This is a genomic window from Frateuria sp. GZRe12 (assembly GCF_051900535.1).
Lineage (GTDB): Bacteria > Pseudomonadota > Gammaproteobacteria > Xanthomonadales > Rhodanobacteraceae > Frateuria_A.
In genome coordinates this window covers 53,305-167,025 of sequence record NZ_JBHZGI010000003.1, presented here as the reverse complement: position 1 = coordinate 167,025, position 113,721 = coordinate 53,305, and the positions used below count along the sequence as shown (strand labels likewise).

General features: G+C 66.4%; 97 protein-coding genes, 2 tRNA genes and 1 pseudogene (2 of these 100 cut by a window edge). 51 read left to right on the top strand and 49 right to left on the bottom strand.

All coding sequences use genetic code 11. The features are described 5' to 3' along the window. From ACFWZ4_RS09300 to ACFWZ4_RS09290, 3 genes are all read left to right on the top strand, one after another. Window positions 1-268, top strand: partial view of a DUF305 domain-containing protein gene (locus tag ACFWZ4_RS09300; protein ID WP_439704408.1) — the end only. It extends 305 nt beyond the left edge of the window; the window shows 268 of its 573 coding nt (coding positions 306-573); its start codon lies off the left edge, out of view; it ends in the stop codon at window positions 266-268. Beyond that, entirely contained in the window at window positions 265-789 is a 525-nt protein-coding gene (locus ACFWZ4_RS09295; protein WP_439704407.1) for a DUF6692 family protein, read from the top strand. Before ACFWZ4_RS09300 ends, ACFWZ4_RS09295 begins: the two co-directional genes overlap by 4 nt. 154 nt (window positions 790-943) lie before the next feature. Then, a complete protein-coding gene (locus ACFWZ4_RS09290; RefSeq protein ID WP_439704406.1) occupies window positions 944-2,242 on the top strand; it encodes an MFS transporter in 1,299 nt (432 codons plus the stop codon). A 29-nt stretch (window positions 2,243-2,271) separates the two neighbouring features. On the opposite strand, the gene ACFWZ4_RS09285 is transcribed toward ACFWZ4_RS09290, so the two are convergent. From ACFWZ4_RS09285 to ACFWZ4_RS09270, 4 genes are all read right to left on the bottom strand, one after another. Beyond that, window positions 2,272-2,655: a VOC family protein gene (locus ACFWZ4_RS09285; protein WP_439704405.1), complete on the bottom strand. Its 384-nt coding sequence runs from the start codon at window positions 2,653-2,655 to the stop codon at window positions 2,272-2,274. A gap of 146 nt (window positions 2,656-2,801) precedes the next feature. Next, on the bottom strand, window positions 2,802-3,407 hold the full coding sequence (locus tag ACFWZ4_RS09280) for a hypothetical protein (protein ID WP_439704404.1): 606 nt from the start codon (window positions 3,405-3,407) through the stop codon (window positions 2,802-2,804). A 319-nt stretch (window positions 3,408-3,726) separates the two neighbouring features. Continuing rightward, window positions 3,727-4,233 carry a hypothetical protein gene (locus ACFWZ4_RS09275; RefSeq protein WP_439704403.1) on the bottom strand — a complete coding sequence of 169 codons (507 nt, stop codon included), beginning with the start codon at window positions 4,231-4,233 and terminating at the stop codon, window positions 3,727-3,729. Between the two features lie 338 nt (window positions 4,234-4,571). Beyond that, window positions 4,572-4,988 (bottom strand): OsmC family protein, encoded by a 417-nt coding sequence (locus ACFWZ4_RS09270; protein ID WP_439704402.1) that lies wholly within the window; start codon window positions 4,986-4,988, stop codon window positions 4,572-4,574. Window positions 4,989-5,321: 333 nt separating this feature from the next. On the opposite strand from ACFWZ4_RS09270, the gene ACFWZ4_RS09265 reads away from it, so the two are divergent. Together ACFWZ4_RS09265 and ACFWZ4_RS09260 are read left to right on the top strand one after the other, a co-directional pair. Then, complete coding sequence (locus tag ACFWZ4_RS09265) at window positions 5,322-7,883, top strand: ATP-binding protein (RefSeq protein WP_439704401.1); 2,562 nt, start codon at window positions 5,322-5,324, stop codon at window positions 7,881-7,883. A 194-nt stretch (window positions 7,884-8,077) separates the two neighbouring features. After that, a complete protein-coding gene (locus ACFWZ4_RS09260) occupies window positions 8,078-10,270 on the top strand; it encodes a putative bifunctional diguanylate cyclase/phosphodiesterase (RefSeq protein ID WP_439704400.1) in 2,193 nt (730 codons plus the stop codon). A 443-nt stretch (window positions 10,271-10,713) separates the two neighbouring features. Here the strand turns inward: ACFWZ4_RS09260 and ACFWZ4_RS09255 are convergent, their stop codons facing one another. Next, window positions 10,714-12,822, bottom strand: a complete 2,109-nt coding sequence (locus tag ACFWZ4_RS09255; RefSeq protein WP_439704399.1) for a PAS domain-containing protein — start codon at window positions 12,820-12,822, stop codon at window positions 10,714-10,716. 673 nt (window positions 12,823-13,495) lie between these two features. Between ACFWZ4_RS09255 and ACFWZ4_RS09250 the strand changes: the two genes are divergently transcribed. Further along, window positions 13,496-15,748, top strand: coding sequence for a TonB-dependent receptor (locus ACFWZ4_RS09250; RefSeq protein ID WP_439704398.1), 2,253 nt, complete (start codon window positions 13,496-13,498; stop codon window positions 15,746-15,748). A 368-nt stretch (window positions 15,749-16,116) separates the two neighbouring features. On the opposite strand, the gene ACFWZ4_RS09245 is transcribed toward ACFWZ4_RS09250, so the two are convergent. From ACFWZ4_RS09245 to uvrB, 4 genes are all read right to left on the bottom strand, one after another. After that, entirely contained in the window at window positions 16,117-17,592 is a 1,476-nt protein-coding gene (locus ACFWZ4_RS09245; RefSeq protein WP_439704397.1) for a hypothetical protein, read from the bottom strand. A 46-nt stretch (window positions 17,593-17,638) separates the two neighbouring features. Further along, a complete protein-coding gene (locus ACFWZ4_RS09240; protein ID WP_439704396.1) occupies window positions 17,639-18,133 on the bottom strand; it encodes a hypothetical protein in 495 nt (164 codons plus the stop codon). 140 nt (window positions 18,134-18,273) lie between these two features. Further along, window positions 18,274-18,348: transfer RNA gene (locus ACFWZ4_RS09235), tRNA-Val, on the bottom strand. Between the two features lie 130 nt (window positions 18,349-18,478). Then, window positions 18,479-20,509: an excinuclease ABC subunit UvrB gene (gene uvrB, locus ACFWZ4_RS09230; RefSeq protein ID WP_439704395.1), complete on the bottom strand. Its 2,031-nt coding sequence runs from the start codon at window positions 20,507-20,509 to the stop codon at window positions 18,479-18,481. A 151-nt stretch (window positions 20,510-20,660) separates the two neighbouring features. Between uvrB and ACFWZ4_RS09225 the strand changes: the two genes are divergently transcribed. The 3 genes from ACFWZ4_RS09225 (at window position 20,661) to ACFWZ4_RS09215 (ending at window position 21,717) form a co-directional block, all read left to right on the top strand. Next, window positions 20,661-21,206: a GspH/FimT family pseudopilin gene (locus ACFWZ4_RS09225; protein WP_439704394.1), complete on the top strand. Its 546-nt coding sequence runs from the start codon at window positions 20,661-20,663 to the stop codon at window positions 21,204-21,206. Window positions 21,207-21,334: 128 nt separating this feature from the next. Continuing rightward, window positions 21,335-21,565, top strand: coding sequence for a hypothetical protein (locus ACFWZ4_RS09220; RefSeq protein ID WP_439704393.1), 231 nt, complete (start codon window positions 21,335-21,337; stop codon window positions 21,563-21,565). Between the two features lie 75 nt (window positions 21,566-21,640). After that, window positions 21,641-21,717: transfer RNA gene (locus ACFWZ4_RS09215), tRNA-Asn, on the top strand. 269 nt (window positions 21,718-21,986) lie between these two features. On the opposite strand, the gene ppnN is transcribed toward ACFWZ4_RS09215, so the two are convergent. The 6 genes from ppnN to grxD all read right to left on the bottom strand — a co-directional run bounded on the left by ppnN (window position 21,987) and on the right by grxD (window position 30,798). After that, window positions 21,987-23,411, bottom strand: coding sequence for a nucleotide 5'-monophosphate nucleosidase PpnN (gene ppnN, locus ACFWZ4_RS09210; RefSeq protein ID WP_439704392.1), 1,425 nt, complete (start codon window positions 23,409-23,411; stop codon window positions 21,987-21,989). Window positions 23,412-23,667: 256 nt separating this feature from the next. Then, complete coding sequence (locus tag ACFWZ4_RS09205; protein WP_439704391.1) at window positions 23,668-26,907, bottom strand: TonB-dependent receptor; 3,240 nt, start codon at window positions 26,905-26,907, stop codon at window positions 23,668-23,670. Window positions 26,908-27,141: 234 nt separating this feature from the next. Next, window positions 27,142-28,860 carry a lysophospholipid acyltransferase family protein gene (locus ACFWZ4_RS09200; protein ID WP_439704390.1) on the bottom strand — a complete coding sequence of 573 codons (1,719 nt, stop codon included), beginning with the start codon at window positions 28,858-28,860 and terminating at the stop codon, window positions 27,142-27,144. Between the two features lie 114 nt (window positions 28,861-28,974). Continuing rightward, entirely contained in the window at window positions 28,975-29,571 is a 597-nt protein-coding gene (locus tag ACFWZ4_RS09195) for a YhgN family NAAT transporter (RefSeq protein ID WP_231325902.1), read from the bottom strand. A gap of 136 nt (window positions 29,572-29,707) precedes the next feature. After that, entirely contained in the window at window positions 29,708-30,475 is a 768-nt protein-coding gene (locus ACFWZ4_RS09190) for an SDR family NAD(P)-dependent oxidoreductase (protein WP_439704389.1), read from the bottom strand. After that, window positions 30,472-30,798, bottom strand: coding sequence for a Grx4 family monothiol glutaredoxin (gene grxD / locus ACFWZ4_RS09185; RefSeq protein WP_439704388.1), 327 nt, complete (start codon window positions 30,796-30,798; stop codon window positions 30,472-30,474). The genes ACFWZ4_RS09190 and grxD overlap by 4 nt, the downstream gene beginning before the upstream one ends. A gap of 111 nt (window positions 30,799-30,909) precedes the next feature. Between grxD and ACFWZ4_RS09180 the strand changes: the two genes are divergently transcribed. Continuing rightward, window positions 30,910-31,488: a superoxide dismutase gene (locus tag ACFWZ4_RS09180; RefSeq protein WP_439704387.1), complete on the top strand. Its 579-nt coding sequence runs from the start codon at window positions 30,910-30,912 to the stop codon at window positions 31,486-31,488. A 119-nt stretch (window positions 31,489-31,607) separates the two neighbouring features. On the opposite strand, the gene ACFWZ4_RS09175 is transcribed toward ACFWZ4_RS09180, so the two are convergent. Together ACFWZ4_RS09175 and purE are read right to left on the bottom strand one after the other, a co-directional pair. After that, the gene (locus tag ACFWZ4_RS09175) at window positions 31,608-32,762 is read right to left on the bottom strand and encodes a 5-(carboxyamino)imidazole ribonucleotide synthase (protein ID WP_439704386.1); all 1,155 of its coding nucleotides are present in this window, start codon (window positions 32,760-32,762) and stop codon (window positions 31,608-31,610) included. Continuing rightward, complete coding sequence (purE, locus tag ACFWZ4_RS09170; protein WP_439704385.1) at window positions 32,759-33,262, bottom strand: 5-(carboxyamino)imidazole ribonucleotide mutase; 504 nt, start codon at window positions 33,260-33,262, stop codon at window positions 32,759-32,761. The genes ACFWZ4_RS09175 and purE overlap by 4 nt, the downstream gene beginning before the upstream one ends. A gap of 57 nt (window positions 33,263-33,319) precedes the next feature. On the opposite strand from purE, the gene ACFWZ4_RS09165 reads away from it, so the two are divergent. The 4 genes from ACFWZ4_RS09165 (at window position 33,320) to ACFWZ4_RS09150 (ending at window position 37,636) form a co-directional block, all read left to right on the top strand. After that, window positions 33,320-33,592 carry a Trm112 family protein gene (locus tag ACFWZ4_RS09165; RefSeq protein ID WP_231324449.1) on the top strand — a complete coding sequence of 91 codons (273 nt, stop codon included), beginning with the start codon at window positions 33,320-33,322 and terminating at the stop codon, window positions 33,590-33,592. A gap of 161 nt (window positions 33,593-33,753) precedes the next feature. Then, window positions 33,754-36,030, top strand: coding sequence for a DUF1631 domain-containing protein (locus tag ACFWZ4_RS09160; RefSeq protein ID WP_439704384.1), 2,277 nt, complete (start codon window positions 33,754-33,756; stop codon window positions 36,028-36,030). Between the two features lie 194 nt (window positions 36,031-36,224). Beyond that, window positions 36,225-37,085: a carboxylating nicotinate-nucleotide diphosphorylase gene (gene nadC, locus ACFWZ4_RS09155; protein WP_439704383.1), complete on the top strand. Its 861-nt coding sequence runs from the start codon at window positions 36,225-36,227 to the stop codon at window positions 37,083-37,085. Window positions 37,086-37,237: 152 nt separating this feature from the next. Then, window positions 37,238-37,636 carry a DUF3301 domain-containing protein gene (locus ACFWZ4_RS09150; protein WP_439704382.1) on the top strand — a complete coding sequence of 133 codons (399 nt, stop codon included), beginning with the start codon at window positions 37,238-37,240 and terminating at the stop codon, window positions 37,634-37,636. Between the two features lie 53 nt (window positions 37,637-37,689). Here ACFWZ4_RS09150 and ACFWZ4_RS09145 read toward each other — a convergent pair whose 3' ends face one another. From ACFWZ4_RS09145 to petA, 5 genes are all read right to left on the bottom strand, one after another. Continuing rightward, window positions 37,690-38,106: a ClpXP protease specificity-enhancing factor gene (locus tag ACFWZ4_RS09145; protein WP_439704607.1), complete on the bottom strand. Its 417-nt coding sequence runs from the start codon at window positions 38,104-38,106 to the stop codon at window positions 37,690-37,692. A gap of 34 nt (window positions 38,107-38,140) precedes the next feature. Then, window positions 38,141-38,764: a glutathione S-transferase N-terminal domain-containing protein gene (locus tag ACFWZ4_RS09140; protein WP_439704381.1), complete on the bottom strand. Its 624-nt coding sequence runs from the start codon at window positions 38,762-38,764 to the stop codon at window positions 38,141-38,143. Between the two features lie 75 nt (window positions 38,765-38,839). Further along, a complete protein-coding gene (locus ACFWZ4_RS09135) occupies window positions 38,840-39,571 on the bottom strand; it encodes a cytochrome c1 (RefSeq protein ID WP_439704380.1) in 732 nt (243 codons plus the stop codon). A 13-nt stretch (window positions 39,572-39,584) separates the two neighbouring features. Then, window positions 39,585-40,886 (bottom strand): cytochrome b, encoded by a 1,302-nt coding sequence (locus ACFWZ4_RS09130; RefSeq protein WP_439704379.1) that lies wholly within the window; start codon window positions 40,884-40,886, stop codon window positions 39,585-39,587. Beyond that, entirely contained in the window at window positions 40,886-41,482 is a 597-nt protein-coding gene (gene petA / locus ACFWZ4_RS09125) for a ubiquinol-cytochrome c reductase iron-sulfur subunit (RefSeq protein WP_439704378.1), read from the bottom strand. Before petA ends, ACFWZ4_RS09130 begins: the two co-directional genes overlap by 1 nt. A gap of 167 nt (window positions 41,483-41,649) precedes the next feature. On the opposite strand from petA, the gene ACFWZ4_RS09120 reads away from it, so the two are divergent. After that, complete coding sequence (locus ACFWZ4_RS09120; RefSeq protein WP_439704377.1) at window positions 41,650-42,858, top strand: S1C family serine protease; 1,209 nt, start codon at window positions 41,650-41,652, stop codon at window positions 42,856-42,858. Between the two features lie 90 nt (window positions 42,859-42,948). Here ACFWZ4_RS09120 and ACFWZ4_RS09115 read toward each other — a convergent pair whose 3' ends face one another. Beyond that, complete coding sequence (locus tag ACFWZ4_RS09115) at window positions 42,949-43,998, bottom strand: lytic transglycosylase domain-containing protein (protein ID WP_439704376.1); 1,050 nt, start codon at window positions 43,996-43,998, stop codon at window positions 42,949-42,951. A gap of 335 nt (window positions 43,999-44,333) precedes the next feature. On the opposite strand from ACFWZ4_RS09115, the gene miaB reads away from it, so the two are divergent. The 5 genes from miaB (at window position 44,334) to ACFWZ4_RS09090 (ending at window position 49,710) form a co-directional block, all read left to right on the top strand. Next, window positions 44,334-45,680 (top strand): tRNA (N6-isopentenyl adenosine(37)-C2)-methylthiotransferase MiaB, encoded by a 1,347-nt coding sequence (gene miaB, locus ACFWZ4_RS09110; protein ID WP_439704375.1) that lies wholly within the window; start codon window positions 44,334-44,336, stop codon window positions 45,678-45,680. A gap of 122 nt (window positions 45,681-45,802) precedes the next feature. Beyond that, window positions 45,803-46,810 carry a PhoH family protein gene (locus ACFWZ4_RS09105; protein WP_439704374.1) on the top strand — a complete coding sequence of 336 codons (1,008 nt, stop codon included), beginning with the start codon at window positions 45,803-45,805 and terminating at the stop codon, window positions 46,808-46,810. Window positions 46,811-46,815: 5 nt separating this feature from the next. Beyond that, window positions 46,816-47,307 carry an rRNA maturation RNase YbeY gene (gene ybeY, locus ACFWZ4_RS09100; RefSeq protein ID WP_439704606.1) on the top strand — a complete coding sequence of 164 codons (492 nt, stop codon included), beginning with the start codon at window positions 46,816-46,818 and terminating at the stop codon, window positions 47,305-47,307. Between the two features lie 260 nt (window positions 47,308-47,567). Next, entirely contained in the window at window positions 47,568-48,422 is an 855-nt protein-coding gene (locus ACFWZ4_RS09095; protein ID WP_439704373.1) for an HlyC/CorC family transporter, read from the top strand. Then, a complete protein-coding gene (locus ACFWZ4_RS09090) occupies window positions 48,415-49,710 on the top strand; it encodes a lipoprotein N-acyltransferase Lnb domain-containing protein (RefSeq protein WP_439704372.1) in 1,296 nt (431 codons plus the stop codon). The genes ACFWZ4_RS09095 and ACFWZ4_RS09090 overlap by 8 nt, the downstream gene beginning before the upstream one ends. Here ACFWZ4_RS09090 and ACFWZ4_RS09085 read toward each other — a convergent pair. Beyond that, entirely contained in the window at window positions 49,707-51,683 is a 1,977-nt protein-coding gene (locus tag ACFWZ4_RS09085) for an acyltransferase family protein (protein ID WP_439704371.1), read from the bottom strand. The two genes, ACFWZ4_RS09090 and ACFWZ4_RS09085, sit on opposite strands and share 4 nt — an antisense overlap. A gap of 99 nt (window positions 51,684-51,782) precedes the next feature. Here ACFWZ4_RS09085 and ACFWZ4_RS09080 point away from each other — a divergent pair, with 99 nt between their 5' ends. Further along, window positions 51,783-52,772, top strand: a complete 990-nt coding sequence (locus ACFWZ4_RS09080) for a magnesium and cobalt transport protein CorA (protein WP_439704370.1) — start codon at window positions 51,783-51,785, stop codon at window positions 52,770-52,772. Window positions 52,773-52,852: 80 nt separating this feature from the next. Here ACFWZ4_RS09080 and ACFWZ4_RS09075 read toward each other — a convergent pair whose 3' ends face one another. Then, entirely contained in the window at window positions 52,853-54,964 is a 2,112-nt protein-coding gene (locus ACFWZ4_RS09075) for a prolyl oligopeptidase family serine peptidase (protein ID WP_439704369.1), read from the bottom strand. 162 nt (window positions 54,965-55,126) lie between these two features. Here ACFWZ4_RS09075 and ACFWZ4_RS09070 point away from each other — a divergent pair, with 162 nt between their 5' ends. The 9 genes from ACFWZ4_RS09070 (at window position 55,127) to ACFWZ4_RS09030 (ending at window position 65,560) form a co-directional block, all read left to right on the top strand. Further along, on the top strand, window positions 55,127-55,570 hold the full coding sequence (locus tag ACFWZ4_RS09070) for a pilin (RefSeq protein WP_439704368.1): 444 nt from the start codon (window positions 55,127-55,129) through the stop codon (window positions 55,568-55,570). Between the two features lie 329 nt (window positions 55,571-55,899). After that, the gene (locus tag ACFWZ4_RS09065) at window positions 55,900-56,349 is read left to right on the top strand and encodes a pilin (protein WP_439704367.1); all 450 of its coding nucleotides are present in this window, start codon (window positions 55,900-55,902) and stop codon (window positions 56,347-56,349) included. Window positions 56,350-56,414: 65 nt separating this feature from the next. Next, complete coding sequence (locus ACFWZ4_RS09060; RefSeq protein ID WP_439704366.1) at window positions 56,415-58,676, top strand: tetratricopeptide repeat protein; 2,262 nt, start codon at window positions 56,415-56,417, stop codon at window positions 58,674-58,676. A gap of 99 nt (window positions 58,677-58,775) precedes the next feature. Then, a complete protein-coding gene (locus tag ACFWZ4_RS09055; RefSeq protein ID WP_439704365.1) occupies window positions 58,776-60,755 on the top strand; it encodes a hypothetical protein in 1,980 nt (659 codons plus the stop codon). 43 nt (window positions 60,756-60,798) lie between these two features. Next, window positions 60,799-62,079, top strand: coding sequence for a flippase (locus tag ACFWZ4_RS09050; protein WP_439704364.1), 1,281 nt, complete (start codon window positions 60,799-60,801; stop codon window positions 62,077-62,079). 30 nt (window positions 62,080-62,109) lie between these two features. After that, window positions 62,110-62,868: a class I SAM-dependent methyltransferase gene (locus ACFWZ4_RS09045; protein ID WP_439704363.1), complete on the top strand. Its 759-nt coding sequence runs from the start codon at window positions 62,110-62,112 to the stop codon at window positions 62,866-62,868. Further along, on the top strand, window positions 62,865-63,467 hold the full coding sequence (locus ACFWZ4_RS09040; protein ID WP_439704362.1) for an HAD-IB family phosphatase: 603 nt from the start codon (window positions 62,865-62,867) through the stop codon (window positions 63,465-63,467). The genes ACFWZ4_RS09045 and ACFWZ4_RS09040 overlap by 4 nt, the downstream gene beginning before the upstream one ends. Continuing rightward, window positions 63,443-64,120 (top strand): NTP transferase domain-containing protein, encoded by a 678-nt coding sequence (locus ACFWZ4_RS09035; protein ID WP_439704361.1) that lies wholly within the window; start codon window positions 63,443-63,445, stop codon window positions 64,118-64,120. The genes ACFWZ4_RS09040 and ACFWZ4_RS09035 overlap by 25 nt, the downstream gene beginning before the upstream one ends. Window positions 64,121-64,123: 3 nt before the next feature. Then, window positions 64,124-65,560: a hypothetical protein gene (locus ACFWZ4_RS09030; RefSeq protein WP_439704360.1), complete on the top strand. Its 1,437-nt coding sequence runs from the start codon at window positions 64,124-64,126 to the stop codon at window positions 65,558-65,560. Here the strand turns inward: ACFWZ4_RS09030 and ACFWZ4_RS09025 are convergent. Genes ACFWZ4_RS09025 through ACFWZ4_RS09015 form a run of 3 tightly spaced genes read right to left on the bottom strand, consistent with a single transcriptional unit; the run spans window position 65,532 to window position 68,657 of the window. Further along, window positions 65,532-66,671, bottom strand: a complete 1,140-nt coding sequence (locus ACFWZ4_RS09025) for a glycosyltransferase (protein ID WP_439704359.1) — start codon at window positions 66,669-66,671, stop codon at window positions 65,532-65,534. The genes ACFWZ4_RS09030 and ACFWZ4_RS09025 overlap by 29 nt on opposite strands. After that, window positions 66,668-67,744 carry a glycosyltransferase family 4 protein gene (locus tag ACFWZ4_RS09020; RefSeq protein ID WP_439704358.1) on the bottom strand — a complete coding sequence of 359 codons (1,077 nt, stop codon included), beginning with the start codon at window positions 67,742-67,744 and terminating at the stop codon, window positions 66,668-66,670. Before ACFWZ4_RS09020 ends, ACFWZ4_RS09025 begins: the two co-directional genes overlap by 4 nt. Before the next feature lie 58 nt (window positions 67,745-67,802). Next, the gene (locus ACFWZ4_RS09015) at window positions 67,803-68,657 is read right to left on the bottom strand and encodes a glycosyltransferase family 2 protein (RefSeq protein ID WP_439704357.1); all 855 of its coding nucleotides are present in this window, start codon (window positions 68,655-68,657) and stop codon (window positions 67,803-67,805) included. A gap of 290 nt (window positions 68,658-68,947) precedes the next feature. On the opposite strand from ACFWZ4_RS09015, the gene pilB reads away from it, so the two are divergent. From pilB to coaE, 4 genes are all read left to right on the top strand, one after another. Beyond that, window positions 68,948-70,672 (top strand): type IV-A pilus assembly ATPase PilB, encoded by a 1,725-nt coding sequence (gene pilB, locus ACFWZ4_RS09010; protein ID WP_439704356.1) that lies wholly within the window; start codon window positions 68,948-68,950, stop codon window positions 70,670-70,672. A 137-nt stretch (window positions 70,673-70,809) separates the two neighbouring features. Further along, window positions 70,810-72,075: a type II secretion system F family protein gene (locus ACFWZ4_RS09005; RefSeq protein ID WP_439704355.1), complete on the top strand. Its 1,266-nt coding sequence runs from the start codon at window positions 70,810-70,812 to the stop codon at window positions 72,073-72,075. Between the two features lie 127 nt (window positions 72,076-72,202). After that, the gene (locus ACFWZ4_RS09000) at window positions 72,203-73,060 is read left to right on the top strand and encodes a prepilin peptidase (protein ID WP_439704354.1); all 858 of its coding nucleotides are present in this window, start codon (window positions 72,203-72,205) and stop codon (window positions 73,058-73,060) included. Beyond that, window positions 73,057-73,698, top strand: a complete 642-nt coding sequence (gene coaE / locus ACFWZ4_RS08995; RefSeq protein WP_439704353.1) for a dephospho-CoA kinase — start codon at window positions 73,057-73,059, stop codon at window positions 73,696-73,698. Before ACFWZ4_RS09000 ends, coaE begins: the two co-directional genes overlap by 4 nt. 68 nt (window positions 73,699-73,766) lie before the next feature. Here coaE and ACFWZ4_RS08990 read toward each other — a convergent pair whose 3' ends face one another. From ACFWZ4_RS08990 to ACFWZ4_RS08980, 3 genes are all read right to left on the bottom strand, one after another. After that, a complete protein-coding gene (locus ACFWZ4_RS08990; RefSeq protein ID WP_439704352.1) occupies window positions 73,767-74,168 on the bottom strand; it encodes an NUDIX domain-containing protein in 402 nt (133 codons plus the stop codon). Between the two features lie 20 nt (window positions 74,169-74,188). Beyond that, window positions 74,189-74,677, bottom strand: a complete 489-nt coding sequence (locus ACFWZ4_RS08985) for a dihydrofolate reductase (RefSeq protein ID WP_439704351.1) — start codon at window positions 74,675-74,677, stop codon at window positions 74,189-74,191. 291 nt (window positions 74,678-74,968) lie between these two features. Beyond that, on the bottom strand, window positions 74,969-76,000 hold the full coding sequence (locus tag ACFWZ4_RS08980; protein WP_439704350.1) for an isoaspartyl peptidase/L-asparaginase family protein: 1,032 nt from the start codon (window positions 75,998-76,000) through the stop codon (window positions 74,969-74,971). Between ACFWZ4_RS08980 and ACFWZ4_RS08975 the strand changes: the two are divergent. Together ACFWZ4_RS08975 and ACFWZ4_RS08970 are read left to right on the top strand one after the other, a co-directional pair. Then, a pseudogene (locus tag ACFWZ4_RS08975) lies at window positions 75,911-76,981 on the top strand (CoA transferase subunit A); the annotation flags it as partial. The gene ACFWZ4_RS08980 and the pseudogene ACFWZ4_RS08975 sit on opposite strands and share 90 nt — an antisense overlap. Before the next feature lie 93 nt (window positions 76,982-77,074). Next, a complete protein-coding gene (locus ACFWZ4_RS08970; RefSeq protein WP_439704605.1) occupies window positions 77,075-77,704 on the top strand; it encodes a CoA transferase subunit B in 630 nt (209 codons plus the stop codon). A gap of 103 nt (window positions 77,705-77,807) precedes the next feature. Here ACFWZ4_RS08970 and ACFWZ4_RS08965 read toward each other — a convergent pair whose 3' ends face one another. The 3 genes from ACFWZ4_RS08965 to ACFWZ4_RS08955 all read right to left on the bottom strand — a co-directional run bounded on the left by ACFWZ4_RS08965 (window position 77,808) and on the right by ACFWZ4_RS08955 (window position 80,297). Next, complete coding sequence (locus tag ACFWZ4_RS08965) at window positions 77,808-78,767, bottom strand: sensor histidine kinase (protein ID WP_439704349.1); 960 nt, start codon at window positions 78,765-78,767, stop codon at window positions 77,808-77,810. A gap of 42 nt (window positions 78,768-78,809) precedes the next feature. Then, window positions 78,810-79,535, bottom strand: coding sequence for a response regulator transcription factor (locus ACFWZ4_RS08960; protein WP_209619864.1), 726 nt, complete (start codon window positions 79,533-79,535; stop codon window positions 78,810-78,812). Between the two features lie 129 nt (window positions 79,536-79,664). Next, window positions 79,665-80,297: an arylesterase gene (locus tag ACFWZ4_RS08955; protein WP_439704348.1), complete on the bottom strand. Its 633-nt coding sequence runs from the start codon at window positions 80,295-80,297 to the stop codon at window positions 79,665-79,667. Between ACFWZ4_RS08955 and ACFWZ4_RS08950 the strand changes: the two genes are divergently transcribed. The 5 genes from ACFWZ4_RS08950 to ACFWZ4_RS08930 all read left to right on the top strand — a co-directional run bounded on the left by ACFWZ4_RS08950 (window position 80,296) and on the right by ACFWZ4_RS08930 (window position 85,574). Continuing rightward, complete coding sequence (locus ACFWZ4_RS08950) at window positions 80,296-80,991, top strand: ABC transporter ATP-binding protein (protein WP_439704347.1); 696 nt, start codon at window positions 80,296-80,298, stop codon at window positions 80,989-80,991. The two genes, ACFWZ4_RS08955 and ACFWZ4_RS08950, sit on opposite strands and share 2 nt — an antisense overlap. 76 nt (window positions 80,992-81,067) lie before the next feature. Beyond that, window positions 81,068-83,548 (top strand): ABC transporter permease, encoded by a 2,481-nt coding sequence (locus tag ACFWZ4_RS08945; protein ID WP_439704346.1) that lies wholly within the window; start codon window positions 81,068-81,070, stop codon window positions 83,546-83,548. Window positions 83,549-83,588: 40 nt separating this feature from the next. Then, a complete protein-coding gene (locus tag ACFWZ4_RS08940) occupies window positions 83,589-83,795 on the top strand; it encodes a hypothetical protein (protein ID WP_439704345.1) in 207 nt (68 codons plus the stop codon). 20 nt (window positions 83,796-83,815) lie between these two features. Next, window positions 83,816-84,436 (top strand): glutathione S-transferase family protein, encoded by a 621-nt coding sequence (locus tag ACFWZ4_RS08935; protein WP_439704344.1) that lies wholly within the window; start codon window positions 83,816-83,818, stop codon window positions 84,434-84,436. Window positions 84,437-84,455: 19 nt separating this feature from the next. Further along, window positions 84,456-85,574, top strand: coding sequence for an SLC13 family permease (locus ACFWZ4_RS08930; protein WP_439704343.1), 1,119 nt, complete (start codon window positions 84,456-84,458; stop codon window positions 85,572-85,574). Window positions 85,575-85,655: 81 nt separating this feature from the next. Here ACFWZ4_RS08930 and ACFWZ4_RS08925 read toward each other — a convergent pair whose 3' ends face one another. Then, window positions 85,656-86,423: a GIN domain-containing protein gene (locus ACFWZ4_RS08925; RefSeq protein ID WP_439704342.1), complete on the bottom strand. Its 768-nt coding sequence runs from the start codon at window positions 86,421-86,423 to the stop codon at window positions 85,656-85,658. 117 nt (window positions 86,424-86,540) lie between these two features. Between ACFWZ4_RS08925 and ACFWZ4_RS08920 the strand changes: the two genes are divergently transcribed. Next, window positions 86,541-87,053, top strand: a complete 513-nt coding sequence (locus tag ACFWZ4_RS08920) for a hypothetical protein (protein ID WP_439704341.1) — start codon at window positions 86,541-86,543, stop codon at window positions 87,051-87,053. An 83-nt stretch (window positions 87,054-87,136) separates the two neighbouring features. On the opposite strand, the gene mazG is transcribed toward ACFWZ4_RS08920, so the two are convergent. The 5 genes from mazG to ACFWZ4_RS08895 are packed head-to-tail and all read right to left on the bottom strand — an operon-like array spanning window position 87,137 to window position 90,890. After that, a complete protein-coding gene (mazG, locus tag ACFWZ4_RS08915; protein ID WP_439704340.1) occupies window positions 87,137-87,937 on the bottom strand; it encodes a nucleoside triphosphate pyrophosphohydrolase in 801 nt (266 codons plus the stop codon). A 3-nt stretch (window positions 87,938-87,940) separates the two neighbouring features. Further along, complete coding sequence (gene cysQ / locus ACFWZ4_RS08910) at window positions 87,941-88,765, bottom strand: 3'(2'),5'-bisphosphate nucleotidase CysQ (protein ID WP_439704339.1); 825 nt, start codon at window positions 88,763-88,765, stop codon at window positions 87,941-87,943. Continuing rightward, on the bottom strand, window positions 88,762-89,316 hold the full coding sequence (gene nudE / locus ACFWZ4_RS08905) for an ADP compounds hydrolase NudE (RefSeq protein WP_439704338.1): 555 nt from the start codon (window positions 89,314-89,316) through the stop codon (window positions 88,762-88,764). Before nudE ends, cysQ begins: the two co-directional genes overlap by 4 nt. Window positions 89,317-89,325: 9 nt before the next feature. Then, window positions 89,326-90,111: an inositol monophosphatase family protein gene (locus tag ACFWZ4_RS08900; protein ID WP_439704337.1), complete on the bottom strand. Its 786-nt coding sequence runs from the start codon at window positions 90,109-90,111 to the stop codon at window positions 89,326-89,328. Then, window positions 90,108-90,890 (bottom strand): type II secretion system protein N, encoded by a 783-nt coding sequence (locus ACFWZ4_RS08895; RefSeq protein WP_439704336.1) that lies wholly within the window; start codon window positions 90,888-90,890, stop codon window positions 90,108-90,110. The genes ACFWZ4_RS08900 and ACFWZ4_RS08895 overlap by 4 nt, the downstream gene beginning before the upstream one ends. A 49-nt stretch (window positions 90,891-90,939) precedes the next feature. Here ACFWZ4_RS08895 and ACFWZ4_RS08890 point away from each other — a divergent pair, with 49 nt between their 5' ends. Both ACFWZ4_RS08890 and ACFWZ4_RS08885 read left to right on the top strand, forming a co-directional pair. Further along, entirely contained in the window at window positions 90,940-92,319 is a 1,380-nt protein-coding gene (locus tag ACFWZ4_RS08890; protein ID WP_439704335.1) for an adenosylmethionine--8-amino-7-oxononanoate transaminase, read from the top strand. A gap of 97 nt (window positions 92,320-92,416) precedes the next feature. Continuing rightward, window positions 92,417-93,151 carry a 16S rRNA (uracil(1498)-N(3))-methyltransferase gene (locus ACFWZ4_RS08885; protein WP_439704334.1) on the top strand — a complete coding sequence of 245 codons (735 nt, stop codon included), beginning with the start codon at window positions 92,417-92,419 and terminating at the stop codon, window positions 93,149-93,151. Window positions 93,152-93,288: 137 nt separating this feature from the next. Here ACFWZ4_RS08885 and ACFWZ4_RS08880 read toward each other — a convergent pair whose 3' ends face one another. The 7 genes from ACFWZ4_RS08880 to pilG all read right to left on the bottom strand — a co-directional run bounded on the left by ACFWZ4_RS08880 (window position 93,289) and on the right by pilG (window position 105,206). Beyond that, window positions 93,289-93,780, bottom strand: a complete 492-nt coding sequence (locus tag ACFWZ4_RS08880) for a chemotaxis protein CheW (protein ID WP_439704333.1) — start codon at window positions 93,778-93,780, stop codon at window positions 93,289-93,291. Beyond that, window positions 93,777-95,585: a chemotaxis protein CheB gene (locus tag ACFWZ4_RS08875; protein ID WP_439704332.1), complete on the bottom strand. Its 1,809-nt coding sequence runs from the start codon at window positions 95,583-95,585 to the stop codon at window positions 93,777-93,779. Before ACFWZ4_RS08875 ends, ACFWZ4_RS08880 begins: the two co-directional genes overlap by 4 nt. Continuing rightward, window positions 95,578-101,673: an Hpt domain-containing protein gene (locus ACFWZ4_RS08870; protein ID WP_439704331.1), complete on the bottom strand. Its 6,096-nt coding sequence runs from the start codon at window positions 101,671-101,673 to the stop codon at window positions 95,578-95,580. The genes ACFWZ4_RS08875 and ACFWZ4_RS08870 overlap by 8 nt, the downstream gene beginning before the upstream one ends. 77 nt (window positions 101,674-101,750) lie before the next feature. Then, complete coding sequence (locus ACFWZ4_RS08865; protein ID WP_439704330.1) at window positions 101,751-103,781, bottom strand: methyl-accepting chemotaxis protein; 2,031 nt, start codon at window positions 103,779-103,781, stop codon at window positions 101,751-101,753. Between the two features lie 118 nt (window positions 103,782-103,899). After that, complete coding sequence (locus ACFWZ4_RS08860; RefSeq protein ID WP_231324276.1) at window positions 103,900-104,445, bottom strand: chemotaxis protein CheW; 546 nt, start codon at window positions 104,443-104,445, stop codon at window positions 103,900-103,902. After that, window positions 104,442-104,813: a response regulator gene (locus ACFWZ4_RS08855; protein WP_091337433.1), complete on the bottom strand. Its 372-nt coding sequence runs from the start codon at window positions 104,811-104,813 to the stop codon at window positions 104,442-104,444. The genes ACFWZ4_RS08860 and ACFWZ4_RS08855 overlap by 4 nt, the downstream gene beginning before the upstream one ends. 36 nt (window positions 104,814-104,849) lie before the next feature. Further along, on the bottom strand, window positions 104,850-105,206 hold the full coding sequence (gene pilG / locus ACFWZ4_RS08850; protein WP_209620096.1) for a twitching motility response regulator PilG: 357 nt from the start codon (window positions 105,204-105,206) through the stop codon (window positions 104,850-104,852). Window positions 105,207-105,584: 378 nt separating this feature from the next. Between pilG and gshB the strand changes: the two genes are divergently transcribed. The 7 genes from gshB to ACFWZ4_RS08815 all read left to right on the top strand — a co-directional run bounded on the left by gshB (window position 105,585) and on the right by ACFWZ4_RS08815 (window position 112,048). Further along, entirely contained in the window at window positions 105,585-106,547 is a 963-nt protein-coding gene (gene gshB, locus ACFWZ4_RS08845) for a glutathione synthase (protein ID WP_439704329.1), read from the top strand. Beyond that, window positions 106,544-107,407, top strand: a complete 864-nt coding sequence (locus ACFWZ4_RS08840) for a TonB family protein (protein WP_439704328.1) — start codon at window positions 106,544-106,546, stop codon at window positions 107,405-107,407. The genes gshB and ACFWZ4_RS08840 overlap by 4 nt, the downstream gene beginning before the upstream one ends. A 93-nt stretch (window positions 107,408-107,500) precedes the next feature. Then, on the top strand, window positions 107,501-108,073 hold the full coding sequence (locus ACFWZ4_RS08835; RefSeq protein WP_439704327.1) for a YqgE/AlgH family protein: 573 nt from the start codon (window positions 107,501-107,503) through the stop codon (window positions 108,071-108,073). 37 nt (window positions 108,074-108,110) lie between these two features. Beyond that, window positions 108,111-108,542 carry a Holliday junction resolvase RuvX gene (gene ruvX, locus ACFWZ4_RS08830; RefSeq protein ID WP_439704326.1) on the top strand — a complete coding sequence of 144 codons (432 nt, stop codon included), beginning with the start codon at window positions 108,111-108,113 and terminating at the stop codon, window positions 108,540-108,542. A 54-nt stretch (window positions 108,543-108,596) separates the two neighbouring features. Further along, the gene (locus tag ACFWZ4_RS08825) at window positions 108,597-109,523 is read left to right on the top strand and encodes an aspartate carbamoyltransferase catalytic subunit (protein WP_439704325.1); all 927 of its coding nucleotides are present in this window, start codon (window positions 108,597-108,599) and stop codon (window positions 109,521-109,523) included. 95 nt (window positions 109,524-109,618) lie between these two features. After that, window positions 109,619-111,394 (top strand): hypothetical protein, encoded by a 1,776-nt coding sequence (locus ACFWZ4_RS08820; protein ID WP_439704324.1) that lies wholly within the window; start codon window positions 109,619-109,621, stop codon window positions 111,392-111,394. A 270-nt stretch (window positions 111,395-111,664) separates the two neighbouring features. Beyond that, window positions 111,665-112,048 carry a BON domain-containing protein gene (locus ACFWZ4_RS08815; protein WP_439704323.1) on the top strand — a complete coding sequence of 128 codons (384 nt, stop codon included), beginning with the start codon at window positions 111,665-111,667 and terminating at the stop codon, window positions 112,046-112,048. Between the two features lie 132 nt (window positions 112,049-112,180). Here ACFWZ4_RS08815 and ACFWZ4_RS08810 read toward each other — a convergent pair whose 3' ends face one another. Next, window positions 112,181-113,347, bottom strand: a complete 1,167-nt coding sequence (locus tag ACFWZ4_RS08810; RefSeq protein WP_439704322.1) for a PilT/PilU family type 4a pilus ATPase — start codon at window positions 113,345-113,347, stop codon at window positions 112,181-112,183. Window positions 113,348-113,407: 60 nt separating this feature from the next. After that, window positions 113,408-113,721: the final stretch of a type IV pilus twitching motility protein PilT gene (locus ACFWZ4_RS08805; protein WP_231324242.1), read on the bottom strand. The gene runs 724 nt beyond the window's last position; the window shows 314 of its 1,038 coding nt (coding positions 725-1,038); the start codon falls outside the window, past its right edge — the gene reads right to left on this strand; the stop codon is at window positions 113,408-113,410.

Sequence of the window (113,721 nt, the reverse complement as noted above, 5' to 3'; positions counted from 1 at the left end):
GTCGGTGCTGGTGTTCGCCGTGGCACTGTGGCTGGTGCGCAGCCAGGCGACAGTAGATGACGTCAGCTACATGCGGGCGATGATCCCGCACCACAGCATCGCGATCATGACCAGCGAGCGCGCGCACATTCGCGACCCGCGCACGCGCAAGCTCGCCAAAGGGATCATCGAGGCGCAGCGACGCGAGATCGCGCAGATGAAATACCTGATCGACGACATCGGGCAGCACGGCGTCCGGACGCCGTCGCGCCAGGAGGCCACGCCGTGACGCGCCTGCACTTGTCCGCCTGCCTCACCGCCTGCTTCGCGCTTGCCGGCTGCCACCTCGACAACCCCTCCACCGGCAACGACACCGAGGCGGCGCTCGACCCGGCCAGGCCGGCCGCCCCGCACCGTACCGCCGCCGAAGCTCTTGCCGGCGTGGCGATGGAGGACATGCAGCCGGAGACCATGAGCAAGGCCGACCTGGACAGCCTTGGCAACGTCAGCGACCGCTGCGTGTTCCGCTTCACAGCCATCGGCTGGCCGAGCTTCGTCTATGGCGGCGCACAGTCGAGCGGCACGCTCAAGCTCAATGAAGCCCTGATCACCCTGCCCCGCTCGGGCGCCGACGCGTTCGCCGAGAGCGGACTCCAAGTGATTTTGCGGCCGCTGGACAAGCACGCCGCGGACGATGCACGCCAAGAGGCCTACCTCATCATCCGCTTGCCCCACACGCCACAGGAACTGGGATTCAAGGGCTACACCGAGTGCCACCCGCACTTCGCGGAGCGTGTCGGGGAGAGCTGATCCGCCCGATGCCATCCTGGCCAGTCCTGGTCATGCCCGGCGGCGCGAGGCGAAGCGATCTCCGCCCGCTCCGAGCCGGGCGCGGTGCGATTTCCGGGTGCGCAGCGGCGCGCCGTTACCATCGGACCACCGCAAGCTTCCGGTTCCCGCCTGCATGACCTCGACCTCCAAGCCCGGCGCCCACCCGGTCTCGCGCGCCTCCATGGTGATCGCGGCGCTGTCCACGGTCGTGGAGTGGTACGACTTCACGCTCTACCTGTACTTCGCCACCGTGCTGTCGCGTGTGTTCTTCGGTGGCGGCGAATCGTCGCTGCTCGCAACGCTCGGTGGTTTCGCGGTCGCCTACGCGATGCGACCCTTGGGCGCAGTCGTGTTCGGGCACGTCGGCGACCGGCTCGGCCGGCAACGCACGCTTCTGCTGTCGATGATGCTGATGACACTGGCGATGCTCGCCACGGCGCTGCTCCCCGGCTATGCCGCGATCGGCCCTGCCGCAGGTGGGGGACTGATGCTTCTGCGCTGTTTCATGGCGTTCTCGGTCGGCGGCGAGTACACAGGGGTGGTCGCCTACCTGCTGGAGGGTGCGCGGTCGGATCGTCGTGGGCTGATCACGTCGCTGGCGTCCGCCGCCAGCGAGATCGGTGCGCTACTGGCGGTGGCCGTCTCCGCGGCGACGGTCGGCCTGCTGAGTCCCGCGCAACTGGACGCCTGGGGCTGGCGCATTCCCTTCTTCGTGGGGGCCGCGCTGGCCGGTTGCGTGTGGTTCGCCCGGTCCACGATGGAGGAATCGCCCGACTTCCTGCGCCAGGTGCGTCAGCAAAGCCTGCCCGAGGCGCCGCTGCGCCACACGCTCGCCCATCATCGTCCCGCCCTGCTGCGGACATTCGCCATTTCGGCACTGGGTTCGATCACCTATTACGTGGGCATCACCTACGTACCGACGTTCCTGATTTCGTCGGGCATTTTGGCCGAGGGCCGCTCGCTGTGGATGTCGACCCTCGCCGCCGTGGCGGTCATCGTGGTCACGCCGTTCGCCGGGGCGCTTTCCGACCGCATCGGACGCAAGCCCGTGCTGACCTGGCTGGCCATCGCGAGCATGCTGCTTCCGCTGGCCCTGTTCGGGCTCATGCACGGCGGGGGCGAACTGGCCATCGCGGGCGGCGCCATTACCCTGGCTTGCCTGGCCGGTGGCGTCAGCGCCGTGGGCGCCCCTGCCACCGCCGAGCAGTTCCCGGGCGAGGGGCGCCTGAGCGGCCTGGCGCTCGGCGTCACCATGGCGACCGCGCTCTTCGGCGGCCTCGCGCCGTTCCTGGCCGAGCTGCTGGTCCGCCGGACCGGCTGGCATGCCGCGCCCGGCGCGATGATCGCAGCCGTCGCGCTGGCCGTATTGCCCGTACTGCTGACCATGCCGGAAACCCGCCCGCGGTCGGCGAAGGACGACGCCGGGCGGTAACGACCACTCGTTTGAAGCGCCTGGTGCCTTCAGGTCAGCGCGCTGACCATCACGTAGTAGCCATCCAGATCGCGCAGGGCAAACTCCAGCGTTCCGGTGGCCGGATTGAGCCGCGGCTCCTCGGCGAGCTGGTCGACAAGCGTTCTGGCGTTGGAAAGCACTCGATCGAAATCGTCCACGCGCAAGAACAGCAACAGTCCATTCCCGGGCTCCGCCAGATCCGCGCTGCGCAGGGTCGGATGGTCGTGGGAGCCCCACTTGTGCAGGCACAGCAGGACGGTGCCGTCGTCATCGCATAGCTGACCGAAGTAGTCATGCGCAGGGTCACCCGGAAGCTGCCCCAACAGCGCGCGATACCAACGGAAGCTCCGCGCCACGTCGGCCACGCCGATGATCGTCCAGGTTCGCGTCATTGCCGTCTCCGCACCTCTCGACCGCACCTTGCCCAGGACACGTCAATCAAAGGCTGCGCGGCGGCCGGAAGTGCACCCTGGACTTTCGGCTCCATGTCTTGAGCTTGGGCGCCCGGCGTGGTGCCGGGCGCCCAAGGGCCCGCCAATCAAAGATTCTGGGCATTCACCAGAATGGCCATGTTGCCCTCGCGCAGTTTGCCGAGTTCGGCTTCCCGCGATTTCAGCGCCGCAGCGACATCCGCATTCAAACCGGCATAGGGATCGCCGAGTTTCTGCTGCATCTGCGCTCCGCCCTCCATCTTGGCCATGGCGCTGCTCATCGAGACCGCGCTGAGCACCTTGTCGACGGCGTGCTTGATGAAATCGTAGCGAGCCGCATCCAGGCCCGCCGCCTTGGCGCCGGCGTTGTCGACTTCGGCGCTGGTCAGGTCCGCAAGCGCGGCCACCTCGGTTTCCTGGTCGTGGTCGGCCTTGGCCTTGGCTGCCTTGTCGCTCGACGCCTGGCGCAATTCGATTTCCTTTTGCATGCCCTTGGCGTACGCGTCCAGATCACTGACCTCCAGCGGGCGCGCCGTACGGGCCTGGGCTACCGAAGACGGGTCGGTCGCGACAGCCTTCGCCGAAGCCGGAGCCGATCCGGCTTGCGCTTCCGCCTGTGGGGTCGCGGCATCGCCGGCGGGCGCATTGCCATGGCCGCAGGCAGCCAGCGCGAACGCCAGGACCACGATCGGGCAGTAACGGATGGGTTGCATGGCCAGCTCCTCCTTGGATGATGATCGTTCGGCGAGTCTAAACCGTGGATTACGCCGCGTAGCTATCCGCCCCGCTCGCATCCCCAGCCTTTGAACGTACGTCGATTTCGCCCTCGTCAGCTCGGCTTGGCGGTGTCCGTCACCTGGATGATCCAGATCAGTGGCGGGCGGGCGCCACGAACAAGGCAGTACAGGCGGCTCACATCCGTAGGAGGATGAGAGTCACGCCAAAAATGCACTCTGACGCGGCCTTTGCGAGGAAGGTGCCGCTGACCGCGGCACCCTGTGGCAGGCGCTGCCGATGTGCCCGCGCCGCCTGCTATTGGAGGTCGCCCAGTTGGGCACCTTCGGTGGGCGCCACCAGCCATCCGGCGATGTCCTCGCCCAGCGCCTTGACCGAGCGACCCAGGACCGAGCACGAACCCTTGAAGCCGCCGAACGCGCCGCCCATGGAGTTGCGGCGGCCCTTGAAGCTGCCGACGAGCTGGCCATCCCGGTAGAGCTTGCCCTTGACCGTCACCGCCTTGTGGTGCCCAAGGAACGCGTTGCCCTCGGACACTACGTCGGTGATCTCCACGACCAGCGCCTGGCCACCCGAAGTTGCCGTCACCTGTGGCGCGAACTCCACCGTGACGCCCTTTTCGCGTCCGTACTGCGCCACGAAGTCCGCCAGTTGCTCGTCCAGCTTGCACTCGCGCAGCACCGCTCCCGGCACGTCGGCATCTTCGTTGAACGGCGCCGGCCGCTGCATGTGCACCACGTCCGCGGCCTGCGCGGCCTGGGCCGCTCCCAGCGCCATCAGCGCTGCAAGGATCGTCTTGCGCATATCCATTCCCCTTTGTTGCGGCCATCTGGCCGAGGGGGAGTATGCCCAAGAAGCAGGACTGGAACGCGTTGGGCAACGAGACTCCCTGAGTCTGGCGCGTCCCCTGCGTGGCGTGGGGGACCGCTCGCCCCCGTCAGCGGCCATGGGGCCCGCCTCGAAAGCGAGAGGTGCCCCGGTTATCGACTGACACCAGCGTGACGAGCGACCGACCGTCCGAACCCCGGGGCAGACTCAACCGTACAGCCACGCGTGTCTACGTTTTGTCGGGCAGCCGCCTGGCGCCTGCCATCCTCATGGAGGCAGACCAGCCGCGTTTCCCTTTCCTTGTGCAGCGAGCGTCAGTCGGCGAACGCGCCCCACGCGACGCGCTCGACCGGGCAACCGGCTCGAAGCGTGTTGTGGACTTCGGCGAGCCGATCCGTTTCGGCCAATAGCCGCTCGACCTCCTCCGCCGGTGCCTGCGAGTCCACCCTTGCTGCGTAGGTGATCGCTTTCGCCGCCAGACCCACGCCGTCGAACAGCGCCGTCGCCGACACCTCGCAACCGTTGATCTGGATGCCGAGCCGCACGGCCTCGCGATACAGGTCGTTGCAGTAGCAGGTGGCGAGGGCGGCCATGAGCAACTCGCCGCCATTGATCGAACTTCCGGGCCCCTCGGGTTTGCCCGGCACGAGCAGGAACTGGCTGCGGCCGGCGGTGGACACGCGTACCGAATGGCCGTCGGGCACGTTACGGATGAAGGCCGAAATCTCCACGGACGTGCCTCCGCTCGCCTGGCAGGACGCGCAGATTAAGCGACCCGAGCGCCGCTCGCACGTCGGGCGGATGACCGTCCCGCGAACCCGCTTTGCCTCTTTGGCGGAGCAGGCTCCGGATAGCGACTGGCAAACCACCTCCCGCTCTTACCGTCTGCCGCACATCATTTTCAGGACCTTGTTGGTAGGCTCCGCTGTTGATCGGAGAATTGCAGGCAGATTCACCTGCCCGCTGGAGCCTCGCCGGTCGCGACGCAGAGCCCTCGCTCTAACCATCTACGTGCGCATCCGGCCTCGAACGGCCTGGCTGCCACCCCCAAGAGGAAGAGCCCCGTGCCCCTGTCTGATGCCATGTCGCCCGAGGAAAGCTTTCTCGCCGGCGGCGGAAAAGTCGCCGCCATGATGCGCACCCACGACTGGTCGCGATCGCCGCTTGGCGGGCCCGACCGTTGGCCACAATCACTGCGCTCGGTCGTCAGCCTGTTGCTGAACTCGAAATTCCCGATGTTCGTCGCGTGGGGACCGGAACTCGGCTTTCTGTACAACGACTCCTACGCCGAGATACTGGGTGCGAAGCACCCGGCGTCGCTCGGTGCGCGCTTCGAAGACATCTGGCGGGAGATCTGGCCGGACATCGCGCCGCTGATCGAGGCGGCCATGTCCGGCGAGGGCGTCTACCGCGAAAACCTTCCGCTGCTCATGAATCGCAAAGGCTTCGACGAGCAGACCTGGTTCACCTTTTCATATTCGCCGGTATGGGACGAGAGCGGCTCGGTCGGCGGCATGTTCTGCGCGGTGGCCGAGACCACGGACCAGGTGCTGGCTACCCACCGTCAGCGCTTTCGCATCGAACTGGAAGAAGCCCTTAGCGGGGCTGCTGATCCGAGGGTCCTGATCGAGCGTGCGGTCACGGCGCTGGGCCGTCACCTGGGCGCCCAGCGCGTCGGCTACGCCAGGCTGCAGCAGGATGGTGAAACGCTCGTGTACGAAGCCTGCTTCGCCGCAGGCGTCGAGCCGCTGACGGGCCACTTTCCGCTCGCCCGATTCGGCGCGGAGCGCGTGGCCCGCCACCGGAAAGGCCTGACCGAGGTCTGCAACGACGTCGAGGCCGAGGCGGACGATCCGGAGGTCTGGCGGGCGATCCAGACACGCGCGGTCGTATCGGTGCCATTGATACGCGACGGGCGCCTGGTGGCCTCCCTGTACGTCAACTTCCGCGAGCCGCATCGCTGGACCGAGCAGGAAGTGGCGCTGATCGAGGACGTGGCCACACGCACCTGGGCGGCGATCGAGCAGGCCACCGCCGAGAACGCCCTGCGTGAAAGCGAGGCCCGCTTCCGCGCCCTGCTGACCACGGGCGCGTATTCGGTGTTCCGGATGAGCGCGGACTGGCGCGAACTGCGCGCGCTGGAAGGACAAGGCTTCCTCGCCGACACCACCGAGCCGAGCGAGGGCTGGCTGGAAACCTATGTCGAGCCCGACGACCAGCCGCGCGTCATCGCGGCCGTCCGGGAAGCCGTCGCAAGCAGGAGCATGTTCGAGTCGGAACACCGCATCCGCCAGGCCGACGGCAGCCAGGGCTGGACCCATGCCCGGGCGGTGCCGATGCTCGACGACGATGGACGGGTGGTCGAATGGTTCGGTGCGGCCAGCGACATGACCGCACGCAAGCGGGGCGAGGACGCGCTGCGCCAACTGACCGCCGAGCTGGAGGAGCGCATTGCCGTCGCGGTGGAGGAACGCCAGGCCGCGCTCGCGCAGGTCCACGAGATGCAGAAGATGGAAACCATCGGTCAACTCACCGGCGGCGTCGCGCATGACTTCAACAACCTGCTGACGCCGATCCTCGGCGCGCTCGACACGCTCGCGCGACGGCTGGACGGCGACGAGCGCGCCCGCCGCATGACCGCCGGTGGCCTGCAGGCGGCCGAGCGTGCGCGGACGCTCATCCAGCGGCTGCTGGCCTTTTCCCGGCGGCAACACCTGGCGCCGCGCCCCGTCGACGTCGCGCGGCTCCTGCACGGCTTCAGCGACATGGTGTCCCGGTCGATCGGGCCCGGCATCCGGCTTTCGATCACCTGCGCGGACGCGCTGCCGCCGGCGCTGGTCGATCCCAACCAACTGGAACTGGCGCTGCTGAACCTGGTCGTCAATGCCCGCGATGCGATGCCCACCGGTGGCGACCTGGCCGTGTGTGTCACCGAGGAAGCCGCGGGCGATCATCCGGGGTTGGGCGAAGGACGTTATATCCGGTTCTCGGTCACCGACACCGGCATCGGCATGGACGCCGAAACGGTCAAGCGCGCGATCGATCCCTTCTTCACGACCAAGGGCGTCGGTCGCGGCACGGGGCTGGGCCTGTCCTCGGTGCATGGACTGGCCGCCCAGTCCGGCGGCGCCTTCGCGCTGGACAGCCGGCCGGGCCGGGGCACCACCGCGACGCTGTGGTTGCCTGTATCCGCGGAAGAGCCTGCCACCCAGCGCATCGCCGCGAACGATGCAGCGATCCCCGAGGTTCCGCCCGCGACCGTGCTGCTCGTCGATGACGAGGACCTGGTGCGCGGCGGAACGGCCGAAATGCTCGCCGACGCCGGATACACCGTGGTTGCCGTCGGCTCCGGCTATGAGGCGCTGCAGAAGATCCACACGGGTCTGGCGTTCGATGCCCTGGTCACCGACTACGCCATGCCCGGCATGACCGGCGCGGAGCTGGCCCGCGCGGTCCGCAGCCTGCGGCCGCACATTCCCGCGCTGATGATCACCGGCTTCGCCACCCTGACCGAACGCGAGGCCGGCGGCTTGCCCCGGCTGGCGAAACCTTTCCGCCAGGCCGAACTGGTCGGCACGGTCGCCGATCTGCTGGAAGCGGCACGGCGGAGCACACAATCGGCCTAGGCGGACCGCACGGGCGGTCCCGGGGCAAGGTCCGCGCGATCATCGCGCGGTACCGGTCCCCTGATGAGTCGCGTGATTGCGCAGCCCCTTTGTTGCGCGCGTTTCGATCCTTGAGCGCGCACCCTGGAAGCGTCTTGTTGACCCGCAGCCATTCGTGGGTTAACTGTTCCCGGGATCAAGGACGAGGGGAAAGCGTGACGAAATTGTCCACGTTTGCAGCCTGCCTGCTGGTGCTTTGCCTGCCGCTCGCCGCCGCTGCCGCCACCAGGACGCTACGGGTCGTCGGCGACAACAACTACCCGCCCTATCTGTTCATTGGCCCCGATGGCAAGCCACAAGGCTATGCAGTCGATGCGTGGAAGCTCTGGGAGAGCAAGACCGGCGTCAGGGTCGAACTGACGGCGACCAACTGGGCCGACGCCCAGCAGCGCATGCGGTCCGGCCAGGCCGACGTCATCGACATGATCTTCCGCACTCCCGAGCGCGCCGCCACGCTGGATTTCACACGCCCCTTCGCCACCGTGGAGACAGGCATCTATGCCGATCGCAACCTGACCGGCATCGCCGACGCCTCCGGCCTCAGGGGCTTCGTGGTCGGCGTCCAGCGCGGCGATGCGTGCATCGAACGGCTGCACCGGGCGGGCGTGTCGAGCATGCGGGAGTACACCGGCTATAGCGACATCATCGACGCCGCGCGCCGCGGCGACATCCGCATCTTCTGCATGGACCGCTCGCCGGCCGAGTACTACCTCTATCGACTGCACGCGCAGGACGATTTCGTCAAGGCGTTCGACTTCTACAGCGACCGCTTCCGCCGGGGCGTGCGCAAGGGCGACGCGGCGACCCTTGCACTGGTCGAGCAGGGCATGGCGCGGATCACCCCGCAGGAGCGGGAACGGCTGCACGACAAATGGATGGGCCAGCGCGTCGACCTGACCGGTTACGCGCAGCGCTTCAAGGCGGTGGCATCGGCGCTTGCGCTGGTCGGTGTCCTGCTGCTGGCGTGGGTCTACTCGCTGCGGCGGGCGGTCGGAAAACGCACGCGCGATCTGCGCTTCCTCGCCCAGTACGACCCGCTCACCAGCCTGCCGAACCGCCACCTGCTGCTGGACCGGATCAACCACGCGCTCGGCCAGCCAGGCATCGCGCTGTCCGTGCTGCTCATCGATCTGGACAACTTCAAGCGCATCAACGATCGCTTCGGCCATCCGGTCGCGGACGAACTGCTCAAGCAGGTCGCCGACCGGCTCAGGGCGCTTGCCGACCCCGGGGATACCGTGGCGCGGCTCGGCGGCGACGACTTCGTGTTGACCTTGCGCTCGGTCGACGTCGGCCAGGTCACCGCCCTGGCCGAACAGGCGCGACAGGCGCTTGCCCGCGGCCTGGTCGTGGGTGGCGAGGAGGTGTTCCTGAGCGCGAGCATGGGCGTGAGCCTGTACCCGGACGATGGAGACACCGCAGTAGCCCTGCTGAAAAATGCGGACACGGCGATGTCGCGCGCCAAGCAGAACGGGCGCAACGCCATCAGCTTCTACCGCGCCAGCCAGAGTGCGCAGGCAAGCCACTTCGTCACCATGGGCACCGCCATCCGCCACGCCCTGCAGCGCGACGAGTTCGAACTGCATTACCAGCCGCAGCATTGCCTGCGCTCCGGCAGGATCATGGGTGTCGAGGCCTTGCTGCGATGGCGTCGCGGTACCGATCTGGTATCGCCATGCGAGTTCATTCCCTGCGCGGAAGAACTCGGCCTCATCGAAGAACTGGGCGAGTGGGTGATCAGGACCGCGTGCGAGCAACTGGCGCTCTGGCGGGCCGCAGGCGCATCGACGCTGCGCATGGCCGTCAACCTTTCCGCACGTCAACTGGCCAGCCCGGGACTCATCGCGGCAGTGGAATCGGTACTCGCACACACGCAATTGCCCGGCGAACTGCTCGAACTGGAAATCACCGAAAGCGCACTGGTGGGCACCGAAGCCGCGGTTGCCACCACGCTGGAGGCCATCCGGGCCCTGGGCGTGCACATCGCCATCGACGACTTCGGCACGGGCTATTCCTCGCTCGCCTACTTGCGCCACCTGCCCGTCACGGTAGTCAAGATCGACAAGAGCTTCCTGGAAGGCGCGCCCGAAGAGCCGGCCGCCGTCGAAGTCATCAGCGCCATCGTCGCCATGGCGCACGCCCTGAACCTGACCGTCGTGGCCGAAGGCGTGGAAACCCAAGGTCAGGCCACCCTTCTTGAAAAGATCGGCTGCGACCTTGCGCAGGGATGGTTCTACGCGCCCGCGATGCCGCCTGCCCGGATCACGGAGGCCCTGATTCCGAGCGCACCGGAAAGTGGAAACGCTGCCGTGCGGGCCAGGCCGCACGACGGAGCAACAGGCATCTGATCGCCACTGTTTCCGGCAGCTTGGCCAGAAAGAGCATGGTTGCGCTTTTCGGCGATGGCTGATCGACCAGCCTTGACCACAAGGATGGGCGCCCGGTGTGGCGCCGGGCGCCCAGGGGCCCGATGCGGGAGTGAGGTGAGAAACATCGGGCAACGCTGGTATACGCCCGTCCGCACGTTTGAGTCTGTGACGCAGGCCACATCACGGACCGTTGTCCAGCGTGGCGAAGTTGGCCGTCCGAGCAAGCCGTGACGACGATGAAGCCGTGCTCGTCTACGGCCCGCGAGCGCTGCTTGATTTCCCTCAGCTCCCTCTGTTCATGGGCAGAAATAAATGAACGTGACCCCTTTCCCGACGACCACCCTGGCCCGGCAGGCCAACGTGCTCCCTGGTGGAGGACGTGCCCTGGCACCTTCCCGAAAAGCGCACCCCAACCCGGGTGATCAAGCAGCGGCCTGTTTTGCGCTCAACAACCGGCTCAACGCCTGGGCCAGCGCCTCGCGGCTGTAAGGCTTGCGCAGCAACTCCACGTCCGCTTCAACGCTGCCGTTGCGCGCGATGACATCGCGCGGATAGCCGGAGGTATAAAGCACGGCTATCCCGGGCCGACGTTCCCGCGCCCCCCGCACCAGCGCGGTACTCTTGACCGCCCCCGGCATCACGACGTCGGAGAACAGCAGGTCGATCGGAAGATCGGTTTCGAGTACGCGCAAGGCTTCCTCGCCGCTCGATGCCGCGAGCACCCGGTAGCCGAGATCGCCGATCAGGTCGATCACGGTATCGCGCACTTGCGGGTCGTCCTCCACGACCAGCACCGTCCCCTCACCGCTTTCCGAAGACCGGGGATCCTCGTCGTCTTCGTTAACGACAGAACCTTCCGCGCGGGGCAGGAAGATGCGGACGGTGGTGCCCTCGCCCACCGTGCTTTCGATCGTCACGTGGCCACCGCTCTGTTTCACGAACCCGTAGACCATGCTCAACCCGAGTCCGGTGCCATGGCCTTCGGGCTTGGTCGTGAAGAACGGCTCGAATGCCAGGTCGCGCACATCCAGCGGCATGCCGCAACCGTTGTCGGACACGGACACGACCACGTAGTCACCCGGCGCCAACTGCCCGTCGGAAGGACTGCGGTCGTCGACCGCAAGGTTGCTCGCGGCCAGGACCAATCGCCCGTCGGCCGCCATGGCGTCGCGCGCGTTGATCGCCAGGTTGAGCAGCGCGTTTTCCATCTGCCCGGGATCAGCGCACACGTGCCACAGCGCGGCTTGCGCATCGGTGGTCAGGACGACCGCCTCGCCGAGTACCCGGCGCAACATGTCGTCCATGTCGTGCAGCAACCGCGACACGTCCAGCACACGCGGCTTGAGGGGTTGGCGGCGGGCGAATGCAAGCAGTTGAGCCGCGAGTTTCGCGCCCCGCTCGACCGCCAGTGCGGCATTGCGCAAGCGGCGCTGGGCGATCGCATCGTCGGGCAGGTTCGACTGCACCAGTTGCAGGTTGCCCGCGATCACCTGGAGCAGGTTGTTGAAATCGTGGGCCACGCCGCCGGTCAGCCGGCCGACGGCCTCCATCTTCTGCGCCTGGTGCAAGGCCGACTCCGCCTCGGCCAGTTCGCTCGTGCGCTGTTGGACCAGCTCCTCGAGGTGTTCGTGGTGACGGACCAGATCCCGATGGGCGAGAACCCGGTCGGTCACGTCGTGACCGAGCACAAACACGCCCGACACGCTTCCGTCCGGCTCCTGGATCGGCTGGTAGACGAAGTCGAGGAAGAACTCCGACAGCGCACCGTCGCGCTCCAGCAGGACCCGCGCCGCCCGGCCGACGTAAGGCGTCCGGGTGCGACTTACCTGATCCAGCAGGGTGACGAACCCCTGTTGCGCCACTTCCGGCAGGGCCTCCACCAGCGGGAGACCGACGATCGCCTGCCGTCCCACCATGTCGCGATAGGCCGCATTGGCGATATCGAAGACATAGTCGCGGCCGCGCAGGATGCAGACGAATCCCGGCGCCTGCTCGAACAGGTCGCGCAGATGGCGGCGCTCCCGCTCGACCGCGAATTTCTCCTGCTGCGCCTGCTGGGCCCGGTGCAGCACGCGCGTCTCCAGTTCGACGTGTGCCTGCGCAGATTCCCCGGCGATGACCGACTGACGCAACCGGTGCAGCTCCGTCACGTCCTCCGTCCGCTGGACGATCCAGGCCACCTTGCCGCTCGCATCGAGAAGCGGCGTATGGGTGGCGCTCCAGTAGCGATCCTGCAGCACCACACCCTGGTCCGTATGCCGCGGCACCCGGTAGGGAATCAGCGCGAGCGTGTCCGCCTCGCCCGTCGCCAGCACGCGCTCGAGCGAAGCCCGCAACATCCCCACGCCCTGGCGCGCCGGGTCGGCCGGATCGTCCGGAAACACATCGAACAACTGACGCCCCTCCAGGGCCTCCCACGGACTGGCCGTGATCCGCAGATAGGCGCCATTGGCCTTCACGTAGCGGAATTCGCGATCGAGCACCATGCATGCGGTCGGCGCATGCTCGAAAATCTGTTCGAAGTCGATCACCTGGCCCTCTGGCGCACTGGCGCCGTTCGATCGGGCTTAGCGAAGGGCCGACCCGTACTCTGGGGGATGGTATCAGCCGCACCGCGAACGAATGTTTTCTGCTTTCGCGGCAGTGCGAAGCGGACTTGCGCGCTTCCAGCCAAGCGTTCCGCTCACGGACCAGGCTCGCAGAATGCCCTCTCCGCCTGATCGAACACCCGACGCGCCCGCACGAGTGTCTCATCGTCGCGCGGACGAGCCGCCAACCGAACGTAGGGCTTAATTCCCTCCGTCACCTTTGTTCTTAATTCCCTCCGTCACCTTTGTTCTCGGAACGTAGGGCTTAATTCCCTCCGTCCCCTTTGCCCGTCCCCTTTGCCCCCCTCCGTCCCCTTTGTTCTCGTTCTTTACCTTTGTTCGCCAAGCTGCCGGCCTCCCGGACGGTCAAGTCGAGTGCCCCTCGGCCTGGCGAGGACGCGTTCGCGGCTTCGCGTCGAGAAGATGAGCCTGCCCCGCGCCGGGGGCGGGAATGGCGGCCTTTGTACGGCCCCTTGGCCCTTAGCCCCTTCGTTGTCAAGTGAACCCGCCCCGTTCCGGTTGACGGCGGCCGGATCTGTTCCCCCTCTAGCACGGTTGTATGACAATGCGCGGCTTGTCGCCACGCCCACCGTTGCCATCCACAGGGGAATGACCCATGTCCGTCGCACGCCCGCCACGCACCGCCGTGCTCGCCGCCTCCATCCTCGCCGCCCTGGCGCTGTCGCCAACCGCCACGCTGGCGCAGGACACCACCGCACCGGCCAAGCCGCACGCGACCAAGGCCACCGAGCTGCAGACGGTGAACGTTACCGCCTCCAAGCGCGTGGAGAACATGCAGAAGGTGCCGATGGCGATGACCGTGGTGACGCCGGAGAAGCTGGACGCGTTCGGCCAGTCCGGCGACGGCGTATTGCAGCTGGCCGCCCGCGCGCCCAGCGTGTATGCCGAAACCTCCTACGGACGCGAGTTCCCGCGCTTCTACATTCGCGGCCTGGGCAACAGCGACTTCGATCTCAACGCCTCGCAGCCGGTGTCGATGGTGTATGACGACATCGTGCAGGAGAACCCGATCCTCAAGGGCTTCCCGCTGTTCGACCTGGAGCAGGTCGAGGTGCTGCGCGGGCCGCAGGGCACGCTGTTCGGCCGCAACTCGCCGGCCGGCGTGATCAAGTTCGACTCGGTCCGCCCGAGCCGCGAGACCAGTGGCTACGCCCGCGTGTCCTACGGTTCGCTGGGCACCGCCAATGCCGAGGCCGCACTCGGTGGCGCGCTTGGCGCGCAGTGGTCCGGCCGCGTCTCGGCCCTGGCCCAGCACCGCGACAACTGGATCGACAACACCTACACCGGCCAGAAGAACGCGCTGGGCGGCTACAACGACCGTGCGGTGCGATTGCAGGCGCTGTACGAAAACGGCGACTTCAGCGCGCTTATCAACGGCCACGCGCGCTGGCTCGACGGCACCGCGACGGTCAACCGCGCCAACGCGATCGAACTGGGCAGCCCCACCTTCGTGCCCGGCTTCCAGCGCGACGAGGTGGCGCAGGACGGCCTCAACAAGCAGCACCTGTTCACCTGGGGCAGCAACCTGCACCTCAACTGGAACCTGGGCGACTACAGCTTCGTGTCGATCACCGGCCTGGAACACGCCACCACCTATAGCCGGGGCGATGTCGACGGCGGCTATGGCGCGGTGTTCCATCCGCCGATGGGGCCGGGCTTCATCCCGTTCCCGTCCGAGACCGCCGACGCGATGCCGCGCGACCGTCAGCTCACCCAGGAATTCCGGCTGGCCAGCAACGGCCAGGAGCGCCTCAACTGGCAGGTCGGTACCTACTATTTCGACGAAGACATCGCGATCAGCAATTTCGACTACGCGACCTTCAACGACCATGCGCTGGACGGCTACGCCAATCAGACCCAGCGCACCAAGGCCTGGGCCGTGTTCGGCTCGGCCAACTACCAGCTCGCCGACGACTTCGAGCTGCGTGCCGGCGCGCGCTATTCGCATGACAAGCGCGACTTCCGCGTCGACCGGCTGCAGTCGCCGTTTGGCGCGCCGCCGCTGACCCTCACCGCGAACCCGAACGACTCGCGCTGGAGCGGCGACGTCACCGGCACCTGGACGGTCAGCCCCAACGTCAACGTGTACGCCCGCGTGGCCAACGGCTTCCGCGCGCCGAGCGTGCAGGGCCGCGTGCTGTTCTCCGACTTCATCTCGCAGGCCAAGCCGGAAACCATCACCTCCTACGAGCTGGGCATCAAGTCCACCGGCATGGACAACCGCCTGCGCCTGAACGCGGACGTGTACAGCTACACCATGCACGACCAGCAGCTCACCGCGGTGGGCGGCGACATCAACATCACCCGCCTGATCAACGCGAAGAAGACCGAGGGCTACGGCGCCGAGTTCGACCTCGAGGCGGTGGTGACCCCGGACCTGGTGCTTACCGCTGGCGGCAGCTACAACCACACCGCGCTGAAGGACCCGAACCTGGCGGTTGCCATCTGCGGCTCTGGTTGCACCGTGCTGGACCCGCTCAACGCCGACGGCAACGCGTTGATCGACGGCAACGCCTTGCCCAACGCACCGAAGTGGATCGGCACGTTCACCGCCCGCTACGGCATCCCCTACGGCGACGACGGCGAGTTCTTCGTCTACACCGACTGGAACTACCGCAGCGAGGTGAATTTCTTCCTCTACGACTCGGCCGAGTTCAAGGGCAAGCCGCTGCTCGAGGGCGGCCTGCGCGCGGGCTACAACTGGGACATGGGCCGCCGCGAGGTGGCGCTCTACGCGCGTAACCTGACCAACAAGCGCGCGCTCATCGGAGCGATCGACTTCAACAACCGCACCGGCTTCGTCAACGATCCGCGCGTGATCGGCGTCGAGTTCCGCGCCGACCTTTGATCGGGTCTGCCCGCCCTGCGGGTGAACCTGTGTTGGGACGCAAAACAAAAGGCCGGCGCTACGCGTCGGCCTTTTGTTTCTGGGTATGGAACTGGCGAGGGAAACGCCGCCGCGAAGAGGCTAGAGCGGACTCGGCACCCTCCGCCACAAAAATAAGTGAACCTGACCCCTTTTTGCTGGCGGTGAAGAGGCCAGAGCGGGCGGACTTAGCGCCCTCCCTCCCCTGTGTTAGAACTTAAACACCTCCATCCCCTTTATTGGCGGTCCCCTTTTGTTGGGGAGGGCGACCGCCTCAAGGCGATCGGAAAGTGCACTCTGACCCCAGTTTCAGACGTAAAGTGCACTCTGACCCGGGCTTCTGCCGTTGATCACTCCAAGATTCGCATGCACGCATCAAGCATTTGCAAGTTATTAATAATTATCAGGCGAAGTCGGCTCCTCGCCCTAGTCATGTTTTGAAACAACATTTTTGCCAGCTGGTAGTACGCGCGACCTGTATAGATGAGATTACCCTGAAGATTGTATGAAAAGTACTGATCAACCATAACAGCCACGCCGTCATACTCTTGCCCTATTACATCGTGCGACGTGGCCTGTATCCCCACCGAGTAGGTCTCGTGATGCTCACTGTTATACTGCGATGGAGTGAACTTGATAACCTTCCATTTAGCAGCATCCAGCGATGCTAAGTGCCGATTTGCATCACCTGAGTTACTAAAATATAAGAATTCAATGTTGCCGGTATCTTTTACCTTCAACCCGCGATGAGAGTTTACAAACGACTTGATAAAATCTGCTATTTCTTTATTGGTGCGGATCTTCTCGGAAAGAGAAAAACTGGATACTCCCGGAATGGCTGCAATTTGAGCTCCGATATCATTCCTAGTCTCGTGATCGTCGAGGGTCTGGGACCGGTCGTATGAAAAAATACACTGCCCCTTATGGGAGTTGATCTGACTGACTAGGCTGGAAAACTGTGCGGGTCGAATACGCTGAGCCTCGTCGAGCAAAATGGGACCGAAACTGCTCAACTGATGACGCCACATATCTCTAATGGAAATGATATTCCAACCCGCATTGACCAACGTATGGTGGCCCTCGTTGAGTTTTCCACAGTGAATAATAAGTGGTGTGCGCCCGGAGCGGGCCAAGTCTGCGACGATATCGTAAGCAAGTAGCGTTTTACCCGTCCCCGCAGCTCCGGTCAGCGAAACGAACGCACTAGACGCACTGCTTTCAACCAACGCCATTATTTGGCGTTTGACACCTTCTTGCTGGGATGTCAAAAAATATTGCCCCAGCATAAACTTTGCTGGAGAATTAAAGGGCGAAACCAAGTAGGCGGAAGGTTTGAATTTGTGGTCGATTGATGTTGCTTCTTCGATTGCCTGACTCGCCAAGATATTTCGTACTACCCCGCTTTCTACCTGCTCTAGTGTTTCGTCAGTAGTCAGTACGAAGAACTGCTGCGTTAGCGAGGAATACGAAATGCAGAATAGATCCTTTTCAAGGTAACTAAGATAGTACCGATTCCTACAAAGCTGTCGCTGCATTTTCTCTGATTCACAATCAGCCTTGAGCTCAATATTTACGTGATAGTTGTCACCGAACCTCAGTAAGTCAAACTCCTTCCCTATTTGCGGAATTCGATAGCCTACGTAGTATTGATCGAACAGGTGGCCATCCAGTTCGGGGGTCTGCAGCTGCTCAGCCAGCGAATATAGGTCGTCAATTTCATGCGGTCGTATCTCAATCCCAAAGCAGGCAGCGTATTTTCCGAACGCGTCCTGGCCCAGAGCTCTTTGAGCCTGAATAAGGGAAAGCAGGTTAATAGCTTTTGTCATGATTTCAGCGCGTAGAATCGGGAAATATCGGGGTCAAATATCGGGGTCAGAGCCACTTATCTGCAATCAGCTTATGCAAGCGCTGGCGAACGGAACGGACCGATTCGAGCATGCCCTGCAGATCCGAAATTGTGTACCGGATCTCCCGCTGGCCCACAGATGTAGGCAAGCCGGTGACACAGACCGCTGTCTGCTCCGTGGCCTCAAAACCCCAGCGGCCGTGAACCAATATGTTCCTGAACTCGCGCGCACGATGCGCATCGTCGATCAGCCCAAGGAACGCCTCTTTAATCTGGGGATTTCTTTTGAACTTCGCTTGGGCGGCCTTGGCGAATGCCGCCAGCTTGCTGTACAGGTTCGCCCCAGCAAACTGCTCGCTCCGTGACTTCAGGTCCCGCCCGCCATCTGCCCACGCGAGAGCCATGCCCAACGCCATATCAAGGCGGGCATACTCGAACAACATGAAACCAAGCAGTGCGGCGACTTCACGCTCCAGCTTGTCCCGCTCCTCGCGAATTTCGATGCCTGTCCATGCACTCACGGCGACGCTCCTGATTCCCCGTGGAGCAGGCTATCCCCGTTCGCGGCGGAACGTCCAGAGCGGTTGGCTTGATCGAGACGGCAGCCTTTGGGCAACAAAAAAAGGCCGGCGCAATGCGCCGGCCTTTTCGTTTCAACTCTTGGTGGGCGGTACAAGGATCGAACTTGTGACCCCTACCATGTCAAGGTAGTGCTCTACCGCTGAGCTAACCGCCCAAGAGCCGCGAAGTTTAGCAAGGGTGGGGGTGGGATGCCAAGCTTTTTGGCTCTGGCTTAGTTCGAGGCTAGGGCGGCCCCTCACCCCGACCCTCTCCCCGGAGGGCAGAGGGAGCTAGAACGGGGCGCGTCAGCTCTGCATCACCTGCTCGCGCAGCTTGTGGATCTGGTCGCGCAGGCGGGCGGCTTCCTCGAACTCCAAGTTCTGGGCGTGCTTGTACATCTGCCCCTCGAGCTTGCGGATAGCGGCGGCGGCCTGGGTGGCGGTGAGGTTGGCGTACTCCCCTGCCCCTTCGGCCACGGCCTTGCCGCGGGAGCCCTTGCCGGCCTTGCCCTTGCCGCGTGCGGAGGGTTCGGCGCGGGCGCCTTCCATGATGTCGGCGATGCGGCGCACGACGGTCTGCGGGGTGATGCCGTTGGCTTCGTTGTAGGCGATCTGCTTTTCGCGGCGGCGGCTGGTTTCGTCCATCGCCGCCTGCATGGAGCGGGTGACCTGGTCGGCGTAGAGGATGGCCTTGCCGCGCACGTTGCGGGCGGCGCGGCCGATGGTCTGGATCAGCGAGCCGGTGGAGCGCAGGAAACCTTCCTTGTCGGCGTCCAGGATCGCCACCAGCGAGACCTCGGGCATGTCTAGGCCCTCGCGCAGCAGGTTGATGCCCACCAGCACGTCGAACTCGCCCAGGCGCAGGTCGCGAATGATCTCGGTGCGCTCGACCGTCTCGATGTCCGAGTGCAGGTAGCGCACCTTCACGTCGTGCTCGGAGAGGTATTCGGTGAGGTTCTCGGCCATGCGCTTGGTGAGCGTGGTGACCAGGATGCGGTCGCCCATGGCGATTCGCTTCTTGGCCTCGCCGAGCAGGTCGTCGACCTGGGTGCGCACCGGGCGCACTTCCACTTCCGGATCGACGAGGCCGGTGGGACGCACGACGAGTTCGGTGACGGCGTCGCCGGATTTTTCCAGCTCGTAATCGCGCGGCGTGGCGGAGACGTAGATGGTGCGCGGCGCGCGCTGTTCCCACTCCTCGAAGCGCAGCGGGCGGTTGTCCATCGCCGAAGGCAAGCGGAAGCCGAACTCGACCAGCGTCTCCTTGCGCGAGCGGTCGCCCTTGTACATCGCGCCTAGCTGCGGGACGGTGACGTGCGATTCGTCCACTACCAGCAGCGCGTCGGGCGGCAGGTAGTCGAACAGGGTCGGCGGCGGCTCGCCGGGACCGCGGCGGGTCATGTGGCGCGAGTAGTTCTCGATGCCCTGGCAGAAGCCGACCTCGGCCATCATCTCGATGTCGAAGCGGGTGCGCTGGTCCAGCCGCTGCGCCTCGACCAGCTTGTTGTCGCGGTAGAGCTGCTCCAGCCGTTCCTTGAGTTCGACCTTGATCGTCTCGATGGCGTTGAGCACGCTCTCGCGGGTGCTGGCGTAGTGGGTGCGCGGGTAGACGGTGTAGCGCTGGACCTTGCGGATCGTCTCGCCGGTGAGCGGGTCGAACAGCGAGAGGCTTTCCACGTCGCCGTCGAACAGCTCGATGCGCAGCGCCTCGGTTTCCGATTCGGCCGGAAAGACGTCGATGTTCTCGCCGCGCACGCGGTAGGTGCCGCGGCGCAGTTCCATCTCGTTGCGGGTGTACTGCAGCTCGGTGAGCTGGTGGATGAGTTTACGCTGGTCGATGCGCTCGCCGGTGGAGAGGATCAGGCGCAGCGAGAGGTAGTCTTCCGGATCGCCCAGGCCGTAGATGGCCGAGACGGTGGCGACGATGATCGCGTCGCGCCGAGAGAGCAGCGCCTTGGTCGCGGCCAGGCGCATCTGCTCGATGTGGTCGTTGATCGACGAATCTTTCTCGATGAAAGTGTCCGAGGCGACCACGTAGGCCTCGGGCTGGTAGTAGTCGTAATAGCTGACGAAGTACTCGACCGCGTTGTGCGGGAAGAACTCCCTGAACTCGCCGTAGAGCTGCGCGGCCAGCGTCTTGTTCGGCGCCAGCACGATGGTCGGACGCTGCACTTGCTGGATCACGTTGGCGATGGTGTAGGTCTTGCCCGAGCCGGTGACGCCCAGCAGCGTCTGCGCGGCCAGGCCAGCCTCGAAGCCCTCGCTCAGTTTGGCGATGGCTTGCGGCTGGTCGCCGGAAGGCTGGTACGGGGAAACAAGTTGGAATCGGTCGGTCATGGCTGACGGATATGCGGGCGGACGGGGCGATCTTAAAGGCGCCCTGCTGACAGGGGCTGTCAGCACAGACCCACGGGATGGTGGTGTTCAGGCTGCTTCCAGCGCCCGGTGGCGGCGCGGATGATGCGCGTTCCTCGCACGGAGCGATGGCATGGCAGGGATGCAGCGAAGCGGGCGCCGCCGTATGCGCGGCGTCACGCTGGTCGAGCAGGTGATGGTGGTGGCGATCCTGGCGATCCTCGCAGGCATCGCCAGTCCGTCGCTGGCCGGGCTGGTGCGTCGCGGGCGGGCGCAATCGGCGCAGATGGATTTCATCGAGGCGCTCGGCTATGCGCGCGGCGAGGCGGTACTGCGGCGTACGCGGGTGCTGTTCTGCCCGACCCGCGATCGCGTGCATTGCAGCGAGGAAAGCCGCTGGGACGGTGGCTGGCTGGTCGGTGTCGACCGCAATCGCGACAACCAGCCGGATGCCGCACCGTTGCGTGTCGGCGACAGTCACACACGTCTGGTGATCCAGGGCAGCGAGTCGCGTCGGCATGTGACGTTCCTGCCCGATGGCAGCGCCAGTGGCAGCAATCTCACCCTGCTCTTTTGCACTCCGGGAGGAAGCGGGGAGCCCCTTGGCGTAGTGGTGTCGAACTCGGGACGAGTGCGCGGAAGCCGGCCGCGTGGCAGGCGGGCCGAGAGTTGCTCGTAATTCGTGGTGGTTTCGGCCCGCCGTAAGGGCGGCATCCAGGCCGGTGCGCTGGAGCCCACTTCCGGTTACACCAGGTGTTCACGAGTTGGGTGCCACAACCGCTGCGGACTTCCATCCCGAGGTGCGCCATGGCTTACGGAGATCCGTCAAACCGCCGACCCTCACCGCCGCAGCCGCCGCCGGACGCGACGCCATTGCTCGCCGCCGCGCAGCGGCACCTGGAGAGCGCAGGTGTTTCGGCGTGCGTGGTGCGCAGCCCGGATGGCGACCTGATGGTGGCCGTAGGGGCACCGTCGGATCGTCTGTTTGTCATGTTGGCCCGGCAGGCAGCTTCGGCCCGCGACGCCGATGGCAACTGAGTGCAGGGCCGCGGGAAAGGTGTCCCGGCCGCTTGACAGCCCACCTGAGGCTATTCAAACTACGCAGCTCACCCCGCCCGAATAGCTCAGCTGGTTAGAGCACTTGACTGTTAATCAGGGGGTCGTTGGTTCGAGTCCAACTTCGGGCGCCAAATTCAAAGGCCTTGCAGCGATGCAAGGCCTTTTTCTTTGCCTTCTTTCCGAGGCTCCGGGCTGGACGCGGGGGCGCTTCCGGACGCTCCCAGCCTCAATCCGCGCGTGCCGCGACGGGGCATGCGCGAGTGGCCCGAGTTCACGATCGGGTCTTCTGCAGTGACCTTGAAGAGCGGCGACTTTTGCAGGAGAGCCCAAGGGCGCTTCTACAGTCGCATGCCGCTGCCCCGCCCCAGCTCTGCCGGGGGCGAGGGCAGCGGTATGGCGATCAGGCGGCCGGAGCCGTCTCCGCACCCTCTGCGCGCACGCGGTAGCAGGGCACGTAGGCCGAGCCGCCGGGGAGCTTCATGCGGTGCTGGCTGACGAAGGCCTGCAGCAGTGCGTCGAGCGCCCGCATGATGTCCGCCTCGCCGTCGATGTCGAACGGGCCGTGATCCTCGATCGCGCGCACGCCCTCCTCCTTGACGTTGCCGGCGACGATGCCGGAGAACGCACGGCGGAGGTCCGCCGCGAGCTCGTGGCGAGGACGCCCGCGGTGCAGGGCCAGCGCGCGCATCGCCTCGTGGGTCGGGCGGAACGGCAGCTGGAAGGCGAACGGGATGTCCAGTGCCCAGTTGAAGAAGAACGCGTCCTTGGTGTCCAGGCGATGGTTGCGCACCTTGTCGACGCCCTTGACCATCGCGCGCGCCACCGCGGCCGGGTCGTCCACGATGATCTGGTAGTGCTGCGCCACCTCTTCACCCAGGCTGAGCTTGAGGAAGCGGTCGATCTGCTCGAAATAGGCGGCCGACTGCTTGGGGCCGGTGAAGATCAGCGGGAACGGAACGCCGGCGTTCGACGGATGCAGCAGGATGCCGAGGAGGTAAAGGATCTCCTCCGCCGTGCCCACGCCGCCGGGGAACACCACGATGCCGTGCGCCATGCGGACGAACGCCTCCAGGCGTTTCTCGATGTCCGGCATGATCACCAGCTGGTTGACGATCGGGTTGGGCGACTCGGCCGCGATGATTCCCGGCTCGGTGATGCCGATGTAGCGGTTGTTGCGCCGGCGCTGCTTGGCGTGGGCGATGGTGGCGCCCTTCATCGGGCCCTTCATGGCGCCCGGGCCGCAACCCGTACAGATGTCCATGCCGCGCAGGCCGAACTGGTAGCCGACCGACTTGGTGTATTCGTATTCGTCGCGCGAGATCGAGTGACCACCCCAGCACACCACCAGATTCGGGTCGATGTGCGGCTTGAGGATGCGGGCGTTGCGCAGGATCTCGAACACGGCGTGGGTGATGCCGACGGTCTCGTCCAGGTCGAAACCGCCCTGCTCCAGCTGCGTGGACACGTAGACGATGTCGCGCACCACCGCGACCAGCAGCTCGTTGATGCCGCGGATGATCTGGCCGTCGACGAAGGCCTGGGCGGGCGCGTGGGACAGCTCGATCTTGATGCCGCGATCCTGCTGCAGCACCTGGACGTCGAAATCGGGGTACTGCTCGAACATCGTGCGCGGGTCGTCGCTGATGTTGCCGGAGGTGAGCACGGCCAGGGCGCAGCGGCGCAGCAGGGCATGCAGGCCCGAGCCGCTGGCGTCGCGCAGGCGGGCGACTTCGTTGCGCGAGAGGATGTCCAGTCCGCCCGCCGGCGAGATGCGCGCGCTGACGGTGGCGGGCTTGCCGGCGCGGCCGGCGTGGGTGTCGTTCATTCTTGCCTTCTCCTGCCGCTGACGTCGTCCGGCCTGATGCCGGCGCCGTGGCGGACCGTGTAGCTTCCCGCGCGCGGCGGGCCAGGGTCAAGCCAGCGCGTCCGCCGCCATCCCGTAGGAGCCCGCTTGCGGGCGGTGCTTTCGGGACGGTCAAGAGCATCGCCCGCAGGCCAACTCCTGCAAAAAATGCGAGGGGAGCGAAAAAAAAACCGGCGCCCTTGCGGGCGCCGGCCTGACTTGCCGAGGACGGTGCCTCTTAGAACGTGTAACGCAGGGTCAGCATGGCCGACCAGCGCGACACGACGCGGGTCGGGTTGCTGCCCGCGTCGTAGCGCACCAGCTGCTGCGGCTGGTAGTTGCCGTTCTCGTCGGTGGGCAGGTAGTACAGGTACTGGCCCTGCGCGTTGACGCCGTCGTAACCGGCCAGCGTGCGGGTGTTGAACTGCGTGTTGACCGTCTGGCCCCAATCGTTGTTGAGCAGGTTGAGGAAGTTGTAGATGTCCAGACGGAGGACGCCCTTGTTGCCCTTGACGATGCCGGGCACTTCCTGGGCGAAGCTCATGTCGAGCTCGTTCACCCAGCTGTAGTGCGCACCGTTGCGCGAAGCAATCTGGCCGCGGTGGCTGTTGAGGTAATCGTCGCTCGAGATGAAGTCCTGGAACTGCTGGATCACCTGCGCCGACGCGCCGTCGAAAGCAACCTTCGGGTCGTTCAAGGTCGGGATGTAGGCCGGATCCTCGTAGGTGATGCCGTCGCCATTGGCGTCGCCCGAGAAGATCCAGCTGTACGGCAGGCCATCGTGGCCGTTGTAGAACGCCGACACCGAGGTCTTGTAATCACCGAAGAAGGCGTGCTGCCAGGTGAGCGAGGCCTTGATCGTCTTGGCGATGTTGCGGTCGGCGGTAGCGGCCACTTCGTCGTTGACGTTCTCGCGCACCACGTAGGCGTAGCCGGAGGACGCCTGCGAGCTGTTGCCCGGGTTCACCTCGGTGGCGTGGCTCATGGTGAAGGCCAGGCTGCCGGCCCAGTCGTTGGAGAACGGCTTGGACAGGGCCAAGGTCAGGGCGTCGGACTTGCCCTTGTCGGTGTTGGTCAGCAGCGTCGAGGCGCGATCGAAGTCGAAGTTGCGGTTGGCAGCCGCATCACGGCTGTTCGGGAACTCGCCCGGGGTCGCCCAGTACTGGAAGCGGCCATCCGGCAACACGCCGGTCGGCGCACCGATGTTGATCGCCTGGTAGTAGATGCCGTTGCGGGTCTTGAAGTGCTGCAGTTCGACCGACCCGATCATGCCCCACCACGGCAGCTCGCGATCGAACGCCAGGGTGGTCTTCCACACGCTCGGCAGCTTGAAGTTCGGATCGATGGTGTCGACGTCGCCGCTCACGCTGCCGGCGCCGGCCGGACGGTTCTGGCCGTACGGGTCGGGGCTGAACGCCGCGTCGGCCGGATCGAACGAGGCATAGCTTGCCACGGTCAGGCCGTTGTTCTGGTAGGGGTTGGTCATCCACACCGTCGGCGGGCTGGTCTGGAACAGGCCGAAACCGCCGCGCAGCTGGGTCATGCGCTCGGTGTCGAACGCATAGTTGAAGGCCAGGCGGGGCTCGACGACCTTGTTCTTGGCGCCCAGCTTGGTGTTGTTCGGGTAACCGAACGCCTGCTCGAAGGCCGGGTTGTACAGCGGGGCCTTGTTGGCCTGCGGGATGTCAACGCGCACGCCGTAGGTCAGCGACAGGTTGTCGTTGACCTGCCAGGTGTCCTGCAGGAACGGGCTGTACTGGGTGTAGGTCCAGTTGGCCGCGACGTCGTTGAGCGTATAGCCGTCCGCCGGCTGGTACAGGAAGTACGAGTCGTAGTTGCCGGCTGCGAAGTTGTCCAGGCCGTAGAAGGTGTAGTTGCCGTGCTCGGTGCGGCCGAACAGGTTGTAGATCTTCGAGCGCTGGTAGTCGATACCGGCCTTGAGGGTGTGATCGCCCAGGTACAGCGTGCCGGCCAGGAACGCCGACCACTTCTTGGTGCTGATGGCGTTCTCGTGGCGGTACTGGTCCTCGCCCAGGTTGATCGACGGACCGAAGCCCGACGGATCGAGGTAGACCTTCACCTGGGGCTGGTTGATGGCGTTGCCGGCCAGCTGCTCGAACGACTGGTAGCTGACCTTCGCCTCGGTGGAGAAGTTCTCGGTCCAGTCATCGAAGAACTGCAGCGCGGCGTTCTTGGTCAGGCTGTCCTTGGTGTACCAGTAGCTGCTCAGACCGATCTGATTCGAGCTGTTGCCCTGGATGATCGGCTGGGTTTCCTTGGTGTACTGGTAGGTCAGGCTGGCGCGATGGTTATTGGTGATGTTCCAGTCGATCTTCGCCAGGTAGCGCTTGTCTTCCAGCGTCACGCCGCCCGCACCGAACGAGCCCGGCTGCAGGCCGAGGGCGTTGGCGGTGTCGATCACGCGCTGCAGGTCGCCCGGGGAGACCTTGTTGGAGGTCGACGGGCCATTGCCCAGCGACGCGTCGAGGCCGTTGGCCGAATCGGCGCCGATGCCGGTGGTCTTTTCCTGCTCGGCCGAGACGAAGAAGAACAGCTTGTCCTTGATGATCGGGCCGCCCAGCGTGATGCCGCCGGTCCAGTCACGGGCGTAACCGGTGTACTCGTAGCCCGGCTCGTCGTGATCCAGCCAGCCGGCGTTGCCGACCATCTTGTTGGCGTTGCGGTAGGCGTAATAGACCGAGCCGTGGAACTCGTTGGTGCCCGACTTGGTGACCGCGTTGACGTCGGCGCCGACGGTGTCGGACACGACGTCGAAGTTGGCGGTCGAGATGTTGTACTCGGCGATCGTGTCGACCGAGATCGGCGAGCCCTGGTACGGGAGGCCGTTGGCGTTCAGGCCGAACGGGTCGCCCTGGGAGATGCCGTCGACGCTGATGTTGTTGTAGCGGTTCGGCAGGCCGGCGACCGAGATCGAGCCGTCGCCCTGGTCGGTGACGTTGATGCGCGGGTCAAGACGCGCGATGTCGTCGATCGAACGGTTGCCCTGCGGGGTGCTCTCGAGCTGGCGGCCGGAGACGTTGGTCGACAGGCCCTTGTTGTCCGGCGTGAAGGTCTGCATCAGCGCGGAGGCGGTGACGGTCACGCCGCCGAGGTTCTGCGCTTCGACGGCGGCCATCTTCAGGTTGACCGCGGAGGTCTGACCCAGCTGCAGATAGACGTTGTCCTGCTCGCCCTGGCTCAGGCCGGACTTGGCAGCGGTGATGTCGAACGGACCACCCACGCGCAGGCCCTGCGCGACGTAGCGGCCGGAGGCATCGGTGGACACCACCTTGGTGGTACCCGAAGGCTCATGCACGATCGTGACGGTGGCGTTGGCGACCGGCTGACCCGACGCATCGACCACCTGGCCGGCAACCGCCGACGAAGTGACGTTCTGCGCGATGGCAGGCGCTGCACCGACCGCCAGCAACGTGGCGATGGCAAACGGCAGGGCCTTGGCACGAATTGGACTATTCATCGTTATATCGACCTGTATTGGCTTGCAACGGAAAATTCGATGTCGGAACAAAAAAACGCCGATGCCGGGCCTCGGGCCAAGCATGCGTCACGTGTTTGTGTTTCCCCTAACTTCTTGGCGCAGCTATCGTCCAGCAGCGATGGGGCCACCCCATCTACCGACCAGTTGTTAAGCAAACTTAACGATAGTTTATGACAAGACGAAGTCCGAATCACCCCTTTCGTGGGTCGGATTTCATGCGCCGGCCTTGCCGAGGTAGCGCGCCCGCTTGGCGGGCTTGAGATTGGCCAGATCCAGCATCACCAGGCCGTCGACGCAACCGGAAAAACCCGGGTCCTCGCCGAAGTCCAGGAACTGCACGCCCTCGGGCTCGACCAGGTCGACATACTGCCGGTAGAGCACCGGCAGGCTCACGCCCAGCGCGTCCAGGTGGTGCTTGAGCTTGCCCAGCCCGGCCTGCGCGTCCAGCCCCTCCAGCGCCCGGCGCACCAGCCCGATCACGCCGGGCGAGATCACGAACGGCTGGCGGGCGGAGGCCAGTCCCGGCGTACCGAAGTAGTGCTGGTGCGCGGCGGCGATCCACTCGCGCGCCTCGCGCGGCAGGCTGACCGACATGCTCACCGGACCGAACAGGTAGCGCAGTTCCGGATGCCGCTGCAGGTACAGGCCGATGCCCTGCCACAGCTGGTCCAGTGCGCGCGAACGCCAATAGGCCGGCGCGATGAAGCTGCGCCCCAGCTCCAGTCCCTGCGCGAGGCGCGATTCCAGCGCCGGCGAGTAGTTGAAGAGGCTCGCGGTGTAGAGGCCGGCCAGCCCGCGCTCGGCGATCAGGCGGCCACCGTGGCCGAAGCGGTAGGAACCGACGATGCGCAGCGCCGCCGGATCCCACAACAACAGGTGTTCGTAGTGCGGGTCGAACGCGTCCAGGTCGCGCCGTGCGTTGGTGCCCTCGCCGACCTTGCGGAAGGTCAGTTCGCGCAGGCGCCCGATCTCGCGCAGCACCGTGCTGTCGGCCGCGCCCTTGAACAGCCACGCCTGCTTGCCGTCGTTGAGCTCGGCCAGCTTCTCGCCCTGCGCCTGAAGTTCCGCGGCCACCCGCTCGGCCGGCTCCGGATGCGCCAGCGGTACCTGGCCGCCGAAGATCAGTCCGCGCCGACGGCCGACCCGATAGACGTGCCGGCGCATGAGCTTGGCCGCCCGCTGTGGGGACTCGCCGCTGCGCTCGAACAGTTCCGCGGCACTGACCAGCGCGCCGACGCTGAAACCGATTCGCCGCTTGATCGGCGCCACCGCCTCGCGCGGCAGCATGGCCGTGCTGAGCGGCTTGGCCAGCATCGACAAGCCATAGAACATCGCGGAGTTGCGCGCCGCCACGTGCACCGGCAGCACCGGCGCGCCGCTGCGCCTGGCCAGTCGCGCGAAACCATCGGACCACTGCCCGTCACGCACTCCGTTGGGTCCCATGCGCGAGACCTCGCCGGCGGGAAAGACGATCAGCGCCTCGCCCTGCTCCAGCGCGCGATAGATGCCGCGAAGCTTCGACGCCGCGCCCTTGCCGAACACGTCCACCGGCAACAGCAGCCGACGCAGCGGTTCGATCGAGCCGAGCCAGTCATTTCCCAGAATGCGCACGTCCGGTCGCACCGACCCGACCAGTTGCAGCAATCCCAGCGCATCGACCATCCCCAACGGATGGTTGGCGACGACCAGCACGGGCCCATCCACCGGAATGTTCTCGCGCTCGCGCGGACTGACGTGATAACTCGCGCCGAGCACGTCCAACGCACGCTCGACGAAATCGAAACCCTCGGCACCGCCGACGGCGTCGAGCACACGATTGAAGCCCACTTCGTCCGCCAGGCGGCCCAGCAGCCCGGCCACCGGGCGACGGAGCCGCGGATGCTGGGCCAGCCATGGCAGTCGTTCGACAAGGGTCCGTTCGACGCTGAGCACGACCGCCTCCTGGGGTTTTCTCCCATGCTGGGCGCGAAGTATGACAGCAGCACGACGGCACCTGAGCAGCACGGACGCACAAACATGCGCGCACGCACGGTTCGAGCGAGCGGGTCAGACCTGCATGTGCAGGAAGGCGGCCACGCCACCCATGAACATCTGCACCGACAGCGCGATCAGCAGCATGCCCATCACGCGTTCCAGCGCGGTCAACACGCTCTCGCCCAGCCAGCGGAACAGGTAGGTGGAAGACAGCAGGATCGCCGAGGTCGCCAGCCACGCCAGCAACAGCGCGATGGCCCAGTCGGCGGTGCGTCCCGGCGACGTGTTGGTCAGCAGAAGCAACGCGGCCATCGCCGAGGGGCCGGCGACGCCGGGGATCGCCATCGGCACGATGAAAGGCTCGCCCTCGCCCGGTTTGCCGAAGATGCCGCCCTCCGGCGGCGGGAACACCATGCGGATACCGATCAGGAACAGCACGATGCCGCCGGCGATGCTGATCGACTCCTGGCGCAACTGCAGCAGCTTGAGGATGTGCTGGCCGCCGATCAGGAAACCCAGCAGCACACCCAGCGCGATCAGCAACTCGCGGATCATCACCCAGCGCCGGCGCTTGGGCGGCACGTGCTTGAGCAGGCTCAGGAAGAACGGCACGTTGCCGAGCGGATCCATGATCAGGAACAGCAGGATGCCCGCCGACAGGGTGGTCATCTGCGTTTCCATGGAGGAACTCCTTCGGCTCGGTAGCTTGGGTCAGGATGCCATGCCGGGCAGCCTGGGGCATGGCGGTCGCGCACCGGTGCGCTCCCCACGGGTCGGTGGCGGAATGGGAGCCGCCGGCTGCCGGTCAGGCCGGGCGGAGGTCCAGCATCGCGCCACGGGCGGACGCGCCCTGCGGGCCGAGCAGCCACACTGCCGCCGCGGCCGCGGCATCGGGCAGCGGCTGGGTGTTCGGGTCTTCGCCGAAATACGCCAGGTGCCGCAGCGCCGTGCGCATCGGCGCCGGCAGCAGCGCGTGCGTGCGGATGGCGGTGGTGTCGGTCTCCTGGTGAAGGATCTCGACGAAACGCTCCAGCGCCGCCTTGGATACACCATAGGCGCCCCAATGCGCGCGGTTGACCAGGTCGGGGTTGTCCAGCACGAACACCACCGATGCATCGGGCGCCTTGCCCAGCAGCGGCAGGCAGGCCTGGGTCAGGGCGAACGGCGCGGATACGTTGATGTGCATCGTGCGCAACCACTCGTCCGGCTTGTGCATGCCGAGCGGCGTGAGGCCGCCGAAGCTGGCGGCGCAGTGCACGATACCGTCCAGGCGCCCGAGGTCGCGCTCGATTCCGTCGGCCAGCGCCTCGTAATCGCGCGGCGTTGCCGCTTCCATGTCCAGCGGATGGATCACCGGCTCGGGCAGTTGCTCGGCAACGATCAGGTCATAGAGCTGTTCGAGCTGGCGCTTGCGCTTGCCGGTGATCACGACCGTCGCGCCCGCACGCGCAGCAGCGAGCGACACGGCACGGCCCAGACCGCCGTACGCGCCGGTCACCAGCACCACGCGACCGGCCAGGCTGTCGGCTGCTGGCGTGATGTGCTGCAGCAGGCGTGCGATCGGCAGCGTCATGCGCGCACCGCGCCATTGACGTCCGCGGCCATGCGAGCCAGTTCGCCCGAGGACTTGAGGTCCTCCACGATGTCGCAGCCGCCGATCAGCTCGCCCTGGATGAAAAGTTGCGGAAAGGTCGGCCAGTTGGCGAAGTGCGGCAGCGCGGCGCGCACTTCCGGATCGGCCAGTACGTTGACGGCGTGGAAGGCGGCGCCGGATTCCTTCAACGCCTGTGCGGCGCGGGCGGAAAAACCGCACATCGGGAACTGCGGCGTGCCCTTCATGAAAAGCACCATGGGGTGCTCGGCGAGCACCGCCTTGATTCGCTCGTTAACGTCCATAACTCGGGGGTTCTACAATGCGTGCAGGACCACAAGTGTATCAGTCGCGCACGGCCTGCCGCCCGGCAAGCCTGCCCGGCTCCCCTTAGCCGCAAGCCCAAGGAGTCCCTCATGGCGATCGAACTTCCCCCCCTTCCTTACGAAAAGAACGCGCTGGAGCCGCACATCTCCGCAGAGACGCTGGAGTTCCATCACGACAAGCACCACGCCGCTTACGTGACCAACCTCAACAAGCTGATCGCGGGCACCGAGTTCGAGGAAATGGAGCTCGAGGAGATCGTCCGCAAGTCCTCCGGCGGCGTGTTCAACAATGCCGCGCAGACCTGGAACCACACCTTCTACTGGAACTCGATGAAGCCCAACGGCGGTGGCGAGCCGAGCGGCAAGCTGGCCGACGCGATCAACAAGGCGTTCGGTTCGGTCGAGAAGTTCAAGGAAGAGTTCGCCAAGATGGGCGCGGGCAATTTCGGTTCGGGCTGGACCTGGCTGGTGCAGCGTCCGGACGGTTCGCTTGGCATCGTCAACACGTCCAACGCGGGCACGCCGATCACCGGCAGCGACAAGCCGTTGTTCACCTGTGACGTGTGGGAACACGCCTATTACATCGACTACCGCAACGCCCGCCCGAAGTATTTGGAAAACTTCTGGAATGTGGTGAACTGGGAATTCGCAGCCAGCAACATGGCCTGATCGGCGTCTTCCTGGCGTTTTGAAAAAAAAGCGGAGCTACGGCTCCGCTTTTTCTTTGCCCTGGAAGTTGGGATTCCGCCTGCCTGACGGGAGGCGGTGGGCTGAAGCTCACCTGCCGATCAGCCGAGCAACTGCAGGACAGGCTGAGCCTGATCGTCTCGTCCCAGAGCCCGGGCAATGCCACCGATCCGCTCGACCAGCGTTGCCGCATCCGGCGCGCACACCGTGGCATGCCCCACCTTGCGGCCCGGGCGCGCCTGCTTGCCGTAGTCATGCCAGTGCCCGTCGATCGCGGTCAGCACCGGCGCGGGATCGGGCAGTTCGCCGATCCAGTTGAACATGCACGACACGCCACGTGCCCCGGTGTCGCCCAGCGGCATGCCGAGTACGGCGCGCACGTGATTCTCGAACTGGCTGGTGTGCGCGCCTTCGATGGTCCAATGCCCGGAGTTGTGAACGCGCGGGGCCATCTCGTTGCCCAGCAGCTGGCCGTCCTTGACGAACAGTTCCAGCGCGAATACGCCCACGTAGTCCAGCCGCTCGGCCAGCGTGCGGGCCAGCTCGGTGGCGCGCTGCTGCAGTTGATCGATGTCCGGCGCCGGCGCCAGGCTGAGGCTGAGTACGCCGTCGGTGTGCCAGTTGCGTGTCAGCGGCCAGGTGCGGAAATCACCTTCGCGGCTGCGCACGGCGATGACCGAGAGCTCCCGCTCGAACGGCACGAACGCTTCCAGGATCAACCCGTGCGCGGCGCCCTGCGCGCCCAGGGCGGCCCAGGCGGCGTCGGCATCGGTCGGGGCTTTCAGGCGAAACTGTCCCTTGCCGTCGTAGCCCAGACGACGGGTCTTGAGGATGGCCGGCGCGCCGACCTCGGCGATCGCGCGGTCGAGGTCGTCGCGGGTATCCACGGCCACGAACGCGGGCGTGTCCAACCCGCATTCGCGAAAGAGCGTCTTCTCGGCCAACCTGTCCTGCGCGACGGCGAGCGCACCGGGCACCGGCGAAACAGCCACGCGTTCGGCGAGCCAGTGCGCCGTTTCGGCGGGCACGTTCTCGAAATCGAAGGTCACCACGTCGACCATGGAAGCAAACCGCTCCAGCGCGACATAGTCCTTCCAGTCGGCCACCACCAGCGGCGCGACCTGACCTGCGCAGGCATCCCCCGCGCTGTCGACCACCAGCGTCTTGACGCCCAGCGGCGCGCCGGCGAGCGCCAGCATGCGCGCCAGCTGGCCGCCTCCGAGGATGCCCAGCACGGGTTGGCGGCGCTCGCTCATGCGCGTGGGTCCGGCTGGTCGAGCACGCCCTGCGTCTGGTTCGCGCGATAGGCGTCCAGCGCCAGCGCGATGTCCGGATCATGCAGCGCCAGCACCGAGGCGGCGAGCAGGCCGGCATTCACCGCGCCTGCACGACCGATCGCCAGGGTGCCGACCGGGATACCGGCCGGCATTTGCGCAATGGAAAGCAGCGAATCCATGCCGTTGAGCGCCTTGGACTGCACCGGCACGCCCAACACCGGCAGCCGCGTCTTGGCCGCCAGCATGCCTGGCAAATGGGCGGCACCGCCGGCGCCGGCGATGATCACCTCGATGCCGCGGCCGGTCGCTTCCTCGGCATAGCGGAACAGCAGGTCCGGCGTGCGATGGGCGGACACCACGCGCACTTCGTGCGCCACGCCCAGCTGGTCGAGAACGGCGGCGGCGTGCTCCATGGTTTCCCAGTCCGAACGGGAACCCATCACCACGCCCACGCGGGCCGGCTTGGCGGTCGAAGTCATGGTTCTGCCATCCCAAAAGGGCTATTGTACGGGCTTTCCGCAAGACACCCCACCGCCATGGACAAGCGCCTGCTCGACATCCTGTGCTGCCCCGTCAGCAAGACGCCCGTTCGCCAGCTTGCGCGCGGCGAGCTGGAGGCGATCAACACCGCGATCGAGCGTGGCGAAGTCGACACGGTCGCCGGCGCGCGCGTCCAGGAACGCCTGGGCGAAGGTCTCATCACGGTCGACCGCAAGGTGGTCTACCGGGTCGACGACGGGATCCCGGTCATGCTGCCCGAAGAAGGCATCGGCACGGTCCAGTTGAAGGACTTTCCCGCGACTGCCTGAAGCGACCTTTCGAAAAAGTGAACGGCGCCATCCTTTTACACATGGCGTGGACTAATGTGTACGCCAGTGCATGACTCGTTCACGTTTCCTCGCTTAAGGTCGAATCTCACGTGGCCGAGGCGGCCGTGGTCGTCGGCAAGGGATGCTTCAGGGGTGTGGCGATGAAAGAAGCCAATGAGCCTAACAAGGTCGTCAGCCTGAGCCAGCGGCAGGAGTCGACTGAGCGCGTGGGCGATCTGCTCGGTGCCGTGCGCACCATAGCCGGCCGCCGCCTCCAGCTTCTTCTGGGCAACATGTTCGAGCAGGTCGACGACGCACTGTTCGACCTGGCCGAGAAGGCCGAGAACAACGCCGCGCAGATGCATTACTTCGACGGCATGCGCGAGGTGCGCAAGCGTCGACCGATGGTCGAGCGCAGCTTCCTGGCCCAGGTCAGCCGCGAGCTGACCAGCATTACCACGCGTCCTGCCCCCGCGCCGGCGGCCGGTCCGGCGTCCGCGCCGGTGGAGCTGTCGCTGGTGGCCGAGAACGAGCTGGAGGAATCGCTCGCCATCACCAGCATGACGGCAAAGAACGAGTCGCGCCTGGCGCGCGACCTGTTCGCGGTGAACCAGCGGCTGTCGGTGATCTGCGGCGGCTACAAGATCGAGGACAGTACCAATCCGGTGGCGCCCGCCGCGCTGGCGCAGGCGTTCCGCCAGGCGATGCGCGAGCTGGCCGCGGACATGCGCGTCAAGCTGATCATCTACAAGCTGTTCGACCGTTACGTGCTCTCCGCGCTGGAGGAGCTCTACCAGGAAATCAACACCGAGCTGGTGCGCGCCGGCGTGTTGCCGCAACTGCGCCACGAGGTGGTACGTGGCGAAGGGCCGGCGGCCACGCCCGCGACCGCGGGTGCCGCTGCTGCCGGCGATGCCGCGGGCGACACCGATACGGAAGCCGAGCTGGCCAGCGAACTGCTGCATACGGTGCGCGCGCTGTTCAGCGCGCGCAGGGCCCAGGCCGGTGGCGTGACCGTCGGTGGGGCGGCCCTAGGCGCAGGCGGACTGGGTGGAACCTTCGCGATTCCCACGGCGAACGAACTGCTCGGCGCGCTCAGCGTGCTGCAGAGCCAGCTCGCGTCCGGCCCCCTGCCGAGCGCGCAGGCGACGGACCCGGCCGCGCTCGGCCGCGAGGTCGCCCACCTGAAGGAACAGTTGCTGGGCCAGATCGGCGCCCTGCGTGGCGAACGCCCCAGCCAGGTTTCGGCGATCGACGAGGACACCATCGACCTGGTCGGCATGTTGTTCGAGTTCATCCTCGCCGACAGCACGCTTCCGGCCGAGATGCAGGTACTGCTGGCGCGCCTGCAGATCCCTTACCTCAAAGCGGCGATCCTCGACCGCAAGTTGTTCGCCCATCGCCACCATCCGGCGCGTCGCCTGCTCGACGGCCTGGCCGATTTGGCGAAGGGCTGGTCGGAGGAATCCGACCGCGACCACCGCGTCTACGACAAGATCAAATCCATCGTCGAACGACTCCTGCACGACTTCGACGACGACATGGGCCTGTTCGAACGGCTCGGTGACGAGTTGCAGGCGTTCCAGGAACAGGGCCGCAAGCGCGCGGAACTGGCCGAGCAGCGCGTGGCTGAATCGGCGCGCGGCCGCGAGAAGCTGGAACTGGCGCGTCGCCGCGCGGCCCGCGAAATCCTGGACCGCATCGGCAGCCAGACTCTGCCGCCCCTCATCCATGGCGTGCTGGCGCGCGCCTGGGCCAACCACCTGGTGTTGACCATCCTGCGCCAGGGCGAGGATTCGCCGAACTTCGCGGACGCGCTGCGCTTCGTCAACGAATTCATCGCCAGCGCCCGCCCCGTGCAGACCGCCGAGGATCGCCGCACCCTGCTGCGCATGCTGCCGGGCATCGAGCGGGCGCTGCGCCGCGGCCTGGCCAATGTCGCTTTCCAGGAAAGCGACATCGAGCGCCTGCTCGGCCAGTTGCATGCCTACTACCGGCAGCAGCTGGGCGAAATGGCGCCCGACAGCACCACCGAGGACGTGGTGCTGCCGATCCCCGACAGCATCCAGCCGCTACTGGATACCGAACCGGGCGAGCCCGAGCCGGTCCAGGACCAGCCGACGGCGGTTGCCATGGACAACGGCGAGCTCATCGAGGTCGAGCAACTCAAGCCTGGCACCTGGCTGGAGTTCAGCCCCACCGGCGACGCGGTCACCCGTGCAAAGCTGTCGTGGATCAGCCCGATGAGCGGGCGCTACCTGTTCGTCAACCGGCGCGGCCTGAAGGTGGGCGACTATGCCCCGCAGGAGCTTGCCGCGGCACTGGCCGCCGGGAGCGCACGCATCCTGCCGTCCGAGCCGCTGTTCGACCGCGCGATGGGTGCGATCGTCGACCGTCTGAGCCAGGCTGCGGCCGCCGGCACGGACGACCTGGCCTGAAAACGCCGGGCCCGTAGGTGCCCGCCTGCGGACGATGTCTTGGCCTTCGCGGGCGCAAGGGAAGCACACAGGTGCTTCCCGCACGGCCGTAGCAGGCAAAAGGCCCTACCTGCTCGGTTATGCTTAATGGCTGGCGGAGCAGTTGCAGGCCTCCATGCATGCCCGCCGCCGCCTTTCCACCGAACGGATGCTGCATGCCCGCCGCGCTCCCCCTCGACCCGCCCGACGCCCGCCTGATCGACGACGACGTCGAGCGCGCCTTTGCCGAGGACTTCGGCAAGGGCGACGCCACCGCTGACCTGCTCCCTGCCGATGCCCGCGCCAGCGCATCGCTGACGTGCCGCGAGAACGCCGTCATGGCCGGCATCCCCTGGTTCAATGCCTGCTTTCGCAAGCTCGACCCGGATGTGAGGATCGAGTGGCGCGTGCGCGATGGCGAACGCGTAACCGCGGGCAGCGTGATCTGTCATCTGCACGGGCGTGCACGCGCCCTGGTCAGCGCCGAACGCTCCGCGCTCAACTTCCTGCAGCTGCTTTCCGGTACCGCTACCGTTACCGCCACCTATGTGGCCGCGGTCGCCGGCACCGGCGTGCGCGTGCTGGACACGCGCAAGACCGTGCCGGGCCTCAGGCTGGCGCAGAAGTACGCGGTGCGTTGCGGCGGTGGCCACAACCACCGTATCGGCCTGTTCGACGCGATTCTCGTGAAGGAGAACCACATCGCTGCGGCCGGCGGGATCGAACCGGCGGTGGCCGCGGCGCGCCGCCTGCATCCCTCGCTACTGCTGGAAATCGAAGTGGAAACGCTGGACGAACTGCGCCGCGCGATCGACGCGGGCGTGGATCGCATCATGCTGGACAACTTCACGCCGTCGATGATGAGCGAAGCGGTGGCGATTGCCGCGGGCCGCGTGCCGCTGGAGATATCGGGCAACGTGGACGTGGAAACCATTGGTGGGTATGCGCGCACCGGCGTGGATTTCATCTCGGTGGGCGCACTGACCAAGCACGTGCGGGCAGTCGATCTGTCGCTGCGGCTTCAATTGGGAAGCTGACGGCATTTCGCTGTTGGGGTAGCGACGTTCACGACTGACTGCAGGAGCGATCCCCGTGCGCGACGCCGCCGTAGCCTGCGGTCACCGCGCAGATGCCCTCCCTCCAACCGGACCACCTTGCCCTCGGCCCGCCGCATCCACACACTGCCCGCATGAGCCAAGTTTCCGACCTGATCGCCCTGTTGGCGCTCGCTGCCGTGGCGGGCACGTGGCTCAAATTCACCCGCGCCCGCGAGCGGGCGGTGGACGAGGCACGCCGGCAATGTGCACAGCACGGCCTGCAGTTGTTGGATGAGACGGTGGGTTTGCGCAACCTTCGCTGGCGGCGGGTCGGTGGCAAGCGTCAACTCGAGCTTGGCTATGCTTTCGAGGTCAGCGCGCATGGCGATGACCGGCTGGACGGCCGCCTCTGGATGCATGGCGAGCAGCTTGCCGGGGTGAGCCTGCCCAGCACGGAAACGCCTTCGCCCGATACAGCCGGGACGCCCCCGATGGTCGGGTCAGACAACGTTATTCCGCTTCGCCCGCGGCGTCGAAAGATCGAGCACTAACGGTCGGGCCGGAAACCTATCGGCCCACGTTTTCCCCGTCTACCCGAGGATGCCTATTTCACTACCCGCAAATGGGGTGAACGCCTGGGCTTGTCCGGGCCGTCGCCAGATGGTCCAGGGCCGGCATCTTCCGGGCCCGGCGCAGGCGGCGGTGTGTCGCCGTCTTCGGTAGGAAACATCATGCCCTGCCCGTTTTCCTGCGCGTACAAGGCGAGGACGGCCTGCACGGGAATGCGGATTGCCTGGCTGACACCCGAAAAACGGGCCTGGAACCCGATGTAGTCGTTCCCCAGCTCCAGATTCGCCACTGCGCGCATGGCCAGATTGAGCACCACCTGGCCATTCTTGACGACCTGCGGCGGCACTCGCACGCCTTCGATGGTGGCGTCCACCAGCACGTAGGGGGTCAGCTGGTTGTCGGTGATCCAATCGTAGATCGCCCGCAGCAGGTACGGGCGATTGGAGCTCATCGGCGGCGAGCGATCGGTCATCGGGCGCCGTTGCTCATGGCCGCATCGCCCGCTCTTCGTTGGTCAGGCTGCGCGCATAGCCCTGGCTGTGGAAGAGCCGCTCGCCGTAGTCGACGATGGGCTTGCCTTCGCGGCCGAGGTCCACGCCAAGCCACGGCAAACGCCAGACCACCGGTGCAACCAGGCAATCGACCAGGCTCATTTCCGGATTGAGGAAAAACTTGGAAGCCTTGAACAGCGGCAGCGACGCAAGCAGGTGTTCGCGCAGGCGTTTGCGCGCGGCGTCGGCCGGGCGCCCGCCAGCACGGATGGTGTCCACTTCCGGTAGCCAGTCGCGCTCGATGCGCACGGTCGCAAGACGCAAGCGCGCACGCGACAGCGGATCGATCGGCATCAGCGGCGGATGCGGATAACGCTCGTCCAGGTATTCGCAGACGACCGCAGTGTCGTAGAGGGTCAGGTCGCGATCGACCAGGGTCGGCGTGGTGCCGTAGGGGTTGAGGTCGAGCAGGTCTTCCGGCGGCTTGGCCGGATCGACCAGCACACGCTCGTAGCTGACGCCCTTGGCCGCCAGCACCAGACGGGCGCGATGGCACTGGATGTCGTCGGCGGTGGTGTACAGGGTCAGTACGGTACGCGAACGAGCGCTTTGCACCATGCGCTTTTTCTCCCCTTGTATAAGCGATGCGGCGGCGCTTGAGGCCGCCGCATCCGAGGCTGGCTGGGGTCCGGTTTAGTGGACGTCCTTCCAGTATTCCTTTTTAAGTGCGTAGGCCAGCAAGGTGAAGAACGCCAGGAACAGGATCACCCAGATGCCGTAGGCGTGGCGCTGCAGTGCGGCCGGCTCGGCGACGTAGGCCAGGAAGTTGGTCAGGTCGCGCGACGCCTGCTTGTACTGCTCGGGCGTCATGCGACCGGGCTGGGACAGCTCCAGCTTTTCCACGTCCTCGCTGCCGGGCTTCTTCACCGCGGTCTGCACGCCTTGCAGCTCCCACAGCGGGAACGGCATGGAGGCGTTCGGGAACACGGTGTTGTTCCAGCCCACCGGGCGGCTCGGGTCGACGTAGAAGCTGTTGAGGTAACCGTAGACCCAGTCGGCCGTTTTGGCGCGGACTTCGAGCGAAAGATCCGGCGGTGCCTTGCCGAACCACTGCTGGGCCTGCTCCTCCGGCATGTGCGAGATCACCGGCTCACCGAACTTGGCGCCGGTGAAGTTGAGGTTTTCCATCACCTCTTTCTCGGTCAGGCCCAGGTCCTCGGCGATGCGCGAGTAACGCTGGTACTTGAGCGAGTGGCAACCCACGCAGTAGTTGAAGAACAGGCGTGCGCCGCGCTGCAGCGACGCCTGGTCGCGCAGGTTCACGCCGGCGGACGGCAGCTCCGCGCCGCCCTCCGCGGCCATGGCCTGGGTGCTGCCCACCAGCAGGCCCAGAACGAGCGTCATCGAAAGGAGAATGTGCTTCATCAGTAGCTGCCGCTTAGTCATGCGTGGTCACCCGTTCCGGAACCGGCTTGGTCGTCTCCCAGCCGAGGCGCGTGTACAGCCACAGGAACACGAAATAGCCGAAGTAGACCAGCGTCCAGAAGCGGCCGAACAGGTTCTCCCAGAACGTCACGTCCACATCGCCGAACCACTCGGGGATCACTTCGGCGGTGACACCGGCGCCGACCGCGCCGAGCAGAATGAACGACAGCACGAACAGACCCAGGGCGACCTTGTAGCCGGTACCGCGATAGCGGATCGACTTGACCTTGCCCACGTCGATCCACGGCAGCGCGAACAGCAGCGCGATCGCACCGAACATCGCCAGCACGCCCCAGAAGGCCTGCCCGAGGAACGACGGGATCATGCGCAGGATCGCGTAGAACGGGGTGAAGTACCACACCGGCTTGATGTGCGCAGGCGTGGCCAGGTTGTTGGCCGGGATGAAGTTGTCGTGCTCCAGGAACCAGCCACCCATCGTCGGCGCGAAGAAGATGATGAATGCGGCGATCAGCAGGAAGAAGCCCACGCCAACCAGATCCTTCACCGTGTAGTACGGGTGGAACGGAATGCCGTCGGCGGGCTTGAGTGCATCCCAGCGGTTGCCCTTCGGCCCCTTCTTGATCTCCACGCCATCGGGGTTGTTGGAACCCACCTCGTGCAGCGCGGCGATGTGCAGGACGACCAGCAGCAGCAATACCAGCGGCAGCGCGATCACGTGCAGCGCGAAGAAGCGGTTGAGCGTGGCGTCGGCGGGCAGGTAGTCGCCCATGATCCACTCCACCAGCGTGCCGCCGATGACCGGGATCGTGCCGAACAACGAGATGATCACCTTGGCGCCCCAGAAGGACATATTGCCCCACGGCAGCACGTAGCCCATGAAGGCCTCGGCCATCAGCACCAGGAAGATCAGCATGCCCAGCAGCCACACCAACTCGCGCGGCTTCTTGTAGGAGCCGTACATCAAGCCGCGGAACATGTGCAGGAACACCACCACGAAGAACAGCGACGCGCCGGTGGAGTGCATGTAGCGGATCAGCCAGCCCCACTCCACGTCGCGCATGATGTACTCGACCGACGCGAAGGCTTCCGCCGCGCTGGTCTTGTAGTTCATGGTGAGGAAGATGCCGGTGACGATCTGGTTGACCAGCACCAGCAGCGCCAGCGAACCGAAGTAGTACCAGAGGTTGAAATTCTTCGGCGCGTAGTACTCGGTCATGTGCTTGCGGTAGGCAGGCATCATGTTGGGCGCGCGCTCGTTGACCCAGTCGCCCATGCGGGTGAATACGTTAGCCATCAGCCGGCCTCCTTGGGATCGACGCCGATCTGGATGTGCGTATCGTCCACGAAGTGGTACGGCGGCACCTGCAGGTTCTTCGGCGCGGGCACGCCGGCAAAGACGCGACCGGACAGGTCATAGCGCGACTTGTGGCAGGGGCAGAAGAAGCCGCCCTTCCAGTTCGGGTCGAACGGCTCGGGTTTGATCTGGGGGAAGAACTCCGGCACGCAGCCCAGGTGGGTGCAGATGCCGATCACCACCAGCCACTCGGGCTTGATCGCGCGGTCCGGGCCCTTGATGTAGGCGGGCTGCTGCTCGACCTCGGAGTTCGGGTCGACCAGGCGAGGCGCCAGCGTCGGCAACACCGCGAGCTGATCCTTGGTACGGCGCACCACGAACACGGGCAAGCCGCGCCACGCGTAGTCGACCTTCTGGCCCAGCTCGATCTTGCCGATGTCGGCGGTGACCGGCGCACCGGCTGCCTTGGCGCGGGCGCTCGGCTCCCAGGACTTGATGAAGGGCACGGCCACCGCGACGACTCCGACAGCGCCGACCACCGAGGTGGTCGCTGTCAGGAAGCGGCGGCGGCCATGATCGACGACTTCGTTCGCCATCAGGCTCTCCGGTACATGCAATGCCATTGAGATGCGCGCTCCCGTTTGGGGGCCCGCAAAAATCGCGTTAGTGTAGCGTCAGGGCCTGGCCCGTACAATCAATCACACAAGGGAGGCGACCTCCCCCGCGCGCCTCCACGTCCGGCCCCATCCAAACCATTGAAGCCATGAAGAACGCCGCCGGCGCGCTCGCCTTTATCACCCGCTTCGTCGTCCTGGGACTGGCGCTCGCCTTCGTGGTCGGGCTTTTCTGGCCCGGCAGCGGGGACCGCCTGCGTACCCGCTTCGGCCTGGGGCATGCCCCGCAGGCCTCCGCTACCACGCAGCAAGCCGCGGCCACGCAAGTTTCCGCTCCCGGGCCGGGCGTCGGCCCCGTGTCCTACGCCGACGCCGTGGCGAAAGCCGCACCCTCCGTGGTGAACATCTACGCCAACAAGATGGTCACCGCACGGGCCGTGCAGATGTACGACGATCCGGTGCTGCAGCGGCTTTTCGGTGGCCTGCCCACCGGCCCGGCCTACAAGCGCCCGCAGCAGGTGCTGGGCTCGGGGGTGATCGTCAGCGACAAGGGTTATGTGCTGACCAACAACCACGTGATTGCCAACGCCGACGACATCCAGGTGCTGCTCTACGACGGACGCATCGCCAAGGCCACGCTGGTCGGAGCCGACGAGGAAACCGATCTGGCTGTACTCAAGGTCGATGCCGGCAACCTGCCGGTGGTCAAGATCGCCGACAGCCACGCGCTGCGCGCCGGCGACGTGGTACTCGCGATCGGCAATCCGCTGGGGCTCAACCAGACGGTGACGATGGGCATCGTCAGTGCGGTCGGTCGACAGTTGTCCAGCTCCAGCGCTGAAGACTTCATCCAGACGGACGCCGCGATCAACCTGGGCAACTCCGGTGGCGCGCTGGTCAACGCCCGGGGCGAGCTGGTCGGCATCAATACGCTGCTGATCGGGCGGCAGGCCAACGCCGAAGGCATCGGCTTCGCGATTCCGGTGGGTAACGCCAAGAGCGTGCTGGACCAGATCATCGCCACCGGTCACGTGGTGCGCGGGTGGCTCGGCGCCGACTACGCCTTCGTGCCCGTGGCCGCCGACAGCGGCCTGCCCGCCGCGGCGCGCGGGGCGCAGGTGACCGATGTCTATCCGGGCGGCCCGGCAGCGCTGGCGGGCATCCAGCCGCATGACATTCTTTTGCGCATCGGCACCGACAACATCCTGGACCCGGCCGACCTGCGCCGGCACGAGGCCGCGCTCAAGCCCGGGGCCAAGGTGGAGGTTTCGGGACTGCGCAACGGTGTGCCGTTCCACGCCGAGGTCACCCTCGCCCGCCGTCCGCCGCTGCAGACCCGCACCACCCTGGATGGCTGACCGCTTCCTGTAGAAGTGCGTCTGTGCGCGACCGGGATTTCCAGCGAATCGGCGGCCTGGCAGACCGACGCTCCTGCAGGAAACCCGGTCTCAGGGTGAGCCGCTGCTTCGCATTGCGGTCATCGCACCGTGCACGGCCGCGCCGTAGCGCCGGCGCAGCTCGCCGACGCGCTTGACGTAGACCTGCGTTTCGGCGAACGGCGGCACGCCGTTGTAGTGCAGCACTGCGCCTGGCCCGGCGTTGTAGGCCGCCGCCGCCAACCGCTCATCGCCGTCGAAGGTCTTCAGCAGTTGCGCCAGGTAGCGCGCGCCACCACGGATGTTCTGGGCCGCATCGAAAGCGTCGAGCACGCCCATGTCGCTGGCCGTACCGGGCATAAGCTGCATCAGACCCTGCGCTCCTTTGAGTGAGAGCGCATTGGGGTTGAACGCGCTCTCGGCGTGGATCACCGCACGCAGGAACGCCTCGTCCACGCCCGATGCCGCGCTGGCGGCACGTACCGCATCGGCGTAGGCGGTGAGATTCAGCCGCACCCGGTTCCAGTCGATGGTCGAGTGCAGGTTGCACGCCGCGCAGGTGGCGATGTACGTGAACAGGGTGGTGACCGCACGGCCCTTGCCGCCGCCTGGCGCGAGATTGGTGTACTCGACCGAGCCATCCGCCTTCTCCACGCGATAGACCGCACCCCGAAGCACCCGGTTGCCCGCTGCTGTCGCGGCCGTGGCATCGGCCGGATCCTCGCGGTAGTTCCATCTGCCCGCGTCGACGGTGCGCGCGGTGGTGTCCACCGTGCCCTCGATATCCGCCAACGACACCAGTCGCGCCGTGGTCCGCACCCAGCCGTGCACGCCCGCCAGCGAGGCGGCGGGTTTCCTGGTAAGCGCCGGCGCCGTCCGGCGAGAGGAGTCCGCGAAGGACGCCACCTTGCGGCACGCGCTGTAGCCGGCGGTAGTACTGCTGTAGACCGTCTCTCCGCCCGATCCGGTGCACTGGTAGAGCGCCCCGGCATGCGCCCTCGGCAGGCACAGCAAACCCGCCAGCAGCGCACAGGCCAGCGCGACCCTGTACAGGATCGATCGACCCGGGAAAGCACCACAAGCCACGCCGGCGCTCTCCCCTTGGCGTGCGGCGGCAAACATGCGCGGAGTGTGCCCCCACGACAGGATGGAAGCCAGCACCGCCGCGCGGTTCCGTGCGGAACGGCAAGCTTTGAAGGCCCCGTTTCCTTCGGGAGGTGGGCGGGCAAGGAAACGCCGCCGCACGAAGAAGCTGCAGGAGCCCCACTTGGGGGGCGATGGGACGAGGGGCCCGGTCCAAAAGAGGCACCTACGAGGAAGCGGACGGGCGCTCGACCGGGGACACGCTCATCCGCAAGTACTTGATGCAGCCCACAAACTGGCAGTCGCGGAACCACGCGCGTAAACTGCGCGGTTCGGCGCACGTCGCGCCGCACCAGCACACGGTATCCACGCCCATGAGCGGCAAGCTTTTCATCAAGACCCACGGCTGCCAGATGAACGAGTACGACTCGGCCAAGATGGCCGACGTGCTCAAGGCGTCGCACGGCCTGGAGTTGACCCAGGACGAGTCCGAGGCGGACGTGATCCTGATCAACACCTGCTCCATCCGCGAGAAGGCGCAGGAGAAGGTATTCAGCCAGCTGGGCCGCTGGAAGGAACACAAGCAGGGCGGCAAGCCTGTGCTGATCGGCGTCGGCGGCTGCGTGGCCTCGCAGGAAGGCGAGGCGATCATCAAGCGCGCGCCGTTCGTGGACCTCGTGTTCGGCCCGCAGACGTTGCACCGCCTGCCCGAGCTGATCGAGGCCAAGCGCGAGACCGGCAAGCCGCAGGTGGACATCTCCTTCCCCGAGATCGAGAAGTTCGACCGCCTGCCCGAGCCGCGCGCCGAAGGTCCCACCGCGTTTGTCTCGATCATGGAAGGCTGTTCCAAGTACTGCAGCTACTGCGTGGTGCCCTACACCCGTGGCACCGAGATCAGCCGCCCGTTCGACGACGTGCTGGTGGAAGTGGCGCAGCTGGCCGAACAGGGTGTGCGCGAGGTCACCCTGCTGGGCCAGAACGTCAACGCCTACCAGGGACCGATGCACGACGGCGGCATCGCCGACCTCGCCGTGCTGATCCACGCCATCGCGCAGATCGAATCGATCGGCCGCATCCGCTTCACCACCTCGCATCCGCTGGAGTTTTCCGACTCGCTGATCGAGGCCTACGCCAGCGTGCCCAAGCTGGCGAACTTCCTGCACCTGCCGGTGCAGGCCGGTTCCGACCGCATCCTGGCGGCCATGAAGCGCGGCTACACCACGCTCGAGTTCAAGCAGAAGATCCGCAAGCTGCGCGCGGTGCGGCCGGATATCTGCATCAGCTCCGACTTCATCGTCGGCTTCCCCGGCGAGACCGACGAGGATTTCGAGAAGACCATGAAGCTGATCGAGGACGTCGGCTTCGACCAGAGCTTCTCCTTCATCTTCTCCGCCCGCCCCGGCACGCCGGCGGCGAACCTCGCAGACGACACGCCTTCGGAGGTCAAGCACGCACGCCTGTCACGGCTGCAGGCGAAGATCAACGACCACGCGCGCCTGATCAACGAGGCCATGGTCGGCACCGTGCAGCGGGTACTGGTCGAAAAGCCCAGCCGCAAGAACCCGAACGAGCTCACCGGCCGCACTGAGAACATGCGCTTCGTTAACTTCCCTGGGAATGCCCGTTTGATCGGCCAGTTCGTCGACGTCCGGATCACCGAAGCCATGACCAACTCGCTGCGTGGGCGCGTGCACCTGGCCGAGGAAGCCGTCGTTGCCTGACGCGGGAGGGGTTCAACCCTTGCGGCAAGCTCGAGCGAAGCGCTCCGGACGAACCCTCACCCGCCTGTCGGCACCTTCTCCTGAGGGAGAAGGCTCACTCCCAGCCCCCTTCGCACATCCCCATGACCAACGGCCTCAACGAACGCGACTTCGCCCTCGACCCGGAAGACAACGCCCGGCTGGCCAACCTGTGCGGGCCGTTCGACGAACACCTGCGCCAGATCGAGCTGCGCCTGGGCGTGGAGATCGACCATCGCGGGAACCTGTTCAAGGTGATCGGCGAAGAGGCCCCCGCCCGCGCCGCCGAAAAAGTGCTTCGCGCGCTTTACGCCACCACCGAGAAAGAGACGCTCACCGGCGCGCAGATCAACCTGCAACTGGCCGAATCGGGCATCGACGCGATGGTCGACGAAGCCGCCGAGGGTGCGCAGGAGGTGGCGATCAAGGTCAAGCGTGGCGTGATCAAGGGGCGCGGCCCGAGCCAGGCGCGCTACCTGCACGCGATCGCCACCCACGACATCAACTTCGGCGTGGGTCCGGCCGGCACCGGCAAGACCTACCTGGCGGTGGCCAGCGCCGTCGAGGCGCTGGAGGCCAACCGCGCGCAACGCCTGCTGCTGGTGCGTCCGGCGGTGGAAGCCGGCGAGAAGCTGGGCTTCCTTCCGGGCGACCTCAGCCAGAAGGTCGATCCGTACCTGCGTCCGCTCTACGACGCGTTGTACGAGATGCTCGGCTTCGAGAAGGTCGCCAAGCTGATGGAACGCAACGTCATCGAGATCGCGCCGCTCGCCTACATGCGCGGCCGCACGCTCAACGATTCGTACGTGATTCTCGACGAAGCACAGAACACCACGGTCGAGCAGATGAAGATGTTCCTCACCCGCATCGGCTTCGGTTCGGTCGCGGTGATCACCGGCGACGTGAGCCAGATAGACCTGCCGCGCCATGTCCGTTCGGGCCTGCGCCACGCGATCGAGGTGTTGCGCGGCGTCGACGGCATCAGCTTTACCTTTTTCACCTCGCGCGACGTGGTTCGCCATCCGCTGGTGGCCAAGATCGTGCGGGCCTACGAGGCGTTCGAGGCTGCCAGCGAAGAACAGCCCGCGGGGAAAAAGGGCGGCGCGGCGTGAGTGCCATGGCCTCGCGCGCAAAAACCGATATCCCCGCCGTCCACCAGATATCCGTCAGCTATGCAGTTCCACGCGCAGGGCTACCCTCGCCGGCCAGCTTTCGCCAGTGGGTGACGGCGGCACTTCGCGGCGCCAGGCGGCGCAAGCCGGCCGAGGTCGCCATCCGCCTCGTCGATACTGGCGAGGGCCGGGCGCTCAATCGCGACTACCGCGGCAAGGACTACGCCACCAACGTGCTCTCCTTTCCCGCCGAACTGCCGCCCGGCGTGGACCTGCCGCTGATCGGCGACCTGGCCATCTGCGCCCCGGTGGTCGCGCGCGAAGCGGGCGAACAGGGCAAGAAGCCGCGCGACCATTGGGCCCACCTTACCGTCCACGGCACGCTGCACCTGCTCGGCTACGACCACATCGAGAACGCCGAGGCCGAGGCGATGGAGGCGCTGGAAAGGCGCATCCTGGCAGGCTTGGGCATCGCCGATCCTTACGCGCCGCAGTAGTCCCCTCGGCTTGGCCGCCATGGGAGCGCCCTTGGGCGCGACCGCGCTCCCAGCTCGTGCCTCGGCGGCCGCTGAGAAGACAGTCGCGCCCTAGGGGCGCTGCTAGCAAGACCGGCCCCGAACGCTTGAACGAGGACCACGCTTGGCGCCGGCACTCCCACAAGGGGATTGGCACCCGCCCGCTTGTGCCCTGAATCCCCACGCTTTTTCCGCTAGACTCCGGCTTTCCGCCCTTCCACGGCGCGCTCCCACCCGAGTTGATGAACGACGACCCTGGCAGTACCAACGGCCCGGCCCCCCACCGCTCCTGGTGGGACCGCCTGGGCCACCTGTTTTCCGGCGAACCGCGCAACCGCGACGAACTGATCGAGGAGCTGCGCGCCGCCCAGGCCAACGGCCTGCTCTCCAACGACACCCTCACCATGGTCGAGGGTGCGCTCAAGGTCACCGAACTCAGCGTGGACGACGTCATGGTCCCGCGCGCGCAGATCGTGATGATCGCGGCCGAAGCCTCGCTGCACGACATCCTGGCCAAGGTGGTCGAATCGGGCCATTCGCGCTTCCCCGTGCACGGCGAGGACAAGGACGAGATCATCGGCATCCTGCTGGCGAAGGACCTGCTTAAGTATTTCGGCAACGGCGAAGGTTTCGACCTCGGGCTGCTGCTGCGCCCCGCGGTGCTGATACCCGAGTCGATGCGCCTGAACGTGCTGCTGGCCGAGTTCCGCCGATCGCGCAACCACATGGCGCTGGTGGTGGACGAATACGGCGGCGTCGCCGGCCTCATCACCATCGAGGATGTGCTTGAGCAGATCGTCGGCGAGATCGATGACGAGCACGACGACGAGGACGAGCCCAGCCTCATGCACGAGCTGCCCGGCGGCGGCTGGATGGTCAGCGCGCTCACCCCGATCGCCGACTTCAACGAAGATACCGGCGCAAGCTTCTCCGACGAGGAATTCGACACCGTCGGCGGCATGGCGACCGCCGAATTCGGCCATCTGCCGGAAGTGGGCGAGGAAGTGGTGTTCGGCGGCTACCTCTTCATCGTCACCGAAGCCGACGACCGGCGCGTGCAACAGTTCCGCGTGAACCGGCAGCCGACCGATGGCTGAGGCCCTTCTTGCAGGCGCGCACCCCGTGCGCGACCGCAAGCCCCGCAATTCCCCGGTCGCGCGAGGGGTTCGCTCCTGCATCGGCGGAATCTGGCTGTGCCTGTTGCTCGCGCTCGCCTTCGCCCTTCCCGCCCACGCCGGTGTCGCCAACGCCCCGGGTGCCAACCTCGAAGTCTCGCTGGTCACCTACGGTCCTGGCGACACCTACTGGGAGCGCTTCGGCCACGATGCCATCGAGCTGCGGGATTCGGTCAGCGGCGAGGCGTACAACTTCAACTACGGTGTATTCGATTTCGACGAAAGCGGCTTCCTGCTCAATTTCGCGCGCGGCCGCATGCACTACCTGATGGACGCCGCGCCGACCACGCAGGACGAGGACTGGTACGTACAGGCAGGCCGCTCGGTCACCCGCCAGCGCCTGGATTTCACCCCGAAGCAGGCTTCCGCGCTGCGCGATTTCCTGCTGTGGAACCTGCGCCCGGAAAACGCGCGCTACGACTACGACTACTACGTCGACAACTGCACCACCCGCGTGCGCGATGCATTGGACCGCGCGCTCGGCGGCGTGCTGAAGGCCCAGCTCAGCGCACGTCCCGGCGGCATGACCTATCGCCAGCAGACGGCCCGCCTGATGAGCGCCCAGCCCTGGCTGATGCTGCTGCTCGACCTCGGACTCGGACCGTACGCCGACCAGCCGCTCAACGCCTGGCAGGAAAGCTTCCTCCCCGGCGTGCTTTCGAACCAGCTGGCCACGGCGACGATTAGCGGGCCGCAAGGCGCGCATCCGCTGGTGACCGCCGGCGAACTGGTCTCGCCCAACCGCCTGGACACCCCGCCGGCCACCGCACCCGACCTGCGCCTGCCGCTGGCCCTGGCCGGCCTGGTTGCAGCCGCCATCCTGCTGCTCGCCCGCCGCTTCTGGCCCACCGGCTTCACCGTGCTCGCCGCGCTCTACCTTGTGTTCGCGGGGCTGGCCGGGATCGGACTGCTCATCCTGTGGCTGCTGACCACCCACCACGCCGCGTGGGCCAACGCCAACCTGCTGCTGTTCAACCCGCTCGCGCTGGCCCTGCTGCCATCCGCGTGGCGCGCGAGGCGCGGCCTGCCCGCCTCGCGCCTGGCCGATGCCACGCTCCTGCTGCAGCTGTTCGCCCTGTTGGCTGCCGTGCTGCTGCACCTCCTTCCCGGCACCGTTCAGCAGAACCAGCTTTGGCTGCTGTTCGCGCTGCCGGTGTGGCTGGCGATGGCGGCGGCACTCCGCAACACGCGTGGAGTTACGAAAGGTTAATTGCCGGCAAAGGCCTTCTGCTCGAGTTCAGCTGAAAAGGCTGGTGCAAGCGATTCGGCGAAACTTGCCGTCATGTGCTGCGCGTCCCGGAAGACGATCAATCCGCCGAGCTGGGCGTCACACACCCCGTGCGGACAGACGCGTGCGTTGAGGTCAATCACGGATACGTTTGGATAAGGTCGAGCGGCTTCCTGTAGCCAGCCGTAAACTGCATCGTTTGTCCGATCAGTCCCGGGGGCAGAGCAGGTTCCGAACGCTCCTAGCCATTCAGGTCGCCCCTGGCGGGCCGCCAGACAATCCGGGCCATCGAACGGCAGATGCGGGGTACTGCGCAGCAGATAGACCTGTCCTTTGGCGGAGGCCAAGGGGGCAAGGACTCTTGCCGTCCCTTCGACCCATTGGCGGGCGGTGAGCGCGTACGTAGATACCGAGCCCAGAATGACCACGTCAGGTTTCAACTGGACCAGGTACTCAAGTGCACGTTTGCGCCAGATCGAGCACTCGTCGTACATCCGACCGATGCGCTCGTAGAAGATGGGCTCGTCCACCATTGGGCAAGACGACTTGGTGATGACCAGCAGGCGCCAGTCCGGTTTGCTGTACGCACGTGCGGCCGCCGGAAACCATTGCCCGGCCACGCTATCGCCAAAGAGCACCGCCGTGTGGTGGGCCTGATGCGCACCGAACCCGCAAACGCGGAGCCTGTCGCTTGAGTACCAGTCGTCGCAACCCATGCGGTAAATGATCGGCGCATCCGCGTGTGCGTCCGCGAGCCGCCTGTACTGCGGGCTTCGCGACAGATCCGAGGCATGGTTGTACCAGCGCAAGCACATGATGCCCGCAAGCCCCATCACCCCCAATGCCACCGCAATGGTCATGCGTGGCCTGGCCAACCATATGGACCGATGCCTCGTGGGCGTCTCCACCCACAGGTGCGAAGTCACAGCCAGCACCAGGGAAGCTGCAATGGCGGATATCCGTACGACTGCACCGTTGGTGGGGTACAAGGTGTGGGCGAGCAGCAGCAAGGGCCAATGCCACAGGTACCACGGATAGGAGATGTGGCCCAAAGCCTGTAGCGGGCGCCAGCCAAGCACTCGCGAGACACGTGTCTGGCACACGCCAGCCGCGATGAGGGCCGTCGCCCCTACGGTCGGCATTACGGCCCACCCACCGGGGTAGGGCGTGTTGGGAGAGAGCAACAAGGCCGACCCAAGGATGGCCGCCAGCCCGACCCAGCCGACCTTGCCCAGCCAGGCCCCCTTCCAAGCGGTCACCCCATTGGCGGGGGCCTTGAAACACAGCCAGACAAGCGCGCCGGCTGCAAATTGCCAGGCTCGCAACGGCATCAGGTAAAACGCCAGCCGCGGCGAGGCGTAAGTCAGAGCGATGCAGGCGATAAGGCTGGCGGCTACGACGATACCCATCCCGAGGATCAGACGACGCCGAGCTCCTTCCAGCCCTTCCCCTCCGAAGCGCCCAGCCAGTCCCACCAGCAGTGCCGGCCACAACAAGTAGAACTGTTCCTCCACGCCGAGCGACCATGTGTGCAGGAAGAGGCTGGCTTCCGCGCCGCTCGAGAAATAATCGAGACGGCCAAAGGCAAAGTGGACATTGCTGAGCCAGAATGCGGCGCTCGCCGCGGCGGTGGCCTGTTTCTGCTGGTCGGTTGGCGCCAACAGAAGCACTGCCAGCAAACTCACGACGAGCAGCATCGTCAAAAGCCCCGGCAGAAGCCGCCTAAGCCTGCGAACGTAAAAGTCGCTCAAGCGAACCCTGCCAGCCTCCGCCAACTCGCGGAGCAGCAGACCGGTAATCAGATAACCGGAGAGGACGAAGAAAACGTCCACGCCCACGAATCCACCGGCCAGCCATGGAACCCCTGCGTGCGCCGCGACTACCAGCAGGATGGCAACCGCACGCAAGCCTTCCAGGTCCGGCCTGTAACCCAGCCGGTATTCGTTTGCACGCATCACAGTTCCCCCTCAACCGGCGCATCATTGCATAACTCGCCAGCACTCCCGTGCTCATAGTCGATGCCAACCTTCCATGGCTGCGCTTACTATTTGCCGATGCCTACTCCCCACAACAACTCCGTAGTGAATTGCGTGGCCTACCGGGATGATGGCTCCCGCATCGGAGCCATCGACCTGGATGCCATCAGCGATGTACTGCAAGAGCCGGGCACCTTCGTCTGGCTAGGACTGCATGAGCCCGATGCTCCCCTGCTGCTGAAGCTGCAGGAAGAATTCGGCCTGCACGACCTGGCCGTCGAGGACGCGCACAAGGCGCACCAACGCACCAAGCTTGAGGCCTATGGGGACTCGCTCTTCCTTGTGGTGCAGACCGCCCAGGTGGTCGACGGCAGCATGGCGTTCGGCGAGACGCAGATCTTCTTTGGAGAGCGCTACCTGCTGACCGTCCGCCACGGGGCCTCGCTCTCCTACGCACCGGCCCGCCGCAGCTGCGAGCAGGCGCACGAACTTATGCAAAACGGTCCGAGCTATGGCTTGTACGGTGTGCTTGACTTCATCGTCGACAACATGCTCCCGATCGTTCGAGATTTCCGCGAAGAGTTGCACCGCCTCGAGGCGGATATCTTCGCGGAGACATTCAAGCGCAGTACGGTGCGCCGCCTGTACGACATGCAGCGCGACCTGACCACGCTGCGCCTGGCGGTCGCTCCACTCCAGGACATCACTAACCAGTTGGTGCGCATGCACCCGCAACTGATTCCCGATGAGTTGCGGCCCTATTTCCGCGACGTCTACGACCACGTGACGCGCGTCAACGAGTCGATCAGCGCCATGCGCGAGATGCTGGCCGCCGCGATCAACGTCAACCTCTCGCTGGTCACCTTCGGCCAGAACGAAGTCATGAAGCGCCTGGCCGGCTACGCCGCGCTGCTTGCCGCGCCTACCCTGATCACCAGCTGGTACGGCATGAACTTCACCCACATGCCTGAGCTGGACAAGCCGTGGGCGTATCCGCTGATGATCGTGCTGGTGGTTGGCGTGGTGGGCGGGATCTACACCTGGCTGAAGCGGGTGAAGTGGCTATAAGCGCACCTGTGCGCGACCACCATACGCAACCCGCCAAGCACACAAGACAACGGCGGCCCGAAGGCCGCCGCTGGGATGGATCAATGGGTGGTGGCGCTCCCGCCACTCCCCGACGTCCACCGCTTCAACCACGCATTCACCGTCTCATGCCACATCACGCTGTTCTGCGGCTTGAGCACCCAGTGGTTCTCGTCCGGGAAGGTCAGGAACTCGCTCGGGATGCCCTGGCGCTGCAACGCGGTGAAGGCGCCCAGGCCCTGGGTGATCGGGATGCGGAAATCGTTCCCGCTGTGGACCACCAGCATCGGCACGCGCCAGTCCTTGACGTGGTTGATCGGGTTGAAGCGCTCGTAGTTCTGCGGATGGTCGAACTGCGTGCCGCCGTTCTCCTTCTCCTCGAACCACAGTTCTTCGGTGGCGTAATACATCATCCGCGCGTCGAACACGCCATCGTGGTCGACCAGGCATTTCCACGGCTGGTTCCACACGCCTGCCATCCAGTACACCATGTAGCCGCCGTAGCTGGCGCCCAGCGCGCAGGCGTTGTCGCCATCAAGAAAGCTGTACTTATCCAGCGCAGCCTTCCAGCCGGCCTTGAGATCTTCCAGCGGCTTGCCGCCCCAGTCGCCCGAGATCGAATCGGTGAACGCCTGGCCGTAGCCGGTCGAGCCGTGGAAGTTCACGGTCACCACCGCAAAGCCCTGCCCCGCGTAGGTCTGCGGGTTCCAGCGATAACTCCAGTCGTTGGTCATCGCGCCCTGCGGGCCACCGTGGATGATGAAGGCGACCGGGTACTTCCGGCCGCGCTTGTAGCCCACCGGCTTGACGACGTAGCCCTGCACGGTTTCGTTGTTCCAGCCCTTGAAGGTGAAGAATTCGAAGTCGCCGGTCTTCGCATTCTTCAGCCGCTCGGCGTTGTAGTGCGTGACCTGCCTGAGGCCGCGGCCGTTGGCGTCGGCCAGGTACAGGTCGACCGGACGCTTGAGGTCGTCGCGCGCCAGCAGCAACTTGCCGCCTTCCAGCGAGTAGCCGCCCACCGAACCTTCGCCCACCAGCTTGGTGACCTTGCCGCTGGCCGCATCGATGGCGAACAACGGATGCTGGCCCTCGTCGTCGGCACTGGCGTAGAGCGTCTTGCCATCGTCGGCGATCGTGAGCGCGCCGGCCGAGCGATCCCATTGCGGATCGATCTCGCGCGTGGCGCCGCTCTGCAGGTCCATCGCCATGATCGCGAAGCGGTCAGCTTCGAAACCCGGCTCCTTCATCGCCAGGTAGTACAGCGTCTTGCCGTCCGGCGACGGCACCGGGTTCGCGTCCCACGCCTTGTTCGCCTCGGTCAGGTTCTGCGGCGCGGCCGAGCCGTCGGCGGGCACGCGGTAGAGATCGAAGTTGGTCGACCACGGTTCGCTGGTACCGGCGATGCGCACGTCGAAATACACCGTGCTGCCGTCCGGCGAAAACGCGAACTCGCTCTCATCGCCGAAGGGCTTGCTCGGGATGTCGCCATCGATGCCGCGGCTGAGCAGCGTCGGCTCGGCCGGCAGCATGCCCTGGGCGTCGAAGCGGGCGGCGTACAACTGGTTGCGGCGACCGTTGGCCCAGGTGTCCCAGTGGCGCACGAACAGCTTGTCGTAGACGGTGCCGGTGGCCTTGTTCTTCTCGCGGCCGTCGATGCGCTCCTTGGTGCACGCCAGGTCCGCGCAGTCGGTGTAGACCTCGTAGGAAAGCAGCACGCTCTTGCCGTCCGGCGAGAGCCTGTAGCCGCCCAGGTCCAGCGAACCGCGGCTGACTTGTACCGCGGCCTTGTGCCCGGCGAAGTCGAGCTTGTCGCCCGCACCGAAGTCCAGCCGCCACAACTGCGAGACGCCGTTGGCCGAGGCCATGTAATAGAGGCTGTGCCCGTCGGCCGACCAGCGCGCGGAGCTGCCCTTGTCCGCCACCTTGACCGGCTCGCCACCCTTCTTCAGGTCCAGCACGTAGATCGCGTTGACGCCTTTGTTGGCGGCGTAATCGGTGCTGCGCACACCGAAGGCGGCGTACCGGCCGTCGGGCGACAGCTGCGGGTCGCTGACGCGCTCCATCATCACCAAATCGCGCACGTTGAACGGGTGCGGGGCGTGGGTTTCCAGGTCGACGGCCAGCGCCGGTGTGGCGAGCAGGCCCAGTGCAAGCGCGACGAACAGCGGCTTCATGGCATTCCCTTTCGGTTGATCAGCGGATGACGGTACGGGGAGGCACACGGGGACGCAAGGAAGGCATCCCACATACGGCTGCGTGCGGTGCGTCACATGCAGTGCGGATATCTTGGTATGGAATCTGCCTCGTTTACGCGTCCATCACAGGGGAGTTCCACCATGCAGCGCACAAAGGTCGCGCACGGTTTCACTTTGATCGAACTGATGATCGTGGTCGCGATCATCGCCATCCTCGCCGCCATCGCCATCCCGGCCTATCAGGATTACACCATCCGGGCACAGGTGACAGAGGGGGTAAGCCTGTCTACCGGGGCCAAGGCGGCCGTTTGGGATTTTGTATCGAACAAGGGCCACTTTCCGCAGACCAATGCCTCGGCAGGCCTGGCGACGGCGACCTCGATCAAGGGCAGCTACGTGTCGAGCGTCGACGTGACAGGCGGCAGGATCGAGGTCGCTTTCCAAGGGCCCAAGGCCAACGACCAAATTCACAACGTCGCGCTCGTGCTTTCGCCGATCACCTACAGCGGAAGCATCGCCTGGACCTGCAGTGGCGCCGGCACGACGCTACCCGGCAAATACCTCCCATCGGCATGCCGTCGTTGACGACCGGAGACGCCTGGCTGACAAACTTGGGCACTACATGCCGCTTTTAGGCAGCCCGTCAGATGTTGCCGGCGTCACGCTTCTTCAACCGGGCACTACGGCAGGCACACAGGTTGTAGACATTCGTGACGACGTGCACAATCGCCCCGCCTACAGCTATGCGGCAATAACGGAGCAGTGGGCGTGGCACGCAAACTGCTTCGTACACCGCGAGCTTCCTGGTCGTTCCTGACCGCGCATGTGGGGTCCGATTCCGCCTAGGGGGATCCGGGACCGGGGCTCAGGGGGCAACAAAACGGTTAGCTAACCAGCAAAACAGAGGAACCACCATGAAGAAGAATCTGCAGAAAGGCTTCACCCTGATCGAGCTGATGATCGTGGTCGCGATCATCGCCATCCTGGCCGCCATCGCCATCCCGGCCTACCAGGATTACACCATCCGCTCGCAGGTCTCCGAGGGCATGAGCCTCGCCGATGGCGCGAAGACCGCGATGAGCGAGTTCTACAACAACAAGGGCCACTTCCCGCAGGCGAACGAATCGGCTGGCATTGCTTCTGCCGCCAGCATCACGGGCAACTACGTGTCCGAAGTGAACATCGGCACCACGCCCGGCCAGATCCAGGTCACCTACAGCAACACCGCGCCGCAGAAGGCCAACGACAAGATCAACAGCGACATCCTGATCCTGTCGGCCATGACCAGCGCCGGCAGCATTTCGTGGACCTGCAGCTCCACGACGCTGGAATCCAAGTACCTCCCGTCCTCCTGCCGCCAGTAAGCGACAGGCCGGATGCAGCAAAGCCAGGGCCGCCACGTGCGGCCCTGTTTTTTTTTTGAGGCGCCATGGATCACACCAAGTTCAAATGCGCAATCGGCTTTGCCTTGGTGCTGGTGATGGGCTGGCTCGTCTACCGCCCCGGGCTGTCCGGCACGTTCCTGTTCGACGACTTCGCCAATCTGCCGGCGTTGGGCCAGACGGGCCCGGTCGACGACGCCGCCACGTTCTGGCGCTTCGTCACAAGCGGCTATGCCGACCCGACCGGTCGCCCCGTCGCACTCCTTAGCTTCCTCCTGGATGCGCGCGACTGGCCCGCCCCCGCCCTGCCGTTCAAGCGCACAAATCTCTTCCTGCACTTGCTCAATGGATTGCTGCTGTTCCTGTTGCTGCGGCGTCTGGGCAGCGAAGGCGGCCCTTTCATGCCCGACAGGGCGCGCCGCGTCGACGCGGCTGCAGGCCTGGGCGCCGCCTTCTGGTTGCTTCACCCGCTTTTCGTATCGACGACGCTGTACGTCGTCCAGCGCGAAGCGATGCTTCCGACGTTGTTCACGCTGGCGGGCCTGCTCGGCTGGCTTCGCGGGCGCAAGCGGCTCCAGCGCGGGGCCTTGGTCCCAGGGGTGCTCTGGCTTGTATGGGGCCTCGGCTTCTGCACGCTGCTAGCCACGCTGAGCAAAGCCAACGGCGCCTTGCTCCCGGCCCTGGCCTTGACGATCGAGTACTCATTCCTGCGCCCCTGGACGTTCCAAAGTCCGTCCGCAGAGCGCACGAACCCGCTTTACGGTCGGCTCATGTTCGTGCTGGCCGCCATTCCCTCTGCGGCCATTGCCGCGTACCTCTTGTATGTGGGATGGAGGGGAATCGCCCATGGCATCTCCGCGGCAAGGCCTTGGTTGCTGACGCAGCGACTGCTCACCGAGCCGCGGGTTCTGCTCGACTATCTCGACCTTCTCTGGCTGCCGCGCCCGTTCACTCCCGGGCTGTTCAACGACCAGATCCATGCATCGACTGGATGGTGGTCGCCGATCAGCACCCTGCCGGCGCTGCTGGCGATCACGGGCCTGGTCGTCGCCGCCGTTGCGTTGCGCCGACGCTTGCCCGCGCTGGCGCTGGCCATCCTTTTTTTCTTCGTCGCGCAGTCGATCGAGTCCAGCACGGTTGCGCTCGAACTCTTTTTCGAGCACCGGAATTACCTGCCGGCCATCGTGATGTTTTGGCCCCTTGCCCTCTGGCTATGCGATGCGAACCAGACGCCAGGCGGGTCCGCCCGCCGTTCCGACGACCTGGAGCAGCCCGCCAGAGGGCGGTTCAAGGCCGCCCTGACACTGGTGCTCATCGCTGGCCTGGCGAGCATGACGTACGCCCGGGCGGCGTTGTGGGGCAACACGCACGACCAGGCCCTGTTGTGGGCAAGGCTGAATCCTTCCTCGCCCCGCGCCCAGGCTTACGCGGCACAGGCAGAGATGGCCGCCGGGCGCCCCGAGCGGGCGACCGCCCGTCTCCGTGACGCCCTGGCGCAAGCCCCCGACGAGATTCAGCTGTCCCTGAACCTGCTGGCCGCGGAGTGTCAGTCGGGGCATATCAGCGACAGCAGCATGGAGGCGGCCGCCCGATCGCTGCGGACGAGCCGGAATACCGGTACCCTTCTCGAACACTGGTTCGAACGGGCGCTGGAGCAGACAAGCCGGCCACCCTGCCCGGAATTGAACCTTTCGAACCTGGCTACCCTGCAGGCGGCTGCCAGCGCAAACGAAACAATCATGGCCTTACCTAGCCATGCGCAGGAGCTGAAGCACCTGCAGGGCCGCATCGACCTGATGCGAGGCTATCCCGATAAGGCGTTGTCCGATTTCAACGGGGCACTGGATCGTCAGGTACGTATCGAGGCGGCACTTCAGCAAGCGGCATTGCTGGGCGCCTCTGGCTACCCGGAACTCGGACTGGCACACCTGGCCCACTACGAAGCATCGGCAGATGGTCCGAACGCCTACCGCCCCCCCCTCGGCATGGCGCGCGTGCATGCATGGGTACTCCGGCGGCAGGGATACTGGGATCGCGAGATGGATCGTTTGCACGCCACGCTCCGCGAGGACGCCGCGGAGAAGCAGCGATCGGGCGGGACCGGTGCCCTCTACCCACCGGACACCGGCGTGGCAGGGACAGGGTTCGCGAGCGGCGTACCGGCGTCACAAGCTCAACCGAATCCAACGGCCTCACCTATTCCCTCTGGCGGGGAGGAGATGCGTCCCGGCAGCGCCTGGACAACTCGAACGGCCAACCCTGCCGATCCGCTCCAGGCCGCACCGCGGTTCGATGGCGGGCATCGGTAATGGTGGCGCAACCGCCGGCCAGGCGTGTGCCGCGCGGTACACTGCAAAGGCGGGTATAGGTAAGGCAAGGACCGAATGACTTCTTCAAGCGAAGCCCCCATGCGAGCATCCGGACGCACCTGGGTCCTGATGGGGCTGGCCTTCCTACTCGTCGTCATCGTGTATCGGGCGGGCCTGACGGGCGGTTGGCTGTTCGACGACTACCCAAACATCGTCGACAATCGTGGCGTGCAGCCGGCCGAGGCGAGCGTGTCCAGCCTCGTGCGCGCCGCCCTTTCGTCCCCTTCCAGCGAGTTCAAGCGACCCTTGGCCTCGTTGAGCTTTGCGGCGAACTACCTGCTCTCGGGCCTCGATCCCTACTGGATGAAGGTCACCAACCTGCTCATCCATCTGCTGAACGGCCTGCTGGTTTTCCTGCTCGCGCGACGCCTGTTTCCCCTTGGGGATTCCTCCGTGCTACCCGGACCGATGCCCAGGATCTCGCCCCAAGGGCTCGACCGGGACGGTCTGCTCGCCGCCCTGGTTGCGACCGCCTGGATGGTTCTTCCGATCAATCTCACGGGCGTGCTTTATGTCGTGCAACGCATGGAGAGTATGGCCAACGCTTTCGTGCTACTCGGGCTGCTGGGCTACGTCGCCGGCCGCCAGCGCATGATGGCCGGCGGCCGTGGCCTGCTGCTGTGCGCTGCCAGCGTCACGGTCCCGGCAATCCTCGGCCTGTTGGCCAAGGAAACGGCGGTGATGCTGCCGTTGTACGCATGCCTGATCGAATGGGTGATGCTCCGCTTCCAGCGCACGTCCCTGTCGCCGGAAAAGGACGCGCGGGTGCCGCTGCTGTTCACGTGCATCCTGGCCATCCCTCTGGCGATAGGTCTGGCCTGGATGCTGCCGCGCATCCTGTCGCCTGCTGCGTTTGCGACACGCGACTTCACGCTCTCGGAGCGGCTGTTCAGCGAGGCGCGCATCGTGGTGGATTACATCGTCTGGAGCCTGTTGCCTACGCCCGAAGCGTTGTCCTTCTACCACGACGACTTCAAGGTCTCGACCGGTCTTCTCACCCCGTGGAGCACGCTCGCCAGCATGGTCGTGCTTGTGCTGATGGCAGGCGCCATCTTCTGGTTTAGGCGACGACGGCCGCTGGTGGCGCTCGGCTTGGCGCTATACCTGGGTTGCCACCTGCTGACCGGGACGATCCTCCCGCTGGAGCTGGTGTACGAACACCGCAACTATTTCGCCAGCCTCGGGCTGCTCCTGGCAATCGTGCCATTGCTCGCTGCGCCAGGCCGATTGGCGCACGAAAGTCCTCGCGCGACGACGCCCGGCGGTGCCCACGATCCGCTGCCCATGCCTTTGCTCCGCTACGCGTTGATGGCCGGACTGCTCGTGTTCTGGATGGCGGAGACCGCCCTCTCCGCCTACGCGTGGGGAAGCCCGCTTCGTCTTGCCGAGGAGCTCGCCGCGCGAGCTCCCGAGTCTCCACGCGCCCAGTACGAGCTGGGTCGTACCTACATCATCCTGTCGCACTACGACCCCCAGTCGCCTTTCACGCAACTGGCATACGCGCCTCTCGAGCGAGCCATGAACCTACCGGACTCCTCGATCCTTCCCGAGCAGGCGCTGATCTTCATGAATGCCCGCATACACCGGCCGCTCAAGGGCAGCTGGTGGGACAGCATTGTCGCGAAGCTCAAGGCACGCAAGCCGGGGGTGCAGGATGAAAGCTCGCTCGGCGCGTTGACCAAATGCCAGGTCGAACGGTTGTGCGACCTGCCGAAGGGCCGCATGGTACAGGCTTTCCTCGCGGCGATCTCGCACCCTCGCCCCTCGGCGCGAGTGCTCGCGATGTACGGTGACTATGCCTGGAATGTCCTGGGAGACCATGAGCTCGGAAGGCGTATGACCGCTGACGCGGTCGAAACGCAGCCGGCGGAGCCGGCCTACCGGATCACCTTGGTGCGCATGCTCCTGAGCCAGGGGCGATCCGGCGATGCACGCCAGGCGCTGGAGGGACTGCAATCACTGAACGTCGGTGGCCGCCTGGATGCGGACATAGCCGCACTTCGTTCCCAGTTGCCTTGACGAGAAGGTTGCAGGTCGTGCGCCCAATGCAGGGGATGAACCGGTGAGCGGCATTGCCAGGCGGATCCGCGCCGCCGTCGGAACCGGCACGCTCCGTCGTTCCGTGGCGGGAACCGCCGCGGTAAAGGTAGGGGCCATGGGCGTGGCCTTCCTCTCCAGCCTCGTATTCGCCCGTTCGCTGGGTCCGCAGGGCTACGGCCTTTATGCCTACCTGCTCTCATGGGTCGCCGTAGTAACGATTCCTGCAAGCCTCGGCATACCGGGTTACCTTGTGAGGGAAGGCGCCCGCTCTCCGCAACAAGGCCGGGCGCTGCTCCGCTGGGCCGACCGGCGCATCCACCTGAGCGGCGCATTGGCCGCGATGCTCCTCGCAGGCGGCTGGTTGCTCCCGGACGCGGCCGACGCTCGCTGGCTTTTCCTCCTGGCCGCCCCGGTGCCCTGGCTCACCAACCTCAGCGGTGTCCGCCAGTCGTTGCTGCAGGCACACGGCTGGATCGTACGGAGCCAATGGCCACAGTTGCTGCTGGCGCCGTTGGCCATCGTCGTGGCGGCCGGCGCGCTTTGGCTAGGGCGAGGGAGCGTTTCGGTCAGCGAGCTCATGGTGATCTCCGGCCTGGCCGCGCTGCTGCCGCTCGCCATGAATGCCTACCAGTTGCGAGCCTTGCGGCAGCCCTCCCTTGGCGAGGTCAGGAGCGACCGGATTTCCCAGGCGCTTCCGTTCATGTGGCTCAACGCCCTCTTCCTGGTGAACAGCCGCACGGACCTAATCCTGCTCGGTGCGATCAAGGGGACGCACGAAGCGGGCATTTACGCGGTGGCGGCCCGCGCGGCGGAACTGGTTTCCTTCTTTCTCGCGGTCGTGAACATCGCGATAGGCCCACGCATTGCGCAACTGCACAGCAGGGGCGAGACAGGCCAGTTGCAGGCATTGGCAACGACGTCTGCCCGCTACGTGTTCCTGGTAGCTGCGGTACTGGCGACAGTCGCCATCGCTGGGGCCGGGTTCCTGCTGCGGCATTTCTACGGCGAGGCGTTCGCCGGAGGCACGATGAGCCTCCGCATCCTGGCCCTGGCCCAGCTCCTTTGCGCACTTGCCGGACCGGTCGGCGTCCTGCTGAACATGACCGAGCACACCGCGGCTTCCGCCCGCGCCTTCGCCTTGAGCGCCGCGCTGAATGTCGCGATGATACTTGCGCTCGTTCCGACCTTCGGGGCCGTCGGGGCGGCCACGGCGACAGGGTTGAGCACCGTATTCTGCTGCTGGCTACGATGGTCGATGGTTCGACGGCATCTGGGCATTCGTCCGAGTTGCCTCGGATTCTGACGCCACACTTCAACCCATCACGATAGGCACATGGCGCGAATAACGACTCCACCGAATGAAGGCGAGCAGCCGCATATCGCGCGCGAAGACGTTTACGGCTTCTTCGAGAACCGTGCCGCGCGAATCGACTCGCTCGGGCCCGTTCGCGCGGTCATCTACCAGGACAATCACCCCGACCTGGCCGAACGCAGGGACCGCGCCGAGAAGGAGCGGCTGCTTCCCATGCTCATGCTCGAAGGCGCGCAGCGCCTGCTCGACATCGGGTGCGGCACCGGAAGGTGGGCCGGCGATCTAATTCCTTCCTGCCGGCATTACCACGGTATCGACTTCAGCCCCGGTCTGGTGGCCCATGCAAGCCAACAGTTTTCAGAGCACGGGAACGCCCGGTTCTCCGTCGCATCGGCCGATGACTTTTCACTCGCGCGTCTGGGCGAAGTCGAACCGTTCGACCGCATCCTGTGCTGTGGCGTGCTGATCTATCTCAATGACGACGAGGTCATGAACGCCTTTCGCTGCATGGCTGCCAGCAGTGCACCCGAGACCCGGATTCTGCTGCGCGAACCCATGGGCACGCAGGGCCGCCTGACGCTCCAGAAGCATCATTCGGACGAACTCCAGCACGATTACAACGCGATCTACCGCACGCGCGACGAACTAGTGCGTTTGCTGCAGGCATCGATCCCGGGGGCGGGCTTCGCCATTCGCGCGGAAGGCGACCTGTTCCTCGATGTGTCCCTGAACAACCGCGCCGATACCCGCCAGCGCTGGATGATCCTGGAGCGTCCATGAGCACGGCCTTCTGCTTCGACCTGGATGGCACGATCTCGACGCTCGAAATCCTGCCTTGCATCGCGGCCGAACTAGGTGTTGCGGAAGAGATTGCCACTTTGACGCAGTTGACCATGGACGGGTTGATCCCATTCACCGACTCGATGCGACTGCGGACACTGATCCTTGGCCAGGTCGCGGTGGAGCGTGTACGTGAAATCGTGCGGGCGGTCCCCCTGGATCGCGCACTCACCGATTTCCTGCGCCAGCATCCGGCGCAGAGCTTCGTCGTTACCGGGAACCTGGATATCTGGGTCGAACCCCTGCTGCAAACCCTTGGCTGCCGCTGGTTCTGCTCGGAGGCTGCACACGACCAAGGGAGGCTGCGCCTCATGCGGGTGCTGGACAAGGGCCAAGCCGTCAGGGACCTCCGCGCCACAGGCCGCTTCGACCGCATCGTCGCGATCGGCGATGGCGCCAACGACGTACCCATGCTGCGGGATGCGGATGTGGCGATCGCGTACGGCGGCGTCCATGCGCCGGTCCACGCGACGATAAGCGCTTCCGATTTCGTCATCCACCATCCGGACTCCTTATGTACCCTGTTGAAGGCGCTGTAATCGCTTGCGCCGGCCTGGGCTCCCGGCTGGGGCTTGGCCTGCCCAAGTGCATGATCGAAATCGGTGGGCGAACCATCCTGTCCAGGCTGATCGAGTCGCTTTCGGCACGCGTGCCGCGGATACATGTCGTCGTCGGCTATCGCGAGGAACTGGTCATCGAACATTGCGCGCGGTTCCACCGGGAGGTGATCCTCGTGCGCAGCCCCTCTTTCCGCGACACCAACACGGCTCACAGCCTCCGGCTCGGCAGCGTCGGGTTCAAGCGCAAGGTGCTCTACCTGGACGGCGACCTGATCCTGGATGAGTCAACACTGGATCGGTTCATGACCCGCGCGGCGGAAGTCGATCTCCTGGTGGGGGCTACTCGCGCCAAGAGTGAACAGGCTGTATTCGTCTCGACCGAATCCGACCTGGACGGCCAGCCGGTATCGGTCACCGGCTTCCACCGATCGCCTCCGTCGAGCCTGGAATGGGCCAACGTGTTCGCGGGCTCGCCGGCATTGCTGCAGGAGGGCAACCGGTTCGTCTACGAGTGCATCGAGCCGGAACTTCCGGCCGCGGCGACCCGGATCGACCTCTTCGAGATCGATACCCCGGACGACCTCGCCACCGCCACGTCCGCGCTCGCGGCAAATGCGTTTCCCTCCGCGTAAGCCATGCCGCCGGAACCATGCCGCGCGCTGTTCCTGCTCCAGCGGCCGGAGGCCTGGGTCAACTTCGCCTCGATCTACGAGGCGATGCTCATGGATGATCTCTTCGAGCCGACCGTCTGGCTGTTGCCTTACAACGCGGGCGATCCGGCCCTCAGCCAGTCCAGACAGCCGGTCGCCCGCGACCTGCTCGCCGCCGAGGGAATCGCATACACGGAATGGCGGGCCGGGATGGTTCCCACCTCGCGCGAGTTCGACGTGGTGGTGTTCGGACACCCCTATGACCGGGAACGGCCGGCGGAGCTCTGGTTCGACCGCGTCGCCGCACAGATACCCGTGACTGTGTACGTCCCTTACGGCCTGGCGATGGGCGGAGGGCGAAAGAATCTGCGGTTGCAGTTTGCGCAGCCGACCCAGGTACGCGCCTCACTCGTGGTCGCTCGCTCGGACATGGAGCGAGAGCTCTACGCCGCGTACTGCCCTGGAGGGCAAGACCACGTGCAGGTGCTTGGGCACCCTCGATTCGACAGGCTCCAGCGGGAACTTGCCAGCCCTCCTCCCGACGATCTTGTCCAGCAGGTTGCAGGGCGCAAGGCGGTACTCTGGAACACGCATTTCAGTTTCGGTCCGGAGCACTCGCAGTCCTCGAACTTCTCGACCTTCGATCTGCTGGGGCCGGAAATCTTCCAGTTCGCACGCGATCACAAGGCTCGCTTCTGCCTTATCTGGCGTCCCCACCCGGGGTTATGGCCTGCCCTGCTACGCAACGGCTTGCTCACGGCCGATGATTTGCCGGTGCTTCGGGAAGAGCTCGCTGTGGAGGGGATCGTACTGGACGAACGGCCCCAGCACGCGCCCGCCTTCGCGGTCTCGGACGCCTTGATCACCGATGCCGGTTCGTTTTTGCTGGAGTACCTGGCGACCAACAAGCCGGTTCGCGCGCTGATCAATCCGGAAGGCGAGCCGCTCAATGAAGAAGCGGCGTTGCTCGTTGCCGGCTATGGCAGCATCTCGTCGCCGGACGACCTGAACGCCTTCCTTGAAGGGTTGTTGGCCGACGCGGTGGATGCTCCCGATCCGGCTCTGGTGCACCGCCATCTTCCCTTGCTCGACGGGAAGGCCGGCGCACGGGTCGTGCGCGCTATCGCCAGGTTGGGCGAGTTGGAGGAGCTCACCCTTCCGGAGCGCCTCCCGGTTGTCCCTATATGCAAGGCCGCATCCGGCATGGCGGAAACCGGTGTGACCTCCCAGCCGCACGGCACGCCTACGCTCGACCAGCTCTGCAGCAGGCTGTGGGCCTTGCGGGACAAAAAGCGCGCGGAAAGCCGCTGGCACAAGGCTGCGCGCCGCGCAGCCAAGGGCTTGCGAACCAGTGCGGTCGAGTGGGCCAAGTTGCATCCGGCCTTGCACCACCTCATCGCGAGGGCGCGCGCAGGCCGCTAACTGGGTGCGTCTCACCCGCGGCAGGCTGCATTCCCGAAAAAGCCTGGATGGCAATCGTCTTCCAGTCCATGTCCTGCGGCATGGTCGCGAGGACCGGCGTGGTCAGCTGCAGATGCAGGCATCTGGCGAGGTCGCCCGGATCCCCTGGCTCCGCCAATCTGTCCCGGAGAGCCCATGCCTGCTCCGGAAAGTTGTTCGTGAAATTCGGCGTGCGTGTGGTCACCACCGGACGCACGGCGGCTAGCGCCTCGGCGATCTTGTTGGAGGCGCCGGCATCCATGAAGGCGGAGCGGCGGTACGGCACCGCCAGCACGTCGCAACAGGCAAGCGCGCGTGGCATGTCCTCAAAAGGGACATTGCCGAGGTAACGTACGCCCGGTTGCCCGGTCCGGGTTCGACCGCAGTTTCCGCCCAGTAGCAGCTCGACGGGCAATCCCTCGGCGCGGAGCAACCCGACTGCCTCGATAAGGTCCTGCACGCCACGGTCCGGCTCCATGCTCCCGAAGTACCCGACGAGGCGCTTTTCCAGCGGCAGGCCAAACAGGAGCCGTGAGGCATCCTTTTCCAGTGGGTGGAACCGTCCGGTGTCCACGCCGTTGGGGACAAGAAGGCTGGATCCGCCTAGTGGTGCAATCTGGCTCTGCAATGTCCGGCTGGCAAAAAACCGGACATCGGCATCACGCAGCAACCCACCAAACAGGTCCTTCCCGAAGGGCCTTCGGTAAGCTCCGAACTCGTCGTACTTGTCGTAGACATCGAAAACGAAGCGTGCAGGCAAACGCCGCGCAAGCCATCGACCGAGCGTGCCGATGTAGCAATCGCCGCTTGCGACCACGAGGTTCGGGCGGCCCACGGAGGATGCCCTCAGGTAATAGCGTGCCAGGCGTCCGAGCCAGGCAAGCCCCCGTACCGGGGTAGAGATGACCTGCAGCGAACCATCCTGGCTGCGCTCGGCAGTGCGGCCGTGGTAATCGAGGAGCCACAAGCTGACTGACACGTTCTCGAGGCACGACCAGTGCCGGGGAAGCTGGTAGATCCGGCCGTATCGCTCGGTCAGCGCGTCCCGGTTGGTGTAATGCCGCTTTCCGATGAAGAGCACGTTCACCGTCATAGGCCAAGTGCCCTTGCGATCCGGTCGCCGAACAGCGGCCAGGCAAACGCCTTCGCGAACTCGATAGCCGACCTGCCCAGAACCTCGCGCCGTTCCAACACGTCGAGCACGGCCAATGCAAACGACGGATAGTCTCCCGGAGCGACCAGCCGTCCGGAGCGGGACTCGTCCACCGCATCCACCACGCCCCCGGTCGCGAAGGCGACCGTCGGAAGGCCGTGGGCGGCAGCTTCGATGGCCACCATGCCGAATCCCTCGGGATCGGATTGGATCTGCCTGACCGGGAAGACGTGCACGTCGGCCGACCGGTAGACCTCGGCAAGTCGACGACGATCGGTGATCACGCCCAGGAAGACCACGTGGTCATTCACGCCGGCACGCACTGCCGCCTGGCGGATGCTTTCGGGACTCTGGCCGGTCGCGTGCAGCGCCTCGGCGGGCACGTCGCCGACCACCAGTAGCTTCGTGCCCGGTCGATCCGCCACGATGCGCGGGAGCGCTAAGGAAACGAATTCACGCAACCCCTTGCGAGAACTAAGTCGCCCCACCGATAGGAGCAGTGGCCCTTCACCCAGTTGCAGATCATGGCGCAGCGAGCAGGGCACTTGGGCAGCAGGTCCATCCGGCAATTGGACACCCGGATGGACCACTTCGATCGAATCCGCACGCACGCCCGCTTCCTCGGCCATCGCGCGGGAAGCCTGGCTGTTGACGACCACCCGATCCAGCCGGCGAATGGCCGGCAACCAGATGTGCCGGTACACCGCATGCGGGGCCACGATATCCAGCCCGTGCAGGTACACCGCGCCGAGGGCGCCACTTGCTTTAGCGGCAAGCAGAGCGGCCACCGCGGTCAACCCACTGCCTGCCAGCACGACCTGCGGTCTGAATCGCATCGCCTCGCGCAGCGCCGCGAACTGGCAGCCAAGCAGGAAACGCCATAGCGGTCTCTGGGGTACCTCGCGAACCTCCGCATCGTCAGGGACGAGCGCCGCGCAGCCCGACGGGCCGATGATGCGCACGTCAGCCCACCGCATGAGCTCCGCCGCCATATGCCAGTTGAGCTGCTCCATTCCTCCCACGAGCGGAGGCAAGTTCCGGGTGATCAGGAGAACCCGGGGGCGCCTCGCTTCAGTCATCGCGGCGGTAGGTGAGCGAGGTGATCTGTTCGGAGACGAGCCCGATGAGGAAGACGATGACTGCGGCGCTCCACAGCATCGAGCTACCGTTGGTCAGGCGCCCGGAGTGCAGATAGGTCCAGAGGTAATTCAGGCATCCCAGCAGGAAGAACAGCACGCTCGCCGGCGCGAACAGCTTCAGCGGCGAGTACAACGTGGCGATCTTGAAGATGATCAGCAGGAACCTCAAGCCATCCCGAAGCGGCCGGATGTGGCTCTTGCCCACGCGCTGGGCCGCCTTGATGGGCACGTAGGCCACCGGGTAGGCGCTGCGGAAGAAGGCCATGGTGCTGGTGGTGGGGTAGGAAAACCCGTTGGGCAGCAGGTAGAGAAATTCACGGAATCGATCCGCACGCACGGCGCGGAAACCCGAAGTCAGGTCCAGGACCGGGTGGCCAGTCATGTGCGTAGCTAGCCAGTTGTACAGCGTGTTGGCCAGGCCGCGCCCGACGCCCGCCTGGCTGCCCCAGTCGCGCGCGCCGATCGCCATGTCGTAGCCATCCTGCAATCGGGCCAGCAGGCGATCGATGTCGGCAGGGTCGTGTTGGCCATCGCCGTCCATGAAGACCAGGCATTCGCCTCGCGCCGCCCGCGCGCCACGCTTGATCGCCGCGCCATTGCCCATCGAATAGGGCGAGGACAGGCAGTCGACCTCGTTGGCCGCGCAGATGGCCCGCGTGTCGTCCGTCGAGCCGTCGTCGACCACGATGATTTCCGCGTCCGGCTGCGCGATACGCAGCGCCGGCAGCAGGCGGGCGAGCGCCCCCGCTTCATTTTTCGCGGGCAGGATGATGCTCAGGCGTTTCAAATTGGTTCCCCCGGGTATCGGTTGATCATAACGCGGGGCACAACAGCGAAGGACGCCCACCCTCGCTGGCACGCCCGCCTCTGTGCCGGACGGCACATTTTGCGGCGGCAGCTCCCGCGCGCCTGTATCACCACGCCGCCGTTGCGGAAACGGCGTAGCCCGCCGGGCTATTTGTGACACGCGTGGCGGCTTTCGGCGCTTCGGATCCGCCCCCGGCGGCACCAGATGACCGCGCCGCATTTCTAAGGTAAATTCCTTGTCAATAAGGGGGCTTAAGGCCGGAATCTATCATGTCATCCCAATTGCAACCGTCGCTCGCGGGCCTGACCGGTATGGCGCGTCGCCTAGTGTCCGAGGGCGTGCTGCCAGAGACGGATGTCCGCAAGGCGGTCGCCGATTCGGCCCAGCAGAAAATCTCGCTGGCGGCCTGGCTCCTCGATCACGGGCTGGTCGAGAGCGCCAGGCTCACCCAGGTGGCCTCTGCCGAGTTCGGCATGCCGATGATGGACGTAAGCACGATCGCCTCATCGTCCATGCCTGTGAACCTGATCAGCGAAGCGCTGATGACCAAGCATCAGGCACTGCCGCTGTTCAAACGTGGCAAGCGTCTGTTCGTGGGTATCGCCGACCCGATGCAGTCGCACGCGCTTGACGAGATCAAGTTCCATTCCAACTGCATGGTCGAGCCGATCCTGGTGGAGCGGGGACAGCTGTCCCGCGCCATCGATGGTGCGCTCGCGGCGGTAAGCGCGACGATGCCCGAGATGGGCAGCGACGAGTTCGACGACCTGTCGCTGGATACAGCCGACGAGGATGTTGCCGACAGCACGGGCATCGACGCCACCGGCGGCGACGACGCGCCGGTGGTCAAGTTCGTCAACAAGATCCTGGTCGATGCGATCCGCCGCGGCGCCTCGGACATCCATTTCGAGCCGTTCGAGACCAACTTCCGCGTGCGCCTGCGCATGGACGGCATGCTGCGCCCGGTGGCCAACCCGCCGATGAAAATGGCCAGCCGCATCTCCTCGCGCCTGAAGGTGATGGCCGGCCTGGACATCGCCGAACGCCGCGTACCGCAGGACGGCCGCATCAAGCTGAACCTCTCCAAGAGCCGCTCGATGGACTTCCGCGTGAGCACGCTGCCCACGCTGTTCGGCGAGAAGATCGTGCTGCGTATCCTGGACAGCTCCTCGGCCAAGCTGGGCATCGACAAGCTCGGCTACGAGGAGGCCCAGAAAAAACTCTATCTGGACGCCATCCACAAGCCCTACGGCATGGTGCTGGTGACCGGCCCGACCGGTTCGGGCAAGACGGTGTCGCTGTACACCGCGCTCAACATCCTCAACACGCCGGAGCGCAACATCTCCACCGTCGAGGACCCGGTCGAAATCCGCGTCGAGGGCATCAACCAGGTCCAGCAGAACGTAAAGCGCGGCATGACCTTTGCCGCGGCGCTGCGCTCGTTCCTGCGCCAGGATCCGGACGTGATCATGGTCGGCGAGATCCGCGACCTGGAAACCGCCGAGATCGGCATCAAGGCGGCGCAGACCGGTCACATGGTGCTCTCCACTCTGCACACCAATGATGCGCCGCAAACCATCGCCCGCCTCATGAACATGGGCATTCCGCCCTATTCCATCACCTCATCGGTGACGCTGGTGATTGCCCAGCGGCTGGCTAGGCGCCTGCACGATTGCAAGAGGCCGCAGAACCTGCCGCCGCACGTGCTGCTGGCCGCCGGCTTCAGCCAGGACGACATCGATGCGGGCCTGACGCTGTACGAGGCGGTCGGCTGCGAGCACTGCAACGAAGGCTACAAGGGCCGAGTGGGCATCTACCAGGTCATGCCGATGACCGAAGAGATCCAGCAGATCGTGCTTCAGGGGGGCAATGCGCTGCAGATCGGAGAGGTCGCACGCAAGATCGGCGTCAACGACCTGCGCGCCTCGGCGCTGCTGAAGGTCAAGGCCGGGGTCACCAGCCTGGCCGAGATCGATCGCGTCACCAAGGATTGAGAAACGGGAGCGGGCGTTCCGCAGACCGCGAAGTTGCGCGGGGCGCCACGAAATGACCCGCCAGATTTGGCATAAGCTCCACCGTCGACCGGCCGCGCGAGCGGCCGTCGCGAATCGAACCACCGGGGGAATCGGGCATGGCTACGGCTAACGCACTCGCGAAGAACGCGAACCTGGGCGCCCAGCGCGCCGAGGTCAGCAGGTTGACCATGTACGACTGGGTCGCGCTGGACAAGCGCGGCAAGCGCATGAAGGGCGAAATGCCGGCGAAGAATGCATCGCTGGTCAAGGCCGAGCTGCGTCGCCAGGGGATGAACCCGCAAACGGTGCGCGAGAAGTCCAAGCCGCTGTTCGGCGCGACCGGCAAGAGCGTGAAGCCGGGCGACGTGGCGGTCTTCAGCCGGCAGATCGCCACCATGATGGCCTCCGGCGTGCCGATGGTGCAGTCCTTCGAGATCATCGCCGGCGGACAGAAGAACGTCCGTTTCAAGAATATGTTGATGGACGTCAAGCAGGCCATCGAAGGTGGCGCCTCGCTGCACGAGGCACTGGGCAAGTATCCGGTGCAGTTCGACGAGCTCTACCGCAATCTGGTCCGCGCCGGCGAGTCCGCGGGTGTGCTCGATACGGTGCTCGACACGGTGGCGACCTACAAGGAACGTACCGAGGCGATCAAGAAAAAAATCAAGAAGGCGTTGTTCTATCCGGCGATGGTGCTGGCCGTGGTGTTTCTGGTCACCATGATCATGCTGTTGTTCGTGGTGCCCGTGTTCGCGCAGACCTTCAAGGACGCCGGCGCCGACTTGCCCGCTCCGACGCAGTTCGTGCTCAGCGCTTCCAATTTCATGATGAGCTACTGGTGGATCGTGATCGGCGTGGTAGTCGGTTCGATCACCGGCATCATCGCGGGCAAGAAGCGGTCGCTCAAGTTTGCTCACCTGCTCGATCGCATCTTCCTGCGTCTGCCGGTGATGGGCGAGATCCTGCGGCAGTCGGCAATTGCCCGCTTCGCCCGCACACTCGGCGTTACCTTCAGGGCCGGCGTGCCGCTCGTCGAGGCGCTCGATGCCGTGGCGGGCGCCACGGGCAGCATCACGTACGGTGACGCGGTGCGCCAGATGCGCGATGACATCTCGGTGGGCCACCAGCTCCAGCTTTCGATGCGCCAGACCGGCCTGTTCCCTAACATGGTGGTGCAGATGACCGCCATCGGCGAGGAATCCGGCTCGCTGGACAGCATGCTGTTCAAAGTGGCCGAGTTCTACGAAGAAGAGGTCAGCAACATGGTCGATACCCTGTCGACCCTACTCGAGCCGCTGATCATGGTCGTGCTGGGCGTGCTGGTGGGCGGCATGGTGGTGTCGCTGTACCTTCCGATCTTCAAGCTCGCTGGCACGGTTTAACAGCCCGCGCGGTCGTCCTGGATCGGGGCAACAGTTGATCCCAACGGTGGTTTGTGGAAAAGGCCTCTGTCCAGAGCAGAAGCGGTCCGGACCGCGCTCATAACGGCGGCCGCTCATTGGACTAAGCATGCTCGAACTTCCGCTCTGGCTCTGGCTTGTGTTTGCCGGCATGCTCGGCCTCCTCGTAGGCAGCTTTCTCAACGTGGTGATCCTGCGCCTGCCCGCGCGGCTGGAAGCGCGGTGGCGACGCGAGGCCCAGGAAGAGCTTGCGCTGGAAGTCGCAGACCAGCCGCTGCCGCCGGGCATCGTGCGCGAAGCCTCGCACTGCCCGCACTGCAAGCATCCGTTGTCGGCGGGGGACAACATTCCGCTGTTCGGCTGGCTGCTGTTGCGCGGGCGCTGCCGCTATTGCCGGGAACCGATATCCATCCAGTACCCGCTGGTGGAATGTCTCTCCGGCATGCTGAGCGTGCTGGTGGTGTGGAAGTTCGGTCCTGGCTGGTCGGCGCTGGCGGGACTGGTGTTCACCTGGGTACTGATCGCCGCCGCAGGCATCGACTTCCGCACCCAGTTGCTCCCCGACCAGCTCACCCTCCCGTTGCTGTGGCTCGGCCTGCTGCTGTCGTTGCTGCCGATGTTCGTGCTGCCGGGGTCGGCCATCCTTGGCACGGCACTGGGGTACTTGAGCCTGTGGAGCGTGTACTGGCTGTTCAAGCTGCTCACCGGCAAGGAAGGCATGGGCTATGGCGATTTCAAGCTGCTGGCCGCGCTGGGCGCATGGATGGGACCGGGTGCTTTGCTGCCGGTGGTGCTGCTCTCATCGCTGGTTGGTGCGGTAGTGGGCGGCCTGTTGATCGCCCTGCGCAAGCACGGCCGCGAGATGCCGATGCCCTTCGGCCCGTTCATCGCGATGGCCGGCTGGATCTGGTTCGTTGCCGGCGAGCCGCTGCTGCAGGGCTACCTTCACCTGACCGGGTTGCGGTGAACGCGCGCCGCGCTTACGTCGTGGGCCTGACCGGCGGCATTGCTGCCGGGAAGACCGCGGTCACCCGGCGCTTCGAGGCGCTGGGCGTGCCGGTACACGATGCGGACGTGGCCGCGAGGGTGGTGGTCGAGCCCGGCAGCGACGGCCTGGCGGCGATCGTCGACGCGTTTGGCCCGGAGGTGCTCGATGCACAGGGGCGCCTCGATCGCGCGGCCATGCGCCGCCGCGTGTTCGCCGACGCCACGGCCAGGCAAGCGCTGGAAGCGATCATCCATCCGCGCGTGCGCGAGTGGCTGCACCAGCACGCACTGGCCGAAACCGCGCCCTACTGCCTGCTGGCCATCCCGCTGCTGGCCGAGAACATCGCCCACTACCGCTGGCTCGACCGCATCCTCTTGGTAGACGTACCGGAACCGGTGCAACTCGAACGCCTGATCGCCCGTGACGGCATCGATCGTCCGCTCGCCGAGCGGATGCTGGCGCAGCAGGCCAGCCGGACCGAACGACTGGCGCTGGCGGACGACGTGATCGACAACAGCAGCAGCGAAGCGGCGCTCGATGCCCATGTGCAAGCGCTGCATCGGACATACTTGGCGTTGGCCGCGCGGGCCGGAGCGAACGCGTCCCGCTCTTGGTAAAAGTCCGCCCGCTTGCAGGCGACGCCTTTCCATCGCCCGCCTACAAGAGCATCGCTTACGAGTGGCTCCTACAATGGCTGCGCGGGCACTTTTGAGAGGGCCCTGAGAATTTCCCGGTCCGCCGGCGCCAGGATCGCCAGCGCGATATCCGACGGCAAGCGCCATTGCAGTGCCTGCCCCTCCATCGAGCGTGGCGTCCCGTGCCATGCATCCACCCGCCAGGCGTCCAGCAGCAGAGCGCGTTCACCGTAATTCCATGAAACCTGGATCAAGGGCGTAACGCTATCCAGGTCAACCTCGACGTCCAGTTCCTCGCGCAATTCGCGCACCAGGCCCGCTGCCGGCGATTCACCGGGCTCCAGCTTGCCGCCGGGGAACTCCCACATGCCGGCGAGGTGTTTGCCGGGCGGCCGTTGCGCGAGCAGGACGCTACCGGCCGGGTCGATCAGCACGCCGGCCATCACGTGCATGGCGGGAGCGGCCAACGGGGTCAGGACTCGCGCACGTACTCGACCATGTCGAAGCTGTACTCGTGCTCGCCATCAGCCTTGTGGTGGGTGCGTGCGACTTCGGTCCAGTCGCGCAGATGGATGCCGGGAAAGAAGGTGTCGGCGCCCTCGACGGCCGCGCCGACCCAGGTCAGGTACATGCGTCGCGCCTGCGGTAGGGCCGCTGCATAGACCTGGCCGCCACCGATCACCATCAGGCCGGTGCCGCCTGCGCGTGCTTGCGCCTCCTCCAGCGAGCGCACGGCGATCTGGCCAGGGAAAGGCGCCTCGTGGCGTCGCGACAGCACCAGATTGTGCCGGTCCGGCAAGGCCCGGCCGATCGCCACCGCCGTGTTGTAGCCCATCAGCACGTACTTGCCGAGGGTCAGCTGCTTGAACCAGCGCAGGTCGTCCGGCAGGTGCCAGGGCAACTGCCCTTTGCGACCGATGGCGAAGTTCTCATCCAGTGCGGCGATCAACGAAATGGACATCGGTGCTCCAGGGGCGTGTGGATGGTGCAGCCGGCTCACGGGCCCGCTTGGGGCCGCCTGCCATGCTTCGGTCCATTGTAGCCACTCGAAAGCAGCAGATACCGTCCGGGGCGAGGTGACCCATGCCCACCATCCTTCCCTGGAGGGAAAGACTTCAGGGCGCGCCTCCAGGTTCCCTCCCCTTCGAGCAGAAGCCTCGGAGGCCGACTCCTGGCTTCCTCCCCTTCAAGCGGCGGACGCGGTGGGTGGGTGTCGGCAGCCAATACGCGGGAGCCCAACCCCGTAGCTGCCCTACTCGCCGTCCTCCTGCTGCGTCGCACCCGGGTCCGGCTCGTCGTCGTAGATCGCCACGTGAGGCACGCCATCGGCACCGATCCAGCCGCGATACATGCCGTCGGTATTGAACGGCATGGCTATGTGGCCCCTCGCATCCAGCGCGATGGCGCCGCCGTTGCCACCCATCGCGGGGATCTCCTGGTTGATCACCTCGGCAGCGGCGCGCTCCAGCGGTACGTGCATCAGCGATACGCGCATGCAGATCGCATGCGCCGCCACGGTGCGGAGATAAAATTCGCCCCAGCCCGTGCCGGAGACCGCGCAATCCGCGTTGGCGTAGGTGCCGGCGCCGATGACCGGCGAATCGCCCACCCTGCCCCAGCGCTTGTCGGTCATGCCGCCGGTCGAGGTGCCGGCCGCCAGATGGCCCTGTGCATCCAGCGCCACGGCGCCGACAGTGCCGAAATGCTTGGCCGTCTCCACGTCCGAATGCGGCTTGCCCTCGCGATCTTCCTTCAGCGCTTTCTGCAACTGCTGCCAGCGTTGCTCGGTGCGAAAATACGACGGATCGACCAGCGTGACGCCTACTTCCCGCGCGAACGCCTCGGCACCGTCGCCGACCAGCATCACGTGCTGCGATTTCTCCAGCACTGCGCGCGCCAGCAGGATCGGGTTCTTCACGCGGTGCACGCCGGCGATCGATCCGGCGCGCAGGGTGTCACCGTCCATGATCGCCGCGTCCAACTCGTTGCGACCGTCATGGGTGAACACCGAGCCCTTGCCGGCGTTGAAATTGGGATCGTCCTCCAGCACCGTCAGCGCCGCGGTTACGCCATCCAGCGCCGGCTTGCCCGCCTTGAGCTGTGCGTAGCCGCTCTCGAGCGCGCGGGCGAGCGCCGCCCGGACCTCCTTTTCCTTTGCCGGGTTCATGTCGCGCCGGATGACCCCGGACCCGCCATGGACGATCAGGACGGGCGTGGTGGCGGCATGGCTCATGGCAGCGATCCCCAAGGCGGTCAGGGCGGCGAACACACGCAGCGGCTTCACTTGGATGTCTCCCGGCGGTGGCCACCGAGTATATCCAGCCGCGCCGGTCTGCCGAGCAGGCGCGGCAGGAACACGCCCCGCGCAGGCTGGTGGCCGTGGGGAGTTGTCGCAGGCGCGGCGGCTGGCGGCCACGCGCAAGGTGCGCTCCCACCGGATTTCGTTGGGACGCTGGCGCAGGTGGCTGGCGGTCGCGCACGAGGTTTCACTTGGTGCTGTTGCAGGTGCGGATGCCGCGCAGTTCTCGCCGATGGATCGTGCCGAAGGGCTTGCGACCTTGGTACGACGCGGCGCGCCTGCGTTCCATCGTATCCTTGGCAGCTGACTCTCCATCCGGAAGGCACTGCTATGGACAAGGTGTATGCAAGCGCGGAGGCGGCTCTCGAGGGCCTGCTGTTCGACGACATGACGATCGCCGCCGGCGGTTTCGGCCTGTGCGGCATCCCCGAGAACCTGATCGGCGCATTGCTGGACGCCGGCACCAAGGGACTGACCATCGTCGGCAACAACGCTGGCGTGGACGATTTCGGCATGGGCCCGCTGCTGAAGACCCACCAGGTCAAGCGCGTGTACGCCTCCTATGTCGGCGAGAACAAGGAGTTCGAGCGCCAGGTGCTGTCCGGCGAGCTGGAACTTCACCTCACGCCGCAGGGCACGCTGGCCGAGAAGCTGCGCGCCGGCGGCGCCGGCATCCCGGGCTTTTACACGCGCACCGCGTTCGGCACCAAGCTGGCCGAGGGCAAGGAAACCAAGGTCTTTGACGGCAAGGAATACGTGCTCGAAGAAGCGATCCACGCCGACGTTTCCATCGTTAAGGCGTGGAAGGGCGACCGCCTGGGCAACCTGGTGTTCCGCGAGACAGCGCGCAACTTCAACCCGATGATCGCTACCTGCGGCAAGACGTGCGTGGCCGAGGTCGAACACCTGGTCGAGGTCGGCGAGCTCGACCCAAACAACGTCCACGTGCCGGGCATCTACGTCGACCGCATCGTGCAGGGCGCGAAGTACGAGAAGCGCATCGAGTTCCGCACGGTCGCCGGCGCCAACACCGGCAAGGAAAACCCGACCCGTTCGGCGATGGCCCAGCGCGCGGCGAAGGAACTGCGCGATGGCTTCTACGTGAACCTGGGCATCGGCATTCCCACGCTGGTCGCCAATTACATCCCCGAGGGCATGGACGTGATCCTGCAATCGGAGAACGGCCTGCTCGGCATCGGCCCCTTTCCGACGGAGGACCAGATCGACCCGGACCTCATCAATGCCGGAAAGCAGACCATCACCACCCTGCCCGGCTCGGCCTTTTTCTCCAGCGCAGATTCGTTCGCGATGATCCGCGGCGGCCATATCGACCTGTCGATCCTGGGCGGCCTGGAGGTTTCGGCCACCGGCGACCTGGCCAACTGGATGGTGCCGGGCAAGATGGTCAAGGGCCCGGGCGGCGCCATGGACCTGGTCAGCGGCGTCAAACGCGTGGTCGTGCTGATGGAACACACCGCGAAGGACGGCTCGCCCAAGATCAAGCCCCAGTGCGACCTGCCGTTGACCGGCAAGGAAGTGGTGGATCTGATCATCACCGATCTTGCGGTGTTCGAGGTCGACAAAGGCAAGGGCTTGACCCTGGTCGAGCTCCACCAGGGCGTGACGCTCGACGAGGTCAAGGCCAAGACCGGTTGCGAGTTCGCCGTGTCGCCCTCGCTGAAGAGCTGAGCACCTCGCCCCCTGCAGACGCGCCCCTGGGCTCGCCCACCCTCCGGGTCGCGCCCAGGGGGCGCTCTTACGTCAGGGCGCTCTCCTGCAAGTGGCTGCCCGCTCAGGCCGGCAGCGTTTCCGGAAAGCGAATGCTCGCGATGTGCTCGCTGCCGTCGCGCGTCTGCAGTTCCAGCGGCCAATGGAAGCGCTCGCTGATGCGTTGGGCGATCGCCAGTTCGAAGCCGTGCCGGTCGATCGCCGGCGCGTCCTCCACGCGATTGGACACTGCCACCGCGCCGGGGAGCACGGTGATCAGGATCGTGCCGTGGTCGGCCTGCTGGCTGGCGTTGCGGATCAATTGCCAGCACAACACCATGAACACCCGCGGCGAGGCGCGCAGTGCGAAGCGCGCCGGCTCCTCGATCTTCAACTCGACCGCCCGGCCTTCGAGCATCTGCCGAAGGTCGTCCATGCTCTTGTGCAGGACGTCGTTGACGACGAACTCCTCCTCGCCTGCCCCGACGTCCGACTCCCGGGCCAGGATCAGCAACGCCTCGATCAGCGCCTCCATCTCGCGCGTGGCACGCTGGATACGCTTGACCGAGCGCACGCCGAACTTGCTGAGTTCGGATTCGTCGGTGAGCATGTCGGCCGACATCTTGATCACGGTCAACGGGCTGCGCAGCTCGTGGCTGGCGTCACGGGTGAAGTTGCGCTCGCGCTGGTTGTAGCCGGCGATGCGCGTGGCAAAGCCGTGCAGGCCGCGCGCAAGCGTCACCACGTCCGCGTCGGCCTGGTCGGAGAGGCGCGTAGGCGCCAGCGCGTCCAGGTCCGGCTCTTCGTCCCAGGCGTCGATAACGCGCGCGAGCCGGCCGACCGGCCGCCACTGCCGCCGTGCCGCCAGCCATGCCAGGGCGCTGATGACGGCAAGCAACACCAGTATCGCCACCGGTGGCGCGACGCCGTACACGCCCAGCATGACGCAGATGACCACGCCGATCAGGTGCAGGCCGAAGATCAGCGCAAGCCGGCGGTGGAACGCACCGGCCCCCCTCCGTCCTCCGCCCTGTTTCCTTGGCAATCCCCTGACCATACCTGTTGTTGCGATGCTCACCTCGCTCGATCAGGCGGTGGCCGTCGCCACTTCCGTTTCCAGGTCGGCCAAGCGGTAGCCTGCCGAATGGATCGTGTGCAGCAACGGACGGTCGAACGGCTTGTCGATCACGCGGCGCAGGTTGTACAGGTGCGAGCGCAGGGTGTCCGAATCGGGCAGCGTGTCGCCCCAGATCTCCCGCTCGATGTCGCGACGGCTGACCACGCGGGGCGATTCGCGCATCAGGATCGCAAGCAGCTTCAGGCCGATCGGCGAGACGGTCAGCTCCTGCCCGCCGCGGGTCAGGCGCAGGGTGGCGGTGTCGAGCGTCATGTCGCCGACGGTGAGCACCTCGGAGGACACCTGGCGGCGATCGCGGCGGATCAGGGCGCGCAAGCGGGCTTCCAGCTCACGCACCTCGAACGGCTTGACCAGGTAATCGTCCGCGCCGGCTTCCAGGCCGATCAACTTGTCTTCGAGCGTGTCGCGCGCGGTAAGCATGAGCACCGGCGTGGACTTCTTGGCGTCCTTGCGCAGCTTGCGACACACGTCCAGGCCGTCCATGCCTGGCAGCATAAGATCCAGCACGATGACGTCGTAGCTGTTCGACACGGCCAGGTGCAGGCCACTGACGCCATCGGCCGCATAGTCCACCGAATAGCCCCGACGCTCCAGGAATTCTCCAACCATCTCAGCAATTTGCCGGTTGTCCTCGACCAGCAGGATCAAGCCGGACTGTTCGTCGCGCAGGCTCATGGTCCCTCCGTTGGTGGTTTTCACAAATGTGAAGAGCTAACGATCCGGCGGGTGACAGCAGCGTGAAAGCTTTAAACGCGTGATTCAGCACGGGTTTTTGTCGAGCCCGCTGGCGGGGTGCGAGCCCTTTCAGCGTAGCAGTGGTGCGAGCTGGGCCCAAACCGTGGCAAACACGGTCGGCTCGCCCGCGGCGGTGGGATGCAGGCCATCGGCCTGCATGAGCGACGGGTCAAGCGCGACTTTTTCGAGAAGGAAAGGCACCAGCGCCGTGCGTTTGCTGCGTGCGAGATCGGCGTATACGCCGCGCAGCGCCTCGCGGTAGCGCGGTCCGTAGTTCACCGGCAATTCGATACCCACCAGCAGCACCTTGACGTGCGCCTGGTGCGCCATGTCGATCATGGCCGCGAGGTTGTCCTTCATCGCCGCCAGCGGCAGGCCGCGCAGGCCATCATTGCCACCGAGCTCCAGCACGAGCACGTTCGGCTTGTACGTCTCGAGCAGCGCCGGAAGATGGTGCCGCCCGCTCAGTGTGGTCTCGCCGCTGATGCTGGCATTGACCACGCGCCAGGGCGGCTCCATCTTGCCAAGGCGTACTTCCAGCAGATGCACCCAGCCCTGGTTCGCGGCGATGTTGTGCGCGGCCGACAGCGAATCACCCAGCACCAGTATCGTCCTGGTCGCGGCCGTCTTCGGCGCGGCCGCCAGCGTGGCGCCGCTCCATCCCATCCACAACAGGGCCAGCAACCCGAGGACTCGACGCATGAGTGAATCTTCCCGACCGCTTCTGGAGGCCCGCGATGTTAGCAAGACGGTCCGAGGCCCCGAGGGGAAGCTGGATATCCTGGCCGGCGTGAGCCTTGCGGTGCACGCCGGCGAGAGCTTCGCGATCGTCGGCGCGTCGGGCTCGGGCAAGACCACGCTGCTCGGCTTGCTGGCCGGGCTGGACGTGCCCAGCGCCGGCGCCATTCATCTGGACGGCCATGCGCTGCAGGCGACGGACGAAGAGGCGCGTGCGGACCTGCGTCGGCGGCTGGTCGGTTTCGTGTTCCAGTCCTTCCACCTGCTGCCGGCGCTCACCGCGGAGGAAAACGTGATGCTGCCGCTGGAGCTGGAAGGCCGCGACGATGCGCGCGAACGGGCGCACGATGCACTCGATGCGGTCGGGCTGCATGCGCGCCGGCGTCATTACCCCGCACAGCTCTCCGGTGGCGAGCAGCAGCGCGTGGCGATAGCGCGCGCCTTCGTGCACGGTCCGCGGGTGTTGTTCGCCGACGAGCCCACCGGCAACCTGGACCAGCGCACCGGGCGGCACGTGGCTGACCTGTTGTTCGCGCTCAACCGCGACCATCACACCACACTCGTGCTGGTGACCCACGACGCGCAACTGGCCGCGCGCTGCGCCCGTGGCGTGGAGCTGATGGAGGGCCGTGTCGCCGCACCGGCCGACGCCCGATGAGGCGCCGCAACGCTATGCGAAAGTACCCCGCGCGCGACCGCCCTGTGCGGCCACCGGCCGGTCGCGGAGCGGCCGCATGAAGCTGCTCCGCCTCGCCCTGCGCACCCTGCGCCGCGAATGGCACCTGCCGGAACTGCGCACGCTGGCCACCTCGCTGCTGCTGGCCGTCGTGGCCCTCGGCGTGGTCGCCACGCTCGCCAGCCGTGTCGAACGCGGCCTGCTTGCCAGCGCCGCGGAGCTGATCGGCGGCGATGCCGGCCTGTCCGCGCCACAGGCGGTGCCATCGGCCTACGCCGACGAAGCGCACAAGCGCGATCTGGCGGTGACCCGCAGCGCCGGCTTCCCCAGCGTGGCTTTCGCCGGCGAGCGAGGCCAGTTGCTCGACGTCGATGCCGTCGATGGCGCCTGGCCGTTGCGCGGCACGCTGCAATTGGCCATGCACGGCGCTACTTCCGGCGGTCACGGACCCGCGGCCGGCACCGTGTATCTCGACCATCGCGCGATGGTCGCGTTGGGCCTGACCGCGGGCGACCGCGTGCAGCTGGGCGGCCAGGAACTGGTTGTCGCGGCCGAACTGGTGAGCCAGCCCGACGGCGGCCAACTGGTGGCCATGGCCCCGCGCGCGCTGATGAACCTTGCCGATGCGCGGCGCGCCGGCCTGCTCGGCGTGGGCAGCCGTGCGCGCCACCGCCTGCTCGTCGCCGGGACGCCCGCGGCGGTCGGCAGCTGGCTCGCCTGGGTCAAGGGTCGGCCGCTACCCCAGGGCGCGGAGCTGGTGACGCCCGAACAGACCCAGGAACGCATGCGCAACGCGTTCGATCGCGCCGGTGCGTTCCTGCGCCTGACCGCGTTGCTGTCGGCCCTGCTGGCCGGCGTGGCGATCGCGCTGGCGGCGCAACGCTACGCGCGGCGCAAGACCCCTGAAATCGCCCTGCTGCGGGCGCTGGGAACCGCGCGCTCCCGCGTGCTCGCCCTGTTGCTGGCGACCTTGGGCGCGCTTGCTCTGCCAGCGGCCGCCCTGGGCGTGCTGTTGTCGTGGGCCTTGGCCGAAGGCGCCTGGCGTCTGGCCGGCGCCACGTTCGTGCACGTGCCTACCACCTTGCCCCTGTTGCCGGCGCTGGGGGCCGCGGCGATGGGCCTGGCGGTGCTTGCCGGTTTCGCGCTGCCGCCGCTGGCCCGCCTGGCCGAGGTGCCACCGGTGGCCGTGTTCCGCGCCAGCATGGCGCGCCGCGTGCGTCGCGTGGACGTGCTCTACCTGGCGCCGGCGCTGGTCGCGCTGGCGCTGATCTGGACCCAGAGTGGCTCGGCCAAGCTGGCCGGCATCCTGGCTGTCAGCCTGTTTGGCGTCGCCGCGCTTGCCGCCCTGCTCGCGCTGATGCTGCTGTGGTTCGCGCGGCGCATCGCTCCGGGCGCGCATCCGGCGCTGCGGCTGGGCCTGGCCGCACTGGCGCGGCGGCGGGGCCTGAGTACGGTGCAGGCCACCGCGCTCAGCCTCGGCCTGGTCGCCCTGCTGCTGCTCGCGGTGGTCGCGCCGGCGTTGCTCGAAGGTTGGCGCCGCGAGCTGCCGCCGGATACTCCCAACTGGTTCGTGCTCAACCTGCAGGACGACCAGCGCGCGGATTTCACCCGACGCCTGCAGCAACTGGGCGCGCAGGAACTCAACATGCTGCCGCTGGCGGTGGGCAAGCTCGCCGCGATCAATGGCAAGCCGGTGGACCAGCTGCGCTTCGCCGATCCGCGCGCAAAGGAATGGGTCGATCGCCAGTTGCGCCTGTCGTGGACCGGCACGCTGCCCCCGTCCAACCGGGTGATCGCCGGCCGCTGGGCAGGCACCACCCCCGCTCAGGCGGAGGTGTCGGTGGACACCATGTGGCGCGACATGTTCGGACTGAAGCCGGGCGACCGCATGCGTTTCGACGTGGGCGAAGGCTCGCTCGAAGCCACCGTCGGCAGCGTCCGCCAGGTCGACTGGAGTTCGTTCCGGGTGAACTTCTTCCTGCTGCTGGACCCGGCGCATGCGAGCGGACTGCCGCACACCTGGCTGGCCAGTTTCTACCTGCCGCGTGGTCATGCCGAGGCGCTGGCGAAACTGTCGCGCGACTACAGCAACCTCAGCCTGGTGGATGTGGATGCGTTGCTGGATCGGGTGCGCGAAATCGTCGACCAGGTGGGCGGCGCGGTGCGCTGGGTGCTCGGTTTCAGCCTGCTGGCCGGCGCCCTGGTACTGGCCGCGGCGCTCGCCACCAGCGCGGCCGAGCGCCGGCACGAGGCGGCGCTGCTGCGCACGCTGGGCGCGCGGCGCGGCCAGTTGCGGCTGGCGGCGGCCTGCGAGTTCGCCATGCTCGGCCTGATCGCCGGCCTCACCGCCGCGTTGGGCGCCGCCGGCGCGGGCTGGTGGCTTGGGCACGCGGTGTTCCGGCTGGACGATTTCGTGCCACCGCTGGCACCGCTGGCCGGTGCTGCGCTGCTGGCCGCCGTGGTGATCATGCTGCTGGGGTTGGCGGGCACGCGACGGGTCACCCGTACCTCGCCCATGCGATTGTTGCGGGAAGGATGAGCCCGGCCCCAGACTGGGCGCTTGCCACCGGAGCAACGCCATGAGCGACAACCGCAAAACGACTCGCAGCCCACGCAACGGCCTGGGCATGGGTGTGGCCGTTGGCGTGGCCATCGGTGCCGCCCTCGGCGTCGCCCTGCACAACCTCGCGCTCGGTATCGGCCTCGGTCTGGCCATCGGCATTGCGCTGGGCAGCGCCATGCGTGGCCGCGGCACCGATGGTTCCCGGAAACCGCCGCGGGACTGACCGATCACGGAGACCGGCGCATGTACACGCTCTACTACGCCCCCGGCACCGCCAGCATGGTGGTGCACCTGGCCCTGCTGGAAGCCGGCGCGCCGCACGAGCTCAAGCTGATTGACCTGGATGCCGGGGCGCAACGCGATCCCGACTATCTCAAGCTCAACCCGCGCGGCGTGGTGCCCACCCTGGTGGTCGACGGCAAGCCGCTGGCGGAATCGGCCGCGCTACTGATGCTGCTGGCCGAGCGGCATCCCGACTCGCCGCTCGCGCCGCCGCCAGATACGCCGGAGCGGGCAGCCTGGTACCAGTGGATCGTCTACCTCAGCAACACGCTGATGTCGGCCTACCGCTTCTGGTTCTACCCGCAGGACCTGGACGACACGCCGGCCGTGCACGCAGCACTGCAACGGCGGATCGAGGGCGTGTGGGACCTGCTCGATGCCCAGCTGGCCGCACAAGGCCCGTACCTGCTGGGCGAGCGCTTCTCCGGCGCCGACCTGTTGCTGACCATGCTGATGCGCTGGTCGCGCAACATGCCACGCCCGGCGACCGACTGGCCGGCGTTGAAACGGCTGGCGGATCTCGTGCGGGCGCGGCCGAGCTGGCAGCGGCTGTACGAGGTCGAGGGCCTGCGCGAATGGTAGGCCTGCCACGCAAGAGCCGATGACCGGGCGCCACTGGCTGGGCCGGCTGAAGGCCGAATGGCTGCTGCTCGCCTTCGCCCTGCTCACGCTGGTGCTGGCGTTCGTCGATCCGCAACCTGCGGCCGCCTGGCGACGCTGGCTGCAGGGACCGACGCTCGCCGGCCTGGCCGGCCTGCTGATCGCCATCCAGGGCATCCGCGACAGCACGCTGGTGCAGCACGCTGCCGCACTGCTGGTCGCGCGCGCGCATTCGCTGCGCAGCCTGGGCCTGTTGCTGGTCAGCGCGACCGCACTGCTGTCCATGGTTCTCACCAACGACGTCAGTCTTTTCGTGCTGGTGCCGCTGACCGTGGCGATCGGCGGGCTTTCGAACCTGCCGGTGCTGCGCATGGTGGTGCTGGAGGCGCTGGCGGTGAACGCGGGTTCGACGCTGAGCCCGATCGGCAACCCGCAGAACCTGTTGCTGTGGCAGCACGGACAGCTGTCGTTCCTGGGCTTCGCCTGGGCCATGTTGCCGGCGGCCGCAGTGATGTTCGCGCTGGTAGCGGCACTGACCTGGGCGTGGCTGCCACGCGATCGCGTGGCGCTGGCGCCTCAGGCGCTGGACCGCCAGTCGGTGACCCGCGGCCTGGCCACGCTGTCGACGGTCGCGCTGGCGGCCATGGTGGTGCTGATGGAGTACGGCCATGCGGCGATCGGGGCCGGCACGCTGCTGCTGGTGTTCGCGCTCGCCGCCCCGCGCAGCCTGGCGCGGGTCGATTGGCTGCTGTTGCTCACCTTCGCCGCGATCTTCCTCGGACTTGGCCACCTGGCCGAGTTGCCGTGGGTCGACGCCGCGCTGGATCGCCTGGACTTCGGCCAGCCACTCACGCTCTACCTGGGTGGCATCCTCGCCTCGCAGCTGATCAGCAACGTGCCGGCGACCGTGCTGTTGCTCGAACGCGCGCACGACCCGATCGCGTTGGCGGTGGCGGTGAACGTGGGCGGCTTCGGACTGGCGATCGGTTCGCTGGCGAACCTCATCGCCCTGCGGCTGGCGCGCCAGCCGCACGGGCTGCGCGCGCTGCACCGGGTGTCGATTCCGTTCCTGCTGGTGTGCGCGCCGCTGGTGTACATAGCCTGGCGGTGGCTGAGGTAAAGATCCCCGTCCCTGCGTGGCTTCCGGCTGCCTGAGCGCGTCCGCGGGGGCGGTCGCGCTCAGGTGCTCCTGCAAAGGTTCTCAGTCGTCGTCGCGCGGCACGTCAACCTTGCCCTTGACCCCGTTGTGGCTCACGTCGCCGCTGCCCTTGGCACCGAGGCTGAGGTCGCCGCCCACGCCATCGACGTCCAGGTCGCCCGAGCCCAGTGTGTCGGCGTGCACGCTGCCGCGCACGTTGCGGAGGGTCACGTCGCCCGAGCCGATGCTGCCCACGCGCGCGTCGCCGCCGATCCCGCTTGCAGTGAGGTCGCCCGAGCCGACCGAGCCGACGTCCAGGCTGCCGACGTCGTGTGCCTCGGCATCGCCCGAACCCACGCTGGTGGCAAAGCGGCCGGCCACGTTGCGCACATGCAGATCGCCGGAACCAACGTGGCTGTCGAGCTGGGCGACCCCGCTGACTTCGGCATCGCCCGAACCCACGTCGACCGTCAAGGGCAGGCTGGCCGGGAGCTCGACCGTCACGTCCAGGTCGGCCTCGCCGCTGCCGAACCAGTGAAACCCACGGCCGTTGCCAAGTTCGAGGATGAGCTGGTCACCCTCGCGCCGCTGGGTGACGACCAGCTGGTCGAGCATGGCGCGGTCGGAAGCACAGGCCCGACCACGCACATCGAGCTTGCGGGCATCGGTCCGGCCGGTCACGTGCAGGTCGAAGCTGTGCACCTCGATCTGCACGGCGCGTACGCCGGCCAGGTCGACGCTCATGTTGCGAGGTGCCTCGAAGGCGCAGTCGTCGTTCGCGTGGCCGGCCAGCGGCGCAAGCAACAGCAGTGAGGCGAGGATGAGGCGCATGGGAGACTCCGCTTGGCTGAATGGACACCCGTTGGATGCATCCGGGGCCTTGAGGGTTGCAGTCAACCCAGCGCATGGGATCGCGTTTTCCGGAACACCCTCGAACGGAGCTCACCCATGGCACCCCGCATCCTGCTTGCCCCCGCCCTCGCCCTGCTGTTGGCCAGCCCCCTGGCCGAGTCGCAGGACGCGTCGCCCGCACCGCCGGCGGCACAGGCCCGCACCCTTCCCGCACCCGCGCCCATGGGCGAAGCCATGCATCGCATGCACATGGAGCACGGCCCCGACCTGGGCGAACGCATGCACGGGATGCGCATGCCGCATGGCCCCGGCATGGGCGCCATGACCGACCTGCACGCGCTGGAGCGGCTCTACCGCCGGGCCGGTCGCGAGAAGGATCTGGCTGGCATTTACAACGAGGTACTGGCCAAGTCGCAGGACCCGCATCTGCGCACCTATGCCTACCACCGCCTCGCCCGCCTGCAGGCGCAACCGGCGAGCTTCGACCAGGCGATCGCCACACTGCGCAAGAGTCTCTCCGAGAACCTCGCCAACGAGGCAAAGGTGCGTGCCGAGCGCGAGCGCATGCGTGCGCAGTGGCAGCAGGCGAAAACACCGGCGGCAAAGTAGCGCTGCGAATCGGAAGGAGCCACTTGGGGCGATGCCTCGCCGGTGAAGCGAAAAAAAGCCTCGCCTACAAGTGGGCTCCGTAGTTACGGTTCGACGGCTTTCGCCTGACGCCAGAGGGCTTCCTGTTCTTTCAGGCTCCGTTCGGCGAGCGGGCGGCCTTCCCCCGCGGCCAGCGTTTCCATGCAGCGGAAGCGACGCTCGAACTTCGCATTGGCGCGGCGCAGCGCGCGGGAGAAATCGACGCCCGCATGGCGGGCCAGATTGGCGGTGACGAACAGCACGTCGCCCAATTCGTCCTCCAGTCGCCCGGGATCGGCGCCGGCGTCGAATTCGGCGCGGACCTCGTCCACCTCCTCGGCCAGCTTTTCCAGCATCGGCCCAGGCTCGCGCCACTCGAAACCCACGCTCGCGGCGCGCTGCTGCAGCTTGGCCGCGCGCTTCCACTCCGGCAGGCCACGCGAGATGCCCGCCAACGCGCTGGGATCGTGTGCCTGGCCGCGTTCGGCGCGCTCGGCGGCCTTGATCGCTTCCCAGGCGCGCGTCTGCGCTTCGATGTTCTCGTAGCGCTCCTCGCCGAAGACGTGCGGATGACGCCGACGCATCTTGTCGGCGATACCGTGGGCGACATCGGCGAAGTCGAACAGGCCGCGCTCGCTGGCCATCTGCGCATGGAACACGACCTGCAGGAGCAGGTCGCCCAGTTCCTCGCGCAAATCCGCGAAGTCGCCGCGATCGATGGCGTCGGCGACTTCGTACGCTTCCTCCAGCGTGTAGGGCGCGATTGTGGCGAAGTCCTGCTGCACGTCCCACGGGCAGCCGTGCTCGGGATCGCGCAGGCGGGCCATGATCGCGAGCAAATCGTCGAGCGTGTAGCGACCCGCCATCCGTTACGCCGGCCTTGCCTTGCCCAGCCGCGCCTTCCACTCCACCGCGCGGTCGCCCACGGCGAGGAATTCCGGGTTGAGCACGGAGTCCTTGGTGTTGTATCGCAGCGGCTCGCCGGCGAGGTCCAGTACCGCGCCGCCGGCCTGCTCCAGCACGCATTGCGCCGCCGCGGTGTCCCACTCGCTGGTCGGGCCCAGCCGCAGGTAGAGATCGGCCACGGCGCGGGCGATCAGGCAGAACTTCAGCGAGGAACCCATGGGAAAGGGTTGGTAGGGTGTTTCCAGCAGCGCGTCGAGGAAGTCCTGCGTGTCGCTGCCGTGCGAGCGGCTGCCGGCAACGACCGCCGGCGCGGCCAACGCGCGCACGCCGATCTTCTGCCATTGGCCGTTGGCGTGCTGCTGAAGCCAGGCGCCCTGGCCGTCGGCGGCGGCGAACAGCTCGCCGGTGACCGGCGCCAGCACCACGCCGAGCACCGGGCGGTGGTCCTCGATCAGCGCGATGTTGACGGTGAACTCGCCGTTGCGCTTGACGAACTCACGGGTGCCGTCGAGCGGATCCACCAGCCAGTAGCGCGACCATGTCTGGCGCAGTTCCCATGGCGCAGCGCGCGCTTCTTCCGACAGCACGGGCACGTCGGGTGCGATGCGCGCGAGGCCCGCAGCGATCACGCGCTGGGCGGCCAGGTCGGCGGCGGTGAGCGGCGAGGCATCGTCCTTGTGCTGGACGGCGAATTCGTCACGATAGATGGCCAGAATCGCGGTCGCCGCTTCGCGCGCGATCGCACTCACCTCGGCCAGCAGGCCGGTCTCGGGGGCAACCGCGCTCATGGCTGGAACCGCCCGGCCAGGTACTCGCGCGCCATGAACAAGGCGGCGATCGAGCGGCCTTCGGTCACGTCGTCACGGCCGATCAGGGTGTGCAGTTCGGAAAGCTTCCATGGGACCACGTCCAACTCCTCGGGTTCGTCGCCGGGCAGGCGTTCGGGGTAGAGATCCTGTGCCAGCACCACGTGCGCCATGTGCGTCATGTAGCCGGGCGAAAGCGACAGGTTGTGCAGGATCTTCAGGCGGTTCGCGCCGTAGCCGATTTCTTCCTTGAGCTCGCGGTTCGCACCCTGTTCGGCGGTCTCGTCCTGGTCGAGCCGTCCCTTGGGCAGCGAGAGCTCGTAGCGGCCCACGCCGGCGCCGTATTCGCGGATCAGCAGGACGGTCTCCTCGTCGAGCATCGGCACGATGATCACCGCACCCAGGCCGCTGGCGCGCAGGCGCTCGTAGGTACGCTTCTCGCCGTTGGAAAATTCCAGGTCCAGTTGCTCGACGCGCAGGAAGCGGCTGTCGACGCATTCGCGGGTGGCATGGATGATCGGTGGCTTGCGCATCAGGACATTCTAGCCCGCGGTTTCATGATGCAAGCGTGCAAGCGCCTGGGCGTGGATCGGTGGCACGCCGGCCAGCACGCTGGTGGTCTCCAGGGTGGGCGCCCGACCTTGCAGGTCGGTGAACACGCCCCCGGCCTCGCGCACGATCACCGCCAGCGCGGCGACGTCCAGGATGTTCACGTCCGACTCGATCACCAGGTCCAGTCCCCCGCGTGCAAGCAGGTGGTAGTGGCAGAAGTCGCCATAGCCGCGGATGCGGTTGCTATCGCGGATCAGCACACCGAGCGCGTCCCAGCGGGCATCGGCGGTGAGCGTCCTGACGTTGCCGATGGACAGCGCAGCCTGCGCCATCGTGTCGGTGCGGGCCACCTGCACGCGTTCGCCATCGAGCCAGGCGCCGTCGCCGCACCGCGCCCACATCGTCTCGCCGTAGACCGGCGCGCTGGAAACCCCGAGCACCAGTTCGCCGCGGTCCATCAATGCGATCTGGGTGGAAAAGAACGGCGTGCGGCGCACGAAGCTCTTGGTCCCGTCGAGCGGATCGACCAGCCACAGCAGGCCGTCGCGCGCGCCCTCCAGACCGTATTCCTCGCCATAGATCGCCGCCTGCGGAAGCGCCTGGGCGAGCACGGCGCGGATCGCCTGTTCGGCCTCGCGGTCGGCCACGGTCACTGGCGTGGCGTCGGCCTTCCATTCGACCGCCACGCCGCGGTTCCAGTAGTGGCGGATGATGTCCGCCGCCGCGGCGGCGGCCTCGCGTGCGGCGGACAGGGCGTGTTCGGCGTCGTAATTCATGGGGTGGTTTCCGGCGGGGCGGCGGCCAGGCCGCCGCGGCGATGCAGGTGGATGGTGCCATCCGCATCCGGGCGGCCCAGGCGTGCCAACCAATGGCGCAGTGCCGGGTCGGCGGTGCGCGGTTGCAGCCGAAGATCCAGGCGCCAACCGAGCGGACTGGCTTGCCATTGGCCTTCGGTACGCAGCGGCCCGTTGCGCCGGTCGTGCAACTGCCCGGCCAGCACACCGTTCGAACCATGAAGGTCCATGTCGATGTCGCCCAGTGCAACGGCGTGCGCACGCGTCTGCATGGACGCGTCGCGCCATTGCACCTGACCGTCGAGTTCGACCGGCCAGTTTCCCTGCAATACGGCCCGCTGCAGCGTCATCGCCAGCGTGCCGCGCGGCGTTCCGAGCGATGAATCGAACTTCGGCGCCCAGGCCCCCAGGTCGGCACGCAACGAAGCGTCGGTCCAGACCGAACGGCCTTCGCCATCGCGTTGCAGATGGCCATGGGCGGTAAGCCTCGGTCCGACGAACTCCAGTTGCAGATCCAGGCGCCCCCACAGCAGAGCCCGCGAAAGTCGCCACTGCACCTGTCCCAACGAACGGCCATCCAGGCCGCGCAACTGCCCGGCGCCGCCGTTCCAGACCAGCCCATGCACGCCTTCGAGTTCGAGGCCATGCAGCCGCGCCTGCAAGAAGGGCACGGCCCAGCGCGCCGGCAGCAACAACACCAGCAGCCCAACCAGCATCAGCACGATGGCGACAGTCAGCCAGGCGGCACGCGAGCGCTTCACTAGGTTCCTTCAACTTGAGCGGCCATGCCGCAACGCCGATCATAGCGGGATGGACATTCCCTTCCCCGATGCACCGGCCATCGCCGGCAACGCCGCGCTGGCCGCGCGGGACCTCCGGCACGTGTGGCACCCCTGCACGCAGATGCACGACCACGAGAGCATCCCGATGGTGCCTATCGTGCGCGGCGAGGGCGCCTGGCTGGTGGATGCGGACGGACGCCGCTACCTGGACGGCGTCAGCTCGTGGTGGACCAACATCTTCGGCCATGCCAACCCGCGCCTGGCCACGGCGCTCGCCGATCAGGCGCAGCGGCTGGAGCATGTGATTTTCGCCGGCTTCACCCACGAGCCGGCGATTGCGCTGGCCGAGGAGCTCGTGCGCATCACGCCACCGGGACTGGAGCGAGTCTTCTACGCCGACAACGGTTCGGCGGCGGTCGAGGTGGCGCTCAAGATGAGCTTCCACTACTGGCTCAATCGGGGGCACGGCGAAAAGACGCGCTTCATCGCGCTGACCGGCAGTTATCACGGAGAGACGCTGGGCGCGCTGTCGGTGAGCGACGTGGCGCTGTACCGAAAGACCTACGCCCCGCTTCTCTTGACGCCGATCCTCGCGCCCTCGCCGGATGCCTACGAGGGCGCGCCGGGCGAGACACCGGCACAGGTGGCCGCGCGACGGCTCGAAGAACTGCGAGCCCTGCTCGAGCGCCACGCGCACGAGACTTGTGCAGTGATAGTCGAACCGCTGGTGCAGTGCGCCGGTGGCATGCGCATGTACCACCCGGATTACCTGGCCGGCCTGCGCCGGTTGTGCGACGAGTTCGATGTGCACTTCATCGCCGACGAAATCGCCGTCGGCTTCGGCCGTACCGGCACGCTGTTCGCCTGCGAGCAGGCATCGATCACGCCGGACTTCATGTGTCTGTCCAAGGGACTGACCGGCGGCACCCTGCCGCTGTCGGCGGTGGTCACGACCGAGGCGGTGTACGCCGCGTTCTATGCCGAATACAACGCCGGCAAGGCGTTCCTGCACTCGCACAGCTACACCGGCAACCCGCTGGCCTGCCGCGTGGCGCTGGAGACACTGGCGATCTTCCGCGACGAGCCGGTGCTGGAACGCAACCGCGTGCTGGCCGCGCACCTGGCGCAGCGGCTTGCTCCCCTGCGTGATCATCCGCACGTGGCCGACGTGCGCCAGACCGGCATGATCGCGGCGGTCGAGCTGGTCGCCGACAAGCGCGCGCGTACGCCGTGGCCGGCAACCGAGCGGCGAGGCATGCGCGTCTACCTGCATGGGCTTGAGAACCGTGCGTTGCTGCGTCCGCTGGGCAACGTGGTGTATTTCATGCCGCCCTACGTTGTCACGACCGATGAAATCGACCACCTGGTGGACGTGGCCATCGCCGGGATCGAGCGCGCCGTGGCGTAACGGCCGACCGGGAGCCTCCGTCCCGAGTGAAAGGAACATCGCCCGCGGGCGGGTGCCTGCACCGATCCCACCATTCGCAAAGCCCCAAGGACCGTTCATGCGCACGATCCGCATCCATGTCGACGAACCGCTTTCCCCCGGCATCGAGCTGAGCCTGCCGTCACAGGCGGGCGAGCACGTGGCGCGCGTGCTGCGCCTGGGAGAAGGCGCACCGCTGGTGTTGTTCAATGGCGATGGCCACGACTACGAGGCGGTCATCACCCAGGTCGGCAAGCGTGAGGTGCGCACGCGCATTCAGGGCAGTCAGGCTGTCGCTAACGAATCATCCCTGCCGCTCACGCTGGCCCAGGGTGTAGCGCGCGGCGAGAAGATGGACCTGATCGTGCAAAAGGCGACGGAGCTGGGCGTGGCCCGCATCGTGCCGCTGCTGACCGAGCGCTCGGAGGTTCGGCTCGATTCGGCGCGTGCGGAAAAACGGCTGGCCCACTGGCGCGCCGTGGTTGCCAGCGCCTGCGAACAGAGCGGTCGCGCGCGGTTGCCCGTGATCCTGCCGACGCAACCGCTCGAGGTTTGGCTGCGTTCCTTGCAACAGGATGGTGCCTTGCGCTTGGCGCTGCTACCCGAGGGCGACCGGTCGCCTCGCTCGCTCGGGTTTGGCCCGGCCGGAGGTTTGCTGGTGGTAGGGCCGGAAGGCGGCCTGGGTGAGCGCGACGTATCCAGCCTCACGGGTGCGGGCTTTGCCGGTTTGCGACTGGGCCCGCGCATCCTGCGGACCGAGACGGCGGGGCTTGCTGCGCTCGCGGCGCTGCAGGCGTTGCACGGGGATCTGTAGGCGGGCCGGTTCGCTACGTCGCTGCTGCGGCGTTGCGTCGCCCGGAGGCAACGCCAGCGTGCGGGTTTGAGGGGGCGCTCAGACTTCGCTCTGCGGGCTGCGCCCGGCGCGATCGGTTGCCTGCGTGCCGCGCGGCGTCAGGCGGCGCCGACTTGTTCGTCCAGGCTCAACAAGGCGGCCAACTCATCCTCGATGCCTTCCAGGTCAGGAATCACCGCGATGTCATCGCGCACCAGCACCTGTGCCTTCACGCCAGGCGGCAACGGCGCGCCGTCATGAGTGGGAATGATCAGCTCGGCATTGAGGGTGGTCAGGCGCGGGAAGCCCTGGGTCACGACCGCCACGAAAGGCAGCTTGGCGTTGTTGCCCAGCGCCTTGAGCACGGCCACGCGAACGGCGAGGTCGGCATCACCCTCGGGCGCGCCAGCGAGCTTGGTGAAAGACACCAGCGGCACTCGCCATCCACGCCAGGCAATACGGCCGAGCAGCCACTCGGGAGCACCTTCGACCGGCTCGGGAGTCGGCAGGGTGATCACTTCGGCCACGGTGGCATTGGGCAACAGCAGGCGCAGCTGGCCTACCGGCACAAGCACGCAGCGGATTTCGCGCGGCAAGGGTTGATCGCTCATGACTGACCTTCCGGAGAGTTCTCGGCCAGGCGTGCTGCAAGTTCGCGCGGCGTGCCGGCATGATGGGACAGGTTTTCGGCCAGCACGCCGCTGACCATATCGGCCGGATGCGTGCCGCCGCTGGCTTCGACCCAGACCTGGCCGCCGCGATCGTGCACCGCCTGGCAACCGGCCACCGCGTCGGTGGAGCGGCCGGCGAACACGATCGCGATCACGTCGCCGCCGAAAGCGTCGGCCGCCTGGGTGAAACTGGCATCGATCGAGGGCGCATGCGCAGCGCCTGCCTCGATCGGCTGCAATTGGATCGAGCCGTCCCGACGCACGGTCACCTGGCGATCGGACGGAACCACGATGACTTCGCCCGCGACTGCTCGAAGGTCGGCGTCGGCCAGGCGCACCGGCAACGCGCATTGGGAAGCGAAATACTCGACCAGGCCATCCGCCGGGCGACCGGCCAGGTGCTGGGTATGCAACACGGTGGCGTGCAGCCCGGCGGGCAGCGCCGCCAGGAACTCGCCGACGGACGCCGTGCTTTCGGTGGTGGCGCCGAGCACCACCAATCGCGTCAACGCGCTGGATGGCGCCTCGAGCACCATCTCGTGCGCGGGCGCGAAATCCTGCGGCGCGATGGCTTCCTCGAGCGAAACCAGTTCCAGGCTGAGACCGGGAAGCACCGGGGAGGCGCCATCATCGGCGTCGGGCGCGAGATAGTCGGAGGCACTGACCTTTTCGATGCCGAACACGCCCGGGCCGGGGTGCTCGACGGGAGCTTCAGCCTCCGGCGCGAGATAGTCGAGGATGCTGACCTTTTCGATCCCGAAGTCAGCCGGGGCTGCATGCTGGACGGTAGGCGCGGAAGCATCGGCGGGTGCGTCACCGTCAAGCAGCGTCCAGCCGTCCGAGAGGCGCGCCGCAGCGACCGGCTCGGCCGCCACGCGGGCAACGGTGGCGGTCACCTCTTCCCCGATCGGGGCCAGCTCCAGGTGGTCGAGCTGGAAGGAGGTGTGTGCCGGCGGTGCCACTGCGGCAACGACGTCGCTCGCCTCGGCGTGTTCCATATCGTCGATCGGCGACAATTCCAGCGTGGCGAGAGACGACAGCGCATCGCTCACGGCGGCCTGCGGGGTCGCCTGCACGGTGACATCGCCCGCGACAGCAGTCTCGGCTTCGGCCACAAGTCCGGCCCCGAAATCGCCGTCATGCAAGGCCATGCCGTCGCCCGCATCGTAATTGAGGCCGGTACCGAAGTCGCTGGCCTCCTCCGCCGGCGTATCGGAGGCGAGCAAGGCTTCCAACTCGGCCGCGAGGGTTTCGGAAACGGCCGCCTGGCGCGCCTCCTCATCGACCTGCGGAGCCACGTCAACGTTCTCGGTGCCGGCATCGGCTGGCATCGGTTCGACGACGATCGCCGCGGCGGCAAGGCTTTCGGTGACGACTTCGGCCGGCGCTGGCGGGCGCGGCGGATCGGCATCGCCGATCGCCAGCACCTTCATCGCCAGGTGGCGCGCCCAGCGCGCCCGGTCCCAGCCTTCCAGCCGGCGGCTGGCCTGCGCGTCGTTGAACACCACCCGCGGGCGGTCGCCCTCCAGGGTTTCGTCCAGGCGATCCAGCGCGCTGTCGTCCTCGTCGTCCAGGTTGACCACCAGCACGTCGGCGTCAACCGAAGACAGGAGCTCACGGCTCAGGTCCTTCAGCGTGCCTTCGTGCACGATCCGCGCACCGCGTTCCTGCAGGGCGCTGCGCAACTGCTCACCCAGGCCCGCGTCGTCGAACAGCAGCGCGACCGCCGGTACCGCCTCAGCCATGGACCGCCTCCATCGCCATCGCGCGCTGGTCCAGCACTTCGGCGATCTGCGCCAGCAGCTCGGCTTCCTGGTAGGGCTTGCCGAGGTAGCGGTCGACGCCGATGTCGAAGGCGCGCTGGCGGTGTTTGTCGCCGGTGCGCGAGGTGATCATGATGATCGGGACCTCGCGCAGGCGCGGGTCCGCCTTCATCTGCGTGGCCAGCTCGTAGCCATCCATGCGCGGCATCTCGATGTCCAGCAGCATCATGTCGGGCACGCGATCGTGCAGCTTCTCCAGCGCGTCGACGCCGTCCTTCGCGGTGAATACCTCGTAGTCGTGGCGTTCCAGCACGCGGCCGGTGACCTTGCGCATGGTGATCGAGTCGTCGACCACCATCACCAGCGGCTTGGCGCGCTGCTCTTCGATCAGCGGCGAGGCGACCGCGCTCAGGCCGTCGGCCAGGCGCTGCTCGCGACGGGCGATACCGTGGCGGACCAGCGGCGGCAGGTCGAGAATGATCAGCACCGAGCCGTCACCCATGATGGTCGCGCCGAGCACGCCCGGCACCGAGCTCACCTGCGGACCGACCGACTTGACCACGATTTCGCGCGAGCCGATCACCGCGTCGATGCGGATCGCGGCGCGCAGGTCGCCGGCGCGGGTCAACAGCAGCGGGAGCTGCTCTTCCTCGATCACCGGGTTCGGCTGCAGGCCGAGCAAATCGGCCAGGTCGTGGATGCTGTAGGCGTCGCCGTTGTACTCGAACGTCGGGTTGGCATCGCCCAGGCGCGCGCCCAGGTCGTCCGGGCTGATCCGGGCCACGCCCTGCACCGAGGTCATCGGGATGGCGAAGGTCGCTTCGCCGATGCGCACCACGATGGCCTGAGTCACCGCGAGGGTGAACGGCAGGCGCAACACGAAGGTCGTGCCCTGGCCCTGGTGCGACTCGATCGCCAGCGAGCCACCGAGCTGCTTGATTTCGTTGGCGACCACGTCCATGCCCACGCCACGACCGGCGAGCTGGGTGACGTGGCTGGCGGTGGAGAAGCCGGTCTGGGTGATCAGGCCGAGCAGTTGGTCGTCGCTCGGACGCGAATCGGCGCGCAACAGGCCACGCTCGATCGCGCGGGTACGGATCGCGTCGCGATCCAGGCCGCGGCCGTCGTCGCTGACGCGCACGACCACCTCGGTGGCCTCGCGGGCTACGCGGATGCGCACTGCGCCTTCGGTGGGCTTGCCCGCTTTGCGGCGATCGGCCGGCGATTCGATGCCGTGCGCGATGGCGTTGCGCAGCATGTGCTCGAACGGCGCCTTGATGCGGTCGAGCAGGTTGCGGTCCATTTCACCGTGGGCGCCCTCGACGTACAGCTGGGCGCTCTTGCCTTCTTCCTGCGCGGCCTGGCGCAGCGTGCGGCGCAGGTTCGGCACCATCGTGTCGAACGGCAGCATGCGGGTGCGCAGCAGACCGTCCTGCAGCTCGGCGCTGACGCGCGACTGCTGGATCAGCAGGGTTTCGGACTGGCGGGTGAGCTCGTCCAGCATGTTCTGGATCGAGACAAGGTCGGATACCGACTCGGCCAGCGCACGCGAGTACTGCTGCAGCTGCGAGAAGCGGTCGAGTTCGAGCGGGTCGAACACGCCGATGCCTGCCTCGCGGTGCTCGCGCTGGAAGCGCGCGATGATCTGCGCTTCGGTCTCGATTTCGAGCATGCGCAGCTGGCTGCGCAGACGCTGCACGGTCTGGTCCAGCTCGACCAGGTTGAAGCGGTAGCCGGCGACCTGCTGCTCCAGGCGCGAACGGTAGATCGCCACCTCGCCGGCATGGTTCACCAGGTTGTCGAGCAGTTCCGCGCGGACGCGGATCTGTTCCTGCGTGGAGCGGACCTCTTCTTCCTCGCGCTCGGGCAGCAGCTCGGGGAGCAGTTCCGGCAGGGGCGCGGCCGGGAGCCGGGCCGAGGGCGCCGCGACGGGCGCGGACTCGTGGCCTTCGTCCGCCAGCGCTTCCTGGCCGGCCATCGCCAGCAGTCGATCGATCAGTGCCTGCGGGTACTCGATCGGCTGGCCCTGCGAAACGCGCTTGACCAGCGAATGCAGAGTGTCGAAACCGGCTTCGAGGGCACCGATGAGCTGCGCCGTGTCGCGTTCGGCGACCGGCTTCTCCAGCAGGGTCTCGATGGCATGGGTCAGGTCGCCCACCGGCACCAGGCCGGCGATGCGGGCACCGCCCTTGAGCGTATGCAGGTCGCGCTGCACGCCGGCGGCATGCGCCGTCTCGGCAGGCTCGGCACGCCATTCGGCCAGCAGGCCGTCGGCATGGTCGAGCAGTTCGTTCGCTTCCTCGGTGAAGATCTCGAGCAGGTCCGGGTCGATCTGCCCGACCCACGGCTGCGCGGCCGTGCTGTCAACGGCGAACGGCACGAACGGTTCGATGGCTGCCTCGATCGGTTCCCCGGCAGTGTCGACCAGGTCGTCGTCGGCGATGACCGATGCTTCGACGGGCTCGACTGTGGACGTTTCGACCGTTTCGTCGGCCACGTCTTCCGCGGTTTCCGGCAGCAGCGCCTCCACGCCCTCGACGGTGTCTTCCCCGACAGGAGCGACGTCCGCTTCGGCGTTCTCGTCCGAAACAGCCACCTGCTCGGGCAGCAGGGCGGCGGTTTCCCGTTCGGACTCCGCTTCGCTCGATGCCTCCAGCTCCGGTTCCTGCGAACCGTCGTTGTCCGACAGTTCGAGGACACCGTCCGGATGGGTCTCGGCATCGTTCGTCGCGCCGACATCCGTCGCCGGCGCGAGCGGCTGGCCATCGGATGGTTCGCTCAGCAGGCTGTCCAACAATGCAGCCAGGCTTTGTTCGTCGTCAGCGTGGCCGGCATCGATCGCCAGGCCCTCACTGGAACCGGCAACTTCGGCCGTTTCCAGGTCGAACGCGTCGAGTGCCGCCAGCAGCTCGCCGGCGTACGCGTCATGTTCGTCATGCTCGGCGGCTTCGCCCGAAGCATCCGCCGCAGCCGGCTCGCCGAGCGCGTCGTCGAGGCCCGCATCGAGCGCGGCGGCGACGGCGTCGTCCGGAAGGTCGGTCGGCAGGTCTTCCGCGTGCGGGTCGAACAGCACGTGCGCGACTTTCGGCTCGGGCTGGCCGTCGCGCAGCTCGGTCAGGCGCGCGGTGAGTGCGTCCACCGACGGCAGCTGCGGCTCGGCGGCGTCAAACTGAGCCATTACGTGATCGACCACGTCGGCCGATTGCGCGAGCAGGCGGGTGCCCTCTTCCGAGAGCGGCTGGCTGGCCGCGCGCAGGCGCTTGAGCAGGCTTTCCAGTGGCGAGAGCAACTGGGTCAGCAGCGGGATGTCCACCATCGCGATGGCGCCGTGCAACGTGTGCACCGCGCGCAGCAGGGCGTCATCGATGCGCAGCTCACCATCGGCGCGAGCCAAGGCGCCACGGATCGCCTGCAGGTACTGCGCCACTTCGCTGCGCAGGATTTCCAGCAGCACGGGATCCACCGGCGGCATCACCGGCATGGCAATCGTTTCGACCGGCTCGTGCGAAGTTTCGACAGCGGCGGTCTGGTCGGTGTGGGCGGCGACCGGCACGGCCCCGGCGGCGGCATCGAGGCGTGGCACGCGACGGCGAACCACACGGCGCACGGTTTCCGTGGCAGCCGGTGCATGGTCTTCGAGCTGCGCCATCTCGCCGGCGGCCAGGCGCTCGGCCGTGGCCATGATCGCGGCCAGCGGCACACTCGGCGTGCCCTCGCCCTTGAGCGCGGCAAGCAATTGCGGCAGCGCGCCGATGGCGGCTGTGACCAACGCCTGCACGCCCTCGTGCGGCTGGATGGTGGCATCCAGCACGCGGTTGAGCATGTTCTCGACCTTCCAGGCGAACTCGCCAAGCACGCTGGCGCCGACCAGGCGGCCGGAACCCTTGAGCGTGTGGAAAGAACGGCGGATCGGGGTGATCGCGGCCAACTGCATCGGGTCAGCCAGCCAGCCCTTTTCGGCGCCGCGCAGGTTGTCGATTTCCTCCTGCATTTCCTCCAGGAAGATCTCGCGGATGTCGTCGTCGATGCCCTCGGTGCCCAACTGGAACCCGGCATTGCCGGCCAGCGCGTCGGCGACCGGCACTTCCTCGAGGACTTCTTCCTCGATCTCGATCCAGTCGCCCTCATCGCCGTCATGCGACGAGACGGTGAGCGGCTCGGTCTGCGCCAGGCGCAAGCCGGCCAGTTCGTGCGCGCCGGGCTGCAGCGGCTCGCTGCTGCCGACCATCAGGTCATCCAGGCCATGGCCATCGGCCAGGCTGACCGGTTCGGACAGGGCGGGCTCAGACGGTTCTTCCGCAACGACCGGCGCGGGAGCCTCGTAAGCCATCGCGGCGCGCGCGGCCGGCAACGGCCAGTAGCCGAGCGAGCCGAGGCTGTGCTCGGCCACGTCCAGGATGTGCTCCAGCCCGCCGCGATGCTCGCGGGCGGCCTCGAGGTAATACTCCAGCGCGGCAAGGGCATCGGCAAGATGGTCCATCTGCGCGCTGCCTGGCACGCGCCGGTCGACGAGCATTTCGTTGCCAATGAAGCGGCCAATGCCTTCGGCCAGTTCCGACGGACGCGGCGCGGACAGCATGCGCATGGCGCCAGCCACTTCGTCCATCAAGGCCGGGGTGCCGTGCAGCTGAGCATGGTCCCAACCGGCCTCGACGAAGGCGACGATGGCGTCCTTCACCTTGGCGGCGTTGGCGATCGCCTCCTGCATGAGCGAGGCCAGGATGCTGCGCGCTTCGCTGCGCGGCAGCGCAGGCGTCGCGTCGCCCTCGACCGGCAGGCTTTCATCGGCCAGGCCGTCATCGGCGCCAAGGCTCTCGATGTGGTCGTCCAGCGAGGATTCGACGTAGAGCAGCGCCCCCGCGACATCCAGCAGCACGCCTTCTTCGGCCGCGCGGACCTTGTGTGCGATCTCTTCCAGCACGCGGCGCTGTTCGTTGACCACGCGACGCGGCACGGCCAGCGCCAGCATGCCCAGTGTGTCGCCGACGCGCTCGAGCACCTCGCCCTGCGCGGACAGCTGGGCGGGATCGCCGTCGCTCTGGCGCAGGAACAGGTCGAGCGCTTCCTTCACCCGCAGCAGGTCTTCCTTCAGTGCCTTGGACACCGAATCGAGCAGCGCGCGGTTGTGGCCGGCCATCGACCCGCGCGCGTGCTCCAGTTCGGCGGCGTCGGGCAACAGGCTGTCCAGACGGTAGGTCTGTTTCAGCAGCGCCATCTGCGGGCTGGCCTGACGGGCCTGCGCCACGATGAAAAGCAGTTTGCTCGCGAGCTCGTCGGCATCGCCGCCGCGCAGGCTGGCTTCACCCTGTTCGACGAGCTGGCGGATGTTGCGGTCGACCTTGCCGATCAACTGGCGGATCTCGGCCGCATGGCTCTTGAGCACGCCCTGTTCCAGACCTTCCAGCACGCCGGCGGCGATCCACCACAGGCGACGACCCGGTACGGTCCAGCAGCGACCGGCGATCCCCAGCAGCGTTTCGCGCATGCCGAGCAACTGTTGCGGCGCGTTCTGGCCACGGAACCAGGCTAGCAACTGCTGCTGGAAACGCAGCCGCAGCGTGGTGATCGCGCTGCGCTGGGAAGCCACGTCGACCTCGCCCTGCGCACCCGGCGCCTGCACCGGCAGCGCCTGTTCCAGGTTCGGGTTGAACAGCGCCGCCTCGGACAGGGCCTGCTGGTCGCGGCTTGCGCGCAGGTCGTTAAGCAGCGGCAGCAACACCACCGGCACGTCGCGATGGCCACCGGAAAGGCGTTCGAGATAGTCGGGCAGCTGCATCAGGCCGCGCATAAGCGCGCCGAAGGCGTCGTCGCGCTGCCGGATATGGTCCTCCAGCAGGCAGATCGCCAGCGTCTCCATCTCTTCGGCAACCATCGCGGCGCCGTAGAGCTCGACCATGCGAAGAGTGCCCTGCACCTGATGCAGATGATCCACACAGCCGCGCATGACCTCGCGCTTGCCGGGGTTCTCTACGTAGGATTCCAGCGCCTCGCGGGCCCGCGCCAGGGTCTCGTCGAGCTCCGGCTTGACCCACTGCAGGGTGGTGAAATCGATGTGGTCTTGAAGTCTCATGCGCCCCTCTTGAGCGGCTGCGCGCTACGCACGCATCGCACAACCGTTCGAGGTTGCCCTCTGTCGGTAAACGTTGATCAACCCGGCAGCTTGAAGTGCGCCACCGAGCGCCGCAGGTCGCTCGCCAGCTGCGCCAGGTAGCCGATCGAATCGGCCGTCTGGCTCGCGCCTTGCGAGGTCTGCGAAGTGATTTCCTGGATCGCGTTCATCGACTGCGAAATGTCGGTCGCCGCCGCGGACTGCTGACGCGCCGCGGTGGAGATGTTCTGAATCAGCGCCGACAGGTCGTGCGAGACGCGCTCGATGTCGCCCAGCGCGCTGCCGGCGTCCTCGGCCAGGCGTGCACCGGCGACCACCTCGGAGGTGGTCTGCTCCATGGAGCTGACCGCTTCGTTGGTATCGGACTGAATGGTCTGCACCAGCGTTTCGATTCGCTTGGTCGCGCTGGCGGAGCGTTCCGCCAGGCGCTGCACTTCGTCCGCCACGACCGCGAAACCGCGGCCCGCCTCGCCGGCCGACGCCGCCTGGATGGCCGCGTTCAACGCCAGGATGTTGGTCTGCTCGGCGATGTCGTTGATCAGTTCCACGATCGAGCCGATTTCCTGCGAGGACTCGCCCAGGCGCTTGATGCGCTTGGAGGTTTCCTGGATCTGGTCGCGGATCGAGTCCATGCCGGAGATGGTCTCGCGCACCACTTCGGCGCCGCGCGAGGCGATCTGCACCGATCGTTCGGCCACGTCGGCCGACTCGGCCGAGTCCTTGGACACGTTGTCCATGAGGCTCGCGATCTGGTTGATCGCCGAGGTCGCCGTGCTGATTCGCGCGGCCTGGCTCTGCGCCGCGTCGGCCAGGTGGCGCGCGGTGGTCTGGGTTTCCTGCGCCGACGAGGACACCTGCTCGGAGGTCTCGTTGATCGTGGTCACCAGGGTGCGCAGCTCGTCGATGGCGTAGTTCACCGAGTCGGCGATCGCGCCGGTGATGTCCTCCGACACCGTGGTCTTGACGGTCAGGTCGCCTTCGGCGAGCGAGCCCATCTCGTCCAGCAGGCGCATGATAGCCTCCTGGTTGCGCTGGTTCAGCTCGGTCGAATCCTGGAAGCGCTTGCGCTGGTCGCGCACCAGGGTAACCACCAGCAGCAGCGCGAAGGCCACCGCGCCGGCAGCGCCCAGCACGCCCCACCACACGTTCGGGAACAGGCGGCGGAACGGCAGCTTGCCGATCTGGTCGGACAGCTCGTTCGCACGCAGCAGCACGTTCTGCGAATCCAGCGAGGCCTGGTTGCCGGCGTTCTTCACGTCGGCGATCGGCGCCGCCGCAGACACCAGCTTGGCGATCGGCTCGGCCAGCGCCTCCCAGTTGCCCTGCATGTCGGTAAGGATCTTGCGCGCGTTGGCGTCGCCCATGGCTTTGACGCCGGCATCGGCGTTGCCATCGGTCAGGCCCTTGAGCACCGTGCCGTACAGCTGCGCGTCGCGCGCGAGGCCGTCGGCCGCCGCCTGTGCGGAGTCGCCGCCCTGGAGCACTTCCTGCACGCGGCGAACCATGCGGTCGGCAAGCAGCATCTGGCGCGAGGAACCGAGCATCTGCTCGGCGCTGCCATTGCGCTGCTGCAGGATGTTGGTGACCTGGTCCATGCTCGAGTTGAGCAGCGGCATCTGCTGCGAAAGCTTGTCCGCGCGCTGGGCCGAATCCAGCACGACGCCCTTGTTGGACAGGATTTTCCTGATGTCACCGTCGAGTTGGCCCCAGGCATTGACCAGGGCAGTCACGCTGCGACCGGCCGGCGTGGCGTTGTTGTCGCCGTAGGCCTCCATGCCTCCCTTGGGGTCGCCCTTGGCGAGCTTGAGCACCGCCGCGTCGATCGCGTTGCGGGTGCTCTCCAGTTCCTTGAAGGAATCGACGTTGCCGTCCGAGGCCTCGAGGGCGTACTTGGCGGTCTGCTGCGACAGCACCTGGATCTGTGTGGTCAGCGCACTGGCCTGGCGGTCCTCGCCGTTCTTCTGGTTCAGCAGGAAGAAGTCCAGTGCCGCGAAACCGATCGCTATCAGCAGCAGGACGATGAGGCCTGTATAGCCCCGTTCCTTGCCGATGCCCCCTGTAGTGCTCATCGTTACACCTCGTCCGTCTTCCATCCCGCCGGGCCGCGCTTCGACCGCGCTGCGCTGGCGGGACCTCTCGCCCCTGGTATCCGGCCACGCACGGCACCGGCCCTACATATCGCCCCGCTCAGGCCGCGGCCTGGCGGAAATCCGGCGCGCGCACGAGCCGGTTCATGCTGAACACACCCAACCGCTGTTCGCCCACCGCCACGCGCTCGCCGACGAAGCGGGTCAGGCGCGGATCATCCTCGGAGACGGACTCGCGGCGCTGCTCCTCGTCCACCGTGCGCTGGCCGAACACCTCGTCGACCATCAGCGCGACGCTGCCGCCACCCTGGCGAACGATCAAGAGACGCGTGCGCTCGGTCGGCTGGGTACGCTCGCCGAACAGGAAGCGGTTGAAATCGATGACCGGCACGAGGTTGCCGCGCACGTTCGCCACACCCATCAGCCAGGGCTGGGTCAGCGGCACGGGGGTCAACACGGGCACGGCCAGCAGTTCGTTGATCTCGTCGATGGCGCTGACGAACAACCGCGAACCGACGCGATAACCGATGCCACGCCACAGGCCGGGCGCTTCCATCCGGTCCTGCACGTCCTGGGCGTGCGCCAGCGACAGGCGCTCGTAGCGAGCCAGAATCTCGAACGGCGTGAGGTTCGCGCTCTCGTTCATGCCGCGCTCGGCAACAGGTCGTTGATGCAGGTCAGCAGCTCTTTCTCGTTGACCGGCTTGGTGATGAACGCGCGCGCGCCCTGACGCAAGCCCCAGACGCGATCGGTTTCCATCGACTTGGTGGTGATCATCACGATCGGCACGTTCGAGGTGACCGGGTCGCGCGTGAGCGTGCGGGTGGCCTGGAAGCCGTTCATGCCGGGCATGATGACGTCCATGATGACCAGGTCCGGCAGCTCGGCGCGGACGCGCTCGATGCCTTCCTCGGCGGTGCTGACGGCGGCGACCGCGTAGCCGGCCTTCTCGAGCAGCGTGGTGAACACGCGCACGTCGGTCGGTGAGTCGTCGATGATGAGAATCTTTGCCACAGGTCTCCCCTATAAGACGCTGCAGTCAGTGGCTTTTCAGACCGTGCTGACGTGACGATGGATGGCGCCAAGCAGTTCGTCGCGGGTGAACGGCTTGGTCAGGTATTGCTCGGCGCCGACGATGCGGCCGCGGGCCTTGTCGAACAGGCCATCCTTCGAGCTCAGCATGATCACAGGCGTGGCGCGGAACTGCGGATTGTTCTTGATCAGCGCGCAGGTCTGGTAGCCGTCCAGCCGCGGCATCATGATGTCGACGAAGATGATGGCCGGCTTCTGGTCGGAGATTTTCGCCAATGCCTCGAAGCCATCGACGGCCGTGAGCACCTCGCAACCTTCCTTCTTGAGCAAGGTTTCGGCCGTTCGCCGGATGGTCTTGGAGTCATCGATCACCATGACCTTCAGACCGGACAAGCCGTTATCGCTCGTATTCAAGTTCACTCAAACCCCCTGCTGCCCGCCCGAGGCTCAGGTAAGGCACACGGGCCGGGCGGATGCCGACCAGTGTGCAGAAAAACCGCAACTTGTTCTGTGGTTGCGTTCCGATTGCCGGCAACGCATTCATTGCGTTGCTGTTTACCGCCTGTCACAAGCGGCGTCAAGCAAAAATCAAGGCGTGGAGCCGGCTGATGGGTTGTATCGGCAAACGCGTCAGTTCTTGAGCGAGCGCGTCAGAACTTGCCGCTTTACGCCCCCTCGGCCACCATCCGGACCTGCCGCGCACGCCACATGCCCTTCCCCGGCTGCGCACCTTCCCGCCATGGAGCATGTTTCATGCCGCTTTCGGTCGCCGTGCTGATGGATCCCATCCGCGCCATCAAGATCGCCAAGGACTCCACATTCGCCATGCTGCTGGAGGCACAACGCCGCGGGCACGCACTGCTTTACATGGAACAGGGTGACCTGGCGCTGCGCGACGGCGTCGCCTACGCGCGCCTGGCCCCGCTTTCCGTACGCGACGACCCGGCGGGCTGGTACGAGCTTGGCCAGGCGCAATGGCGCGAACTGCGCGGGATCGACCTGGTCCTGATGCGCAAGGACCCCCCGGTCGACGCGCAGTTCATATACGACACGATGGTGCTCGAAGCGGCCCAGCGCGACGGCGTCCAGGTCGTCAACGACCCGCGCGCCCTGCGCGACTGCAACGAAAAGGTGTTTGCCCTGCACTTTCCCCAGTGCATGGCGCCAACGCTGGTGGCACGCGAACCGGCGGAATTGCGCCGGTTCGTCGCCGAACATGGAGAGGTCGTGCTCAAGCCGCTGGATGGCATGGGCGGGCGCGGCATCTTCCGTGTCAAGGCGGGCGATCCCAACCTCAACTCGATGCTCGAGACGCTTGTCGGAGGGGATTCCCACGGCGAGGGCCGTCAGTTCGCGGTCGCGCAGAAATTCATTCCGCAGATCAGCGCCGGCGACAAGCGCATCCTGCTGGTCGACGGCGAGCCGGTACCCTACGCGCTGGCGCGCATCCCGCAGGGCGACGAGTTCCGCGGAAACCTTGCCGTCGGCGGACGGGGCGTGGGCGTGCCGCTCAGCGAGCGCGACCGCTGGGTAGCCGCGCAGGTCGGTCCGGAACTGCGTCGCCGCGGCCTGCGTTTCGTCGGGCTGGACGTGATCGGTGACTACCTCACCGAGATCAACGTCACATCCCCGACGTGTGTGCGAGAACTGGACGCGCAGTTCGGGCTTAATATCGCCGGACTGCTGTTCGACGCGATCGAGAACGCCCCCGCGTGAGTGCCACCGTACGCCGCCCCGATACCCCTGATCCGATCGGGGCGACCTTCCTGTTTTCCCTGCTGTTGCACGGCGTGCTTGTGCTCGGGCTGACGTTTCATTTCGCCAAGCCCAGGCCGAGCCTGCCGACGCTGGACGTAACCCTGGTCGACGTCGCCAACCGCGAGGCGCCGGACAAAGCCGACTTCCTTGCCCAGGCCAACAACCGCGGCGGCGGAAACAGTGACGAGGTCGGCCGTCCCACCGACCGGCTGTCGGGCCTGCTGCCGGTACCGAACAACGGTGCCGCCCCTCTGCCACAGCAAGAGCAGCACCTCCAGGCCCAGGACGCCACCCCGGACCGCCTGGTCACGACGATCGGAAACAGCAGGCACAAAGTGGCGAGCGACACGGCCAACAAGGCGCGGCCTGACACCGAGCAGCCGTCCGACCTCGAACGGCTTCGGCAGGAGGCGGCCCGGCTGACCGCCGAACGGGACCGCAAGGTCAAGCGCTACGCCAAGCGGCCGGTGAAGAAATTCCTCTCTGCCAACACCGCCGAAGGCATGTACGCGGCTTATCTCCACGGCTGGTTCAAACGCGTCGAGCGCGTCGGCAACCTGAATTATCCCGACGAGGCCAGGCGTCAGCACATCCATGGCGACCTGGAGGTCAGCGTGGGCCTGAACCGCGATGGCAGCATCGCCGAAATCCAGATCATCCGGAGCTCCGGCTTTCCCGTACTGGACGAGGCGGCCAAGCGCATCGTGCATCTGTCGGCGCCGTTCCCGCCGTGGCCGCAGGACAAGCAGGGCACCACCATTCTCTACATCGACCGGGTGTGGGAGTTCGGCGCGGACGACACGCTGCGCCATCGTTGAGCCGCGGTAGACGGAGTCAAGGTTTCACCCAACGCAGGCGCTTCACATCGCGCGCGTTACAACGAATGCCCTCCCCCGCATTACAATGGCCGCATGAGCGCCGTCCCCAACCCGCAGACCCTCGCCGGACATTTCCTGATCGCCATGCCGAGCCTGGCCGAGCCGCCGTTTTCGCGCAGCGTGGCTTTCCTGTGCCAGCACGACGAGGACGGTGCAGTGGGCCTGCTGGTCAACCGGCTTTCCGAATACCGGCTCGGCGACGTGCTGGCGCAGCTCAAGCTCGACTGCAGCGACCTGGAACTGGCCGACCAGCCGGTGTTGATCGGCGGTCCGGTGCAACAGGAGCGCGGGTTCGTGCTGCATCGTGAGCACGGCCACTGGGAATCGAGCTACCGCATCAACGCCGAATGGTCGGTGACCACATCGCGCGACATCCTGGTTGCGATGGCGGCCGGCGAAGGACCGCAAGACGCACTGATGGCGCTGGGGTACGCCGGCTGGAGCGCCGGCCAGCTCGAGCAGGAACTGAAAGACAACAGCTGGCTCACCGCGGAAGCGAACGAGCGGGTGATGTTCCACACCCCACTGGAAGAACGCTGGAGCGCGGCCGCCGGCCTGGTCGGCGTCGATCCGCTGCAACTTCCCGGCTACGCAGGCCACGCGTGACCCCCTGGCGGGCGCCCGGCGACACGGTCAAGCACGCATGAGCTGCGTGCTGGGTTTCGACGTTGGCAGCAAGCTGATCGGCGTAGCCATCGGCAACACCATCACCGCAAGCGCTCGTGCCCTGGCTGTCATACCCGTTCGCGACAACGGCCCGGACTGGGCGCAACTGGACACCCTGCACAAACAATGGCAGCCGGACACGCTGGTCGTCGGCCTGCCGCTGGCGCTGGACGGAACCGTGCAGCCGGCCACCCGGCTTGCCCGCCGTTTTGCCGAACACCTGCGCGAGCGCTACCAGGCGCCAGTCGCCCTGGTGGACGAACAGCACAGCTCGCAGGAGGCCGCTCAGCGATTCGCGCAAGCGCGTGCCGCCGGCACGAAGCGCCGCAGCGACGCGGCCACTATCGACGCTGAAGCCGCCGCGGTGATCCTCGAACGCTGGCTTGCCGTCGCATCCGCCTCCCACTAGCTTGAGCCAGGCCATCGCATGTTCATCCCCTCCCGCGCCTTCGAACCGCCCGCCATGAGCCCTCGCCTGCGCCACCTGACCACGCTGGAAAACCTGCCCCGCGCCTGCATCGAGCGCCTGCTCGATCGCGCGCTGTCGATGCGCGACGCCTGTGCCCACGGCACCCGCAAGCTGGACCTGCTCAGCGGCCGAACCGTGCTCAACCTGTTTTTCGAACCGTCCACGCGCACGCGTACCTCGTTCGAACTGGCCGCTCGCCGGCTGGGCGCGGACGTGATCAATTTCGACATCGGCTTCTCCTCCACCAGCAAGGGCGAGGAGCTGTTCGACACCCTGCACACACTCGAGGCAATGCACCTGGACGCCATCGTGGTACGCCACAAGGCCTCCGGGACACCGGAGGAACTGGTACGCCACGCGATGAGCGGCGTATCGGTGATCAACGCCGGCGATGGCAACCGCGCGCATCCCACCCAGGGCCTGCTCGACGTGATGACCATCCGCGAGCACCGCCCGGATTTCGAGAACCTGGCGGTGGTGATCTGCGGCGACATCAAGCACTCGCGCGTGGCGCGCTCGGACGTGCATGCGCTCACCGCGATGGGCGTGCGCGAGATTCGCCTGTGCGGGCCCGGGCCGCTGATGCCGTCGCAGGAGGAATTCCCCCGCTGCGTGTTCGTCGAGGATTTCGACGAGGCGATCGCCGGCGCCGATGTGGCGATCATGCTGCGCCTGCAGAAGGAGCGCATGAGCGCCACCGAACTTCCCGACGAGGCGGCCTACTTCGCCCGCTACGGCCTGGATACCCGCCGCCTTGCGTTGGCGGCCAAGGGCTGCCTGGTGATGCACCCGGGCCCGATCAACCGCGGCGTGGAAATCGCCTCGGAGGTTGCCGACGGCGCCCAGTCGAAGATCCTCGAACAGGTCGGCAACGGCGTGTTCGTCCGCATGGCGGTGCTGGGCGAGCTGCTCGCCCGCTGATCGCGGGCTTAAATCCCCAACCGCAGGCACAGGCGGTTCGTCTTCAGGGCGCGGCATAATGGCTGCGCCTTTTTTCTTTTTCAGGGAACCGAATCATGCGATCGACGAAGCGCACTCTCGCGCTGGCTTTGGCTGGCCTGTTGCTGGCGGCATGTGGACACAAGGACAAGGACGCCCCGCTGGCCTTCGCCCCCGCGGACACGCCCTACGTGGTGGCCAACCTGGACGTGCTGGACGACGACACCCGCGCCGCGCTGTTCGCCCAGGCCGATGCGCAGATGCCGGCGGAAGTGGCCCAGTTGCGCGCCACCGCTGACGAGATGGCCGCCAAGGACGCCGATACCGCCAACCTGCTGCGCGCCTTCGCCAAGGAGCTGGACGGCAAGACAGTCGAATCGTTCTCGCAGGGCGCCGGACTGGACCTCAAGGGTTATTCCGCGCTCTATGGCGTGGGCCTGGCGCCGGTGCTGCGCTTCCAGCTCAGCGACACTGACGCGTTCGAAGCTTTCGTCGGTCGCCTGGAGTCCGCCTACGGCAAGAAGTTCGACGTCGCCAGCGTCGACAAGCAGAGCTACCGCCGCCACGTCTCGGTCGCCACCGGCACCCAGCTCATCCTGGCCGTGGTCGGCAAGCAGGCGGTCGCAGCGATCCTGCCTGCCGACGCTGCCCAGCCGCTGCTGCGCCAGGCGCTGGGCCTGGATCGCCCGGCCAGGAACCTGCAGGATGACGGCCGCCTCGCAAAGCTGGCCAAGGCCAAGGGCTACGAGCAGTGGGCGGTAGGCCAGCTCGACCTGACCCGCGCCTTGCCACTCGCCGCCAGCGGCAAGGATCCGTTGTTCAACGCCCTGCTCAAGGCCCGCGCACAGGCCGAATCGGCCAAGACGGGCGAGCCGGTCGCCAACCAGTTGCAGATCCCCCCCAGCTGCCAGGCCGATGCCACGCGCATCGCCAGCCGGGTGCCGCAGCTGAGCTTCGGTTACACCCAGCTCGAAGCCAAGCACCAGGACATGCGCTGGGACGTCTCGCTGGCCAGCGACATCACCCAGGCCTTCAGCGGCCTGAAGGTCGAGTTGCCGGGGCTCGGCACAGCGCAGGCGACCTCGCCGTTCGAGTTCTTCCTGGCCCTGCCGGTCGCGCAGATGCGCGCGTTCTGGGGCGCCCAGGCCGACGCAGTGGCAGCCAAACCCTTCACCTGCCCCGCACTGACCGACCTCAACGACACCTTCGCCAAGCTGGGCCAGAACATGCAGAAGGCGGCCATCCCGCCGTTCGGCGATCTGCTCGGACTGGGCCTTTCACTGGACAGCTTCACGCCCGGCCAGGCCAATGCCATGCCGCAATTCACCGGCCGACTGGTGCTTGGCACCAGCAACCCGGCCGGCCTGCTGGCGATGGGCCAGATGATGACCCCCGCACTGGCACAGCTGAAGCTCACCGCCGACGGGAAGCCGGTGGCGTTGCCGCCGAATCTCGCCAACATGTTCGGCCAGCCCGCCTGGCTGGCGATGGGTGGCAAGAGCCTCGGGCTCGGCATGGGCGCGGGCGAGGATGGCAAGCTTGCCGACGCGCTCAAGGCGCCGATCGGCGACGCCGGCCAGATGCTGCGCATGCACCTCAACGGCCAGATGTACCTGGACTGGGTCAACCTGATGCAGCAGAAGGCCGACAGCCTGACCTCCGCGGCGGCGGCGCTGAGCAAGGATGAGTCGGCCGGTACTGAAGACCCGGCCGACAAGGCAGCCGCCGAGGCGCGCACCAAGGCGCAGTTCGCCGCCATGCGCGCCCAGGCGGCGCGCATCGAATCGATGGACGCCGAAGCCCACGTCGACGGCAATGGCCTGGTGATCAGCAGTCAGACAACGCTCAAGTAAGCGAGCGCCAAGGGCTTGCAGACGGGGCGCCTCCAAGGCGCCCCGTTTTTTTGAGTGTCGCCTCCATGCGTGCACATGACGCGTGCGCGCAACAGCCCGCTCACCCTCCTTTCGCGTCTTGCGAACCTTCCTTTCAGCCAGCCGTTCACAACGGTAATTGCCACTGAACGGCGAACCGGCGGCCCCACACCTCGTTCACGGGGGCCCTGTTGCGATGACTCCACGGTGCAAACGCATCGTGTTGCGAACAGTCATCCCAAGGAGAGTGCCATGCGTACCCATTCCGCGTTCCATCGAGCCTTCATCGCCGCCGGCCTGACCGCTGCGTTGGCCGCCGTGCCGTTCGCGCAGGCCCTCGCACAGGACGCCGACGCGCAGTCCAGCGGCAGCATGCAATCGAGCAACCAGACCGTCCCGGGCAAGGTGGACGACGCCTGGATCACCACCAAGGTGAAGTCCGAATTCGCCACCACCTCCGAGATTCCCGCCAGCAAGATCTCGGTGGACACCCGAGACGGCATGGTGCGGCTGACCGGTACGGTAGCCAGCAACATGGACAAGAACCGCGCCATCCAGGTCGCGCACAACGTCAAGGGCGTCAAGAGTGTCGACGCCACCGGTCTGACCGTCACCGCACGTGCGGATTCGCCGTAAGTCCGCTCACCGCCCGGCGCGACCGGGCAACAAAAAAGGAGCCCTAGGGCTCCTTTTTTTGTTGCCGATATACGGCCGCCCTTCTGAGGCGGCGCTTCGATTTCGACGTTGCGTGCCTGTGCTCAGCGCGAATCAACGCCGCAGCATGCCACCGCCGAACTGGTTGTTGTCGCGTGTTTCTTCCAGTTCCACGCCCTCCAGGCCCTGCGACAGCGTATGAGCATCGCCGCCCTGGGCCAGCTTGATGCGCAGACGCACCTCGTTGGAGCTGTCGGCGTGGCGCAGCGCGTCCTCGTAGCTGATCTCGCCGGCGTGGTAGAGCTCGACCAGGCTCTGGTCGAACGTGCGCATGCCCAGGTTGACCGAGTCCTTCATCACTTCCTTGATCTTGTGGATCTCGCCCTGGCGGATGTAGTCCTGCACCAGAGGCGTGCCCAGCAGCACCTCGACCGCGACGCGGCGCGCCTTGCCGTCGGGCGTGGGGATCAGCTGCTGCGCCACGATGCCCTTGAGGTTCAGCGACAGGTCCATGAACAGCTGCTGGCGCCGGTCTTCGGGGAAGAAATGCAGGATGCGGTCGATCGCCTGGTTGGCGTTGTTCGCATGCAGCGTGCACAGGCACAGGTGGCCGGTCTCGGAGAAGTTGATCGCGTACTCCATCGTCTCGCGGGTACGCACCTCGCCGATCAGGATCACGTCGGGCGCCTGGCGCAGGGTGTTCTTCAGCGCGTTGTCCCAGCTGTCGGTGTCGATGCCGAGCTCGCGCTGGGTGATGATGCAGCCCTCGTGCTTGTGCACGTACTCGATCGGGTCTTCGATCGTGATGATGTGGCCGGTCGAATTCTGGTTGCGGTAACCCACCATCGCGGCCAGCGAGGTCGACTTACCCGAGCCGGTGGCGCCGACGAAGATGATGATGCCGCGCTTGGTCATCGACAGCGTCTTGAGCACCGGCGGGAGCGTCAGCTCCTCGAAGGTCGGGATCTTTGATTCGATCCGGCGCAGCACCATGCCCACGCAATTGCGCTGGTAGAAACACGACACGCGGAAGCGGCCCACGCCCTGCGCGGAGATCGCGAACTGGCACTCGTGGGTCTTCTCGAACTCCTCGCGCTGCGCCGGCGTCATGATGTTGAGCACCATGTCGCGCGCCTGCTGCACGGACAGCGGGCTCTGCGTGATCGGCACGACGCGCCCCTGCAGCTTCATCGACGGCGCCACGCCGGCGGTGACGAACAGGTCCGACGCCTTCTTGTGCACCATCAGCTTGAGGAAGGAGGTGAAGTCGAAATCGCTCATGGTGGTCTCCTCCGGGAGACGGATCCGGGGTGAAACAGCAGGAGGGCGCGATGCCATTCCTTACTTGAAAATGTCCTTGTTCTTGGCATAGCCGATGGCTTCCTGCCGCGCAACCAGGCCGCGCTTGACCAGGTCCTGCAGGATCTGGTCGAGCGTCTGCATGCCGTACTGCTGGCCAGTCTGGATCGCCGAGTACATCTGCGCGACCTTGTCCTCGCGGATCAGGTTGCGGATCGCGGGGACCGCGACCATGATTTCGTGCGCCGCGATACGCCCACCGCCGACCTTCTTGAGCAGCGTCTGGGAAATCACCGCGCGCAGCGATTCGGAAAGCATCGAGCGCACCATCGGCTTCTCGCCGGCGGGGAACACGT

Excerpts from the sequence above, each read along its gene's own strand:
- ACFWZ4_RS09290 (WP_439704406.1), top strand. The coding sequence starts at position 944 with ATGACCTCGACCTCCAAGCCCGGCGCCCACCCGGTCTCGCGCGCCTCC.
- ACFWZ4_RS09285 (WP_439704405.1), bottom strand. The coding sequence starts at position 2,655 with ATGACGCGAACCTGGACGATCATCGGCGTGGCCGACGTGGCGCGGAGC.
- ACFWZ4_RS09280 (WP_439704404.1), bottom strand. The coding sequence starts at position 3,407 with ATGCAACCCATCCGTTACTGCCCGATCGTGGTCCTGGCGTTCGCGCTG.
- ACFWZ4_RS09275 (WP_439704403.1), bottom strand. The coding sequence starts at position 4,233 with ATGCGCAAGACGATCCTTGCAGCGCTGATGGCGCTGGGAGCGGCCCAG.
- ACFWZ4_RS09250 (WP_439704398.1), top strand. The coding sequence starts at position 13,496 with ATGTCCGTCGCACGCCCGCCACGCACCGCCGTGCTCGCCGCCTCCATC.
- ACFWZ4_RS09245 (WP_439704397.1), bottom strand. The coding sequence starts at position 17,592 with ATGACAAAAGCTATTAACCTGCTTTCCCTTATTCAGGCTCAAAGAGCT.
- uvrB (WP_439704395.1), bottom strand. The coding sequence starts at position 20,509 with ATGACCGACCGATTCCAACTTGTTTCCCCGTACCAGCCTTCCGGCGAC.
- ACFWZ4_RS09225 (WP_439704394.1), top strand. The coding sequence starts at position 20,661 with ATGGCAGGGATGCAGCGAAGCGGGCGCCGCCGTATGCGCGGCGTCACG.
- ACFWZ4_RS09220 (WP_439704393.1), top strand. The coding sequence starts at position 21,335 with ATGGCTTACGGAGATCCGTCAAACCGCCGACCCTCACCGCCGCAGCCG.
- ppnN (WP_439704392.1), bottom strand. The coding sequence starts at position 23,411 with ATGAACGACACCCACGCCGGCCGCGCCGGCAAGCCCGCCACCGTCAGC.
- ACFWZ4_RS09205 (WP_439704391.1), bottom strand. The coding sequence starts at position 26,907 with ATGAATAGTCCAATTCGTGCCAAGGCCCTGCCGTTTGCCATCGCCACG.
- ACFWZ4_RS09195 (WP_231325902.1), bottom strand. The coding sequence starts at position 29,571 with ATGACCACCCTGTCGGCGGGCATCCTGCTGTTCCTGATCATGGATCCG.
- ACFWZ4_RS09190 (WP_439704389.1), bottom strand. The coding sequence starts at position 30,475 with ATGACGCTGCCGATCGCACGCCTGCTGCAGCACATCACGCCAGCAGCC.
- grxD (WP_439704388.1), bottom strand. The coding sequence starts at position 30,798 with ATGGACGTTAACGAGCGAATCAAGGCGGTGCTCGCCGAGCACCCCATG.
- ACFWZ4_RS09180 (WP_439704387.1), top strand. The coding sequence starts at position 30,910 with ATGGCGATCGAACTTCCCCCCCTTCCTTACGAAAAGAACGCGCTGGAG.
- ACFWZ4_RS09175 (WP_439704386.1), bottom strand. The coding sequence starts at position 32,762 with ATGAGCGAGCGCCGCCAACCCGTGCTGGGCATCCTCGGAGGCGGCCAG.
- purE (WP_439704385.1), bottom strand. The coding sequence starts at position 33,262 with ATGACTTCGACCGCCAAGCCGGCCCGCGTGGGCGTGGTGATGGGTTCC.
- ACFWZ4_RS09165 (WP_231324449.1), top strand. The coding sequence starts at position 33,320 with ATGGACAAGCGCCTGCTCGACATCCTGTGCTGCCCCGTCAGCAAGACG.
- ACFWZ4_RS09160 (WP_439704384.1), top strand. The coding sequence starts at position 33,754 with ATGAAAGAAGCCAATGAGCCTAACAAGGTCGTCAGCCTGAGCCAGCGG.
- nadC (WP_439704383.1), top strand. The coding sequence starts at position 36,225 with ATGCCCGCCGCGCTCCCCCTCGACCCGCCCGACGCCCGCCTGATCGAC.
- ACFWZ4_RS09150 (WP_439704382.1), top strand. The coding sequence starts at position 37,238 with ATGAGCCAAGTTTCCGACCTGATCGCCCTGTTGGCGCTCGCTGCCGTG.
- ACFWZ4_RS09145 (WP_439704607.1), bottom strand. The coding sequence starts at position 38,106 with ATGAGCTCCAATCGCCCGTACCTGCTGCGGGCGATCTACGATTGGATC.
- ACFWZ4_RS09140 (WP_439704381.1), bottom strand. The coding sequence starts at position 38,764 with ATGGTGCAAAGCGCTCGTTCGCGTACCGTACTGACCCTGTACACCACC.
- ACFWZ4_RS09135 (WP_439704380.1), bottom strand. The coding sequence starts at position 39,571 with ATGAAGCACATTCTCCTTTCGATGACGCTCGTTCTGGGCCTGCTGGTG.
- ACFWZ4_RS09130 (WP_439704379.1), bottom strand. The coding sequence starts at position 40,886 with ATGGCTAACGTATTCACCCGCATGGGCGACTGGGTCAACGAGCGCGCG.
- petA (WP_439704378.1), bottom strand. The coding sequence starts at position 41,482 with ATGGCGAACGAAGTCGTCGATCATGGCCGCCGCCGCTTCCTGACAGCG.
- ACFWZ4_RS09120 (WP_439704377.1), top strand. The coding sequence starts at position 41,650 with ATGAAGAACGCCGCCGGCGCGCTCGCCTTTATCACCCGCTTCGTCGTC.
- ACFWZ4_RS09115 (WP_439704376.1), bottom strand. The coding sequence starts at position 43,998 with ATGTTTGCCGCCGCACGCCAAGGGGAGAGCGCCGGCGTGGCTTGTGGT.
- miaB (WP_439704375.1), top strand. The coding sequence starts at position 44,334 with ATGAGCGGCAAGCTTTTCATCAAGACCCACGGCTGCCAGATGAACGAG.
- ACFWZ4_RS09105 (WP_439704374.1), top strand. The coding sequence starts at position 45,803 with ATGACCAACGGCCTCAACGAACGCGACTTCGCCCTCGACCCGGAAGAC.
- ybeY (WP_439704606.1), top strand. The coding sequence starts at position 46,816 with ATGGCCTCGCGCGCAAAAACCGATATCCCCGCCGTCCACCAGATATCC.
- ACFWZ4_RS09095 (WP_439704373.1), top strand. The coding sequence starts at position 47,568 with ATGAACGACGACCCTGGCAGTACCAACGGCCCGGCCCCCCACCGCTCC.
- ACFWZ4_RS09090 (WP_439704372.1), top strand. The coding sequence starts at position 48,415 with ATGGCTGAGGCCCTTCTTGCAGGCGCGCACCCCGTGCGCGACCGCAAG.
- ACFWZ4_RS09085 (WP_439704371.1), bottom strand. The coding sequence starts at position 51,683 with ATGCGTGCAAACGAATACCGGCTGGGTTACAGGCCGGACCTGGAAGGC.
- ACFWZ4_RS09080 (WP_439704370.1), top strand. The coding sequence starts at position 51,783 with ATGCCTACTCCCCACAACAACTCCGTAGTGAATTGCGTGGCCTACCGG.
- ACFWZ4_RS09075 (WP_439704369.1), bottom strand. The coding sequence starts at position 54,964 with ATGAAGCCGCTGTTCGTCGCGCTTGCACTGGGCCTGCTCGCCACACCG.
- ACFWZ4_RS09070 (WP_439704368.1), top strand. The coding sequence starts at position 55,127 with ATGCAGCGCACAAAGGTCGCGCACGGTTTCACTTTGATCGAACTGATG.
- ACFWZ4_RS09065 (WP_439704367.1), top strand. The coding sequence starts at position 55,900 with ATGAAGAAGAATCTGCAGAAAGGCTTCACCCTGATCGAGCTGATGATC.
- ACFWZ4_RS09060 (WP_439704366.1), top strand. The coding sequence starts at position 56,415 with ATGGATCACACCAAGTTCAAATGCGCAATCGGCTTTGCCTTGGTGCTG.
- ACFWZ4_RS09055 (WP_439704365.1), top strand. The coding sequence starts at position 58,776 with ATGCGAGCATCCGGACGCACCTGGGTCCTGATGGGGCTGGCCTTCCTA.
- ACFWZ4_RS09045 (WP_439704363.1), top strand. The coding sequence starts at position 62,110 with ATGGCGCGAATAACGACTCCACCGAATGAAGGCGAGCAGCCGCATATC.
- ACFWZ4_RS09040 (WP_439704362.1), top strand. The coding sequence starts at position 62,865 with ATGAGCACGGCCTTCTGCTTCGACCTGGATGGCACGATCTCGACGCTC.
- ACFWZ4_RS09035 (WP_439704361.1), top strand. The coding sequence starts at position 63,443 with ATGTACCCTGTTGAAGGCGCTGTAATCGCTTGCGCCGGCCTGGGCTCC.
- ACFWZ4_RS09030 (WP_439704360.1), top strand. The coding sequence starts at position 64,124 with ATGCCGCCGGAACCATGCCGCGCGCTGTTCCTGCTCCAGCGGCCGGAG.
- ACFWZ4_RS09025 (WP_439704359.1), bottom strand. The coding sequence starts at position 66,671 with ATGACGGTGAACGTGCTCTTCATCGGAAAGCGGCATTACACCAACCGG.
- ACFWZ4_RS09020 (WP_439704358.1), bottom strand. The coding sequence starts at position 67,744 with ATGGAGCAGCTCAACTGGCATATGGCGGCGGAGCTCATGCGGTGGGCT.
- pilB (WP_439704356.1), top strand. The coding sequence starts at position 68,948 with ATGTCATCCCAATTGCAACCGTCGCTCGCGGGCCTGACCGGTATGGCG.
- ACFWZ4_RS09005 (WP_439704355.1), top strand. The coding sequence starts at position 70,810 with ATGGCTACGGCTAACGCACTCGCGAAGAACGCGAACCTGGGCGCCCAG.
- ACFWZ4_RS09000 (WP_439704354.1), top strand. The coding sequence starts at position 72,203 with ATGCTCGAACTTCCGCTCTGGCTCTGGCTTGTGTTTGCCGGCATGCTC.
- ACFWZ4_RS08990 (WP_439704352.1), bottom strand. The coding sequence starts at position 74,168 with ATGCACGTGATGGCCGGCGTGCTGATCGACCCGGCCGGTAGCGTCCTG.
- ACFWZ4_RS08985 (WP_439704351.1), bottom strand. The coding sequence starts at position 74,677 with ATGTCCATTTCGTTGATCGCCGCACTGGATGAGAACTTCGCCATCGGT.
- ACFWZ4_RS08970 (WP_439704605.1), top strand. The coding sequence starts at position 77,075 with ATGGCCCAGCGCGCGGCGAAGGAACTGCGCGATGGCTTCTACGTGAAC.
- ACFWZ4_RS08960 (WP_209619864.1), bottom strand. The coding sequence starts at position 79,535 with ATGAGCCTGCGCGACGAACAGTCCGGCTTGATCCTGCTGGTCGAGGAC.
- ACFWZ4_RS08950 (WP_439704347.1), top strand. The coding sequence starts at position 80,296 with ATGAGTGAATCTTCCCGACCGCTTCTGGAGGCCCGCGATGTTAGCAAG.
- ACFWZ4_RS08955 (WP_439704348.1), bottom strand. The coding sequence starts at position 80,297 with ATGCGTCGAGTCCTCGGGTTGCTGGCCCTGTTGTGGATGGGATGGAGC.
- ACFWZ4_RS08945 (WP_439704346.1), top strand. The coding sequence starts at position 81,068 with ATGAAGCTGCTCCGCCTCGCCCTGCGCACCCTGCGCCGCGAATGGCAC.
- ACFWZ4_RS08940 (WP_439704345.1), top strand. The coding sequence starts at position 83,589 with ATGAGCGACAACCGCAAAACGACTCGCAGCCCACGCAACGGCCTGGGC.
- ACFWZ4_RS08935 (WP_439704344.1), top strand. The coding sequence starts at position 83,816 with ATGTACACGCTCTACTACGCCCCCGGCACCGCCAGCATGGTGGTGCAC.
- ACFWZ4_RS08930 (WP_439704343.1), top strand. The coding sequence starts at position 84,456 with ATGACCGGGCGCCACTGGCTGGGCCGGCTGAAGGCCGAATGGCTGCTG.
- ACFWZ4_RS08925 (WP_439704342.1), bottom strand. The coding sequence starts at position 86,423 with ATGCGCCTCATCCTCGCCTCACTGCTGTTGCTTGCGCCGCTGGCCGGC.
- ACFWZ4_RS08920 (WP_439704341.1), top strand. The coding sequence starts at position 86,541 with ATGGCACCCCGCATCCTGCTTGCCCCCGCCCTCGCCCTGCTGTTGGCC.
- mazG (WP_439704340.1), bottom strand. The coding sequence starts at position 87,937 with ATGGCGGGTCGCTACACGCTCGACGATTTGCTCGCGATCATGGCCCGC.
- cysQ (WP_439704339.1), bottom strand. The coding sequence starts at position 88,765 with ATGAGCGCGGTTGCCCCCGAGACCGGCCTGCTGGCCGAGGTGAGTGCG.
- nudE (WP_439704338.1), bottom strand. The coding sequence starts at position 89,316 with ATGCGCAAGCCACCGATCATCCATGCCACCCGCGAATGCGTCGACAGC.
- ACFWZ4_RS08900 (WP_439704337.1), bottom strand. The coding sequence starts at position 90,111 with ATGAATTACGACGCCGAACACGCCCTGTCCGCCGCACGCGAGGCCGCC.
- ACFWZ4_RS08890 (WP_439704335.1), top strand. The coding sequence starts at position 90,940 with ATGGACATTCCCTTCCCCGATGCACCGGCCATCGCCGGCAACGCCGCG.
- ACFWZ4_RS08885 (WP_439704334.1), top strand. The coding sequence starts at position 92,417 with ATGCGCACGATCCGCATCCATGTCGACGAACCGCTTTCCCCCGGCATC.
- ACFWZ4_RS08880 (WP_439704333.1), bottom strand. The coding sequence starts at position 93,780 with ATGAGCGATCAACCCTTGCCGCGCGAAATCCGCTGCGTGCTTGTGCCG.
- ACFWZ4_RS08875 (WP_439704332.1), bottom strand. The coding sequence starts at position 95,585 with ATGGCTGAGGCGGTACCGGCGGTCGCGCTGCTGTTCGACGACGCGGGC.
- ACFWZ4_RS08870 (WP_439704331.1), bottom strand. The coding sequence starts at position 101,673 with ATGAGACTTCAAGACCACATCGATTTCACCACCCTGCAGTGGGTCAAG.
- ACFWZ4_RS08865 (WP_439704330.1), bottom strand. The coding sequence starts at position 103,781 with ATGAGCACTACAGGGGGCATCGGCAAGGAACGGGGCTATACAGGCCTC.
- ACFWZ4_RS08860 (WP_231324276.1), bottom strand. The coding sequence starts at position 104,445 with ATGAACGAGAGCGCGAACCTCACGCCGTTCGAGATTCTGGCTCGCTAC.
- pilG (WP_209620096.1), bottom strand. The coding sequence starts at position 105,206 with ATGGTGATCGATGACTCCAAGACCATCCGGCGAACGGCCGAAACCTTG.
- gshB (WP_439704329.1), top strand. The coding sequence starts at position 105,585 with ATGCCGCTTTCGGTCGCCGTGCTGATGGATCCCATCCGCGCCATCAAG.
- ACFWZ4_RS08835 (WP_439704327.1), top strand. The coding sequence starts at position 107,501 with ATGAGCGCCGTCCCCAACCCGCAGACCCTCGCCGGACATTTCCTGATC.
- ruvX (WP_439704326.1), top strand. The coding sequence starts at position 108,111 with ATGAGCTGCGTGCTGGGTTTCGACGTTGGCAGCAAGCTGATCGGCGTA.
- ACFWZ4_RS08825 (WP_439704325.1), top strand. The coding sequence starts at position 108,597 with ATGAGCCCTCGCCTGCGCCACCTGACCACGCTGGAAAACCTGCCCCGC.
- ACFWZ4_RS08820 (WP_439704324.1), top strand. The coding sequence starts at position 109,619 with ATGCGATCGACGAAGCGCACTCTCGCGCTGGCTTTGGCTGGCCTGTTG.
- ACFWZ4_RS08815 (WP_439704323.1), top strand. The coding sequence starts at position 111,665 with ATGCGTACCCATTCCGCGTTCCATCGAGCCTTCATCGCCGCCGGCCTG.
- ACFWZ4_RS08810 (WP_439704322.1), bottom strand. The coding sequence starts at position 113,347 with ATGAGCGATTTCGACTTCACCTCCTTCCTCAAGCTGATGGTGCACAAG.